This window comes from Staphylococcus hyicus, assembly GCF_000816085.1.
Classification (GTDB): domain Bacteria; phylum Bacillota; class Bacilli; order Staphylococcales; family Staphylococcaceae; genus Staphylococcus; species Staphylococcus hyicus.
This window is the reverse complement of record NZ_CP008747.1, coordinates 1038090-1153432: the sequence shown is the minus strand read 5'-3', so window position 1 is coordinate 1153432 and position 115343 is coordinate 1038090. Positions and strand designations below refer to the sequence as shown.

132 protein-coding genes, 9 tRNA genes and 2 pseudogenes (2 of these 143 cut by a window edge) are annotated in these 115343 nt (G+C 30.8%); 32 read left to right on the top strand and 111 right to left on the bottom strand.

Translation table 11 applies throughout. The features are described from left to right. Positions 1-1186 carry the 5' portion of an o-succinylbenzoate--CoA ligase gene (gene menE / locus SHYC_RS05495; RefSeq protein ID WP_039645146.1) on the bottom strand. Its footprint begins 224 nt before the window's first position, so only the first 1186 of its 1410 coding nucleotides appear in the window; its start codon is at positions 1184-1186; the stop codon falls past the left edge of the window. Between the two features lie 219 nt (positions 1187-1405). Here menE and SHYC_RS05490 point away from each other — a divergent pair, with 219 nt between their 5' ends. Then, complete coding sequence (locus SHYC_RS05490; protein WP_039645144.1) at positions 1406-1699, top strand: hypothetical protein; 294 nt, start codon at positions 1406-1408, stop codon at positions 1697-1699. A 502-nt stretch (positions 1700-2201) separates the two neighbouring features. Here SHYC_RS05490 and SHYC_RS05485 read toward each other — a convergent pair. The 6 genes from SHYC_RS05485 to SHYC_RS12290 all read right to left on the bottom strand — a co-directional run bounded on the left by SHYC_RS05485 (position 2202) and on the right by SHYC_RS12290 (position 7208). Further along, positions 2202-2693, bottom strand: a complete 492-nt coding sequence (locus SHYC_RS05485) for an Asp23/Gls24 family envelope stress response protein (RefSeq protein WP_039645142.1) — start codon at positions 2691-2693, stop codon at positions 2202-2204. Between the two features lie 46 nt (positions 2694-2739). Next, on the bottom strand, positions 2740-2982 hold the full coding sequence (locus SHYC_RS05480) for a DUF2273 domain-containing protein (RefSeq protein ID WP_039645140.1): 243 nt from the start codon (positions 2980-2982) through the stop codon (positions 2740-2742). A 20-nt stretch (positions 2983-3002) separates the two neighbouring features. Beyond that, positions 3003-3548 carry an alkaline shock response membrane anchor protein AmaP gene (gene amaP, locus SHYC_RS05475; protein ID WP_039645139.1) on the bottom strand — a complete coding sequence of 182 codons (546 nt, stop codon included), beginning with the start codon at positions 3546-3548 and terminating at the stop codon, positions 3003-3005. A gap of 414 nt (positions 3549-3962) precedes the next feature. Then, the gene (locus SHYC_RS05470; protein WP_039645137.1) at positions 3963-4814 is read right to left on the bottom strand and encodes a PrsW family glutamic-type intramembrane protease; all 852 of its coding nucleotides are present in this window, start codon (positions 4812-4814) and stop codon (positions 3963-3965) included. A 694-nt stretch (positions 4815-5508) separates the two neighbouring features. Then, positions 5509-6372 carry a PrsW family glutamic-type intramembrane protease gene (locus tag SHYC_RS05465; protein ID WP_039645135.1) on the bottom strand — a complete coding sequence of 288 codons (864 nt, stop codon included), beginning with the start codon at positions 6370-6372 and terminating at the stop codon, positions 5509-5511. Between the two features lie 698 nt (positions 6373-7070). After that, entirely contained in the window at positions 7071-7208 is a 138-nt protein-coding gene (locus SHYC_RS12290; RefSeq protein ID WP_158484654.1) for a hypothetical protein, read from the bottom strand. A gap of 1414 nt (positions 7209-8622) precedes the next feature. Between SHYC_RS12290 and SHYC_RS11860 the strand changes: the two genes are divergently transcribed. The 5 genes from SHYC_RS11860 (at position 8623) to SHYC_RS12625 (ending at position 11094) form a co-directional block, all read left to right on the top strand. After that, positions 8623-9699, top strand: a complete 1077-nt coding sequence (locus tag SHYC_RS11860; protein WP_052257825.1) for a hypothetical protein — start codon at positions 8623-8625, stop codon at positions 9697-9699. Positions 9700-9766: 67 nt separating this feature from the next. Beyond that, complete coding sequence (locus SHYC_RS05450; protein ID WP_039645132.1) at positions 9767-9997, top strand: hypothetical protein; 231 nt, start codon at positions 9767-9769, stop codon at positions 9995-9997. 65 nt (positions 9998-10062) lie between these two features. Then, positions 10063-10275: an Arm DNA-binding domain-containing protein gene (locus SHYC_RS11855; protein ID WP_052257824.1), complete on the top strand. Its 213-nt coding sequence runs from the start codon at positions 10063-10065 to the stop codon at positions 10273-10275. Positions 10276-10361: 86 nt separating this feature from the next. Continuing rightward, positions 10362-10955 carry a tyrosine-type recombinase/integrase gene (locus SHYC_RS12130; protein ID WP_158484652.1) on the top strand — a complete coding sequence of 198 codons (594 nt, stop codon included), beginning with the start codon at positions 10362-10364 and terminating at the stop codon, positions 10953-10955. Then, entirely contained in the window at positions 10942-11094 is a 153-nt protein-coding gene (locus tag SHYC_RS12625) for a site-specific integrase (RefSeq protein ID WP_111725042.1), read from the top strand. Before SHYC_RS12130 ends, SHYC_RS12625 begins: the two co-directional genes overlap by 14 nt. A gap of 185 nt (positions 11095-11279) precedes the next feature. Here the strand turns inward: SHYC_RS12625 and SHYC_RS05440 are convergent. The 13 genes from SHYC_RS05440 to hemE all read right to left on the bottom strand — a co-directional run bounded on the left by SHYC_RS05440 (position 11280) and on the right by hemE (position 16371). Then, positions 11280-11368, bottom strand: a tRNA-Ser gene (locus tag SHYC_RS05440). A gap of 48 nt (positions 11369-11416) precedes the next feature. Continuing rightward, positions 11417-11488 (bottom strand) — tRNA-Glu (locus SHYC_RS05435). A 1-nt stretch (position 11489) separates the two neighbouring features. Beyond that, a tRNA-Asn gene (locus tag SHYC_RS05430) sits at positions 11490-11564 on the bottom strand. A gap of 9 nt (positions 11565-11573) precedes the next feature. After that, a tRNA-Gly gene (locus SHYC_RS05425) sits at positions 11574-11647 on the bottom strand. 13 nt (positions 11648-11660) lie between these two features. Then, a tRNA-His gene (locus SHYC_RS05420) sits at positions 11661-11733 on the bottom strand. A 12-nt stretch (positions 11734-11745) separates the two neighbouring features. Next, positions 11746-11818: transfer RNA gene (locus tag SHYC_RS05415), tRNA-Phe, on the bottom strand. Positions 11819-11827: 9 nt separating this feature from the next. Next, positions 11828-11904, bottom strand: a tRNA-Asp gene (locus SHYC_RS05410). An 8-nt stretch (positions 11905-11912) separates the two neighbouring features. Further along, positions 11913-11986 (bottom strand) — tRNA-Met (locus SHYC_RS05405). A 100-nt stretch (positions 11987-12086) separates the two neighbouring features. Next, positions 12087-12161 (bottom strand) — tRNA-Glu (locus SHYC_RS05400). 166 nt (positions 12162-12327) lie between these two features. Beyond that, positions 12328-12873 (bottom strand): RBBP9/YdeN family alpha/beta hydrolase, encoded by a 546-nt coding sequence (locus SHYC_RS05395; protein WP_231912818.1) that lies wholly within the window; start codon positions 12871-12873, stop codon positions 12328-12330. A gap of 91 nt (positions 12874-12964) precedes the next feature. Next, the gene (gene hemY, locus SHYC_RS05390; RefSeq protein ID WP_039645129.1) at positions 12965-14368 is read right to left on the bottom strand and encodes a protoporphyrinogen oxidase; all 1404 of its coding nucleotides are present in this window, start codon (positions 14366-14368) and stop codon (positions 12965-12967) included. Between the two features lie 13 nt (positions 14369-14381). Further along, positions 14382-15305 (bottom strand): ferrochelatase, encoded by a 924-nt coding sequence (gene hemH / locus SHYC_RS05385; RefSeq protein ID WP_039645127.1) that lies wholly within the window; start codon positions 15303-15305, stop codon positions 14382-14384. Positions 15306-15327: 22 nt separating this feature from the next. Continuing rightward, the gene (hemE, locus tag SHYC_RS05380) at positions 15328-16371 is read right to left on the bottom strand and encodes a uroporphyrinogen decarboxylase (protein WP_039645125.1); all 1044 of its coding nucleotides are present in this window, start codon (positions 16369-16371) and stop codon (positions 15328-15330) included. Positions 16372-16567: 196 nt separating this feature from the next. On the opposite strand from hemE, the gene SHYC_RS05375 reads away from it, so the two are divergent. After that, positions 16568-17098, top strand: a complete 531-nt coding sequence (locus SHYC_RS05375; RefSeq protein ID WP_039645122.1) for an antibiotic biosynthesis monooxygenase family protein — start codon at positions 16568-16570, stop codon at positions 17096-17098. A 47-nt stretch (positions 17099-17145) separates the two neighbouring features. Here SHYC_RS05375 and ecsB read toward each other — a convergent pair whose 3' ends face one another. Further along, positions 17146-18360, bottom strand: coding sequence for an ABC transporter permease EcsB (gene ecsB / locus SHYC_RS05370; protein WP_039645120.1), 1215 nt, complete (start codon positions 18358-18360; stop codon positions 17146-17148). Further along, entirely contained in the window at positions 18357-19094 is a 738-nt protein-coding gene (gene ecsA, locus SHYC_RS05365) for an ABC transporter ATP-binding protein EcsA (RefSeq protein ID WP_039645118.1), read from the bottom strand. The genes ecsB and ecsA overlap by 4 nt, the downstream gene beginning before the upstream one ends. A 128-nt stretch (positions 19095-19222) precedes the next feature. On the opposite strand from ecsA, the gene SHYC_RS05360 reads away from it, so the two are divergent. The 5 genes from SHYC_RS05360 (at position 19223) to SHYC_RS05340 (ending at position 22490) form a co-directional block, all read left to right on the top strand. After that, entirely contained in the window at positions 19223-19651 is a 429-nt protein-coding gene (locus SHYC_RS05360; protein WP_039645116.1) for an HIT family protein, read from the top strand. 79 nt (positions 19652-19730) lie between these two features. Then, positions 19731-20087, top strand: coding sequence for a YtxH domain-containing protein (locus SHYC_RS05355; protein WP_039645114.1), 357 nt, complete (start codon positions 19731-19733; stop codon positions 20085-20087). Positions 20088-20186: 99 nt separating this feature from the next. Then, positions 20187-20717 (top strand): HTH-type transcriptional regulator Hpr, encoded by a 531-nt coding sequence (locus SHYC_RS05350; RefSeq protein WP_039645112.1) that lies wholly within the window; start codon positions 20187-20189, stop codon positions 20715-20717. A 52-nt stretch (positions 20718-20769) separates the two neighbouring features. Further along, the gene (locus SHYC_RS05345; RefSeq protein ID WP_039645110.1) at positions 20770-21309 is read left to right on the top strand and encodes a DUF3267 domain-containing protein; all 540 of its coding nucleotides are present in this window, start codon (positions 20770-20772) and stop codon (positions 21307-21309) included. Positions 21310-21521: 212 nt separating this feature from the next. Then, a complete protein-coding gene (locus tag SHYC_RS05340; RefSeq protein ID WP_039645108.1) occupies positions 21522-22490 on the top strand; it encodes a foldase protein PrsA in 969 nt (322 codons plus the stop codon). Positions 22491-22691: 201 nt separating this feature from the next. On the opposite strand, the gene yhaM is transcribed toward SHYC_RS05340, so the two are convergent. From yhaM to SHYC_RS05190, 30 genes and pseudogenes are all read right to left on the bottom strand, one after another. Then, the gene (yhaM, locus tag SHYC_RS05335) at positions 22692-23633 is read right to left on the bottom strand and encodes a 3'-5' exoribonuclease YhaM (RefSeq protein WP_039645106.1); all 942 of its coding nucleotides are present in this window, start codon (positions 23631-23633) and stop codon (positions 22692-22694) included. 18 nt (positions 23634-23651) lie between these two features. Next, positions 23652-26579 carry an ATP-binding protein gene (locus SHYC_RS05330; protein ID WP_039645103.1) on the bottom strand — a complete coding sequence of 976 codons (2928 nt, stop codon included), beginning with the start codon at positions 26577-26579 and terminating at the stop codon, positions 23652-23654. Positions 26580-26582: 3 nt separating this feature from the next. Continuing rightward, on the bottom strand, positions 26583-27770 hold the full coding sequence (locus SHYC_RS05325) for a metallophosphoesterase family protein (RefSeq protein WP_039645101.1): 1188 nt from the start codon (positions 27768-27770) through the stop codon (positions 26583-26585). 234 nt (positions 27771-28004) lie between these two features. Next, positions 28005-28349, bottom strand: a complete 345-nt coding sequence (locus SHYC_RS05320) for a YlbF/YmcA family competence regulator (RefSeq protein ID WP_039645099.1) — start codon at positions 28347-28349, stop codon at positions 28005-28007. 85 nt (positions 28350-28434) lie between these two features. Continuing rightward, complete coding sequence (locus SHYC_RS05315; protein WP_039645097.1) at positions 28435-29565, bottom strand: DUF445 domain-containing protein; 1131 nt, start codon at positions 29563-29565, stop codon at positions 28435-28437. Between the two features lie 115 nt (positions 29566-29680). Further along, a complete protein-coding gene (gene xdrA, locus SHYC_RS05310; protein ID WP_037567599.1) occupies positions 29681-30145 on the bottom strand; it encodes an XRE family transcriptional regulator XdrA in 465 nt (154 codons plus the stop codon). A 918-nt stretch (positions 30146-31063) separates the two neighbouring features. Beyond that, positions 31064-31285 carry a hypothetical protein gene (locus SHYC_RS05300; protein ID WP_126564111.1) on the bottom strand — a complete coding sequence of 74 codons (222 nt, stop codon included), beginning with the start codon at positions 31283-31285 and terminating at the stop codon, positions 31064-31066. A 326-nt stretch (positions 31286-31611) separates the two neighbouring features. Continuing rightward, a complete protein-coding gene (locus SHYC_RS05295; protein WP_082021535.1) occupies positions 31612-33960 on the bottom strand; it encodes a fibrinogen-binding adhesin SdrG C-terminal domain-containing protein in 2349 nt (782 codons plus the stop codon). Positions 33961-34284: 324 nt separating this feature from the next. Then, positions 34285-34863 (bottom strand): DsbA family protein, encoded by a 579-nt coding sequence (locus SHYC_RS05290; protein WP_039645088.1) that lies wholly within the window; start codon positions 34861-34863, stop codon positions 34285-34287. 916 nt (positions 34864-35779) lie between these two features. Next, a pseudogene (locus SHYC_RS12120) lies at positions 35780-35953 on the bottom strand (cation:dicarboxylate symporter family transporter); the annotation flags it as partial. Between the two features lie 615 nt (positions 35954-36568). Continuing rightward, positions 36569-36904: pseudogene (locus SHYC_RS05280) on the bottom strand (dicarboxylate/amino acid:cation symporter); the annotation flags it as partial. 62 nt (positions 36905-36966) lie between these two features. Next, positions 36967-38517 (bottom strand): recombinase family protein, encoded by a 1551-nt coding sequence (locus SHYC_RS05275; protein WP_052257822.1) that lies wholly within the window; start codon positions 38515-38517, stop codon positions 36967-36969. After that, complete coding sequence (locus SHYC_RS05270; protein ID WP_039645081.1) at positions 38510-39082, bottom strand: Myb-like DNA-binding domain-containing protein; 573 nt, start codon at positions 39080-39082, stop codon at positions 38510-38512. Before SHYC_RS05270 ends, SHYC_RS05275 begins: the two co-directional genes overlap by 8 nt. A 242-nt stretch (positions 39083-39324) precedes the next feature. Continuing rightward, positions 39325-39960, bottom strand: coding sequence for a RusA family crossover junction endodeoxyribonuclease (locus SHYC_RS05265; RefSeq protein WP_231912817.1), 636 nt, complete (start codon positions 39958-39960; stop codon positions 39325-39327). Further along, the gene (locus SHYC_RS05260) at positions 39905-40252 is read right to left on the bottom strand and encodes a hypothetical protein (RefSeq protein ID WP_039645078.1); all 348 of its coding nucleotides are present in this window, start codon (positions 40250-40252) and stop codon (positions 39905-39907) included. The genes SHYC_RS05265 and SHYC_RS05260 overlap by 56 nt, the downstream gene beginning before the upstream one ends. Positions 40253-40257: 5 nt before the next feature. Beyond that, positions 40258-40971 (bottom strand): pyrophosphohydrolase domain-containing protein, encoded by a 714-nt coding sequence (locus SHYC_RS05255; protein WP_052257821.1) that lies wholly within the window; start codon positions 40969-40971, stop codon positions 40258-40260. Between the two features lie 13 nt (positions 40972-40984). Beyond that, entirely contained in the window at positions 40985-41218 is a 234-nt protein-coding gene (locus SHYC_RS05250) for a hypothetical protein (protein WP_039645076.1), read from the bottom strand. Positions 41219-41235: 17 nt separating this feature from the next. Continuing rightward, positions 41236-41478: a thioredoxin family protein gene (locus tag SHYC_RS05245; RefSeq protein ID WP_039645074.1), complete on the bottom strand. Its 243-nt coding sequence runs from the start codon at positions 41476-41478 to the stop codon at positions 41236-41238. Positions 41479-41480: 2 nt separating this feature from the next. Continuing rightward, entirely contained in the window at positions 41481-42125 is a 645-nt protein-coding gene (locus SHYC_RS05240; RefSeq protein ID WP_039645071.1) for an AAA family ATPase, read from the bottom strand. 29 nt (positions 42126-42154) lie between these two features. Further along, entirely contained in the window at positions 42155-43171 is a 1017-nt protein-coding gene (gene nrdF, locus SHYC_RS05235) for a class 1b ribonucleoside-diphosphate reductase subunit beta (RefSeq protein ID WP_086375159.1), read from the bottom strand. Next, entirely contained in the window at positions 43168-46413 is a 3246-nt protein-coding gene (locus tag SHYC_RS05230; RefSeq protein WP_039645067.1) for a ribonucleotide reductase N-terminal alpha domain-containing protein, read from the bottom strand. The genes nrdF and SHYC_RS05230 overlap by 4 nt, the downstream gene beginning before the upstream one ends. An 11-nt stretch (positions 46414-46424) precedes the next feature. After that, positions 46425-46829 (bottom strand): class Ib ribonucleoside-diphosphate reductase assembly flavoprotein NrdI, encoded by a 405-nt coding sequence (gene nrdI / locus SHYC_RS05225; protein WP_052257820.1) that lies wholly within the window; start codon positions 46827-46829, stop codon positions 46425-46427. Continuing rightward, positions 46810-46971 (bottom strand): hypothetical protein, encoded by a 162-nt coding sequence (locus SHYC_RS12365; protein ID WP_167706484.1) that lies wholly within the window; start codon positions 46969-46971, stop codon positions 46810-46812. The genes nrdI and SHYC_RS12365 overlap by 20 nt, the downstream gene beginning before the upstream one ends. Positions 46972-47015: 44 nt before the next feature. After that, positions 47016-47714: a hypothetical protein gene (locus tag SHYC_RS05220; RefSeq protein WP_039645066.1), complete on the bottom strand. Its 699-nt coding sequence runs from the start codon at positions 47712-47714 to the stop codon at positions 47016-47018. 11 nt (positions 47715-47725) lie between these two features. Continuing rightward, entirely contained in the window at positions 47726-48235 is a 510-nt protein-coding gene (locus SHYC_RS05215; protein ID WP_039645064.1) for a siphovirus Gp157 family protein, read from the bottom strand. Positions 48236-48321: 86 nt separating this feature from the next. Continuing rightward, positions 48322-48927 (bottom strand): PQ-loop domain-containing transporter, encoded by a 606-nt coding sequence (locus SHYC_RS05210; protein ID WP_039645062.1) that lies wholly within the window; start codon positions 48925-48927, stop codon positions 48322-48324. Then, positions 48927-49697 carry a prohibitin family protein gene (locus SHYC_RS05205; RefSeq protein WP_039645060.1) on the bottom strand — a complete coding sequence of 257 codons (771 nt, stop codon included), beginning with the start codon at positions 49695-49697 and terminating at the stop codon, positions 48927-48929. Before SHYC_RS05205 ends, SHYC_RS05210 begins: the two co-directional genes overlap by 1 nt. Then, positions 49697-50008, bottom strand: coding sequence for a hypothetical protein (locus SHYC_RS05200; protein WP_039645058.1), 312 nt, complete (start codon positions 50006-50008; stop codon positions 49697-49699). The genes SHYC_RS05205 and SHYC_RS05200 overlap by 1 nt, the downstream gene beginning before the upstream one ends. Positions 50009-50031: 23 nt before the next feature. Continuing rightward, the gene (locus tag SHYC_RS05195; protein WP_039645056.1) at positions 50032-50313 is read right to left on the bottom strand and encodes a hypothetical protein; all 282 of its coding nucleotides are present in this window, start codon (positions 50311-50313) and stop codon (positions 50032-50034) included. A 33-nt stretch (positions 50314-50346) separates the two neighbouring features. Further along, positions 50347-51255, bottom strand: a complete 909-nt coding sequence (locus tag SHYC_RS05190; protein WP_082021533.1) for a DNA cytosine methyltransferase — start codon at positions 51253-51255, stop codon at positions 50347-50349. A 13-nt stretch (positions 51256-51268) separates the two neighbouring features. On the opposite strand from SHYC_RS05190, the gene SHYC_RS05185 reads away from it, so the two are divergent. Further along, positions 51269-51469, top strand: coding sequence for a DNA cytosine methyltransferase (locus SHYC_RS05185; protein WP_039645052.1), 201 nt, complete (start codon positions 51269-51271; stop codon positions 51467-51469). A gap of 33 nt (positions 51470-51502) precedes the next feature. On the opposite strand, the gene SHYC_RS05180 is transcribed toward SHYC_RS05185, so the two are convergent. From SHYC_RS05180 to SHYC_RS05120, 14 genes are all read right to left on the bottom strand, one after another. Then, positions 51503-52084, bottom strand: coding sequence for a nucleoside 2-deoxyribosyltransferase (locus SHYC_RS05180; RefSeq protein WP_231912807.1), 582 nt, complete (start codon positions 52082-52084; stop codon positions 51503-51505). Between the two features lie 92 nt (positions 52085-52176). After that, entirely contained in the window at positions 52177-52941 is a 765-nt protein-coding gene (locus tag SHYC_RS05175) for a hypothetical protein (RefSeq protein ID WP_039645047.1), read from the bottom strand. Between the two features lie 49 nt (positions 52942-52990). Beyond that, positions 52991-53254 (bottom strand): hypothetical protein, encoded by a 264-nt coding sequence (locus tag SHYC_RS05170; RefSeq protein WP_039645045.1) that lies wholly within the window; start codon positions 53252-53254, stop codon positions 52991-52993. A gap of 41 nt (positions 53255-53295) precedes the next feature. Further along, complete coding sequence (locus SHYC_RS05165; protein ID WP_158484648.1) at positions 53296-53595, bottom strand: hypothetical protein; 300 nt, start codon at positions 53593-53595, stop codon at positions 53296-53298. Between the two features lie 16 nt (positions 53596-53611). Then, a complete protein-coding gene (locus SHYC_RS05160; protein ID WP_039645041.1) occupies positions 53612-53908 on the bottom strand; it encodes a hypothetical protein in 297 nt (98 codons plus the stop codon). 15 nt (positions 53909-53923) lie between these two features. Then, positions 53924-54169, bottom strand: coding sequence for a hypothetical protein (locus tag SHYC_RS05155; protein WP_039645039.1), 246 nt, complete (start codon positions 54167-54169; stop codon positions 53924-53926). 9 nt (positions 54170-54178) lie between these two features. After that, on the bottom strand, positions 54179-54331 hold the full coding sequence (locus SHYC_RS12330) for a hypothetical protein (RefSeq protein ID WP_162474603.1): 153 nt from the start codon (positions 54329-54331) through the stop codon (positions 54179-54181). Continuing rightward, positions 54306-54722: a thermonuclease family protein gene (locus SHYC_RS05150; RefSeq protein ID WP_052257819.1), complete on the bottom strand. Its 417-nt coding sequence runs from the start codon at positions 54720-54722 to the stop codon at positions 54306-54308. The genes SHYC_RS12330 and SHYC_RS05150 overlap by 26 nt, the downstream gene beginning before the upstream one ends. A 48-nt stretch (positions 54723-54770) precedes the next feature. Continuing rightward, entirely contained in the window at positions 54771-55256 is a 486-nt protein-coding gene (locus SHYC_RS05145) for a hypothetical protein (protein ID WP_039645037.1), read from the bottom strand. A gap of 90 nt (positions 55257-55346) precedes the next feature. Beyond that, positions 55347-56642 (bottom strand): ATP-dependent DNA ligase, encoded by a 1296-nt coding sequence (locus SHYC_RS05140; RefSeq protein WP_231912806.1) that lies wholly within the window; start codon positions 56640-56642, stop codon positions 55347-55349. Continuing rightward, positions 56620-56952: a hypothetical protein gene (locus SHYC_RS05135; RefSeq protein WP_039645034.1), complete on the bottom strand. Its 333-nt coding sequence runs from the start codon at positions 56950-56952 to the stop codon at positions 56620-56622. Before SHYC_RS05135 ends, SHYC_RS05140 begins: the two co-directional genes overlap by 23 nt. Positions 56953-57039: 87 nt before the next feature. Further along, positions 57040-57420 carry a hypothetical protein gene (locus SHYC_RS05130; RefSeq protein WP_039645032.1) on the bottom strand — a complete coding sequence of 127 codons (381 nt, stop codon included), beginning with the start codon at positions 57418-57420 and terminating at the stop codon, positions 57040-57042. A gap of 73 nt (positions 57421-57493) precedes the next feature. Beyond that, positions 57494-61441 carry a PHP domain-containing protein gene (locus SHYC_RS12015; RefSeq protein WP_039645030.1) on the bottom strand — a complete coding sequence of 1316 codons (3948 nt, stop codon included), beginning with the start codon at positions 61439-61441 and terminating at the stop codon, positions 57494-57496. 23 nt (positions 61442-61464) lie between these two features. After that, positions 61465-62256 (bottom strand): metallophosphoesterase family protein, encoded by a 792-nt coding sequence (locus SHYC_RS05120; protein ID WP_327083179.1) that lies wholly within the window; start codon positions 62254-62256, stop codon positions 61465-61467. 313 nt (positions 62257-62569) lie between these two features. Here SHYC_RS05120 and SHYC_RS05115 point away from each other — a divergent pair, with 313 nt between their 5' ends. Beyond that, positions 62570-63055: a hypothetical protein gene (locus tag SHYC_RS05115; RefSeq protein WP_039645029.1), complete on the top strand. Its 486-nt coding sequence runs from the start codon at positions 62570-62572 to the stop codon at positions 63053-63055. A gap of 463 nt (positions 63056-63518) precedes the next feature. Here the strand turns inward: SHYC_RS05115 and SHYC_RS12485 are convergent, their stop codons facing one another. Together SHYC_RS12485 and SHYC_RS05095 are read right to left on the bottom strand one after the other, a co-directional pair. Next, a complete protein-coding gene (locus tag SHYC_RS12485; protein WP_231912805.1) occupies positions 63519-64154 on the bottom strand; it encodes a hypothetical protein in 636 nt (211 codons plus the stop codon). 166 nt (positions 64155-64320) lie between these two features. Continuing rightward, entirely contained in the window at positions 64321-65424 is a 1104-nt protein-coding gene (locus tag SHYC_RS05095; RefSeq protein WP_039645027.1) for a hypothetical protein, read from the bottom strand. Positions 65425-66238: 814 nt separating this feature from the next. On the opposite strand from SHYC_RS05095, the gene SHYC_RS05090 reads away from it, so the two are divergent. From SHYC_RS05090 to SHYC_RS05080, 3 genes are read left to right on the top strand one after another with little or no spacing between them, the layout of a single operon-like run. Then, complete coding sequence (locus SHYC_RS05090) at positions 66239-67060, top strand: S8 family serine peptidase (RefSeq protein WP_052257818.1); 822 nt, start codon at positions 66239-66241, stop codon at positions 67058-67060. Continuing rightward, positions 67057-67806: an SAR2788 family putative toxin gene (locus tag SHYC_RS05085; protein ID WP_039645025.1), complete on the top strand. Its 750-nt coding sequence runs from the start codon at positions 67057-67059 to the stop codon at positions 67804-67806. The genes SHYC_RS05090 and SHYC_RS05085 overlap by 4 nt, the downstream gene beginning before the upstream one ends. A 2-nt stretch (positions 67807-67808) precedes the next feature. Beyond that, positions 67809-68282, top strand: coding sequence for a hypothetical protein (locus SHYC_RS05080; RefSeq protein WP_039645023.1), 474 nt, complete (start codon positions 67809-67811; stop codon positions 68280-68282). A gap of 55 nt (positions 68283-68337) precedes the next feature. Here SHYC_RS05080 and SHYC_RS05075 read toward each other — a convergent pair whose 3' ends face one another. Next, the gene (locus SHYC_RS05075; protein ID WP_039645021.1) at positions 68338-69597 is read right to left on the bottom strand and encodes a Y-family DNA polymerase; all 1260 of its coding nucleotides are present in this window, start codon (positions 69595-69597) and stop codon (positions 68338-68340) included. Positions 69598-70768: 1171 nt separating this feature from the next. Here SHYC_RS05075 and SHYC_RS05065 point away from each other — a divergent pair. The 6 genes from SHYC_RS05065 to SHYC_RS05040 all read left to right on the top strand — a co-directional run bounded on the left by SHYC_RS05065 (position 70769) and on the right by SHYC_RS05040 (position 75659). Next, positions 70769-71515, top strand: a complete 747-nt coding sequence (locus SHYC_RS05065) for an ADP-ribosyltransferase (RefSeq protein ID WP_039645017.1) — start codon at positions 70769-70771, stop codon at positions 71513-71515. 15 nt (positions 71516-71530) lie between these two features. Beyond that, positions 71531-72097, top strand: a complete 567-nt coding sequence (locus SHYC_RS05060) for a hypothetical protein (RefSeq protein ID WP_039645016.1) — start codon at positions 71531-71533, stop codon at positions 72095-72097. Positions 72098-72169: 72 nt separating this feature from the next. After that, complete coding sequence (locus SHYC_RS05055; protein WP_039645015.1) at positions 72170-72904, top strand: trypsin-like serine peptidase; 735 nt, start codon at positions 72170-72172, stop codon at positions 72902-72904. A gap of 30 nt (positions 72905-72934) precedes the next feature. Next, positions 72935-73624: a trypsin-like serine peptidase gene (locus SHYC_RS05050; protein ID WP_039645013.1), complete on the top strand. Its 690-nt coding sequence runs from the start codon at positions 72935-72937 to the stop codon at positions 73622-73624. A gap of 244 nt (positions 73625-73868) precedes the next feature. Further along, entirely contained in the window at positions 73869-74690 is an 822-nt protein-coding gene (locus SHYC_RS05045) for a trypsin-like serine peptidase (RefSeq protein ID WP_052257817.1), read from the top strand. Between the two features lie 657 nt (positions 74691-75347). After that, positions 75348-75659, top strand: coding sequence for a hypothetical protein (locus SHYC_RS05040; protein ID WP_039645012.1), 312 nt, complete (start codon positions 75348-75350; stop codon positions 75657-75659). 601 nt (positions 75660-76260) lie between these two features. Here SHYC_RS05040 and SHYC_RS05030 read toward each other — a convergent pair. The 38 genes from SHYC_RS05030 to SHYC_RS12275 all read right to left on the bottom strand — a co-directional run bounded on the left by SHYC_RS05030 (position 76261) and on the right by SHYC_RS12275 (position 98811). Continuing rightward, positions 76261-76569 carry a hypothetical protein gene (locus SHYC_RS05030; protein ID WP_197708979.1) on the bottom strand — a complete coding sequence of 103 codons (309 nt, stop codon included), beginning with the start codon at positions 76567-76569 and terminating at the stop codon, positions 76261-76263. Further along, entirely contained in the window at positions 76560-76694 is a 135-nt protein-coding gene (locus tag SHYC_RS12525) for a hypothetical protein (protein ID WP_257214160.1), read from the bottom strand. Before SHYC_RS12525 ends, SHYC_RS05030 begins: the two co-directional genes overlap by 10 nt. Positions 76695-76880: 186 nt before the next feature. Next, positions 76881-77366 carry a hypothetical protein gene (locus tag SHYC_RS05025; protein WP_039645010.1) on the bottom strand — a complete coding sequence of 162 codons (486 nt, stop codon included), beginning with the start codon at positions 77364-77366 and terminating at the stop codon, positions 76881-76883. Positions 77367-77379: 13 nt separating this feature from the next. Next, positions 77380-77598: a hypothetical protein gene (locus SHYC_RS05020; RefSeq protein ID WP_039645008.1), complete on the bottom strand. Its 219-nt coding sequence runs from the start codon at positions 77596-77598 to the stop codon at positions 77380-77382. A gap of 1 nt (position 77599) precedes the next feature. Further along, a complete protein-coding gene (locus tag SHYC_RS12360; protein ID WP_167706483.1) occupies positions 77600-77764 on the bottom strand; it encodes a hypothetical protein in 165 nt (54 codons plus the stop codon). After that, complete coding sequence (locus SHYC_RS05015) at positions 77761-78246, bottom strand: hypothetical protein (protein ID WP_039645007.1); 486 nt, start codon at positions 78244-78246, stop codon at positions 77761-77763. The genes SHYC_RS12360 and SHYC_RS05015 overlap by 4 nt, the downstream gene beginning before the upstream one ends. Further along, a complete protein-coding gene (locus SHYC_RS05010; protein WP_039645006.1) occupies positions 78247-78426 on the bottom strand; it encodes a hypothetical protein in 180 nt (59 codons plus the stop codon). A 13-nt stretch (positions 78427-78439) separates the two neighbouring features. Then, positions 78440-78637, bottom strand: coding sequence for a hypothetical protein (locus SHYC_RS05005; protein ID WP_039645005.1), 198 nt, complete (start codon positions 78635-78637; stop codon positions 78440-78442). Next, the gene (gene higA / locus SHYC_RS12355; protein WP_167706482.1) at positions 78638-78811 is read right to left on the bottom strand and encodes a type II toxin-antitoxin system antitoxin HigA; all 174 of its coding nucleotides are present in this window, start codon (positions 78809-78811) and stop codon (positions 78638-78640) included. Continuing rightward, a complete protein-coding gene (locus SHYC_RS05000) occupies positions 78812-79099 on the bottom strand; it encodes a hypothetical protein (RefSeq protein WP_039645003.1) in 288 nt (95 codons plus the stop codon). Further along, the gene (locus SHYC_RS04995) at positions 79100-79327 is read right to left on the bottom strand and encodes a hypothetical protein (RefSeq protein ID WP_039645002.1); all 228 of its coding nucleotides are present in this window, start codon (positions 79325-79327) and stop codon (positions 79100-79102) included. Continuing rightward, entirely contained in the window at positions 79320-79547 is a 228-nt protein-coding gene (locus tag SHYC_RS04990) for a hypothetical protein (protein WP_039645001.1), read from the bottom strand. The genes SHYC_RS04995 and SHYC_RS04990 overlap by 8 nt, the downstream gene beginning before the upstream one ends. After that, on the bottom strand, positions 79537-79740 hold the full coding sequence (locus SHYC_RS04985) for a hypothetical protein (RefSeq protein ID WP_086375155.1): 204 nt from the start codon (positions 79738-79740) through the stop codon (positions 79537-79539). The genes SHYC_RS04990 and SHYC_RS04985 overlap by 11 nt, the downstream gene beginning before the upstream one ends. Position 79741: 1 nt before the next feature. Then, positions 79742-80098, bottom strand: a complete 357-nt coding sequence (locus SHYC_RS04980) for a YopX family protein (protein WP_039644999.1) — start codon at positions 80096-80098, stop codon at positions 79742-79744. After that, positions 80095-80493, bottom strand: a complete 399-nt coding sequence (locus SHYC_RS04975; protein ID WP_039644998.1) for a hypothetical protein — start codon at positions 80491-80493, stop codon at positions 80095-80097. Before SHYC_RS04975 ends, SHYC_RS04980 begins: the two co-directional genes overlap by 4 nt. Beyond that, entirely contained in the window at positions 80483-80887 is a 405-nt protein-coding gene (locus SHYC_RS04970) for a hypothetical protein (RefSeq protein WP_039644997.1), read from the bottom strand. Before SHYC_RS04970 ends, SHYC_RS04975 begins: the two co-directional genes overlap by 11 nt. Before the next feature lie 17 nt (positions 80888-80904). Continuing rightward, positions 80905-81327, bottom strand: a complete 423-nt coding sequence (locus SHYC_RS04965; protein ID WP_052257816.1) for a helix-turn-helix domain-containing protein — start codon at positions 81325-81327, stop codon at positions 80905-80907. A 397-nt stretch (positions 81328-81724) separates the two neighbouring features. Then, on the bottom strand, positions 81725-83479 hold the full coding sequence (locus SHYC_RS04960; RefSeq protein WP_039644995.1) for a DHH family phosphoesterase: 1755 nt from the start codon (positions 83477-83479) through the stop codon (positions 81725-81727). Beyond that, complete coding sequence (locus SHYC_RS04955) at positions 83479-84591, bottom strand: hypothetical protein (RefSeq protein WP_039644993.1); 1113 nt, start codon at positions 84589-84591, stop codon at positions 83479-83481. The genes SHYC_RS04960 and SHYC_RS04955 overlap by 1 nt, the downstream gene beginning before the upstream one ends. Positions 84592-84606: 15 nt before the next feature. Beyond that, the gene (locus SHYC_RS04950) at positions 84607-86124 is read right to left on the bottom strand and encodes a DnaB-like helicase C-terminal domain-containing protein (RefSeq protein WP_231912804.1); all 1518 of its coding nucleotides are present in this window, start codon (positions 86122-86124) and stop codon (positions 84607-84609) included. A 65-nt stretch (positions 86125-86189) separates the two neighbouring features. After that, positions 86190-86711 (bottom strand): hypothetical protein, encoded by a 522-nt coding sequence (locus tag SHYC_RS04945; RefSeq protein WP_039644991.1) that lies wholly within the window; start codon positions 86709-86711, stop codon positions 86190-86192. A 184-nt stretch (positions 86712-86895) separates the two neighbouring features. Then, the gene (locus tag SHYC_RS04940; RefSeq protein WP_039644989.1) at positions 86896-87864 is read right to left on the bottom strand and encodes an ATP-binding protein; all 969 of its coding nucleotides are present in this window, start codon (positions 87862-87864) and stop codon (positions 86896-86898) included. A gap of 102 nt (positions 87865-87966) precedes the next feature. Next, positions 87967-88917 (bottom strand): hypothetical protein, encoded by a 951-nt coding sequence (locus tag SHYC_RS04935; protein ID WP_039644986.1) that lies wholly within the window; start codon positions 88915-88917, stop codon positions 87967-87969. Positions 88918-88958: 41 nt separating this feature from the next. Further along, complete coding sequence (locus SHYC_RS04930) at positions 88959-89609, bottom strand: hypothetical protein (protein ID WP_039644985.1); 651 nt, start codon at positions 89607-89609, stop codon at positions 88959-88961. Between the two features lie 11 nt (positions 89610-89620). Beyond that, complete coding sequence (locus SHYC_RS04925; RefSeq protein WP_039644984.1) at positions 89621-90118, bottom strand: hypothetical protein; 498 nt, start codon at positions 90116-90118, stop codon at positions 89621-89623. Positions 90119-90134: 16 nt separating this feature from the next. Beyond that, positions 90135-90377, bottom strand: a complete 243-nt coding sequence (locus SHYC_RS04920) for a hypothetical protein (protein ID WP_039644983.1) — start codon at positions 90375-90377, stop codon at positions 90135-90137. Positions 90378-90508: 131 nt separating this feature from the next. Beyond that, the gene (locus SHYC_RS04915; protein ID WP_039644980.1) at positions 90509-91528 is read right to left on the bottom strand and encodes a phage lytic cycle repressor MrpR family protein; all 1020 of its coding nucleotides are present in this window, start codon (positions 91526-91528) and stop codon (positions 90509-90511) included. A gap of 9 nt (positions 91529-91537) precedes the next feature. Continuing rightward, the gene (locus tag SHYC_RS04910; protein WP_405305903.1) at positions 91538-92830 is read right to left on the bottom strand and encodes a ParB N-terminal domain-containing protein; all 1293 of its coding nucleotides are present in this window, start codon (positions 92828-92830) and stop codon (positions 91538-91540) included. 285 nt (positions 92831-93115) lie between these two features. Beyond that, the gene (locus tag SHYC_RS04905; protein WP_052257814.1) at positions 93116-94156 is read right to left on the bottom strand and encodes a tyrosine-type recombinase/integrase; all 1041 of its coding nucleotides are present in this window, start codon (positions 94154-94156) and stop codon (positions 93116-93118) included. A gap of 680 nt (positions 94157-94836) precedes the next feature. Then, positions 94837-95406: a hypothetical protein gene (locus SHYC_RS04900; RefSeq protein WP_039644976.1), complete on the bottom strand. Its 570-nt coding sequence runs from the start codon at positions 95404-95406 to the stop codon at positions 94837-94839. A 53-nt stretch (positions 95407-95459) separates the two neighbouring features. Continuing rightward, positions 95460-96059, bottom strand: a complete 600-nt coding sequence (locus SHYC_RS11835; RefSeq protein ID WP_052257813.1) for an antirestriction protein ArdA — start codon at positions 96057-96059, stop codon at positions 95460-95462. Between the two features lie 192 nt (positions 96060-96251). Next, entirely contained in the window at positions 96252-96506 is a 255-nt protein-coding gene (locus tag SHYC_RS12285; protein ID WP_039644974.1) for a hypothetical protein, read from the bottom strand. 289 nt (positions 96507-96795) lie between these two features. Continuing rightward, on the bottom strand, positions 96796-97059 hold the full coding sequence (locus tag SHYC_RS04885; RefSeq protein ID WP_039644973.1) for a hypothetical protein: 264 nt from the start codon (positions 97057-97059) through the stop codon (positions 96796-96798). A gap of 15 nt (positions 97060-97074) precedes the next feature. Continuing rightward, positions 97075-97434, bottom strand: coding sequence for a hypothetical protein (locus SHYC_RS04880; RefSeq protein WP_039644971.1), 360 nt, complete (start codon positions 97432-97434; stop codon positions 97075-97077). A 54-nt stretch (positions 97435-97488) separates the two neighbouring features. Continuing rightward, a complete protein-coding gene (locus SHYC_RS04875; protein WP_039644968.1) occupies positions 97489-97824 on the bottom strand; it encodes a hypothetical protein in 336 nt (111 codons plus the stop codon). 180 nt (positions 97825-98004) lie between these two features. Then, complete coding sequence (locus tag SHYC_RS12280) at positions 98005-98163, bottom strand: hypothetical protein (RefSeq protein WP_158484646.1); 159 nt, start codon at positions 98161-98163, stop codon at positions 98005-98007. Between the two features lie 118 nt (positions 98164-98281). Further along, positions 98282-98482 carry a hypothetical protein gene (locus tag SHYC_RS12000; RefSeq protein WP_082021531.1) on the bottom strand — a complete coding sequence of 67 codons (201 nt, stop codon included), beginning with the start codon at positions 98480-98482 and terminating at the stop codon, positions 98282-98284. Between the two features lie 188 nt (positions 98483-98670). Further along, positions 98671-98811, bottom strand: a complete 141-nt coding sequence (locus SHYC_RS12275; RefSeq protein WP_158484644.1) for a hypothetical protein — start codon at positions 98809-98811, stop codon at positions 98671-98673. Between the two features lie 2336 nt (positions 98812-101147). On the opposite strand from SHYC_RS12275, the gene SHYC_RS04870 reads away from it, so the two are divergent. Both SHYC_RS04870 and SHYC_RS12270 read left to right on the top strand, forming a co-directional pair. Further along, positions 101148-101690: a hypothetical protein gene (locus SHYC_RS04870; RefSeq protein WP_039644966.1), complete on the top strand. Its 543-nt coding sequence runs from the start codon at positions 101148-101150 to the stop codon at positions 101688-101690. 21 nt (positions 101691-101711) lie between these two features. Then, entirely contained in the window at positions 101712-101885 is a 174-nt protein-coding gene (locus SHYC_RS12270) for a hypothetical protein (protein ID WP_158484642.1), read from the top strand. 273 nt (positions 101886-102158) lie between these two features. Here SHYC_RS12270 and SHYC_RS04865 read toward each other — a convergent pair whose 3' ends face one another. The 4 genes from SHYC_RS04865 to SHYC_RS04850 form a co-directional block, all read right to left on the bottom strand. Continuing rightward, positions 102159-102722 (bottom strand): DsbA family protein, encoded by a 564-nt coding sequence (locus tag SHYC_RS04865; protein ID WP_052257812.1) that lies wholly within the window; start codon positions 102720-102722, stop codon positions 102159-102161. 311 nt (positions 102723-103033) lie between these two features. Next, complete coding sequence (locus SHYC_RS04860; protein WP_039644964.1) at positions 103034-103378, bottom strand: hypothetical protein; 345 nt, start codon at positions 103376-103378, stop codon at positions 103034-103036. 678 nt (positions 103379-104056) lie between these two features. Continuing rightward, positions 104057-104950, bottom strand: a complete 894-nt coding sequence (locus SHYC_RS04855) for a hypothetical protein (protein ID WP_039644962.1) — start codon at positions 104948-104950, stop codon at positions 104057-104059. A gap of 21 nt (positions 104951-104971) precedes the next feature. After that, positions 104972-107251 (bottom strand): AAA family ATPase, encoded by a 2280-nt coding sequence (locus tag SHYC_RS04850; RefSeq protein ID WP_039644959.1) that lies wholly within the window; start codon positions 107249-107251, stop codon positions 104972-104974. 114 nt (positions 107252-107365) lie between these two features. Here SHYC_RS04850 and SHYC_RS04845 point away from each other — a divergent pair, with 114 nt between their 5' ends. The 7 genes from SHYC_RS04845 to SHYC_RS04815 form a co-directional block, all read left to right on the top strand. After that, positions 107366-108847 carry a hypothetical protein gene (locus tag SHYC_RS04845; RefSeq protein WP_039644957.1) on the top strand — a complete coding sequence of 494 codons (1482 nt, stop codon included), beginning with the start codon at positions 107366-107368 and terminating at the stop codon, positions 108845-108847. A gap of 201 nt (positions 108848-109048) precedes the next feature. Next, a complete protein-coding gene (locus tag SHYC_RS04840) occupies positions 109049-109381 on the top strand; it encodes an HU family DNA-binding protein (RefSeq protein ID WP_039644955.1) in 333 nt (110 codons plus the stop codon). Positions 109382-109397: 16 nt separating this feature from the next. Then, positions 109398-109583 (top strand): YonK family protein, encoded by a 186-nt coding sequence (locus tag SHYC_RS04835; protein WP_039644953.1) that lies wholly within the window; start codon positions 109398-109400, stop codon positions 109581-109583. A gap of 6 nt (positions 109584-109589) precedes the next feature. Beyond that, a complete protein-coding gene (locus SHYC_RS04830) occupies positions 109590-110792 on the top strand; it encodes a metallophosphoesterase (protein ID WP_158484640.1) in 1203 nt (400 codons plus the stop codon). Positions 110793-111582: 790 nt separating this feature from the next. Next, positions 111583-112473, top strand: a complete 891-nt coding sequence (locus SHYC_RS04825) for a hypothetical protein (RefSeq protein ID WP_039644950.1) — start codon at positions 111583-111585, stop codon at positions 112471-112473. Beyond that, positions 112473-114278 carry a terminase large subunit domain-containing protein gene (locus tag SHYC_RS04820; RefSeq protein ID WP_039644948.1) on the top strand — a complete coding sequence of 602 codons (1806 nt, stop codon included), beginning with the start codon at positions 112473-112475 and terminating at the stop codon, positions 114276-114278. The genes SHYC_RS04825 and SHYC_RS04820 overlap by 1 nt, the downstream gene beginning before the upstream one ends. Before the next feature lie 19 nt (positions 114279-114297). Continuing rightward, positions 114298-115343, top strand: partial view of a hypothetical protein gene (locus tag SHYC_RS04815; protein WP_039644946.1) — the 5' portion only. It continues 505 nt past the right edge of the window; 1046 of the gene's 1551 nt are visible here — the first part of the coding sequence; the start codon lies at positions 114298-114300; its stop codon lies beyond the right edge, outside the window.

Here is a 115343-nt window from a genome sequence, read left to right as displayed (position 1 = left end):
AAACACCTGACAATGATTTCGCTTTAGATTCTATTTCAAAAGGATAAATATTTTCTCCACCACTAATTATTAAATCTTTTCGCCGATCATAAATCGTAATATAACCCTCTTCGATACTTGCGATGTCACCAGTATTAAAATAACCATCATCATCAAACATAGACGGATTGACCTCTTCCGGAAAAATGTAACCGTTCATCACATTTTCACCTTTCACATATAGTACACCATGGCCTTCTTTGTTAGCATCTTTAATTTTGATACGTTGATTTCCACTCGGACACCCCACTGTATTAGGACGCCGTTGCAAAACTTTAGGCGATGCGGTTAAAAATTGTGAACATGTTTCGGTCATGCCAAACGAATTATAAATTGGAAGTTGATATTTTAAAGCTTGAGCGATAAACTCTTCATCCAACTTCGCACCCCCTAACAAGATTTTTTCAATATTAAATGGTTGATTCAATCCTTCGTCCATCAATCGCGTTAACGTTTGTGGGACAAGAGAAAGGTGCGTAATATGTTTGTGTTGAATACATGACAATATCGCTTGCGGGTCAAATTTTTCTTTTAAATACACTGTAAATCCATATAACACACTTCTAATAATGATGCTCAGTCCTGATATATGATAAATAGGCAACACTGCAAGCCATCGTGATTCACGTGTAAATCCTAACGTTTCGTGACAGCTCTGTGCACTCGCCTTATGATTATTAAAAGTTTGTGGTACAGCTTTTTGAGGACCAGTTGTACCAGAAGTAAACATTATAGTTGCAATGCGATCCAATTTCAACGGCGGTCGATCTATACCCTTTACCTCAGGAGTTGTTTGAAATGTCGTAAATTCAATGATATGAAATTGTTCTGATAAAATAAGTGGCATCGTGGTAATAATATAATTTACCTCCACTGAATTAAGTTGGTTTACAATTTCACGTTGCGTTAATCGATGATTGATCATCACAATTTCAATACCATATAACCAAGCACCATGAATACAAATCAATGCTTCAATAGAATTATTTACATATAATCCAATACGCTTTTGTTCAAGTTTAAATAACTGAGCACCAACTACTTTCGCTTTTTGATAGAGCGCACCAAACGTCAAAATATGCGTATCTGTTTCTACAGCAATTTTATTTGGCGCTAAGCGCGCTTGTGTATCCAACCAATGTTCCATGTAGAAAACCTCCACCACATTCTTACATCTATTATAATGCTAATTTCAAAGACTTGCATGAGAATGATACGAATTATTCAGGTAGAAACCGTGTCTTAATCAAGATATCTTCTCAATGCGAAAAATCAATCATACCTTAACATAAATAATATGCTTTTATTCAATTAGATATTTTAGATTGGGGTAAAGTAATATAAATAAATTATTGAGGTGAATGATATGGAGAAAAAAGCACTTATTGAACATTATATCGATTTAGCAGCGTCTAACCATTTAAAATTGGCATTAACGCTTAACGGAAATGTGGTGTACGGGGAACCTTACACCTCTGATCATGGCGATAAATTTCAACAACAACTAAAAGAAATTAGCAATGACATACAATCAAGTTTAAAATCACCTATTGGTTTCAATCTTAAAGATGTCACTTTAATGTCCGGGGATAAAAGTACATCGCTACCGCACTTATTTATTTTTGTAGATGATATTACTGCTGTAACATTAGTAGATTAATCATTTATTGTTTCAATCGTTTATATAGTCAATGTTGACTAAAATAATCTATGTTCACGCGCCTTCAAAACATTTTTTCAAGTGACTTTTGAAGGTGTTTCAATGTTAAATGGTTTACTTACAAGAAGCTCAATTACACTAAAAATACTGTCTTAGCAATATGTTGAGCTTCAAAGATACCGCTTCACGCCTTCGTTGCATTGTGGCGTCCAAAAGGTTATAAATCATGACTGTTTAAAGCACCGTAATCCTTTAAAGTACGTGTTCACTAATGCCAACTTTTCTCATTCTATCTACGTCAAAATACATCTAAATTGAGTAAAATCAATGAATGTGTAACACAATATTTCCAACTCGTTATGTCTCAGTCATTTATAGTTATATATTATTACAATTTTATATATTTATTAACAACACCTTATACATAAAAAGAACTGAGACATATGAGCCCCAGTTCCGCTATCGCATCACACATCATCTTAAAGTATGTGCGACTTCAATATTATTGTAAACTTTTACTTTCGTTGTTTTGTTTATTACGCTCGTTTTTTTGTTGCCATTCTTTACGTGTCATAACATCATCTACTTGCATATTTACTTCTACAACTTCTAATCCAGTCATATGTTTGACTTGTTCTTTAATCATTTCAGTCACTTTACGGAAAATTTTAGGTGCTGATTCACCGTATTCTAAAATAACTTTTAAATCAACCGCTGCTTGCTTTTCGCCTACCTCAGCACTCACACCTTGAGTGACGTTATTACCATTTGAGAACGAACCACTTATGCTGTCAACAAAGCCACCTTTCATATCTAAAATACCATTGACTTCACGTGCAGCAATACCAGCAATTTTTTCAACCACTTCATCTGTGAAAGTAAGACTATTTTTGAATTGTGGTTCACTTTGAGCGTTTTTTTCTTTTTCTTCACGTACTTTATCATTCACACCTGTTTGTTCATTATAAGCTTGTTTGAAATTTTGATTAGCCATCTAAAACACTCCTTTTAATTAATAATTTTTATATTTTTCATCTAAACTAACTAATTCTATTTATGAAATTTAAGAAATCTTGCGTACGATCTTTAATATACCCTAATCCTATTCCTACTAAACACAAAAAGGCTATAAGGATAGTTTTCCAAAAACCAAGTGTAATAAATAAAATAGCTAAAATTAGAAATAAGAAAAAGCCAATGATACGCCATTGATATGCACGAAAAAAAATCGCTAACGTATCAACTGCAGCTTGGTGTGATTGGTGATTTTCATTATTATTCATGGAAACCCTCCTTTTTACAACTATACAACACGTGGCTCATTTGAACTTTTTCGTTGATCACGTACATTTATCTCAAGGTTACGCACAGGTATCTCCGCAAAGTGCTCCACACGTTCTTTAATATCGTTGCGAATTTTCTCATTGAGCGTTTGTACATTTGTTGTACTTGTTGGTACTAAATAATCTGCTTTGATATCAATGTAACTATGATTCTTCTTATTATAAAGCTTGGAGATTACGTTAGGTTGACGAATATCATCATATTGTTTCAACGTATCGTAAACTGTATTTTCGATAGACTTACGAGAAACATAGATATGACCGTCACTATAATCTTTATATAAACCTGGTTTTCGATGTGTCGGTTTAAATGCGCTAAAGAATAATATTAAACCGATTAAGATTAATAGCCCTGCCAATCCAATCAATAACGGTTGAAACCAATTGAATTGGTAAAAATAATTTTGATATTGTTTAATGGATTGATGATCTATGTACATAAATAATAGAAAACCAACAATCACAACAATCAACAAGCCTAAAATAAAGTTCTTCAATCTTTTCATTATTATTCTCACCTCCTGAAAACATTCACTACTCTTAAATCTACCCTTTAAAAAATAATGAAAAACCTAATATGATAAAATTTATTAAAAGTATTCAATGCCACGTCACGCTTTCTTGATTCGAAAATTTATTCTTCATTTTTTTAATATTATATATTTGAAAATGATAATCCGCGTAAATCAACATCATGTGTTGGCAATCTTCACATAGAAAAAGAGCGGGTTTTTATTTAGTCACTTTTATGTGAAATATCATAATTTAGAAGTGATAAAAATTTTGTAGATGAGCTAAAAAATAGGTCCTCTACTTATATTGTCAATGAAGCTTTCGCTCATCTCACTATAAGCATAGAACCTATAAAAAATATTAAGTTATAACTTTTGAAAGAAATTGTTCCTTTTCTTTACTAACTATTAATTCGGTAATTGTCCTTTTTGTTGCGACACAATCTTGTCCACCGTTTTGAATGCTAAAAGTGCTAGCGATAAATTTATTGTTAGTAGCAGAACTGTGAAATCACCTGTACTTGAACCTATTCCATTATTGAATGGCGTATTGTAAATAAAGTGCGCGAAATATGCTACCAACATCCAAACTAAACCTTGGATTTTTGATATGCCAGTATCTTTAGCAATTAGAGCAACGATACCGATAGCAAATATTAGTGTAAATACCCAATGTGTACCTCCAGCAAAAGCAATACGTTCTAGAAGTAGAGAAAAACCGTCAGCTTTAGCTTTAAATATCTCTTGGAAAGTAAAATAACAGTCCTCGATAATTTGGAAACCAAGACCAATAATCATTCCGCTCACTAACGCATTTTTCAAATCCATTTTTTTAAGGATCAGCAGTACAAGTAAAACTGCAAAACCTTTACCAAATTCTTCAGCTAACGGACCACTAATAGCGGCTCCCCAATCTGCTAAAATGGCATTGGGAACTTTTAAAATAACAATTGTTGTATATCCCACAATTGTATGGCCAATATCTGAAAAATAAACAGAAGCAGTTAAAGCCATAACCCAACTTAATTGGATTACTTTTTTTGAAATTTCAAAGCGTTTTGCTAAATATCGAGTGAGTAAAATTAATGGTATCGCATATATAGCAATGAGTGCAATATTGAGCAAAAACAACGGATACTTGTCTTCTAACCCATTCGGTTTACCAAAACTCTCATAAAAAATTCTGCAACCTGAGAAAAAACTCCATATTGCAAAAAGTATAAGTGCATGATATTTGTATTTGTTAAATAAATTTTTCATGATGTCCCTTTCCTATATGTATTTTGAAAAATTTAGAATAATACAAGGGCACAACGAGTAAATTCTATCCCGTGCGAGAGATGAGGGTAAATAAATGTTACGCATAGCATTAACGAATAATATAAATCCCCCCAACAATAACACACTTCGTGAATACTATATGATTTTCGTTTAAAATTTGACTTTTAACTTCCAATCATCACCAGTGCAATATTGTATTACTATAAATTCACTAACCATATTATATATACACACACTATAAATAGTCTATAAATTAATGTATTTTTAAGATTTGCAAAAGATATACTCCTTCAGATAACACAATGAATGCTTTCGGCATTTCCATACATATTATTCGTTGAAAATTAAACTTAATGAAAAGAATAAAAATTCTCATAAGGCTTGATTCAATGGTCAATCTCTTATATAAGGGTATACGTTACTTTTAATCATTTAGAATAAACCAATACAAAGCATCATTCGTTATCGATATGTGTGATTACATCAACTTTATCACAATCCCATTGATTTCCTGCTTATTCCTTTTATAAATTACTTCGCCCTCCTATTTTTACTGTTTATAGCTTCTTTTCAAGGAATAAAAAATGAATTCCACCCGCTTGAACGGGTGGATTTGATGTTGTTTTTCAGTTTTATTAATTAGATTACATTTAGAACAGATCAATGCTCATTTTTATTTTGTTTTTTCCTGACAAGCGTCTTCAGTTTTTTTCGATTCAATTTTATCGACTGATTTAATTGCTGCGATCGCTAAACATAAGTTAAACGTTAAAATTAATACAGTCACTTCCCCTGTTTTTGAATCAATGCCATCATTGAACGGTGAGTTGACTAAGAAATGCGCGAAAATACCCATTATTAACCAGAAAACACCTTGAATTTTACTAAATCCAGTATTTTTAGCAATTAGCGCTACCATACCCACTGCAAATAAAATTGAGAAAGTCCAATGGGTACCGCCTGCATGCACAATACGTTCAATTAAAGTTGCAAAACCTTCACCATTAGCTACAAATACGTTTCGGAATGTAAAAATACAGTCTTCAATAATTTGGAAACTTAAACCAACGATCATACCACTCACTAAGGCATGTTTTAAATCCATTTTTTTGAAAAGGAGTAAAATAATTAGAACCGTTAGCCCTTTGCCAAATTCTTCAGCAAAAGGGCCTGATACAGCAGCGCCCCATTGATTAATAAAAGATTGAGGTGGGTTAATTACTTTAATCCAAAAAAGCGCAACAAACAAATGCCCTATACCAGACAAATAAAGGGAGGCAGTTAAACCCATAATCCAACTTAACGTTACTACTTTTTTAGAAATTTCAAAGCGTTTCGTTAAATAACGCGCTAGTAGAATCAAGGGAATTGCGTAAATTGCGATAAGCGCTATATTAAGCAAAAATAATGGATACTTTTCCTCAAAACCATTTGGCTTACCAAAGTTAGTATAATAGAGTTTAAAACCAGAAATAAAGCTCCACACCGCGAAAATTACAAGTGCATGATATTTGTATTTTTTTAAGAATTTTTTCATGATGTTTCTATTCCTATACATAATTTTTTATTGAATACCAAAATTACAACATTACATGTAGGTAGACGATCTTACTCAAAAGACGAAAACATATCGACTTAATTTGAAATACTATAGTGAACTAAGCGACCGTCACTATCACAGTTATCATCTAATTACTCCCACGGTTTATAATGCGCATCTTTTTGTTTTAAAAATCTCCTTATGCACATTTAATATTCTATTAATCCTTTAATAATATTATATATCAATATACTCTATATACGTTTGTATTTAATATATTATTAAGGGTTCCGAAATTTATCTAAGTTAATCTTAAGCTAACGACTGACATACTAGCATTGCATAGTCAAAACTTATTTTGCCGTAGAATATGTTACCATTCTCAATTTGATCATCATGACAGTGAACGATTTAACTTAAAACCTTTACTATATCTTTGTTGTACATAAATGACTGACTATGATTACTGCAAAACCTAAACCATTAAATGATTAACTGATTGAATAACTATTCCCTTGGATGTTACGTATCTAATACAACGTTCACATTAGACAACTAGACACAGCAAAAAACCGTCATATCAACGTATATAGATACGTGATACAACGGTAGATTTACGAAATATAAGCAATTAACGGAGAGTGAGGGACATTTGATGCTTCCCATCTAAAACTATTTTGACTCGTGATTGGCACTTACAGCATAAATAAGTTAGGTTTAAATAATTTTTCTATAGTCTTTATTTCATCTTTCCTAACTTTATGAAGTTCTAATTCACCAATGCTTATAAAGTGTGTTATTTCAATATCTGTATAATATTTTACATCAATCATTCCGTCTCACCCTTCCCCTAAGTTTTATTTATATATCTAATTATTTACAGTTTAAATTGTTAATTTTTCGCGAACTTCTTTAGCTACTTCACTCTTATTTACTTTTTTAGTTTGAAGTATGACTCCCTTGTTATCGGTATATACAACTTTAATTATATCTCCTTTGATAAAGGACTTTAAATTTTCTTTCCCGTTTTCCTTATGTACATCTTCCTTCGAATACAAATTGATAATAGAGTTTGTATTTTTGACCTCACCATAAAAAACACCTTACTTTTATATTTCTCTGTAAATATAGAAGGTAACCGTAGTAGGTGTTTCATAAATAACAAAAAAACGACCGTTTAATTGGTCATTTTTTATTCGAGGTTACCTATTTTCTTTGCGCATTTTTTGTACGGCTATTTTATACAAATAACTTCATCGTTATGTTTTATAGAAACCATAATTTTTCTATCTAATTTTCTACGTGTCAATTTTTTAAAAAAATTTCATCAAACAGCCGTATTGCACATCCCATGCAGCTAATTTTTCTTCCTCAGTCATTAAATCACAACATTTTATTACGGTTTATTTTAATTGTATAGCTCTATCATTCTATCTGTATCCATACCCAGTCTCATAAATATCACCTCACACCAAATAAAGAACTTGCATTGCTTTTTGCAAACAAAAAAGAAAGTTACCAATTAATAATAATCGTTAAGATAATTTTGAATAAGGCGCTTTATATATTTCTCCATATAAACGTATTTAATGATAAAATATAAATATGAAGATTGTAATATTAAATTGCCTTTAGTACCATGATAAGATGAAACTCATTTCAAATATCAAAATCAATTGCAACTTACTTTGATAAGGAAAATCTAATGGAGTAAGTGCGTCAATTTATTGAATTTATTAAAAATCGCAAAAAGTAAAGTAACTTTTCAAAGGATGATGTAAATTAAAGTACGAAAGTTTATTAATCGAAAACGAAAACATAGATGTGGTTGAGACATCTTCCCTACCGCACTTTCAACGTGGATTATATTACGAGGGAACAATTTACACAAAAGAAAATATGAGTGTGTATAAAAAACATGAAACGCTTGCTGAAGAAATCGCACATCATAAAATTACATATGGAAACATCTTAGATCAGTCAAAAATTCTAAACAGAAAATTTGAAAATTACGCAAGACGAAAAGCTTACGAATCAGTAATAAGCATTCAAGGGATTATAGATGCTTACGAAAATGGAGTACACAACTTGCATGAGATGTCTCTTTTTTTGAGGTCACAGAAGGTTTTGTGCAAGACACTATAAATCATTACAAACAAAAATATGGTTTAATGGTTCGCTATAAAAATTACAATATTTGTTTTGAACCTTTAACAATATATAAGGACATCCAGGGGAGGAATTATGATGAAATTTAAATTGTTAGCTGGCTTAATGTTTATCTGTTTGGTACTTTTATCGGCATGTGGCATGAGCGAAGAAGATAAGGAAAAGAAATTTTCAGATGCAACCAAAAAGTATGTGAAAGATATTACTAAAACTTTCAAAAAGATTGACGAAATTAAATCTGAAGACCCTAACGTGATTAGCAAAGAGGCAAAAAAGGCTTCTAAAGAGATTGATAAATCATACAAAGATTACAAACAAGAAGTTGATAAAGAATTATTGAAAGATTATTATGATCGTGAAGAACTTGACAAAACATTTAAATATATTTATGAAATTTATTCAGATTTGTATATGAGACTTGATAATGTAGGGTCTATTGATGGCGTTTCTAAAGAAGCTTATTTTAAAATAGCAGTTAAAGACATTTATATAGCTCAAGAAAGTTTAGGGAATTTAAAAGTAAATATTGAAAATGTAGAAACTAGAAAAATTCTAGGAAAAGAGCAAAATAATAATTTATACAATATCCTTCACACTAAAGAGGAAGAACAAGAAGAGTTAATCAAAGCATTTGCCTTGTTGCAAAATAAAAATCATATTATTAACGATACAGATAAAATACCAAAACGAGATATGGTTAAATTAAATAAATACTCTAAAAACAACCACACTCGAACAGTGTCTGCTGCTGAATTTAATGAACTTGTTGACGAAGTTAATAAAAGATTGGATAAAGATTCACAGATTAGTCGTGTTGATGACGAAGTTAATGTATATGTTTACAATATTCTTATGGAAATAAACAATGTTTTGACTGAAGTGCATAATGAAGAAGTAGAAGCGAGAGATAATGCAGAGATGGCGAAGTACGAAGCAATGGAAGATGAAGCCGAATCTGATATAAATTCATCTGAATTTGAGGGTACATCAGAAGAATCAGACAGTGATAGTAAACAGTCAGCTCGCGAGGCTGAATTAGAAAAAGAATACTTTGACTTATCAGACAAAATGAACCAAGATGGCGTATCAGACACTGATTTAAAATCAATGGAACAACGTCAAAATGGAATTTTAGATGAGGTTAAACCCTATTAAGATTAATAATACTATTTTCCATCATAAAAAAAGTAACATATACAAAAAAACTAAAGGAGACTATTAAATGAAATTTAATAACTGGAACATTATCTTTGAAGGTAAAGATGACTACGATATATTGACTAACGATAATAAAATTATTTTAATTCAAAACTTTGAGAATGTGGAAGCAGCTTTAATAGTTAATGATAATTCAGTACAAATAAAACAAGTAGGTTATACAAACGACATAACTATTAAAGCTGAAACTAAAGAAATCGTAATTAATGTAGTAGACGTCTTTGACGAAGAATAACTAAATAATACTGGGTACCCCACGTACCCTTATTATTTTTTTACTTTTTTTGAGGAGGAAACAAAATGTATGTAACAAAACGTGGTAATAAATGGCAATATGACTTTAGATTAAACGGAAAACGTCATAGAAAAAGCGGATTTAAAACAAAAAAAGAAGCTATCCAAGCAATGAACGCAACATATAATACGTTGAACAAAGGCAATAATTTATCATCCGATATGCCGTTTATAGACTTTTTGAAAACTGGATTAAAATTCACAAAGCCCCCTATTTAACAGATAAGTCATTGAAAACTTATTATAATGCCAAAAATATATTCGAAAAAAAATTCGGTAATATGCCTCTTAATAAAATTAATAGAATGAATTATCAAGAATTAATCAATGATTACGCAGAAACCCATACTTCTGAATCTGTTAGGAAATTAAATTACTGTTTAAGGTCTGCATTATCTGATGCCTTTTACGAAGGTATGATAGCTAAAGACCCTACTTATAAAGTGATTGTGCAATGTAAAAAAGAAGCTCAAGCGGAAGGAGATAAATTTATGCAATTGTCTTATTTCTATAAATTAAAAGAGTTTTCCAAAGAAAAAGAACAGTTATCATATTTATTTATATACTTATGTATAGTGACTGGTGCTAGATTTAGTGAGGTTCAAAAGTTAAAGTATCAAGATCTTAATTTAACTGATGAAACTGTGCATATTAGAGGTACAAAAACTAAAAATGCAGATCGCATCATAAAAATTACTAAAGAAGATATTAAACATGTTAGAAAGGTTTTAAATAATTTCCCCAACAATATACAAGGTAATATATTTACAACTGGTGCTAACCTCATAACACATAATACAGTGACAAATGTTTTACAGAGGTTTTGTATAGAAAATAAGTTAGGTAATTACCACACTGCATTCCCTAAGACATACCCATTGCTCAATGCTAATTCATAACGGAATTTCTATATATTATATTTCTAAAAGATTAGGACATGCAGATATAACAACTACCCTATCAATTTACAGCCATTTGTTAGAAGAAACAAAAAGTGTGGAAGAAAATAAAACATTAAAAGCCTTACGTAGTATGTGATTCAGGAAATTTTGGACACAACTTGTGACCAAAAATTAATATTCATCTAAATTTGTGCCATTTGTGACCACATAAAACCAAAACAAATATTCACAAATATTAGACAAAATAAAAAAGAAACACTGATGTATCAATGTTTCTAAAGGTTTTGGTTATTCAAATATTAACAGATATTTTTAAAGTAACGGAGAGTGAGGGATTCGAACCCTCGAGACGCTTGTGGCGCCTACACACTTTCCAGGCGTGCTCCTTCGGCCAACTCGGACAACTCTCCAAAGATATAAACAAAAAAATCAGAAGCGATGTTTCACTTCTGATTATATGACCCCTACGGGACTCGAACCCGTGTTACCGCCGTGAAAGGGCGGTGTCTTAACCGCTTGACCAAGGGGCCATGGCTCCACAGGTAGGACTCGAACCTACGACCGATCGGTTAACAGCCGATAGCTCTACCACTGAGCTACTGTGGAACAATAAAATGGAGCGGGTGATGGGAATCGAACCCACAACATCAGCTTGGAAGGCTGAGGTTTTGCCATTAAACTACACCCGCATTTAGCGATATGGGCGGCTGATGGGAATCGAACCCACGAATGTCGGAACCACAATCCGATGCGTTAACCACTTCGCCACAGCCGCCGTGATTGAAAGTGGTTCAGGACGGAATCGAACCGCCGACACAAGGATTTTCAGTCCTTTGCTCTACCGACTGAGCTACTGAACCATATTAAAATGGCGGTCCCGACGGGAATCGAACCCGCGATCTCCTGCGTGACAGGCAGGCGTGTTAAACCGCTCCACTACGGGACCTAAAGTAATTGCGGGAGGCGGATTTGAACCACCGACCTTCGGGTTATGAGCCCGACGAGCTACCGAACTGCTCCATCCCGCGATAATGTTATTTAAAATCAGCTACCTTTATATCATAGCAATTATTGTAAGGAATGTCAACACTTTTTTAAATTAATTTTAAAATTGTAAATAAAATTAAATGGTGACTCCTACGGGACTCGAACCCGTGTTACCGCCGTGAAAGGGCGGTGTCTTAACCGCTTGACCAAGGAGCCACAGCGCTAAATCCCTTAAGGACTTTCTTAGTATATAGTCAGATTATTAAAAGGTCAACGCTTTTCCGCAAAGAAAATGTGTAATTTAGAACTCATAAGGTAAAAAGCCTACAATTAGTTTCAAAGTATTAACATTTCTTTATTTATCATCTAAAAAATCGCATACTCAATCTAATTTTTGAATAATTTTTTGTTTAAGGAAATTAAACGACTCAAAACCATCTTCCTGACAAAAATGTCCCCCTTCTTCTTTCACGTACAACTTTGCACCTAATACGTCACTGAGTTTTGCTGTATAAGAAAAAGGCACAATAGTATCATTTTTAGCTGCAATACAAAAGCGGTGGTTGAGTTTTAATTTTAGAGATTTATAATCAATTGATTGATCGACAAATTCATTTAATTCTGGCATATGCGGTAGACGATCTTTAAACCCTGAGACAAGTGCTACACCACCAATTGATGAAATGTCTGCATCATATAAAAATTTCAAGGTTGTTATGACTCCCAAACTATGTGCTACAAATAAAGTATCGTGATTGAGTTGTGTTACTTGCTTTCTCATTGCATCTAGCCATTCATCTATTTGAGGTGTATCTGGATTTGGAAATTTAATCACCTTTACATCATGTCCCTCAATTTCTAAAACATTTTTTAACCATTGAAACCAATGTTGATTAGGATCTGCATGATAACCATGTGCAATATACACTTGAGTCAATTAAATCATCCCCTTTTATTTTACAAATTAAAAATCAGCAAAACATTAGCATTAAGGCCAAGTCCTGCTGATATCATTATTTTTATGTTTGAATTCTAGGAATCAACCTCTGAACTGCATCTTGTGCTTGTTGGATACAGTCTGGTAACCCCACCGCTTCAAATGGCGCGCCAGTAATTTGAAGATGTGGATATTCTTTATAAATGTGTTCTTGAATACGTTTAATATTATGAATGTGACCAACATGATATTGTGGGCTCGCATCAATCATTTTATTGACAATTGTAAAGTCAGGTTCTCCATAAAATGTCATCATTTTTGACAAATCTTTTTTTGCGATTGCAATGAGTTCTTCATCCGAGCGCGTCTTCACAATATCATCACCAGGTTTTCCGATATAAGCCCTAATAAGTACTTTCCCTTTAGGTGTTGTATGTGGCCATTTTTTTGTCGTCCATGTGCAAGCTGTAATGGATGTATTACTTGTTCTAGCAATAACAAAGCCAGTCCCATCATGTGTATTTTTAATATTTTTTTCATCAAAACCAAGTACGATTGTTGCGACTGATGAAGCTTCAAGTTTTTTAAAATAATCAAAACCAGGATCTGTTTCAAACCATTTATGAAAAACGTGATGCGGTGTCGTCACAATTACCCCATCAAAAAATGTGGAGGTCTCATTCGATGTAACAACATTGTATCCTTTTTGTTCTCCAATAAGGTCTTTTACAGGGGTGTTATATTTAAATTGTACATGGTGGTTCATTAACCATTCTTCTAATTGTGAAATAAAGTGATATAAACCATGACGAAATTGTTTGAATTGTCCTTGAGGTCCCTCTGTATTGTGTTGTTCCTTTTGTTCCCGGTGCAAACGCACATTTTGCATCCCTTTCATAATACTGCCGTGTGTTTCTTCTAACGTTTTAAAATTTGGAAATGTACTCATTAAACTTAATTGATCGATATCTGTACCATAAATACCACTCAATAAAGGTTCAATCAGATTTTCTAAAATTTCGTCTCCTAATCGATATCTAAAAAATGCGCCTACAGAAATATCGTCCTTCATAGGAATTGGTTTGCGTGTTAAATCTTTTAATGCACGTATTTTCCCTTTAAATGAAATCAGTTTCGTTGTAATAAAAGGTTTAATATCGGTAGGTATTCCTAAAATAGAACCCCCAGGAACCGGATACAATTGATTACGTGCAAATATAAATGACTGTCCTGTATGATTAGTAATGATATCTTTTTCTAATATCCCAACTTCTTTTGCTACATCCGTCATTATCGTTTTCCGACCTAAATAAGATTCCGGACCTAATTCTATGGTATACCCATCACGTGTCACTGTTTTAATTTTACCACCCGGAACATCAGAAGCTTCATATATTGTGATGTCGACATCTGGATAATGTTTTTTAATAAAAAACGCACTTGATAAACCTGTAATACCTGCACCTATAATTGCAACTTTTGTCATTGATTTCACACCTCTAACCCAATTTTGAGATTTCGTCTACGATGGCACCTATGAAAAGTGGATGTGTATCTGGCATAGGCGGTCGATGATACATTGCCCCTAGCTCTTCACATACAACGCGACATTCATAATCGTTGTCGTAAAGGACTTCGAGGTGTTCAGCTACAAAACCTACAGGTGTATAAATAAAATGTTGATATTGCTTTTGATGATAAAGCTCACGTGTTAAATCTTGCACATCAGGTCCTAACCAAGGCGTACCTGTATTCCCTTCAGATTGCCACCCTATTGCAACATGCTTAATTGCTGATTGTTCTTTGAGCGCTAAAGCTGTATTTTCAAGTTCTTTTGGATACGGATCATTACTTTCTATAATCATCTTCTCTGGCAAACTATGTGCAGATACGATTAACATCGTTTTATCATGCTCTTCTTGAGGTATATTTGCTAAAATTTCATTAATTCGCATCGTCCAATATTCGATGAATTTTGATTGGTCGTAATAGTGTTCTACATGACGAAGCTGAATGCCAAACTCAGCTGCTTTTTTATCTGCACGCTTATCATATGAACCAATTGAAAAGTTTGAAAAATGTGGCGCAAGTACAACTGTTACCGCTTCAGTAATACCATCACGATACATGTCTGTAATCGCATCTTCAATGAAAGGATGTATATGTTTTAATCCGATGTATAATCGATACGTTACATCGGATTGCTGTTCATTTAATGTTTCACAAATTGCTTTAGCTTGACGTTCGGTAATTTTCGCAAGTGGCGAAAGCCCCCCAATTGCCTCATAACGAGAAACTAAGTCGTTTAACTCTTCCTCGCTAGGTTTACGACCCCGTCGGATATCCGTATAATATGGTTCAATATCACTCTTTTGATACGGAGTACCATAAGCCATTACTAATAAACCGACTTCTTTTTTCATCCAAATCCGTCCTTTTTCAAGTCTATTTTAATTTTTCCCCTGTATAATCATGTACAAATTTTGATACCCGTTGTAACGTTTCTGGTTTTACTTCTGGAAATACACCATGTCCTAAATTAAAAATATGTGTTCCGTGTGCTAAACCTTGGTCAAGTATCGGTTTTAATCTTTCTTCAATCACTGCCCATGGCGCCAATAAAATACTAGGATCGAGATTGCCTTGCACCGTTTTCTTAACACCTAATGCCTCTGCTTCTTTAATGGATGTTCTCCAATCTAAACCTAATACATCTATTGGAAGTGCATTCCATGATGTAATTAGATGGCTTGCACCTACACCAAATAAAATGACAGGAATATTAAACGCTTTGATTCCTGCAACTAATTTATCCATACACGGTTTAATATAGTAGTCGTAATCAGCTTGATTTAATGCACCTACCCAGGAATCGAATACTTGTATTAACTGTGCGCCAGCTTCAACTTGCGCGCCAACATAAGTGATGGACATATCACTTAATGTATCCATTAATTTGAACCACGTTGCTTCATCACTATACATTAAAGCTTTTGTCTTATTATAATTTTTAGAAGGTCCTCCTTCAATCATGTAACTCGCCAATGTAAATGGCGCGCCAGTAAAACCAATGAGAGGTACATTTAACTTTTCTGACGTTAATAACTTAATCGTATCTAATACATATGGCACATCACGTTTGGGATCAATTTGTCCTAATTGCTCCACGTCAGACATTTGACGTATAGGATTTGCAATCACAGGACCTATGCCACTTTTAATGTCAACATCTACACCTATAGCCTTTAAAGGTGTCATGATATCTTTGTATAGTACTGCTGCATCTGTGTCATATTGTTCTACGGGTAAGGCAGTTACATATGCACAAAGTTCTGGTTGATGTGTAATTTCAAATAGAGAATATTTTTCTTTTAGTTTACGATACTCAGGTTGCGAACGCCCAGCTTGTCGCATAAACCAAACAGGCGTGTGTTTGATTTGTTCCCCTTTTATCGCTTTTAAAATCGTATCATTAAACGGTGTAACCATGAGAACCTCCTTAAAAACTTCATTCTTATCAACTATAGCATATTTACTATATATACCGCTTACAAGGTACTCAAATGTCATAAAAGTTTAAAATCTAAAATTGTACTTTTACAATGTATTCAAATGGGTAATATAAATTGTGGTCTTTTACCGTAAAAAAAAGTATAATAAGTTCAATATTAAGGAGGGAAACACCATGAAACTATATATCACTTATGGTACGTATGGTTATATACACCAAATTCAACTTAACAATAAAGATAGAAAGTTACTGATTTTTTCATCTGATGATCGTTCTGTATTAATAGATGAAACTGAAAAAGAAAGTGTTTTCCAACAACCTAATGCTTTTCGTTCACTATCTCGTGTTGGAGACATTTCAGAAAATGATTTCCAAGCAGTCATTTCTATCCCCACTTCCGAAGACCATAAATATCAATTAGAAAAAAAATTAGATGCTTATTATCCTACGTTATCTGATTTTGAAGGATATAAAAGTTTTAGATTACTTAAACCCTTAAAAGAAAATGTATATAAAGTGATGTTTGGTTTTGAGTCTAGAACAGCGTATGAAGATTTCAAAAAATCATCCGTATTTAGAGAAAACTTTTCAAAAGAAGCTGTACGCTCTTTAGCGGGAGTGACAAGTGCACACAGCTCTTATTTAGAACGCTATTTCTATCCTATTTCGGAAGAAGACATTATAAATCAAGAACAATATGAATAATAACAAAGAGGAAACGGCGTGCTTGTCACACTTCGTTTCCTCTTTTATTAATCGCGCAATAACGTTTCTTGATATTTTAATTTTTTGATAGTTGCTCTTACTGTTAAAATCCCTACTATAAAAAAGACAACTACTGCATAGGCATATTGTAAGTTTGAAATCATAAAAGTAAGGCTTAATACTATGCCAACAACAACAACTGTGTGATATAAAAATGTTTGATATCCTTGTATCACCTTTAAATCAGATACCGGCCACACTTGTGGCCATATACCATAAGCTTCTTGTGTATAAAATTGCGACATTTGTAAAATGATGATATACATTCCTAAACTACCAATAATCAAACTAACAATAGGTTGATGTAACCATATCATTAAAGATGCGACAATTATACCTAATCGTAATGTTAAATGAAATGCATCTTTACCTCGAAGAAAGTGCCGTTTGAACAAATATAAATACATTGTATCACTCGTCATTTGCTTCGGTTTACGCAAAAATACATCCAAATATTTACGTCTAGAAGATGGCGCAGTTAACCCTTTTACATCTGTAAACATGTTTACAAATTTATAATAATTCGCTTGATGTTGATGTGCTTGGTTCACCATAAAATACCATGGAAAACGTTTTTTAGTATTCATATTTTTCAACAATATGATGAGTCCAATAATAAAAAGAACGCTTGCAAGCCCCATGTATGATTTGCCGTCTATCCAAACATAATAACCAGATAAAATTAATATAAATAACAGTAAATTAATAGACCAATTTTCCAGTCCATATAGATACCATTGCCAACGTAACATGAGTCCTAAAAAAGGTAAAAAGAGTGCTAAAATGATAAGCACAATAAAGTGTAACGTATCGTTAGGATATAAGGTATGGAATAATGGATAGAATATGATAAGCATAATGATGTGTAATGGTAAACGTGACAAATAACTAGATAGTACACAACGTTTCATATAATACATCATATTATTTTCAAATGGGAGTAAAAAAAGTTGGTCTGCTTCAAGCAAACGCGTTTTTAATGGAAACAGTGAAGTCAAACTTAATAATATTGACATAATTAGTAAATAGTTAATACCTTTTGGAATCGCACGCAACCATTCACCGTAACCTAAAATGAATGCGCCTAATAAAATGACAAGGAATACTGAAAAGTGACCATTAAAGATAAATTTATTGTAATAGCGTTTTTCTTCAAAGTCTTTTCGTTGTCTTGACCGATATAATGCTTTTACATTATTCATAATGACGCTCCTTGATGTGTCACTTTAATATAAATCTCATCAAGTGTGTGATTTGGCATTTGTGTTTGTTGGCGCAATTCATCTAAATCTCCCATAGCAACGATTTGACCTTGATCTAAAATGATAAATCGATCACAATACCTTTCAGCGGTTGCTAAAATATGTGTACTCATGAGTACTGTGCGGCCTTCATGTTTTTTTGACTCCATTAAATCGAGCATCGCTTGTATGCCTAATGGATCAAGACCTAAAAAGGGTTCATCAATAATGTATAAATCTGGATCAACAATAAACGCACAAATAATCATCACTTTTTGTTTCATCCCTTTAGAGAAATGGCTTGGAAAAATGTCCAATTGGTCTTCTAAGCGGAATGATTTTAATAGTGGTATTGCACGCGTCATTGCAGTGTTAACGTCAATGTTATATGCCATCGCAGTCATTTCGATATGTTCTTTCAATGTTAATGTATCATAAATGACAGGTGATTCAGGAATATAAGATAATCGACGACGATATGCTTCAATATCATCATTAATATTTATATTAGAAATCGACATTTCCCCTTCCGTTGGTGTAAGCAATCCTAAAAGATGTTTAATTGTTGTACTTTTACCTGCGCCATTTAATCCAATTAAGCCAACAATTTCTCCAGGTTTAAGTGAAAAGTTGATATTTTTTATAATCGGTGTTTTTCCATAACCACCAGTTAAATTAGTAACTTGTACAGTCATTATCCTGCACCTCCGTGAGATTTATTGTACATAAAATAAATAGATTTTGCTATTTATAAACGCTGTTGAAACGTTACAGAATGATGAACTAATGCTATAATGATTAAAAAATGATAGGAGCGAAAATAATGGCTGAAACAATTTTTTCAAAAATTATCGATGGCGATATTCCAAGTTTTAAAGTTTATGAAAATGACTATGTCTATGCTTTTTTAGATATCTCACAATTATCAAAAGGACATACCTTACTTATACCGAAAAAACCTTCAGCAAATATTTATGAAACAGACGCTGAAACGATGAAGCATATTGGTGAAGCGTTACCTATCGTTGCGAATGCGATAAAAGAAGCTTTCAATCCAGATGGCTTAAATATAGTACAAAATAATGGAGAATACGCATCACAATCTGTTTTTCATATTCATTTTCACCTCATTCCACGCTATAAAAACGATATAGATGGTTTTGAGTACCATTGGGAAACGCACGAAGATGTGTTTAATGATGAAGCTAAAGCTAGTATAGCGAAACAAATTGCAAATAAAATACAACAATAAATCGCACTACAACAATTTATGCATAAATATCAGTTATAATGGGTATGAAATATTAAAAGTGCTTCAGAGGAGGAAAAGTATGAGAGCCTTACAAATTACTTTAGGCCTTGCTGCAGGTGTTGCAACTGGACTTGGCGTCGCGTTAATGAAACGTGACAGTGGAACACGTATCGAAAGTACAACTGTAGAAAAACCTAAATCAGATTTAGAAAAAGAAATCAACAATATTAAACGTAGTTTCAGTGATATTTTAAGCTATGTGAATGACATTAAAACGGAAAGTCAAACTGTAGCCGGCTCAATTGGAGATGAAGTTAAAACAATGATTGGTGAATTCCAATCAGATATCGATCCTAATTTTAAAAGATTACAGTCTCACATTGAAAATTTACAAAATCGTGGCGAAGAAATCACAAATTTTCCATCCAAAAAGTAAATTTGTAGTGTTTATCAAAGAATTATTCGATATAATAGTATTAAAACATGATACGGTGAGTATCATGTTTTTTTATAGTTTGAGAAAGGAGCAATGCGCATGACTGATAAACAAAAACAAATTGAAAGTATCCTTTTCACTCACAAAGCAGCCATGCTATCTAAAGTGATTTGGAAGAATGCGGAACGCGATTGGCAAAACTGGTTACGCAAATCAGGAATAACAATGAATGAACACCTGATTTTAATGACAATATATGCATTTGGTCGTGTAACAATTTCTGATATTTCACGTTATGGTGTGATGCATGTTTCAACAGCTTATAACTTTGCTAAGCGACTTGAACAACAAGGACTTTTAACGCTTGAAAAAGACACAAACGATAAGCGTAATACTTATATACATTTAACAGATAATGGTAAGAAGCTCATCGAGGAAATATTTGAACAATATAACATCGATAATAATACTGTATATCAAGCTTCAGAACAATTTAGTGAAGAAATGTTCCATAAGCCTAACTTTAGTGACGCCCATTATTTAGTTGCCAAAATGCATGGCAAGGATTTTATCGATGATGTTAATGCTTGTCACAATCATTTAAGAAAACATTTGCTTGACGTTGAGTAATCGAAAGTAGATAATACAAGTTATCTATTAAAAGTTTAAAGGAGTATGCATGATGTTGAATTGCTCGCGCTCAATAGATATACACTCGCGATTTGGGCTACCACGTATTGCTTTTATTAGTTTTGTTACGATGGTTATTACATTTTTTATTAGTTTTGAAATTTTTCATTTCAATAATAATGTAAGGTTAACTGACGAACATTTTTTTCTATTTCTGGTCTTATTAATACTTTTATATCCTATTCATAAAGCGATACATTTAATGACAGTCATCCCATATGTAAAGTATTTTAAAATACATAAGTTGGTGCGTAGTCGATGGTTGCCGTTTTACAATATTTATGTGGATAAACCGATACGAAAATTTTATTTTTGCATTTGTTTATTAATGCCCTTAATCGTGATTACAATCTTGATGATTTTAATTGCAAGACAATTCCCAGAGTATGGACATTATGCAATGTTCTTACTGGCTTTAAACGCAGGTTACTCTGTCATGGATTTACTTTATTTGAAAATCATCATCTTTTCAAGACAAGGCGATTATATAGAGGAACATATATATGGCTTAATGATTCTCGAAAAAAAATAAACCATGTTAAACTTACTCTTTTCAATGTCAAATTAAATATCTTTTAATAAAATCTATTACAAAACGTAGTATTTAAATCTTAACCTTAAATAAGATTTAAATACTACGTTTTTTCTCGTAAAATAGTCTTAGATATACCCTTCTTCGTTGGTATGATACATACAATATGGTAATATTATCAGTGATAATTTAAAAATAAAGGAGCTAACACGATGAAGAAAGGTTTACAAAAAATGATTATTCCCCTCACAGCCAGTGCAGTAATTTTAGGGGCCTGTGGGAACGACACACCAACATCTAAAGATCAAACGCTCATTTCTTCAAAAGCTGGCGATGTAAAAGTAGAAGATGTGATGAAAGAAATTGGTAAAGATCAAATTGCGAGTAACTCATTCAAAGTGCTTTTAAGCAAAATCTTAAAAGATAAATATGGTGAGAAAGTAAATAATGATGATATCGAAAAACAAATTGATAGTGAAATCAAAAAGTATGGTGGGAAAGATCAATTTGAAAGCCTTCTTAAACAGCAAGGTTTGACAATGGAAAAATATAAAGAACAACGTAAAATGATGGAATACCAAAAAGCATTGTTAAATGAAAAAGTCGATATCTCTGATAAAGAAATAAAAGACAATACCAAGAAAGCCTCTCACATCTTAATTAAGGTGAAACAAGATAAAAATGATAAAGAAGGGCTTTCTGACGAAGATGCCAAAAAGAAAATAGAAGATATTAAAAAGCAACTTGATAAAAACCCTAAAGATTTCGACAAAATTGCAAAAGACGAATCTATGGATTCAAGTAAAGACAAAAATGGTAGTTTAGGTTATGTCGTAAAAGGTCAAATGGTTAAACCTTTTGAGAAAGCTTTATTCAAGTTAAAAGACGACGAAATTTCGGATGTTGTTAAAACAGACTATGGTTATCACATTATCCGCGCTGACAAACCAACTGATTTTGATAAAGAGAAATCAAAATTAAAAGAAAAGTTCATCCAAAATAAACTCCAAGAAAAACCTGAAATCTTAACAGATGCATATAAAAAGTTATTAGATGAATATAAAGTTGACTATAAAGATAGCGATATCAAAAAAGCAATAGAAGATAACATTTTAAATCCTAAAGCGTTAAAAGAACAAGCCTCTCAAGGTGGACAAGGACAACAAAATATGGGAATGTAATAACATTAATCTGTCGACAAAGTAACACGCTTTGTCGACATTTTTTTAAATCGGTCCTTCCTTATATGTATACCGTTTTCACTTAACTCATATTATAAATATATGTTTTCACACGTAATATATGTACACATTTATCGCTCCTTTTACATAAAAAAAAACAACAATCTTAAACTGATGTTTTAGATTGTTGTTTTCCCTCATTTAGTCTAATTTTTCAGGTTTATAAAATTGACGATTTTCTAAGCCAAATATACGTTCTGTAAATTGACCCTTCTCAATCTTTCTAAATGCTTTGTCAAACATATTCATTCGCGCATCGATGTTATCTATAAAATGTAATATTTCTGCTTCTTTAACATGAGGTAATTTAGGTGAACCGTATTCCAATTTACCGTGATGAGATAGAATTAAGTGACGTAATAATAAAACTTCTTCACCTTCAATGCCTAATTCTCTAGCCGCTTCAGCAACTTCTTCACTAGCTATTGATATATGGCCAAGTAAATTCCCTTCTAGCGTGTAACTCGTAGCGATAGGACCAGAAAGTTCTCTCACTTTCCCCATGTCATGTAAAATAATGCCGCTATATAACAAACTTTTATTTAATTCAGGATATATACCGCATAAGCTTTTTGCAATTTGTAACATCGTTAATACATGGTAACTTAAACCACTGACAAAGTTATGATGGTGGGAACTTGCTGCAGGATACGTAAAAAATGCCTCTTCATGTTTTTGGATTAAGTGCCGTGTGATACGCTGTAAATGCGCATTTTCCATTTCGAATATAAAAGATTGAAGTTCTGATTTTATATCGTCAACTGGCATCGGTGCACCATCAATAAAGTCTTGTGTTTTCAATCCATCAGCTTCTGTCGCAACTCGAAACTGATTGACCTTCATTTGTTTTCGACCACGGTAATTGATAACGTCACCTTTTACATGAATAATTAACTCTGGTTTTAAAGTGGCCATATCTTCTTTCGTAACCGTCCAAACTTTCGCTTCAATTTCACCACTTTTATCTTGAAGATGTAACGTCATATAATCTTTACCTTGAGCTGTGACCCCTTGTGTTGCCTTATGGACAAGGAAAAATTGATCGACGGCATCTCCTGGCTGTAGCTTTTCTACATTTCTCATATTAAAACGCCTTTCTCACTATTGTTTCTCTATTTTTTCAAGCGTAACCAATTGCTTAGATGGAATATGGTTATCCTTAGCGCACGTAAAATATAAGACTTGATACGCATCAGGTAATGTTCTTAAAAACTTCATCATACGTTGACGTCTCGTTGCATCAAAATGTACAAAAGCATCATCAATTATAATTGGTAATGAATAGTATGGCTTTAAGATTTTTATTAGACTTAAGCGTAATGAAATGTATAATAATTCTTTCGTTGATTGACTGAGCTCAATCGGTTGATACATTTGACCATCACGGTGTTTGACCATTACTTGTTCATTTTGATACGTCACTTGAACATATTGACCAGCGGTTAACGCATTGTAAATTTGCGTCGCTTCATCTACTACTTGAGGTAAACGCTTATCTTTAATTTGCTTAATATGTTCATCAACAAGCGCTTCTAAATAGCTTAATGCTGCCCAATCTTCTGCTGTAGCATTGAGTTGGTTGCGCAATAATTGATAACGGTGTCGTAGATGACGTAATGTGTCATCTGTTTCCATATGATTAATTTGTGCGTTTAAGTCGCTTACTTCACTTTGAAGTGTCAAATAACGCTGATTGTAATCATCGATTTGATTTGATAATTTTTCATAATCATCTTGTAATTGAGCAGTCGTTTTCTCACTTAATTTTGAGCTTTCATCATAACCATAATTTTGATTTTCTAGGTAATGTGTTAAATCGTTAAATCGAGATAAACGCTGATGATATGTTTGGTAATTATCGTGATGTCTATAATAACTTTCTTCATCAATTGCACCAATAAAGTTAAACAATTTTTGAATAATAGATTTGTTTTCATTTAATCTATGTGTCAAATGTTTGAGTTCTTTTTCAAGTAACGTGATCTGTTCATGATTTCGTTGATGCTGAATGCGATTACTATTTATACGCGCTATCCACTCTCTCACGTCATGAAAGAGTGCTTCGTTATCGGTTTCAGGTAATGCTTCCGAAACTTGTTGATGCGCCTCTTCATAAAAGGCTTCAATCGATTGACTTAATTGTTGTTTCTTTAATATTAATGTTTGTAAATGGGTATGATGCTCTTTAATTTGATGTATCGTCATCATCGCATCAATTAACAAATCATCTGATAGCTTCTCTGAAACATGCATATCCACTTTAGCTTGTTTAATTTTTTGTGTTACTTGCTGCAAATCAGCTTCTGATGCTTCCAATTGCTGAGCAATATGTTTTTGCTTAGTGTTTAATACTATAAATTGTTGTTCACGTTGATGGATTTGGTCTCTTAATTGATATTGATCAGCCAAATCAAATTTAAGATCATACTCTTTTTCTAAACGTGCAACTTCTGTTTCTAGTTGATTTATTTCTTCGGAAAAACGTTCCGTATGTCCTTCAGCTTTTGTTTTAATCGCAAAACAACCAATTACAAAGATAACAGCTAAAACCGCAAATACAATACTAAATAACATTGTTTGAGATACAAAAGAAAAAACTGCAAGTCCTACAGAAATAATTGCTAAGATAATCATTGCAATCCGTAAAGACTTTTGTTGTTTCTCTTTTTGATATTGTTCTGTTTCAAAAGCTTCTTTCATTTTCGTGAAAAGATTTTTCTTTTCTCTTAACTCTAACGCACGTTTATCATATTCTTTTTTCTTTGCAAAATTTTCATCTGACACAAGTTGACCTTTCAATTCTTTAATTTCTGATTGTGACGATTGCTGATCAACTTGTAAACTTTCATAACTGTGCTGTAATTGTTGCACCGTAGCGTTTAAATCACGCTTTTCTTTTAAGGCATCACTTAAATCACTTTTTTGTATATCAGAAGTGTCCACGTTAGTATCAATTTCCTGCCAACCAATATTTGACATTAAACCATCAATTTGACGCTCTGTATGTTCAATTTCACGCTCAGTTTGACGTAAATCTAATGTACTTTGCTTAATTGATTCTTCTTTTTTAGCAATGTTTTCAATGGATTGAATCAATGATTCGGAAGGTAGATATAATTGCTCATTTTCATGTGTTAATTGTTGGTACTTTTCATCTCGCAAACCAATATCTCGTTTTAATTGTTCCGTTTGGAATTTAGCATTTTCATACCGATCAATACCTTGCTCTGGAAATTCTAGTGGTTCCACATTGAGGTCCGCCTCTAAACCTTTCCATTCTTGTACTTGATCATGCAAAGCGATTTCTTTTTGTTTTGTTTCAAAAAAGCCAGTTAATTGATTCAAATTTGTTTTAACGTGTTCTAATCTTCTGGACGCTTTATCACGTTCATCAGTTAATCGTTGATACGTTTCTAATTTAGCCGATTCATCTCGTATTTGTGCTTCAAGTTGTTTTAATGCTTCAACTTGTCTATTGATTTGAGGATTTTGCCCTGACTTTTTATACAGTGCTTGTTTCTTTTGGTGAATCAAGTCGCGCATACCAATAAATTCTGTTGAACCTAAAGCGCCTGCTTGCATGAGATAATTTTGAAGCTGTTGTTCATTCATATTTTGGTGAATATCTTGTAATCCCATCACGCTAAATGAAAAGATATCTTGATATGTACGTTTATTAATAAAATTTAAGTTTTGTTGAAGCCAAGTTTCATCTTTAATTGCACCATTAGGTAAAAATACTTTCACATCACCTTGTGCACGTCCTTTAACACGTTCAACATCTACAAGTGAACCATCGTCCATCAATAATGTGACGCGTCCACCGTAATGATTTCCCATCCGCGGCTCTAAACGGGGCTCATTTTCACGTTTTGTAGGAAAACCAAATAATATCGAATGGATAAACGCTTGCAATGTCGATTTACCTGCTTCATTTTCACCATAAATTTCCGTAAATTGAGTGTTAAATTCAACTTTACGTTGGACAAACTGACCATAGCCATAAATTTCTACAGATTTTATTTTCATGGTTTAATTGCCCCCTTTTAATTCAGCATCGATAATTTCTTCAGCGCGTGTAATGAGTGCTTTTCGATCTAAATCTGTAAATTTATTGAGATACCGTGACGTTTTAGGATTCATATATAAATCACCTAAGGCACGTTCAAACACACTGTCTTGTGAAAGTATATCTTGCGAAAATTCTTTCATAATAGATGTTTTTTCAAGTTCTGTATAACGTATTGTTAATTTATCAATGAGCACAAAATATTGTTCATTTTCTTCATACTCTGTAATCATCTCATTAAGTTGTACAAGTGTTTGTGGATCTATCCGTTCATCTCCACTCACATCTAATCGCAAACGATAAAACGCACGTCCTTGAGGTCTCACACGTGCTTTGAACGCTTGTATCAATTCGTATAGATGATGTTGATTGATTTGCTCAGTTTCGATAACCGCAGATTCAAAGCGAATAAATTGCGTTGGCACAAACCGCGTGTGAAGTTCAACGTGGTCTCCTTCAACAATCAGACATCCTTTTTCACCCTGTTCATTAAAATGACGTCCTTGAATATTTCCAGGATAATGTATTTGAGGCAAATCATTTAATTGGTCACGTTTATGAATATGACCCAATGCCCAATAATGATACATTTTAGCATTTAAATCTTCTAAACGAAATTCTGTATAGCGATCAGACACACCCGATTTACTATATGTACCATGGAGAAGTCCAATGTTAATGACGTGATGACTCTCGCTTGTTGGGTAATCGTCAATTTTATTTTCATAACTTTCATTATGTTGATAACTGAAACCATGCAAATGCACTTTTTCGCCATTTTTAGTTATGGTCTGATACGTTTCTACTTTATTAGAAAAAACCGTTACGTTTTGTGGCCAATCTGATATTAATGCATCTGAAAGCGGATCGTGATTCCCGTGAATCACATAAACGAAAATTTGTTCTTTATTTAATCTTTCAAATTGTTGTTTCAAAAACACTTCAGCTTTTAATGTTCTATTTTCTGAATCAAATAGATCCCCACAAATTACGATAAAGTCGACTTCTTCACGTAATGCAATATCAACAATTGTTTTGAAACTTTCATATGCGCTATTTTCAACATCTTTAAGAATATTCGGACTTAAAAACTGTTTGGAGGCAAATGGGCTATCTAAATGTAAATCTGCACAATGCAAAAATTTTACCATGAATGCATACTCCTTTTTAAGAATCTTTAACAAGCCTTTGTACATGTATTGTATTCATTTATTTTATCATATTTTTGTTGATTTATGTGATGACTTTCTGATGCGAAAGCAAGCTAATTTGATTTCTAAATTTAAATATTTTTCTGTATCAAATCATTCCCAACCACATATATTACTATAAAAAACCAGGAAGAATACATGTCGCATTCTTCCTGGTTTTTTATAAATCTTAAATTAGTCAGCGTAAATTTCATCTAATGGTTTTACGATGATTTGATTAATCTCTTGGAATACTTGGCTCATTTTTTGCTCAGCATTCATTAATTCAGAAATATTTTGATCTTGTTCGATTTGTTGTGCTTGTTCTTGCGCTTTTTGTAAATCTTCTTCAGAAATTTCTTCACCTTGCATTTGTTTTTGTTGGAAACTTAATTGTGTTTCACGGAACTCATCAAATAGTTTTTTTGAATTTTCATCTGCGTTTACTTTAGCATATGCATCTTTAATTGCATTGTATTCATCGCTTTCACGTAATGCTTGCTCTAATTTGTTTGCATAATCATATAAATTTACAGCCATTGGAATCTCTCCTTAAGTTGTTTGTTAGAAGATTGGATTTACCTACCAATCTCACTCCTTGCTTACAATACCATATTTTTCGAGGTTATACAAAAATTGCAATCAATCCTTGGAAAAAACCAATAATTCCTCCTAAAATAAAGCCTAATAACATGATTAATTTTAATTCTTTATTAGCAATTTCTAGGATAAGGCGTTCAATATAGTCTAAATCAAAGCGATTAATTTGCTCTTCTACCATTCCTGAAATATTAATTTTTCTAAGAATTTGAGTTAAACGTTGCGCTAATGATTGAATAATGAAATCGGTTATTTTCAAAGTGCCCTCATTCGACAAATAATGTATGAGATTCGGTGCAAGTGTTCGTAATGGCTGGTGTGCACGTTTTGATACATTTAATTGGTGAACAAACGCAGTTACAAATTGATTGCAATAACTGTCAAATTGCTCTTTATGAATATACGTACTCAGCGTCGATTGTTTCATGGTTTCATATTCTGCTATGATTTGTTTTTTTATAATACGCTGTGCTTTGGGATGTTCTAAAAGACGTAACAACTCCGCCTGAACTCTGTTTACTAAATCATCTTTCGACATGAACATTAATAAAACAGAAAGAATACGACTCTTTTCATTAAAAAATGTATTTAACATCTCATAAATATCTCGATACCCTTTATCAGAAGAAAGATATTCACGTCCTTTTTGAAGCAATATTGTATCTAAATGAAACACTTTTCGATCTATAACATCCATCATATCATCAGGTAAAATATCTCTAATACGGTGTGACGAATGTTCTAAATATTTTCGCTCTAATTGTTCATTAAGCACGTCTGCAACCCAACGTTCACCTTGGTTTACTATTTGAATATTAAAAGGGTGTAGTAAGCGCTGTAAAGTTATATCATCGTCGTGTAAACGATTTATATATTGTTTTACCGTTTCTTTAATTGTTTCATGCATCGTTTGACTTTCCAATTTTTCACGGATTAAAGCTTCAGTTAGTAAATGTTCTTCCACAACACCACCAATTTTTGTCGCAATTTCTTCACGCCGTTTAGGAATTAAACCTGGTGTAAACGGAAGACGTTTACCTAGAAAATAATAAGGTCTAAATGGGTGGAAAAGCATTTTAATCGCTATCATATTGGTCACGCCACCAATAATAGCACCTATAATTGTCATACAAATAACGATGAGTAATAATTTCATTAAAGTATACTCCCTTACCGCTTACTTTTAATTAACGTATATATCCACTATTCTATCATTATAAACAAAAAGTAGACTCTTTAGGGGAAAGAGCCTACTTAAAAATTTATATAATTTATGCGCGAATAAGATCTTCTTTCACATTACGTTGAAAATAAGTTTCTGCTTCTCTTAATTTTGGTGTACCGAAAACAGGTTGCTTCTCAGTGTCTAAAATGCGGTACAGCTCACTGACTTTGTTACTTTGTAAAATGTAACCACCTTTAGTATCAATTGTATCCCAATATATGTCACTAATAGTAGAATAATTTGGATATGCAGATTGTCCTCGTGAAATTGTTTGAACCATTTCTAAAGGATCACATCCAAACGTACTGTTAAGGACTTCTGAATCTCTGAATAATGAACAAATTGATACACATGTTGTCCAGTTTGGTAAAACACGTTCTTTTTCTATTTGTACTAAAGTCTTTTTAGATAAGCCAATTGTTTGAGCCATTGTATCTTGCGTATATCCCGCTTCAATACGCACCATTTTAAATTTCATTTGAATTAAATCAGTAAAACTTTGTCTATCCATTACTATAACTACCTTTCTAGTCTAAAATTTATCCGCACACAAGTAATTGCAAATCTACACAATTCTTGAAACACAAATTACATATTAATACAAAACTCGAAAAATGAAAAGAGCGTTTTTGTAGAAACATTATAATTTATAAATAGCCACAATTGTCACAAAAATCAAAAACATCACTTTGATGAAAAAAATAAAAAATTGGTACGCCGCCTTGTGACACCGCCTTAATTATGCACTAAAAATCTTTAAGTTTAGTATGAATGCATTGACTTATCATTAATATTATTATTCAATAAAATAGAAGTAGCCAAAATATTTGTAAATTATGTAATGCATTTCTACATCAATTTATGAATTTAAAATGAATAGATATACATTTTGAGGTGAATTATGTTTTTTATTATTTTACTCACATTAATATTAGCATGTTTTATTGTAATTGGCGTCTATCAAAGTACGCATTGGATTTTTAATATTGGCGCTGCGTGCATTGCGGTAATTATTTTTTTCATAGATTTTTGGCTCAAAGGTTGGCATAATGAATCCTTTAAAATCATATTGATTTGTATCATCATTATTATATTTGAATGTTACCATTTTCAAGTTAAAATGCGCCGTAATCAAAAGAAGTAATACGTTCACTGTCAATAAACCGCTAAAGCTCATTGCTTTAAGCGGTTTTTTAATTGTTATTCGTGATTTCCATTTAAGGCAATTCCGACAGAAAAGTTGTGAGCGAATGTCTTTTTCTTCGAAGGTTTATATTCACGCATCTTTTTGATTCTCCTATTATTTACTCCCAAAGACGCGTGGGAGCTACATGAAGCGTGAAGAAAATAACAATGATATTTTGTCTCTTGAAGCTTTTACCTTTGGGTGATATCAATCACATTGTTTACTTTCATTGGTCCTATATACCTATAAACTTAAACACGCTTCTAAAATAAAAGGTATGCCAAAAAAGTATAAAAATAGTAATATAGGCGTAGCAATAAACATCATAACGAGTGCTAAAATAATACTTAAAACCCATGTATCTCGTCTCATTTTATCAAAAATACATAACATTGTAGAAATAATTAAAAAACTAAAAGATAATGCGTGTGTTGCAATAACGATATCTGCTCCTTCATAATTCAAAATATAAAAAGGATTCCATATCATGTATAGTATACTAAATAGGAAAATAATATAAAAAATAATAACAAGCTTTTTCAGATCCTCACCCCTCCCTAATACTTTTGTGCAATAACGTTAATATGTGCACATTTCTCCCATTTAGCCTTTATTAAATACATTTGAAGCAATAGATATAAAATTTTCCTCACGGTTTTTCAACAAAACGAATATATAAAGTCATTCAGATAGAAATCTGAGCTTTTCAAAAAACAATGGACTAGGTTTATACTTTCACCTAGTCCACAATTTATTACCTAAGCTTTATTAATTTACTAAATCAAGATTAATTAATGACGTTTTTCACATTTTCTTCTTACTAAGAAAGTAAATCCAAATATGCTTAATACTGTTCCTATAATATAAGAATGTTGTGCTGAAGAATGCCCTGTTTCTGGCAATGTTGGACGTTGTTCTGCTCTATGATTCGTGTGCGATATTGTTATACTTGCGTGTCTGTCTTTCGTTTTATGATGTCCACTCATTGATGGTCTTTGATTGTTATCTTTGCTCAAATCAGACATATTCGGTTTATTTTGAGGTGTTTTGTTACCTTTACCGTGAATATCGACGATTCCTTTATTATTCTCTTTTTTTGGTATGATATTATGTTTAATCTTAGGTGATTCTCCATTAGGTGACATAGGTGGTTGTGGCTTCTCAGGCATTTCTTCTTTAGGTTGTTGTGGTGTATTATGATTTGGATTGCTCTCTTCTTCAATGATAACACCTTTCGTCTTGCCACTTTCTTTAGGAATGGAATTTTCATTTATTTCAATCGGTTCATGCGCACCAGTTTTGATAAATGGTTTATCATCATTTGTGTCTTCTTCAAATATCATATTTTCGTGTGCACCGCGTTCAATGTGCAATTCTTCTTCAAATTCGATTAGATTTTGCTCTGTTATATAATCCGTCTTCATCGTATCTTCTATTTCTTCAATTGTACCTTGTGCATGGCCTGAAATTGATGGAGGTAACGTATTATCTTCATTAAATTCAAGTAAATTTTGTTGCGTAATATAGTCTGTTGTTACAGTATCTTCAATCTCTTCTGTCTTTTGGTAATGTCCATGTCCAAATTCTGATCCAGACTCTGTTATCGATACGATAGGTTTGGAATCATAACTTTCTTCTAAAACACCTTGTTGTGTATGATGTTCAGTTTTATAAGTATCATATGAAATTTCAACATGTTCACTCTTGCCATTGAAAGAACGATCATGACCGTTACCGTGTGCGTTGTTTGAATAGAATGTCACGCCATTCAACCACGTTAATTTAGTAGGTACATAATATCCATTAACAAGATGATGACCTGTTAATTCTGTAGCAAAACTCAAATCATTTGCATTTTCATGATATTGACCATCAAAGCGAATGACATAAGTTTTTCCATTTAAATTGCCTAATGTAGCTTTATATTGACCATTTTCTTGAACTATGAGGTTTACGTTTTTAGTTACTTCCTTATAATCATCTACATTAAAGTCCGCATATACACTTTGAGCCAAAGGATGTTTTCCAACATATTCATATATTTGAACATTTTTAGGACGACTCACATGTGTACCACCTTTACGGAAGTATCCCACTACATCAACAGCATTTAAATGTTTTTTATCTGGATTGATATATGCAATATGTGTAAATATACGATTGTCTTTGTCTAACCTATGAATACGTCCATTTACTTTTACACCTGACCCTGTTCTATCATGCACGCCGTCTAAATAATTTACATCAAATGTTTCTTTCGTTTCGACCTTACCAAGTGTCGCTACGACAGTTTGTCGGCTTCTATTTGGTACTGTTACTGGATTGAAATATAAATTCAAAGACAACTCTGCATTAATGTCTTTCTTGTAATTCACATAATCTGTAAAAGTATATCGTATTTTGTTATTTTCTAATACTTCTCCACGTGCAACTACATTTTGTTTATCTTTGATTTCAGGTACTTTTTTCTTAAATGCAACCCCTCGTGTATCTACATTGTTACTAATTGTAAAGTGGAAATGGTCTCCAGCTTTAATACTATTATCAAACTTCCATTTGTATTTTAATGTTACACGCTCTGCATTGTGCGGTGTAATATTCTTTTTGCCTTCATGACCTTCGATTTTACTTTCAACAACCGTTACTTTTTCCGTAACATCAGTACCTTTTATGTGGTGATGCGCTTCTTTTTGACTTTCAACGACTTTAGTTGACTGTGGTGCTGCTATCACTTTAGGTTCTACAGCTGTTGTTACTTTAGTTTCTGGTTTTACAATTGGCGTTACTCTCTGTTGGTCAGTTCCATACTGTTTTAAATGCTCATTATTATGTGCTTGATGTGTCGAAGTATTCTTGACATACTTTTGCACTTCGTTATTCGTGGCATTTTCTTTGTAAGCTGTTACTTGAGCGCTTGTTGAAACTTCTTCAACGTGATGCGCAACATATTGTGCTGATGTTGTTACTTGGCTTGTATGATATTCAGAAGCCGCTGCTTCATTACTTTCACTCATACCTATTACTACAACTGTGCCTAAAGCGATAGAAGCTGCTCCGATTTTATACTTTCTGATGCCGTATCTTTGTGTGTTGTTCATAGTATTTGTCTCCGTCTTCTTAGATTTTTGTATTAACTTCATAACCCGATATGCTTAAAACTACAGTAATAGCAAACAACTTCTAAAGTAGTTTTTGCCATTTGATATCTTTCACGTCAGTAATTATATAGCTCTATTTTTTGTTTTGCAATATTATAAAATTAAATTCATCTTAAGTATTTATTAACAATACACTTCATCTAATAATTGTATAAAATACTTCTTAAATTATTCTTAAACTGTAAAAATTATACAAAAACACTCTGGAATATTGGCATAAAAAATAAGCCGGCAAAGTACTCACTTTGTCGACTTTCACAATGAACAGTGCATCAAGAGAAATCGTTTCAAACATACACCTATAAGTTATTGGTCTAACTGTGTTTTAATATCATTATAATCGTGTACATCTTTAACCAACTTACCATCAATTTTAATAGCCGGTATTTCTTCAATTTTCTCTTTTTCAATTCTCTTTTGATCTGCTTTCATGTTTTTCCAAGCTTGACTGTTTTTATCTTTATATGCATTTTTGATATTACGCGTAATTTGATCATTTAATTTTAACTTGTCTATTTCTTTATCCAAAAATGCTTCTGTTAACCACATTTTACTAATTGGGCCTTGATGCTTAAAAATGGCAGTTTTGAATTCCAAATATTTTTCTGGTGCCATGTCTTTAACTGCATGCGTGGCAGCAGAACCTAATTTTGATTCGTCACCTAATATAGCAGCATTAACGTATGTCACAGTAGCTTTGTCTGTGTCAATATAAGACTTCGTTATTTTTGACATAATGTTTTCATCAAATTTTTTACAATATGGGCACTTAAAGTCTACGTATGCGATAATTTCATGTTTTTTCTCTTTGTTACCACATGCCCCTAAAAATCCCGCAGTGATTAATAATAATACTATTAAAAATTTATGAGTCAAATATTTCATTCTTATGTCCTTTCTATGCTGTTATCTTATAACATAATATATAAAATTGTATATTTATAGTCAAAAAGATTTTTGTAAAAATTTACCATTATATGGTAAATGGAATATTTATCATTTTTAAACTTTAAATCTTCATAATTAATGTATAATTCACAATGATTTTAATCATGGATCATCAATTTTTTACTTATTTATATATAAAAGCAACTGCGAATCATTGGATTTTTACTTTATTAACCACTGATTTTTACTTTTTCTTATTAGTGGCATCATCATCAATTACAGATAAATTCCCCTTATATCTTCAATTGTGATACCCAGTTCCTTTACGGGTGTATCCTTAGATAGAAAATTTTATGTTCCTTTCTTCATTTCTCATTTTAATGTCTCTTAGAAATGAAATTAGAATGACATTTTATTTGCAAAGAAATTTCAAACACACACCTTCAATTAAAGTGGAATTTACACCCGAGTAAGTATATGACACACAAATATATTTTGCAATACCTAAATGTTAAATGTTCCTTAAACATGGTTTAACATTGTGTTATTTCTATCGGTATAATAAAATTTAAATAATAAACTAACTTTAGTTAAAGTATTCATTTTAGAATTCTAATCTTTTATTATCAAAATACTTATTAACATTGGTGATCATTATGAAAGAAAAATACAAAAGGAATTTATTGTCATATCTGAATGCATTACCTTTAGCCGGACTTATATCAAGTTTATTTTTATTAGTTATGAATTTTTTTATTTTTAAAGTGACAGAAAATCTTTACATCGTCGCCCTATACTGTCTCTTACCTTTCATCATATTTTCCCTCTTATCAATAATCTATAAATGGCTATTTTATAAACAGCATAAATAAAAAATCGCGTGATCTCATGTTTTGAGACAACGCGATTTTTGTTATTCAACGTGTATATTCCCTTTTAATTTACAACCTTCTCGCTCAGATAAAATCACAGCACATGCGACATCACCTGTAATATTTACAGCCGCACGTGTCATATCTAGAAGTCTATCAATACCTAATATAATACCAATTGCTGCAAGGTTTACTCATACTGCAGTTAATACCATCATATGTATAACTGTATGTCGTCTATTTATAAATCACTATAAAAGTTATAATAAAAACAATTATAAGATCTAAAATATCAAATTTTCCGCTTGCTGAAAGAAGTATTTCTTTAACCACGTAGTTATTTTTTGCGATTTTACTCTGTTTTAATTTCCGTGAGATAAAAATGTACATATACTTAAACATTGAATAGACAATAGCTGTTATTAAAAATACAAATATGAAGTTTGTCATAAACATAACACCTTTTATTTCCATGTTTTAAATACACTTCTGCATTAGTAAAAGACATTGAAATAGTGTCCTCAATGTCCAAAAATATAATTAATAATATTCTCGCCTTTAATAATAATTGACGAATCATTATTCCAATCTAACTACTCCAAATCTTATGACAAACCTAATTTATCACAAAAATATATTTGTGTTCATTAATAAAGTTCATCTATATTATGAAGAACATATTTTGATTTATGTTTAATAATAAATGGTGTTTCCATTTAACACTTGTACTATTATCACAAAACATTCATCTTTTAAAAAAATGCACTTTTATTATTTAGCCAAGTGAAAAACGAGGCTAGACGTAAGTCCAACCCCGTTTGAAATATTCATTATTCAGCGTGTATATTCCCTTTTAATTTACGACCTTCTCGTTCAGATAAAATCACAGCACATGCGGCATCACCTGTAATATTTACAGCCGTACGTGTCATATCTAGAAGTCTATCAATACCTAATATAATACCAATTGCTGCAGGGTTTAATCCTACTGCAGTTAATACCATCGCAAGCATAATGAGTCCTACTCCAGGTACACCTGCCGTACCGACCGAGGCAATGACAGCAATTGCCACTACAGTAATTAATTGAAGTAATGTTAAATCTGCTCCCATCAATTGTGCAATGAATATCGTAGCAACACCTTGCATGATTGCTGTACCGTCCATGGTACTCACTCTATGTTGCCTTGCGGTCGACACAATATTTAAACCAGTCAAAGCCTATTCCCCTAGAGAAAATTTACTTGTACATCGATTTCATCAAAAACAGTTCTAGATACTACTATATCATTTATTATACTTTTATATATTTCGTTCAACTTTGTTGGATTACTGGAGTCATTTATCATTTTATATATATTTTGCCATCTATCAAGCCTGGTTAAGTTAGTTGAATTTGAAACTTTATCTATACTTTTATTTACTTCTAAAAGTTCATTTTCTTTAACATCAACTTCACTATTCTTCTTCTTTTTAATCTGAGCTGCTTCTTCAGCATTAAATAGACCTGCTAAAAATCCTTCTTGAATTCTATCAATTTCACCCTCTAGCTGCTCAATTTCTTTATTAATCTTCTTAGCTCTTTTTTCTAATAGTGCAACCTCTTTCTGATTATCGTTATCTTCTAATAATAATTCGAGTTCACTTTCTAACAATTTGATTGATTCTAATATCACTGATTCAACCAATTTAATAGGCACAGATATATATTCTGATTTATCTTCATACTTTGATTTTTTAATTCCTATATGTGTAGGTTGGCCTTTAGTATTATACGTATAAATATGATAGTGTTCGCCCTTTGGTGTTCGGCATAAACCAAATAAAGAGTATGGCACCTTAGATCTTGAGTGTGCTCTGTGAGGTACATTTTGAAAATGTTTAACTATTAATTCATGCTCCTCCATAGTTACCAATGCAGGATGCGTATTATACTTACGTTTCCATTCAGACTTGTCTAATCTTTTAAATGGTAAACCTGATGAATATAAATCATTTTTATTTCTTTTACTGCCTATTGATTTATTATACACAGTTGTACCAGTGTAGATTTCATTCTTTAATATTCTACTTATTGACTTGCTTTCAAATGGCCTACCACTTCGCTTAGTATAACCTTCTTTATTTAAATTCCATGCAATATCAACAGTATTATAGCCTTCAAAAAATAATTCTTTCATTTTAAGAAAAGCTTCTTTTTCCTTCTCATTAAATACTAGCTTTTTAGTTTTCTTGTCAATTTGGTAACCGAATGGTGCTTGGCCATACACCCATTTACCTAAATGTATTGATAATCTTCTACCTTCTCTGAACCTTTTTTTAGTTTGCATAAGTTCCATATTGCCAAAAAACATTTTCATTTCTAACATTTGCGCATGATCACTGTTGGTTAAATCATAAACCTCATAAGGAGACTCTTGAACAATCTTAACGTCATTATTTCTAAAAGTACCTAATATTCTATCTAAATCAGCACCTTTACCTCGTGAAAGCCTATCTAAATCTACAACTACTACAGCATCAAATTCACCTTTTTCTACATCCGATAGTAATTGTCTCATTACAGGACGGTCTTCTATAGAAGCTCCTGAACCAATTTCTTTGTAAACTTCATAACTCCACTCATTCAATTCACTTCTTGCTTTCAATCTCATTAAGTGGTTATTTAAATCCTTTTCACCCTCATCTGCACGTGATTTACGAGCATATATAGCTACAGTGTCAATCCTGCTTTCTTGCGTGTTTATATCATCATAGTACCCTTCCATGATATTAGACATTATCATCACTCTCCTTAAGTAACTTCTTCAGCTTGAACTTTATTTTGATACTCATAAAGTTATCCTCACATGCTTCAATGCTTTCCATATCCCATACTCTTTCAGTTTCAATATTCTCTCTTTTTCTAAAACGTTTTATAACACCTCTATCAACATTTAAGTGTTTAGCAATTTGGTTGTTATTCATATCCATATAGTTATTACGTATAAACTCTTCTTGCTCATGAGTTAGTGTCATATTGGTATGTCTATTTAAGCCTAATTGTGCAATTCTATTTAAGATTGCTACAGGTGTGCGTGTAGGAAATAATTTACGTAATTCTTCTTTAGTAAGGTTTTTATTTTCCTTTAAAAGATCATCCTCTTCTTTAGTCCACTTTTCTCTTTTTGTAAATTTAATAATAGAGGAGTTATCTTGCTTAAATGATTTGTATTTTGAGTTACATGATCCCTTGGTGCGACCTAGTATTTTACCAATTTCACTAAAAGACAAACCCTCATTATCATATAAATGAACTAGTTGTTGCGTTTCTTCTTCTGACCATTGCTTATATTTGCTCACCATTTATACACCCTCTTGTTATATTTTATCTTATTAACTTTAGTATAACTTATTTTATCTACTATTACTAGATATAAAAACAAACCCTTGCTGTAATAACAAGGGTTTAAAGTGTATTTTATGTATTAAATATGTTTAGATAATTGCTTAGCTATGTATTGAATATTTTCTTCTTTAATTACACTTTTCCATTTATGTTTAAATTTCTCGAGTTTGTTTCTATCATAATTAATAACTGTCATAATTTATCTTTTCTCCTTGAATTTTAAACAAGAGAAATTATTATCCTCTTGAGTAATCTCCTCTTGAATCTTATTCTGTAATGCTTTATTGAATATACTACATGCTCCATTACGGTACCTTGTACATTTTTGACACTTCATCTCAAATTTATTTCGAATAGAATTTGTGTCAAAGATACCATTCCAACCAGTTTGAGTTATAGTTAGCTCAACACGAGGGTTGTTAGGATCAATAAAAACTCGGTTAAATCTAGGTACTACCTTCTTATCATTAAGAAACACCAGTCCAGACTCTTCTATAGAGTCATTTAAAGTTTTAAGAGTGTTATCTAAATCTACATTTACTCTAGTTACATATGCGTCAATATTCATATAAATGTAGTTATCACGTGTATATTCAACATCCCAGTTAATATTTATAGGTAATGACATTTGCTTTTCAACATTAATCATTATGTCTTCCCTATTCTCTTTCCCTGCTTTTGAAAGTATTTTTTTGCCTGTGGGACGACCACCAGCAAACTGTTGTATGTATAATTTGTTTAAAGATGTAGGTAAAGGTAATGATAGTCTGCATGTAGGCTTATCCAATACAATCACCATTAAAGTATCTATGTAGGTTACCAGCTTTTTCTGCATCACTTAACTTACGGTTTGTATTAAATGATTTTGCATATTCTGAGTAGTCATCTATTTTAGGCTTCTTTTTACGCTTTAATTCTACATTTAATCTTAAATCAATAATATCCTCTTCAATATCTTTACTACCTTCATATGATTCAACAAATTTATAATCCACTGCGTTAATTTCATATAAATCATTATCTAATGCTTTTTCATCGATATCATCTATAAATTCAATCAATCTTGCTGCTAAATCTTCTTCATGGTTAAATTCGTTATTATTTGTTAAATTATTGTAGTTATTCATGTTTGTTATCCTTTCGACTTTTCAATTTGTGTTTCAATTTCACGTTTGATTAATGGTTCTGGTTGATATTTCTCTGCCCACCCTTTGGGTTTAAGAATCTTATTAGTAACAGGATCTAAAATAGGCTTGCCGTTTTCATCTAGTTTCTTCATATTTGCATTATGGATAATTTCAAAAACAGGTTTAGGGTTAACACCTGTTTCAACAATTGAACCGTAGTTAATATAGTTAATGTCATTCAAGGCATCTGTTTGGTGTAATAGAATTTCAGCTTCAGGAAATTCTCCCTTTTCAAAACATTTATATGCGGCCTTATGAATAGATTGGATTAAGTCATTAATTAATTTTGTAGTTTCTTGCGCATTGCCCGATACAGAAGCCCATAAAAATTCTACTAACTCTTCTATTAGATAATCCGAGCGTTCTTTTGCTCTATCTTTTGAAATTGGTGTTGGTTGGTTTGCAACTGGATGACCGAAAGCTTTGTGAAACTCCATTACATCAAAATATGGTGTATATGTATTTTTAGTTTTTGGTTTATAGTGTTTTAATCTGAAATGAGGCACCTTATTTAATTTAGTTGTTCTTGTACCTTTCTCCTTATCTTGTGAGACAATAATTTCTACTAGATGATATGCTCCTTCACGACCAACTACTTTTCCTGTTTCTTTTGTATCAATGTCAATAACAAAGCTTCCATTTTTGAATACTGTAAACATAAACTGTCTCCTTTTATTTGTAATATTTATATAGTTCTAAGATAAGTGATTGTAATTTTCTTTTAGTTTTAAATGCATACCATAAGTTAGGTATGCTAAAAGGGAGTTTCTTTAGCTCCCTGATAGCACGAAAGATATTATTTTCTAAGATGATAAATGCAGTTCGATCTAGTTCTTGGTTATCTTCTAGGTATTGGTATGCAATAAAAATCCCCTGTACAAATAGTTGTAATTCATCCTTTTTCATTGCACGCTCTCCTTGGATTACTGATTTAATTCTTCATCGACTAATTGCATTACTGCGCCCTGGCCTACTACAGTTTTGACTGCTACACCATCAATTAACTTAACCATTGTAGGTGTTGACATTACTAAATGCTCTGATGCTAAATCTGGATTTTCAATAACATCAATATAATCAAACTCAAATCCTAGTGTTGGTAAAATACCTTTAACTGTCTTACATGGCATACATGTTGGTGAACCGAATAATAAAAATTTTGTCATACTTAATTACCTCTTACTTTCTCTAATTGTTTATTTTTAATATGGTTAATAATGCTTTCAATTCGTTCAGAAAGCTCTTCCTCGTTAATATGCGTTGTTGTAACAATGTAATCTTCTTTAAAAGAATCGATATGTTTTTCAGTTTCATGATTTAAATCTTTATCACTGAAATTGTCATTTAATGTCTTCATTCGCTTAAGTCTAACTACATCATCACAATCAACTCTAATAATGTAGAAGTCATTATCTTTACAGAACTCATACTCATTGGGTTGTCTTAAATCTGTGATGATATTTATAAGATGACCACCGTAATATACAGTTCCGTAATAACCATTAAATTTATTAATTTCCTCAGCTAAATGATTAATCCATATATTAGGATTACGTTCCCGAAGGGTTTGTCCAAGCCATTGAAATAGTTCTCGTGGCTTGTTACCTTCATTGAATTCATCAGGGTAAAGTTTTCTTGCATATGTTTTAAGAGCATCACCGAAAGCATAATGTTTAACTGCTACATCATGAGCATCGAATAGCTCAAAAATTTTCTTTGCTACTGTATCTTTTCCACTTCTCATTTTTCCTGTAAGAGCAATATTGATTTGAAAATTGTTAACTTTTGTAATAACTGGATATGTATTTTTCATATTTATCTCTTTTCTTGTTATATTTTATCTTACTTAATGAATTGAGATAACTTTAGTATTTCACTAAAGTCTTCCGTTTCTAAAGGCCTAATAACTGCTTTTGTATAGCTTGTTTGCTTTTGACTAAAGAAATCAGAGTTCTTAGTCTTAGTGTCTAAACCATTTAATACAATAGAGCTAAATTGACATTCGTCTTCATCAAAATATGTATCCAACCCTAGATTCATTAGCGCCTTATTAGCGTTGTACCTTACAAATGCTTTAACATCTGCAGACAATCCTATTTTATTATATATAGAGTCTGTATATTCACATTCATTCTCATATAATCTTTCAAGCAAATCTTTAGCAAATCCATTTAATTTTTCACGTTGTGTATCATCTAATTTATACTTATAAATTTCTTGAAAAAGCAAACCGATATAAACACCATGAATGGATTCATCTCTTAGGATCAAATTAATCATATCCCCAGATTGCATTAACTTCCCTTGTCCATATAGGTATAGTGGATAGTAAAAACCTGAGTAGAATAAAAATGATTCTAAGTATACTGATGTAATTAATGCTTGGCATAATTTATATTCATCAACATCAACTGTAGGCGGCGTATCAATAGCTCGATAATAATTACTTACAGTATTAGCTTTGAATTGAAGCTGTGGATTTAGTTTAACCCATTTAAAAATATCTTCACGTTGAGCTTTAGTGGCCAAAGTTTGAAAGATTTCACTATAACTCGCTGCATGAATACCTTCCATAGCACCCATAAAGGATAATAAAGCCTTACGTTGTGATTGAGGAAAAGCTTTCATAATGTAATGCATTCCCTCTTCAGTTTGCTCCGTGTCAAGTAATGTTAAGCCGCCAAGAACCTTCATATAAACGTCTTTTTCATCGTCACTAAGCCTTTCCCACGAAGGCAAATCTAATGGAATACTTAACTCTTCTGGTACCCAAAACTGTCTCTTGTTTTGATCGTAAAAGGTTTTAGTAAAATTATCGACTGGACTATTCCAATCTACTGCTTCATATGTATGTTTTATACCTGACATGATAAACATTCCTCCATTTGTGTTCTTTTAGTTCGCATATAATACATTGTTTTAATGCCTTTGCTATATGCATATAAATGAAGTTTGTTAATATCACGTGTTGTATCTGTATCTTTCATAAAGTATGTAAAACTGATTCCTTGATCGACATGTTTCTGAATTGTAGCTACCATATCAGCGATGCTTCGTTGGTCAAAATCATAAGCTTCTTTATAGAAGAACCAATTCTCTGCACTCAAATTAGGAGCTGGAAAATATACTTTTGATTTACCTTGTGGTCGCTCTTCTATACGCTCTACAACAGGTAAAATACTAGCTGTAGAATTTTGAATGTAAGAAATAGAACCTGTAGGTGCTACAGCCGTTATATATGAGTTATATAAGCCATATTTTTGAATATCATCGGATAATTTCTTCCAATCCTCTTGAGTTGGGATATGATGTCCCTCAAATAAAACAGCAATTTTATCGCTAATTTTTGGTGGCTTTTGTTCAAAATAGTCCTTCAATTGCTCTCCAGAAGCATATTTTGATCCTTCAAACCCGTAATATTTCTCTCCTGTTTCTTTTGCGATATCCATAGAACGCTTTAGTCCATAATATTTAACCATTCTAAAGAAAGTATCAGCAAATTCTAAACCTTCTTTTGAATCATATTTAATTTTGTTCTGAGCTAAATAACCATGTAAGTTCATTGCACCAAGGCCAATTGAATGTGATATTTCATTTGCTTTTTTAATAGTAGGAGCATTTGCAATATTACTAATTCTTGATACTTCATTTAAAGCATCTATTGATAATGCTATTGTTTTACCGAAGTCCTCTGATTTCATGGCATTTACGATATTTAATGAGCCTAAGTTACATGAAATGTCTAGACCTAACTTATCTTCTAAACCGTAATCAGTGTGTTCTGATACCTGGCTATATTGTAAAATTTCCGAACAGTTACCAGTAACGATCCCATTAAAGATTAATGAATGATAATCTTCTTGTGTCGTATCATACACGTCTTCTTTTCCAATATACTCAATACTTTCAATTGTAGCTGTAAATCCATGTTTAGGAGTTCGGCTATTAGGCTGGAGTATAGAATTAAACGCTAGAACTTTTTTTACATCTTTCTCTTTTAATTCAATACTTTCAAGAAATTTATCTCTTGATTTTCTATCCTGAACGCTTAATTTATAAATATTGCTTACTTTATATTCTTTTAGATTTCTATTTGAATCTGGAAGCAAAGAATAGGTTCTTTCTGTTTTATAAATAGATGAGTAAATCCCTAAGTTTAATAATTGCATTTGAATATCTTTCAAAAATTCTTTTGAAATTGAAACTAGTTCATATGACATAGCTTTACTTTTAGCATTAGCATTCACAGTACCATCCATTTGATATAAGCCTGAAAGATAAGAAGAAATAGTTTGTTTATTAGCTTGCTTTAGTATGTATGGAAAACTGATTTTATTTTCTTTATTGAAACCATGCTTATTTAATACATCTCTTAATACTGAGCTACTTAATTCTAAACGATTCATTTTTTCATTATAAACAAACTTTGGCTCACGTGTAGCTGAGTGATGCAAGTCAATTTCTTTATTGTGATACCTGTCTATTACATTATGTATCATCTTTTCTAATTTATCTTTTAAAGACTTCTTACTATCATATAGATAAATTTTTGGAGTTCCTCTATCTGCAAAAGTGCCATCTCCTGCGATAATTCCCATAATGAAAGCAAGCTCGGGATCGTGAAAACTACCAAATTTACCTTCACCAGATTGAATAAGTAGCCTATCCCCAACTGATAATTCATTTAGTTGTACTTTTGAAACTGATTTATCATCATTTTGCTTATAATATTTATGCCATTCAGTAGATTTAATTGAATAACCTTGCTTGGTTTTAATCTCAAAAACATCTGCTTTTCTAGAAGTAAGTTGCATTGGAATTGCATTGACAACTTCAGTGCCTTTTTCTCTAATATCATAATTTTTAGTACGCTTATCAATAACAACTTTTAATTTATTTTGCTTATCGTATAGCTCTTTAGCTGAGAAGTATCCATTATCAGTTAGCAATTCAGTATCTCCAGTAACACACAAGTTAGAAAATTTAACTTTAGATACATTATTATTCGCATGAACACGATTTACGTTGTCGCTAAACATCAAGTATGGATAACCACTTTCAAATAATGTTGACCCGATATATGACATCAACTGTCGAGGATTGAATTGTTTCTTTTTAATTGCGGGATTATCTACTAATTCATCGTACATTTTTGTAATATCCATCTCATCAAAATGGGTACCATACACTTGCTTAACATTATGAGGGTAAAACAAGTATCCCATTTTATCTTTTGCTGCTAATTCAATAAATTTATCAGGAATTACCACTCCTAAAGATAGTGTCTTACATCTAATATCTTCGTCTCCCGAAATACGTTTTGTATCTAAAAAGTCATAAATATCAGCATGAAAAGCGTTAAGATATACGCTGAATGCCCCTTGGCGAGAGCCTAATTGATTAATCCATCGAGCCGATTGGTCTAATGATTTCATGAAAGGCACAACACCAGATGCTACACCTTCAATGTTTTGAATTGATTCACCTTTAGCACGAATCTTTGATAGATTAAGAGAAACACCGCCGCCTAATTTACTAAGCTGTTTTGCATATCCTTCAACAGCATTTAAGTCGTTTAAGCTATCGTCTACTTCCAATAAGAAACATGAAACATAATTACCTCCACGTTTCTTTAACAAGTTCATAAAAGTAGGTGTTGCAGGCTGATATTCTTGATTGATAAGTAATTTTGCATAATCAAATGCTTTCTCAATATCACCATCACCTAACACGATTGCGTTAGCTACAATACGATCCTCGTAACGTTCTAAAATTCTTTTTCCATCATTAGTACGTAATGCGTATCTCTCATAAAACATTTGTGCTGCCATAAAAGATTCAAATCTAAACTTTTTATTGTATACATATTTGTATAGCTTTTTTAGATCCTTATACGAATACTTTTCAATAGGTTCTTTCTCGTAATAATCATTCTCTACTAGGTAATCTAATTTCTCTTTTAATGTGTGAAAAAATACAGTATTCAAATTAATGTTGTTCAAGAAGTAATCTTTAGTTGCTTCTTTATCTTTTTCAAGCTTAAATTGACCTGTAATATTATCTCTTTGTAACATCTGATTATTCAGTTCAATATAATTCATCGGTACCTCCACTATATATTTGTACTTTCATAATAATCTCTAATATAAGAAATTAATTTATCAACATCATTTTGTGTTCCATACATTTCAAATTTTCCAATTAAATCGACGTTATATTTATTTGAAATCTTATCTCCAGAAACAGCAAAGTTACTTCCCCAATTTCGATTTCCTGCAGACATAACTGCTATCATATTCTTATGATTATTTTGTAGGAATAAATTCACTTCTTCTGGAACCTCTCCTATATTGTATGTAGGTGTCACTAAAATATAAGGATTATCAATAATAGTATTTTTATTGATATTAATTATGTTGAACCCACTTAATTTATTAATAAACTTCTCTGTCTTTCCTGAGAATGAGTAATAAGCTATAATCATATCTTTATTCTTGTTATATTTTATCTTTCTCATAATAATTAAAACTCATTTCTTCTAGGTAGTCTTCATAGTTAGTGATTTCTTGGTCATAATTTTGTCCTTCATCATTTGTCTCAAGGTAATCAAAAGTTGCATTTGCATAAAGTAATTCAAGGTTTTGTTCTTGGTTGTACATTAGATACTCTCCTGTAAATTAATTATTGTCTATATTTTTCATGTCTAAATGTCTAAAATTTCTACTTTTAAAGTATTTTTGTGCAAATCAGCATAGTCAAGCAAGTATTTTAAATCAACGCCATCAACTTTAAAGCCATCGGCGTCAAATTTACCTTGTAGCGATTTCTTGAACATGCCTTCAACCATTGGTTTAATTTTATCTACATCAAGTCTTAATTGTTCGTCTAAAGTTATGAATGAGCTATATTTAGTGGATTTAACTTTGTCTGTAAGTTGAATCACTATTCTTCCATCTATAGCGTCTAGCTCTGCTTGAACAGATAATACCATCTCTTTAAAATCAGTGATTACATCATTTAAAAGATTTTCATCACCTTTTTTAATACTCTCTTGAATATCTGCTAACACACTGTATGCTGTAATAGAAGCTATATTAGTAGCTTTAATTAAAGAGTCAATATTTTTCTTCAAAACATTGTATTCCAACTTTACAGGTTGATTATACGTATTTATGTTTACTCTTCTAAAGATGTTCGACCTTAAGTCAGGCGCATCTAGTCGTATTAAATACTCTTGATCACTAATACCTGTAGCTTGAATATCATATTCTCCCCAATCTTCAGCATGTAACTTTTCATATAACTCTCCTAATGGTGACTTGTCTTGTAATGTAGTCAGAAACCAACTTATAGCTGATTCCTCATTATCAAACCTTAAACCTTCTTGAGTATATAAAGCCATGAATTTTCCTCCTATTTAATTGTAATTGATTGATTAGTTTCTAAATGAGCATAATCAATTTTAGATGCCTCTTCTTCACTAAGATTTTTAAAATACTTTTTAAAGCCTTCTTTATCGACTGTTTTATTAACTTTAACTTTCAAAAACTTATCAGGTAACTTCTCTTCGTTTGTAATTATCATTCTCTTAGTTTCACGTTTTGATACAGTGATAGTTGGGGTTTCGACTTTCTTTTTATCAAGCAAATTCATATGAATTAATAAGTAGTCTATAAGGTTATCAATATTTTTTTGTTTCTTGTATTTTAATTCTTTGATTCGTTTTTCATGAATCTTGATAATTTCTAAGTCATCTTTCAACTTTTGAATAAGCTTTCCAGTATTAGCAATCTTTTCTTCCGATCCATCCTGAATAGCATCTAACGTATCTTTCACATCCTCATATTTAATTTCATCATCATCAATCATGTTTAGTACATTTTGATATGATGCTGAGTAATCGTAAAGTTTCATTTCTGACATAAATACCTCTCCTATTGAAGATTGACATCAGTTCATTTGATTACTATAAACATAATAATACTTAAACAAACTAATGTCAACACTTATTATATTTTATCTTTCTTGCTGTAATAAATTGTTAAAGCAAAACATGCTAGTAGTAGGATAACATTAATTATTTCAGTAATAATGATGAGCATACTTGCATTAGTTAGATACATCGTAATTGTTAATAAAGTTATTCCTGCGGCAAACAAAATAAATAAGCTAGGGTTAACACCTTCAGATGACTTAACTTTAACAAAATGCTTAATCTGAAAAATGTATGCCATTATAATCCATATTGAAGCAAATATTTGTGATATATAAACATCGTTATAAAACACTAATACATATACCAAAATTACGTAAGTTAGAGGGAGCAAATACATTAATATACTTCTTTCTCGGTTATGTAAATAATTGAACCATAATGCAAAACAAAGTGCTATAAACGTATTAATAAATTGCCCCATGTAAACATACCAGGGTGCTTCTCCCGTTTCTAGTAAATTAAATAAGCTAGTAAGAGTGGATGCACCTACATAAAACCAAAATAATAATGATACACCATTACTTACTGTTGTTTTAAACGTCGTAATAATTTGTGGAATATACGCAATGGCAAAAATTATTACCACTGCTACATTTAAATAATTAACTATTTCATTCATTATTTTCCACCTACAATTACTCCAGAACCACCAATTTCAATTGGTTGTTCACCTTTCCATTTATCAATTTTTTTCTTCTCAATTAATTGAGATGTTAATGAATCATTTAAAATTTTATTTGCTCTAGCTTCACCTTCTGCCTCAATTTTACGCTTTTCTGCATTGGCTTCAGCAATCTTTTTATCTGTTTTAGCTCTCTCTAACTCTTGGTTAGCTTTTACACGTTCATCAATTGCGGCTTGAGTTGAACGATCTGCTTCAGGGCTTGAAATAGCGATATCTTCAATAATAAATCCTTCTTTACCTAATCTTTGTTGCAAAGTCTCAATTGTATCCTTTTTAATATCTCCAGCCTTAACACCAAAAGTCTCAATTACAGAGTATCCAGCAACTGATTGACGCAATCCATCTTGAACTCGTGTACGTAAGTATCCGTCTTCTAGTTGCTCAATATCCGCATTTCCAAACTTATTAAAAATTGATACCACTTTCGTAGGATCAACGTGATAATTGACACTAATATTCATTGTTAAGTTTTTACCGTCAGATGTAGCTACGTTTAATTTTTTATATTCTTTTGTCTGAGTACGAATTGGATAGTCTGTTGTTTTAGTCAATGGAGATACAAAATGCCACCCAGCATTTAAGGTGTCTTCTTTTACTCCTTTAGTGCTATACATAACAGCGACATTACCTTGTGGAACTTTTTCTACGCATAAAAATGCTAAAATTGTAATTAATAAAGAAACAATAATTGATATAACCTTCATTATATATTTTCCTCTTCTCTAATAGATTTAATTAATTTATTAACTTCTTTCAACTCATGCTTTAGCTCGTTGACTTCAGCATATTTTCCAATAGTATGCTGTCTTTGTTCTATTTCTTTCTTTAGTAGCCCTTTTTGAACTTCTAAATTTAACAGCTCCATATCAGTTTCCCAACGTTTCTCTTGAAGTTTTTTTCTAAGTTCAAACTTTTTATATTTATGTTTAAGTTGTTCACTAAAGCGACTAATAAATAAATTTACAAGAAATACGAATACAGGTAGCAGCAAGAATAAAAATAATAATAATTTCATCTTTATCACGCCCTCTTATGTTATCAGTCCCATAAAATGAGCATATAACCAAATTTGAATTCAATCTTGAAATAACGTTCTAAATAATAGATACTGATTAATTTAAAATCATCCTCATTGCCTCTGATTTGTATACTAAATTTACCTTCTTTTGCGGCTTCTTGAATTTTACGGTTGATATTTTTAATATCATTAGTGTACTTATCTTCAATACATTTCTTTGTGTATTTATTCATATTAGTAGCTGTAAACTCATTTTCTGGAATAATAAAATTACTTCCAGATACGGGAATATTTTTATTCATAAAAACCCTCCATTTTACATATTATATTTTATCTTAATATAGTGTTTTTAAAACTTTGTCAATAAAGCTTTCTAATACCTTAACATTAATAGAATTTCCAGCTTGTTTATATAATTGAGCATCTGTTAATGATAAGTTTCCATTTTTATATGTATCTGCTAGCGCTTTACGTGCTATATAAAATTGCTCATCATTGAACCCTTGAAGTCTCCAATATTCAAGAGGTGTTAAACTTCTAATAGGTACATTATTTTGCAGTAAAAACCGTATATCTTTGGCATTAGACATTTTAGAGTAATCCTCATGCTGATAAAGTAGGAAATTATTAGTTCTAGCAGCCCTACCGCTTTTGGCTACTAAACAACCAGCTAAATCTGTATGCCTCAAAATTGTCATGCGTCCACAAAAATTGGGATTACCGTATGCCAGTGTTTCTGCAATATTTTTAGGCAATATGTATTTTGGGTCTACAATAGTTTCCATATAGTCCGATATGCATTTTTGATAGCTTTTCACAATATTTGGAAACTCAAACTGTCCTTTAATCGTGCTTACTACAAACACCCTTGGTCTACTTTGCGCCTCTCCAATATCCCTGGGAGATATCACCTTATACGTAGATTTATAACCAATATCTTCTAACTCTTTTATGTATGTATCAAAATTATGTTTATGTTTCTTATTCAGTACTCCTTTAACATTTTCCCAGATTACAATCTTAGGTCTACATTCATTTACAATCCTAACTGTTTCCCACATAAGAGAGGATTTTGTCCCACTGTCTTTATCCCCACCTTCTTGTTTGCCTACCGTGCTGAACGATTGACATGGAGATCCATGGAAAAGTAAATCAATATCTTTGAACATAGTCCCGTCAACATCTCTTACATCCAATAAATTTTTACTTTTATCATGACAATGATATAAATACTTAGGATTCAAGGAGAGAGCTTATTTGAAAAAAGTTAAAATGTTAAGTTTATTTTCTGGTATAGGGGCACCAGAAACAGCAATTAAGAATTTAGGATATGACTTAGAAGTCTTGAATTACTGTGAGATAGATAAGTATGCCTCAACCTCATATCAAGCTATACATAATGAGGATAAAAGTAAAATTTATTCGTTTTTATCAAGCAATACTTACTACAAGTTATAATCAACTTCATCTCATGATGATTATTAAGATTAACTAATTTCCAAAATCTTCTAGCCTATTTAAAGTTTCTTCCCAGCTAATAAAACCTTCTCCATTAGTTAGTTCTAATACCATTCCATAAACAAACTGGTTAGTACTATATTCCGCTCTGTCAGGATCGTTATAAGGCTTGCCGTGCCCCTGTCTAATATCTGAGCAATAACAGAGTACTGGCTTATCGAGAATAGCTTTATGATATTCAACTTCATCCATTAAATTATAATACGAATCTGTAAGGTTACCTTCGAAATCAAATGCAACTGTATCAGCACTATCTTCTAGCTGTTTAATAGTTTCTTTAGCATGTTGTTTCATTCCCAGAACAATACCTAGCTCTGCAATAGTGCCCAAACCCTCATTCAATACATCGAACACATAGATATCTGATTGCTCAATCGCTTTAAAATCATTCTTTAAAATTCTTTCAGCCAATCCCTCTTGAACGGCATTTGACTTATCATTAATTGATTTATCTTGATGTGGCGAATAAGGAGCTACTCCTTTAATTTCTGATACTTGCTTATGTTGCTTCTCTCTGTAATCAACCATGGCTTCATTTAAAATATGTCCAGCCATGTATACTATTTTCTTATCATTGCACATGTTATATTTTATCCTTTCTATTATCAAAAACTTATGTATAATCTAATGTGAATTCTATTTAAGAGCTAACCAACCCATTGAGACGTTTCTTTATAATCACTTATCTCAAAATAAACTCTTGATATATTTCTATATTCTCCTATGTATTTAGGCTTCAATGTCTTTTTATTACGTAATCCTAGAAGCATTACCTTCTCTATAAGCTTTTCAAGATTAAATTCATCTAAGCTTTTTATGTCGTATCTTTTCGAAACATAATCTAATCTGTTCCAACGCTTATGCCCTATCTCACCAAATGTTATGTATAGTCCCTTTTTAGCCATTTTAATAGCTAAATCAAAACAGTCGTATGCACTACCAAATGGATCTAAATCAATAAAATCATACTTATGACCTTCTGAATAAAGCTTGCATATTAACTTATGCGCATCCATGTTGTAATCTGCATCGATAGTCTTGTCTTTATCATTTGTTGTTACTTTAAAATCGTTATATGTATTCTTCCAATAAGAATTAACTCCGCAAAATAGGTCTAATACTCTTGCATTTTTAGGTAATTCACTCGCTACCTTAGAGTTCATTCCATATTTTTCTTCCAAGTGATGTTCATTATATGTATTTGTTTCAGTTCTCTTCTTAAGCCTTTTTAACTTAATTGAAATTGAAACTTCTGTTCTATTTAAAGCTTTTGCAATCTCACTAACAGAATGGCCTTTTAGCTTCTTCTCCACAATCCATTCCTCTTCTTCTTTAGTCCATTTTCTAGGAGCCGATTTAGTAAATTCTGTCTTAACACCTTGCTCCTCTAAGTTCCCATCATAGACCAGCAAAATTTATCACACCCTCATAATTAATCAATTATTGATAACTAATTTATTATTAGTACTTACGTTTTAACTTTAATTCTAAGTTCTCTAACTGCATTTTAAGGCGCTCATTTTCTTCTTCTAACTCCATACTTTTAATCCCATCCATAGCAGCACTATTAAAATCCATAATATCTAGTCCATCTTTAACAAAATATTCAATATCATTTGCAAGTGTTTCAACTTCTTCATAACTAGCATTTTGAACCATTTTTCTTAGTTCGATTGAAATGTCTTTTAAATTCTGAGGTCTTGTGTAGGTATATTCAATTGTCATATGTATCTTCCTTTATGTTATATTTTGTCTTAATATGTATTTTAATAACCTCTCCAGGTTAGTTGATTGTATTCTATATCTCCGTTTTTTCTTTTAAGGAAGCCGAATCTTAGAAAATCATGAATACAAACTTCAAACACAGTTGTATCATATTCTTTATTGTAGTACATCTTCTCAACTTCAATATCTGAAGGTTTAATCACACTTAATTTCTTCATCAACATTTTTAATTCTGATTCTGGTAATTCCCATTTATCTTTGGGTAATTTTGCAAATAATTTACCTTCTTCGTTGATCTCGCAAATAAACTTTTTAATATCCATGTACTCATGAAACGGCACAGCTCTTCTCTCCAAATTAATTACCTCTCAATTCATCTAGACTTTTCTCATGAGAATTTACTTTATCTAATAAGTAATTTATTTCTTCTTCAAGTTTCTCTTTATCAGTTGTCAATTGTGCTATTATCTCCTCTGAAGCAATACGAGACTGAACAAGTTCTGTAATGACGATAGCCGTTTCTTCTGAAGTTACCTCTTTTTTTGATACTTTATGTTTAGTATCATTCATAATAATATCGATTATATTAAAAGTATCTTTATCGTTGGTTAACTCGATAACAAAACTAGGTAATTTAATTGATTTGTTTTCCATTTGTCCATCCTCCTATTATTTGTAGGCGCTAAATGTTAAACCTTGTGTATTCAATATTTCATTAACTGATTGAACGTCATATTCGTCAACAGTACGCTCTTTTGTTAATAAAAGGCTTTTAGATAGTTCTTTACCATCACTAATTACAGTGACTGTCATATATGTATATTCATCTTCACTTCTTGAAAAATTCATAAATCCAATTTCGTAATTATCTTTATTTAAAATGTATGTTTTATCGTATCTAATTTCTTTAATCATGTTTATCACCTATAATTTTTGAAGTAATTCATCTGATTTAATACCAATGTATTCTAATACTTCATCCATTCCCTCACCTGATAGCAACGCTTCTTCACACTTATCAATAAATATAGTTAATTGTGTTGCAATATCTCTATGTAGTATGTAAAAGTTCTTCATCTTTTGTTGTTGATAATCCATCGCTTTTATTCTCCTTATTCCATTTAGAATTTTCTTTAAGTAAACCATGCGCACGTAACTCATCATTAAGACACTTAATTTTTCCATCGTCATCATAATAGATATTAGCTAGATATCTGCCAAACGTATCAGACTTATAGGTTTGAATATATACTTCTAAACCAAATATCTTATCTATCACAAATTGCTTAGCTTCATTATAAAGAGTTTGTCCACGCTCAGGGGTGTCTGTATTTAGTAATCTGAGTCTACGCTTAGCTGTGATATCAAAACCAAAATTTAAATTAACATCTACTGTATCTCCGTCAACTACATTGATACATTTTCCTTTAAAAATATACAAACTTTCTTTCAAACCATTAATATCCATGTTATATTTTATCTTCCTTTACGTTAGCAACTAGGGGACATCCCCTAGCTACTGTGAATTATCTTTTATAAATTTGTAAATAATCGTTGATCCTTCTTTACTATTATCGGTTACAGTTTTATCCATTATCATAACGTTAGCAATACTATCATCATAATCTATTTCAAAGTTTAAATAGATTAGATATTTTTCAGTGTCAATTGTAGCTTGTTTATCATATCCTTCAGGGGCTGCACCTGCTCTTAATTTATAAGAGAACTCTTCAACTTTTTCATCTCTTACTATTCTTAATTTATTTTCATCAATTTCAAAATCATCGATTTCAAATGGGTCTTGATCCATATATTTAGTACCACCGTCATTAAGCCATTTCCCCTTTACATGAGATCTAGCTTCATTAGCTTCAGCTTCAAAGTCAGGTGTTGAAAAGTGTCTATCATAAGTCAAATAGCCCATTATTCCTACACAGATAACAATTAATGCGATTAAAGCTATTTTTAAATCTTTAGGTGTATTTCTGTTTAATCTCTTCACTCTACCGTCTTCCTTTAACTGTATATTAATTACACGTTAATTATACATTAAGAGATTTTTTAATACAATGTTATGTTATACTTTATTTTTCTAATGATAAGAAATTTCTTCTTTATCATCTCTTATTTGTTTAAAAGTAGGAAATCTTAAACTCTGATTACCATTTTGGTCTTTAGATAATTCAAAATAGCCGATTTCAGCAATTTTACCTTGTACCATATGTGGATTATCCCAGTACAATTTTCTAAGCTTATCAGTAAAACCAGAGCCTACTTTAACTGTTCCATTTTTGTATTCGCAAATCAAGCTGCCTAACTTATTACCACGCCTGTGTTCCTCTAGACCAATTACTTTTAAATCCATTGTGCAAAACGTTTTATATTTAAGGAGTGACTTTGTACGTTTAGTTTCGTATAATGCATTGATATCATCTAACATAGTTCCCTCATAACCGTTTAATTCTACATCTTTTTGAATTTCATTTATACATTGAATGTCATCACCAATATATAAGATTTCAACAGGTTTTATTAGCTCGTTATTAATAATATCACATAAGTATTCTAACCCTTCTCTTCTCTCAATGAATGTAACTTTAGATTTTCCATTCATAAACTCTTCCAATGGCATTTGGTCAAATAGAATATATTCTATATTAGTTTTATCACCTTTAGTGCGTAAAACTTGCGATGTTTTAGAAAATAGTTCATCACTTTTGTGATTGTTTTCAGGATCCTTTAGAAGTAATTCACCGTCTAACATAATTGGAACTTTCATCATCTTGTACAAACTTATTAAGATTTGTTCAATTTCAACTAAGCCTTTATATTCTTTTCCGCTTCTACCACGCAAAGTTACGCCACTTTCATCAATTAAAGCTATACAACGATGACCATCTAATTTTACAGACTGCGCATAGATAGTATTCGGTTTAAGTTCACCTTCGAATTTACTACCTTTCCGAACATCAAACTTGAATATAAACCCTTTACCAAAAACCTTATTAACTGTAACCTTACTAATACCAATTGGATAGTCTTTTATTATAATGCCTTTGATCATTGCAGCTATTTCATCACCATATTCTTTTTTAAATTGAGAAATAACCCCTTTTGTATATGCTATATCTTTATCTTTTCCAGAATTATTTATCTTTAGGTATTCATATAAATCTAATAAATTAGCATTTTCTACGCTAATTAAATTAATTGGCTTACTAATCTTTCCTTTAGATAACCCAGTGACGATTAAATCATCAAACAGAAATTTTAATGTTTCTTGTAATAACTTATTATCTTTATGTGCCCTTAAAATATTCTCTTTACCTATTTTACTATTGGTATTTTTAATCTCTTGTAAAATACTATAAAGATTCTTTATCTCCATTTTCTCTCTCCTCTAGGTGTATCTTTAAATTATATGCATCGATTTCTAACTGAGGAATCAAAGCGTGTAATCTAGATGATTTATAATTATAAAATTCTAATTCTTCTTCTAATTCTTTATCATATGTATCTTCTAAACTGACTTTTAGGTTGTCAATAGTGAAATCAACCATGTCTAAATAAGGTTTTAATTCATCGATGAAATAATTGATAAGCTTTAAATCATCTTCATCCATTATATCCATACTAGTTACTTTAAAATCATCTACCAGGCTTTGAGTTTCCTTTACTTCGTTATGTTCCTTTGACATATAATTCATATCCCTTCTTATTGTATTGCTTATATATACCACAATATATCAGGGATAAACATGTTATAATTTATCTTTCTTGTGAATTTAATTAGCTGTCCCTTCAAGTATTGCGATAGCTTCTTTACTGAAATTATCATACCAACTATTGCGATTCATAAATTTTTGAATTCTTCTTTGACGTCTATTTTTCAACTTATTAAGTAATTTATAACCACCTAATTCATTGAAAGATTCCTGAGTCTCATATTTTCTTTGCTTCCATGCTCTTCGTTGTTGTAAAACTAATTGCATTTCTTTCGCTAATTTCCATCCTTCATATGCATTAATATTACGTGTTTCTAAATCATGATAAAGTTCACTTAGAAGAGAATCAAATTCTCCTATTTTATTATTGCAAAGCTTAATATCATCACTTAGTTCTTGTAAATATTGTTCTGTAGTATTAACCACTGAAACTCCTCTCATCTTATCTCTCCTTTTCAATATTATTTAACTGCAATACATATTATAATTTATCTTTCTTGAAGTGTCAATCATTTTATAACAATTCTCTATCTAATTTATAAGTAATTTCTCCATTATCCCCCACATAATCTATTAGTTTAGTAGTAGTAGACGTATTGGAATCAGCATACTTTTTAGCTACAAACTGATTTCCTCTTCTAAACCCTGAAATAATTAATAAGTTACCTTTAGAAAACCAACTTTTTTCAATTACTTTACCATCTCTTTTGATAGTTTTATCATAAGCAGAAAAGTTACCTTGGTATTTAACAGGTACTACAGAACCATCACTAGTTAAAATTGTAACAATATGTTTGTTGGGATCTTTAGCAATTACTACGCCTGCAATATTTAGTATTTGATATTTAGGCATCTCTCTACCTTTAAATTTAAACTTATCAACCACTATTGGATTCTCAGGTAGTTTACAATAGCTACTAATGTTATACGTCTCTTTGTTAACATCTGCCAACTCATGATCATGGTAGTAAAATGACAATGTTTCCATTTCCCATTTAGAATATGAGCCTAAAGCATATTTAATCCATTGATCATTTAACAGATAACTATGGGCAATTTTGAGAGGCTCTTCTGTTTTAAGCCATTCTTTTAGGTCACCTATTTGTTTATCAAAGAATTTTTTAAACTCTTTTTCATCTACCTCATAATAATTATTATGTACTTCGACAATTCCTACATCTCCACATAACTTATTATATAATTCCATATTATCAACTCGAAATATTTTATGCTTCGACTTACTATTACCTGTTTGAACTTTTCTAAGTACATTTTTATTAAAAGATTCACGTAGCATAATTAAATCTCTTTCTTTTCGATCCTTTAAAATATCAGCTTCGATTAACAATTTTATATTTTGCATAGTAAGTTTATCTGGTAGTTTAGTTATATGTCGGATTACGTCCATCATAGCACTTTTACGTGATTTACTAATATTATCCAACATACCAGACTTAACCATAGCAATCAGATGCGTGTTAGTTATTAGATTAGTATCATAAAGTTTGGTTAAAACATCTTCAACTGAATTATAAGGTCTATTAGCAATGATATCTGCGACTATCTTAGAATTTAATGATTTTACTGGTTTGAGCCCATAGATAATTGCATTATTTTCAACATCTGGTGTAAATGCTAAATCTGATTTATTAATGTCAGGTAGTTTTACCTCTACCCCATATGATTTAATCTTTCCAATACCGTTTGCAATCTTTGCGTAGTCAATATCTTTACTATCTTCTGAAATTGAATCACTATCAACATTTAAGCATGCTGTTTGCCAATAAATACGTGGAAAGCTTCGATTAAGTTCTAAATTTTGAATACCGATAATAGAATAAGCTGTAACATGCAGTTGTGAAAAACTATAGCTCATCTGCATTTTAAATTGAACTTCCCAAACGTAATCAAGCAATTCTTTGCGTGTTCCTTGCTCAAAACCTCTACGATAAAAGAGTGATTTTATTTCGTCTAAAGCCGCTCCTTTTGGTTTTGCAATGACTTTTCTGAGCTTATTTTGCTCTAAAATGTCGAAATTAGAGATTTTTGGATCAGCTGAGAGTGCCATCGACACCTCTTGTGTGATGTTTAAACCAAAATCATGTAGTAAATGCTTCTCCATAACTTTAATTTCGTCACTGTTTAAGCCCCAATTTTTCATTTCGTCATACCATAATTGAATATTTTCTTTATGTCTTATATATTTATCGATTGGCTGTTCACCATCTTCAGATTGTAACCGCATGAGTGAGTTGGCAGCACAAAATTCTTCAAATGAATTTGGACTAACTTTAATTACACTATTGCGACCAATCTCTGTTGAAAATTGGAATAAATCAGATATGTCGCCTTTAGATGCCATATCAAAGTATTCTTTATTCTCTAAATCTAGATTTTTAGGATGTAATAAATCTCTGAAGTTCTCACGCAACGACTTGCTATCATCTATTAACCCATCTTTTGCAAGTAAATCTAAGGTTTCTCTAATCCTCGATAAGTTCTCGACACTTAACAAATCAAATTTAACTCCTCCTGTATACTCAGAGTCTGATAAATTAAACTGTGTAACATGTGCAGAACCTTTACTAGCTGTCATAATTGCATTATTTTTAAAAGCTTCATCATTAAATATGATTACACCGCCAGCATGAATGCCTCGTCTAGTGGTTAATCCTTCAAGTCTTGTTGCAACTTCAATTAATTTAGGATGCTTTTCCATCTCTCTTCTAAATTGAGTGTCAGGTTTTCTCCCCTTTTCTTCATTACCATACAAGGTATCATTAATACTCCATTGACTACCTCGCTCAGTTTTAATAAATGAGCCTAAGTATTGTCCTTCTGTATCAGGAATACCTAATCCACGACAAGCCATTTTTATAGCTGATTTAGCACCTTCAGTTCCATATGTACAGACATTAAGAACTCTATCCTCACCGTAGTGGTTCTTTAAAGCATGTATAATCTGCTGACGTTTACTACCTTCACAATCGACATCGATATCAGGTATACTTGATGCTGCATCAGCGCCTACTTGCACTCGTTCGCTTGATAAATGACGAGTGTGTGGCATATTGTAATAATCTAAGGGATTAATTTGAGTAATACCTAACAAGTAATTAATCAGAAATCCAGCTCCAGAACCTCGTCCAGAACCAACTAAACTTTGCCCTCCACATTCGTCATCTTGCCACATGATGTTAACAATTTCACGACACGTTAGATAATATGAAGTCATTGTTTGGTTAATCTTTTTACCAACACCGATAATCTCTTTCAATTCTTGGTTAATTCTATCAAGTATCTTATGGAATTCCTTACTTGAGATTCCATCATAATGCAACTCATTAAAGTAACCTTCCTCTATTAAATACAGTAAATATCTGTCATCTTCATATTCCGACTCTGCTAAATACTTAATGTATGTATATTTATCATAAGCTGGCCTAAATATATGCCTGATTTGAAATTCAGGGATAGTAGATTTTGGAATTACGGGATCCAATTGTAAGTCATATTCTTCTACTAAGTCATAAATAGCACATGTATTCAATAATGCTTCTTGTACTACTTCTCCCCCTAAATAATCCATTTGTTTTTCCATCTCTTGTTTAGAGTGCATATAACAATAATAATAGAATTCATCAACTTCACGAAACCCACTAGATTCTTTAGAATTCAAGAAAATCTTATGTATTTCTCTATCTCCTGGTCGTGCATAATGGGTGTCATTTGCTAAAACACATTTTAACCCAAACTCCTTAGAGAATTTAACAAGCCATTTATTACAATATTTTTGCACTTCAGACAAGGCTGGTTGTAGTTCTAAGAAAAAGTTGTCTTTCCCAAAAGTCTCAATACACCAAGTAATTTCCTTCCGAGACTTATCAATCAGATTATCCCTACCAGATAAATTGCCTTCATTTTCCGCTTCCATAGCTCTAATTAAAGGAATATTAACGTTAGATCCTACACAAGCAGATGTTGCTATCAATGTATCTTTATATTCATTACTATGTACTACTTGTCTTAAAAATTCTTTAGTAGTTGGTGTGCGTTCCATCAAACCTGTAAAGAATGAATTTTTCCAAGCCTGTGATGATAACTTACTTAAAGCTTCAAAACCTTTTCTATTTTTGGCCATAAGTATAAAATGAGGAAATTTAGTAACTCCACTTTGATAGTTATCCCTTACTTCCTCTAAACTATCTACCAGATAAATTTCATTTCCGAAGATTAATTTGTCTAAGGTTTTTAGCTTTCCCTTGTTCTTAAGGTTATTTAAATCCTTAAGAATTTGTACCGAGCTTGCAATAGATTCGTGTTCAGTAATAGCAAGTGCACTATAGCCTAACATGTCAGCAGTTAATAATAATTCCTCTGTTCGTGTAATAGCATCAATCAATCTAAAATTGGAGAAATCTGAGTGATTATGTAATGCACATAATTTCAATTTATCATTCATTTTATCACCTATATTGTTATATTTTATCTTACTTTAAAATTAAAAGTTTTGATTTTTGAATTTAAGTTTTCTGTTGGATAACCTAGCGCATTACTAATATGCTTAGAATTTGCTACTTCATAACACACATCACTTTCATGAACATGACCGAAAATATTAATAGGAGCTATATGCCTCTCAACTATACACATATAAGAACCTATAGACCCATCGTTTAAATGTTTATTATGACTATAAGTTCTAACCAATGGATAATGAGAAATAAATATATTAGGTCTAAAATCACTTATAACAGTGTTATAAGCATTAATATCTTTATCATTATATAGTTTTGGCTCATGAGAAATATATTTCTTATCATTCATAAAGCCATTGTAAAAACTTATCTCCTCTTCACCTATAGGTAGGCTCGTCATAGTGCAACCTGCAAATCTTACTCCACCATATTTCTCAGTCACGTTACCTGTGAAACTACTAAAGAATGTCACATTGTTTAATTGGCTAAGTAAGTTATTTAATTCGAATACTCTACTTAAGCTATCATTTCTGTATTTAGAACGTTGACTTCTAGTAATTAAGTAGTAATCGTGGTTTCCATTTACAAAAAACACCTTTTTAAAATGATTGCTAAATTCTTCAATAACCCAATAAGTTACATAGTTATAATGTGATATGTCACCAGCAATTATTAAAACATTTTTATCGATGATATAACTATTTTCAATAAGACGATTGATAAAAGCTTTAACAGATTTCTTATGTTTTTCATAGCTTTTGTTATTCATAACCCAGTGATCGATATGTAAGTCATTTATATACGAAATATTAATCTTAGTAACCCCCTCTTGATAAAATATTTATTTTATTGATAGTTCTGCGCTTTTTAAAACATCTAATTTACCATAATCCCATGTAGATTAGCTCCTTTCAACCAGATTTTATATCTGTAATACTTATTATATTTTATCTTACTTGGTATCGTCAAGTATCTTCTTAAATTTTTATTATTTTAATAGTAGTTGGTTTAAAATATAAATTGTGTTATAATCACTAGTGAAATCTATTAATGTTATATATAAATTTCTAACACTTTAATAGATTGAATTATTATAATACGGAGGGGATTTAATGAAGAAAGTTTTATTTAGCAAATCTTTTTTAATTGCTTTAAGTCTTGTCATTGCGTTCTTTAGTGTGTTTAGTGCTCCAGTTTCAGCAAAAACCTCTGATGACCATTTAAAAATAATTCAAGAGTCCTTAAAGTACAATGTTCAAACTGAGAAATATGTGTTTAATTCAGATCTTGCTAAGAAAAAAGGGTTAAATGATAAGCAGGCTGCAAATTTAAAAAACTTTTTTGAAAGTATGAATTCGAAAGAAATTAAAGCTTTTAATAAAGAAATTGGATTCGCACCTGATTTAAAATCTTTAGAAAATAGCAAGAATCCGCAAATAGCACCAGTTCTCGCTGGTATTATTGGAGCAATCGGTGGAGCTCTAGCAGCTAAACTAATGGATGAAATAATGAACTATGGAATTGCAAAAACTTGTCAGAAAAACAAAGGTAAGAATGCAGCATTTGACGATTACTGTAAAACCAATGGTCATATCTAAAATATGAGAGCTGCGAGGTGAGATATCATGAAAGCGGCAAATATTATTTCTAGTTTTTATTTTTCTTTAGCTTTCGCAATATTTTTTGGAGCAATGTATACGCCTTTGAACTCCTTTGTCCAACCACATTCATTTGGCGAGGTAGTTATTGCGATATTAATTTATATTCTTAAAGTCTTAGTGTTTTTTATTATATTCAAATTAATATTCACATTAGTTGCTCATATTATCCGAAAGCAAGTTAATAATCAACATTAATGATAAGAGTGGTCTTCAAGACCGCTCTTTTTTAATAAGATATTTCACTAGATTTGATTAAATACCTATAATACAGTCTTACTTAAGAAAATCAAAAATCATATTCATTTTATTAAACTTATATCAGAGCATAGTAAAATTAATAATAACAATTTAAATAATAGCCATTAATTACATTTAATAAAAGAGAAGTTAAATGATAACATCAAAACTTGGAAAATGTTTTTATAAAGCTTATAAATGTATTTTTCGCATTAATATAATTTGTAACTCCAATCCTTAAATTAGGAGTTAGTACGTACAAAATTTTATGTCCTCTTACAACTAATTCAATTTTTTGAGAAGATTCATATCCAAATTCTTGCGTCAATATCGCAACATAATCCCCTTTCATTAAATACAAATGTCCCTTCCTTACTTCTTCAGGGTTTTTATTAGGTACGTCTTTTCTTTCTATTATTTGTAAAGGTTTAATAACTTTCCCTTCCCTACTGTATATATTACTTATTTTAATATCATGATCATCAGAACCTATAACAAAGGCAATATTATTAGGTTCTGATAAAATCAATTCTGCTATGATATTTTTTCTTTTCTCGGAAATAAACTCATTATGAACAATACTTGTAACTTCTATAGGAAATGTTTTCAAAAAGTATTTTCTAACATCTTCAGGACTACTTTTTAATGCGTGCTTGTAGCCATCAGTTAAGGTAGAGTAAACATTTATCTTCAAGGTAGTATTTTTATCATAAAACTTATATTTAATAAATAAAATTATATAAACTATGGCCATTGATGAAGAGATTACACCCCCAATGTTTATAAACCAATCCCACAAATCCATCACCCCTCATTAAATAATTAAATGTATCACTTATAATACTTATCGCCACATATAATTATACCACTGTCTAAAATTAATACTATCTAATAGCAATAAATATTATCAAAAGTTCTAAATATAGTAAAAATAAAAACCACCCATATTAGGGTGGTTTTAGCTTCTATTCATATATAGCAGTATAACTATTAGTTTCTTTTTTTATTTCGCCATTAAATTTATAACTAATGCCATTTTTAGAATTAATCGTATCTAATCCATTTTCTTCAATGTACTTTTTAATTTCTTCTTTAACATTTGATTTACCAACTTTTATACTTACAGTTTTAAATGTAGTACCTTTACTATCTTTTAACTCAAGTGTAGTTTCTTGTTGTTCAGGTATATAATCATCACCTGATTTAGAAATGTAATAGTCTTCAGATACAAAATCTATGTGTCCCTCAGAAGTTGATATTTCTCTTAAACTTGAAATCGTGTAATTAAAAATGGGATTACACAAGTGATCATAGATTTCATTTTTTGTACGACCATTTTCAATAACCGTTGTATTTAAACGTTTTACAAGTTTATACCCTTGCTTATACTCTTGAGTCTCTTTAAATACACGTTGCGCTTCTTGAAACAATTCATCTTCGTTAACTTTATTTCCAACTTTATATGATTTATTTAATTCCACTTCTTTCCTCATATTAGTAGGTATCAGAGTATCAGAATTACCAGAACGTTTTTTGAAAGTTATCTCTTGAATTAATTTAACATCCGTATTTTCACTATATTGGGTTTTAGTCTCATTCACTTTCTTAGGTTTAATTATCACATCACCAGAAAGTCTAAATTGAACATTGCCCTTATATTTGGAATAGTCATCAACTTTGAAACCTTCTTCACTAATAGTATAAAGAACAGATAAATTATTATAATGCATTTCTAATTTAGTGTTTTTTGTAAAACTTACGAACTCATAAGCATCATCACCATGAGCTTTTAGTGTTTGTCTTACCTTATTTTCCAATACCTCTTTATTAATTAACTCTCCCGCATGCAATGGTATTTCTAAGTATTTTGGATAAGCTAAGAAATTACTATTTTCGTCCACAACCGTAAAGTGAACTAATAAATACGTACCTGGTATTTCTTGATAATCTCTAGAGCCAATATCATCATACTCATTTGCTAAAGCGGAGTTGTTTAATGGCAATGAACCCCCTACTGTTGTCAACGTGATAGTACAAATTGCTACTGATCCTAAAACTTTTTTAAACATAAAACGACCTCTCTCCAAAAGTAAATTTATATATAATTAAATATATATAACCCTAATAAAACATTTATGTTCTAAAAAACAATAAATCGTTTATAGAACTAAGTATGTCCGATGGCAACCAACCGTTAGGACTTTGTGAACTAAATCACTTTTATGTTTTTATCCTATTAGTAACAAAATGGCATACCAATAGGCTTTTTACATTATTTACCTTAAATAATCCTTAAGTAAATATTAACTAACCATTAATAAAACTATAATTTTATCTTAAATATTGTTAAGAAATAATTAACAGATTAGAATTATTGTAATTAAGTTGACCGATATTTAAACAAACATCGGTTAAACGTTATTGTAACTTAATGAATACAATTGTTAATTTTGTTATGAATTTTTAATTAAATCTAATTACCTTATATTCTAAAAGTAATTATTGATTTCACAATACTTTCTCTTGACTCATTTTTTTGTGTACGAAATTCTTATTTCATATTAAGCCAAATCATCACTATCTCTTTGCATGGTTTTACGGATAATTATTTCTGTCACGGTAGCATTAAAATTTATTAGTTTTGGATGAATAATGTTTTTAGAGAAAAAAATTACCTAGTTAAACCAATTTCAATACATTTCGTTCTTTTTATTGATATTTTTAAATAGTATAGGAAGTCTAAATAAAAAAATTATATTGATTTGTCTATTTATCAATATTATTTTGTTTTTAACCTTTCAAGAACAAAGGAGTGGGTTAAATTGAATGTAGTGAAAAATCTTCAATAAATTATGTATAAGCTTGTAGTGTGGTGGTCATTTAATGAATCTTAGATTAACTTTTAGTTTTTCATTATTTTTTATTATAATTATTACAAGTTTTATTGTCTTAAATGATAGGCACAATAATTGGGCTTGGGATATTTTAAAAACTGAGAACCAAACTTATCAAAAAAACAATTTGAAAGTTGCTATATTAGATAGTGGCATAAAAAACAAAAGAATAAATGACGAGTATGTAGTTAAACGATACGATGCTATCAAAAATAACAATCAATTTGTTACTTCTAGTAATCACGGCTCCCAAGTGGCGAGTATAATTTCCTATGGTAAATCTTCTAATACACTTATTGGTGTCAATAAAAATGTTGATATTTACGATGTTAAAGTTTTAGATGACAATTTAGTAGGTACTCCTGAAGACATAGCTAGAGGGATTGAATGGTGCATAAAATACGACGTCAATATTATTAATATGAGTTTTGGAATACAAAAATACGATCCTGATTTACATAAAATCATTAAAAAAGCAAATGACAAAGGTATAATATTAGTTGGTGCAGCTGGGAATAATTTAGATAACAACAGTGACTTTCCAGCTCGTTTTAAAGAAGTGTATTCTATTACAGCAATTGATAAGGACAAACAAGTTTTTCTCTATTCCCCAAATAAAAATATTGATTTCAGAGCCCCTGGTGTAGATGTGTATACTTTAAATGGAGAAGATAAAATTGTTAAAGACAGTGGGTCTTCTTTTTCTGCTGCTTATTTTACATCTTATTTAATTGCCAATGTTGATTCCACTAAAAATTTTATAGATACAATAAAAAATTACCCATTAAAATATAAGGAGAATGAAACATGAAATTTAAAATTTTTGTTAGCATTTTAGCTTTTGTTGTAACCTTTATGTACGGAGGCGTTGCTGATGCAGCGGAAGTTTTAACTAAGAAGGATATAGAGAATGAAAAAACACAAATAAATGATAATCATGTTCATGTTAATTCGTACTCAACAACCGACTCTAATATAGTTGAAAATAAATACAATTCTAAAGATTTAACAATTGAAAGTATAGTAGAACATAATGAAAACACTGATACTATTACGGCAGATGCTAGGTTAAAGGATAAATACGGCAACGATATTGACAAAACTTTTGATATCAAATTTACAAGATTAGTTAACGAAAATGATTTCTCTGCTGAATTTATTGATAAAAGCACAGGTGATAAGATTGTATATGATACTCATAAGGTCAATGCTTCAGTTTGGCCAGTAGTTGGTGTTTTAGTTGGATATTTAGCTAAGCATGGTATAAAACTTGCTATAAAAAAATATGGTAAAAATGTTGTAACATCTATGATTCGTACAAGCCCAAAGGTTGCTGTTGAAGCTGCTAAAAAGTTAGGTTATTCTCCAACAAAATCTTATTCACACGGTAAAAAAGTGTTTAAAAAAAATAAACGAGGTAACCCAATGTATATAACTCCTGACGCCGATAGCCATAGTGGCGGAGCTTGGAAAGGAGCTAGCAGTATTAAGAATTTGGGCAGTAAAAAAACACGTAGTGGCACATATGATGCTAATTTAAAGAGAATTGGTGATTAAAAATGGATATTCAACTAAAAAATCTAATAGTTCAATTCGACTTAAACAGTGAAACTCCTTATTTTCAAGTTGAAGATAATTACAAAATAAGATTTGATATTGACTCGATTCAAAAAAGAGATCTTGAAGAATTATTTAGATTAGTGTTTAAGTCAAAGGTAAATAGTTCTTTTCTATCTAAGATTATCTCCCCTTATAATAAAAGAGAGGTTACTCGGATTGGATGGTTTGTTAATATAAAAAATTGGAGCGAAAAAATTCATTGCGATGATGAAAAATATATCATTTCCAGTATAAATAATATTGATATTACAGAAGCGTTGAATTATTGCATGTATATCAAAAATAGTCAGATTCAGCCGTTTATAATTTTTTATGATGATAAATCTTTATTAAAAATTGGCGTTGATACTATCGATATAATCAGTGCTTCTGAAGAATTGATTGAAATGTTAAAAAATCAATTTGTTTTTTAATTTATATATTATAAAACACGATGCATTTTTCGGTATCGTGTTTTATTTTAACCATTCACTCCTTATGCCCTGCTACTAATCCTTTACGTTCTAAAAGCGTTCCACTTTTGGTTAAACTGGTTGCTCTCATAACTATCTCTTTACCGTATTTAGCTTTAACTTTATCAAGGGCATAATCAATCATCTCTGATTTATATTCTTTTTCACCTTTAAATAATTCAAGTTGTTGTATTGAGGAGCTTTTGAAATTGTTAAAACTGACACCTATCGTTCTATATAATCTTTCTTCCTCTAATCTTTCACTTATATGATCCAACAATTTTTCAATTATAACAGTGGTGGATTTATATCCATTCTTTTCTGTAAATTGTTTTCTAATACCACCACCGTCTGCGTATCCTACATTGACAGAAATTGTTGTTGGATAAACTCCTTTTTTTCTAGTTCGATAATAGACATCCTCTACTTGTTCACTTAAAACCGTCTTTAATTCTTGTAATTTATAATCTCGCATTAGTATTTGACTCTTTCCGAGTCCTTTATTTTTTATCTTATGAGGTTTTCTAATTAAACTTTCATCTATTCCATTTGCATGTAAATGCAGTTCAACTCCTATTATTCCAAAGTCCCTTTTTAAATACTCATAAGGATACAGTGCCAATTGTCCTACCGTGAAAATACCTCTTTTATTTAACTTAGCAGCTGTACGTTTATTGATACCCCACATCTCTGTAAGTTTATCTATTTCCCATAGTTTGTTTGGAACATCCTCATAACGCCATTCAGCAATGGCATCATGGGTCTCCTTTGCCTCAATATCCATTGAGACCTTTGCTAAAAACATATTTGACCCTATACCTATAGTACTTTTTATACCTGTATTTTGATAAATTTCATATTGTAATAATTTGGCAAATTCTTTTGGAGTATTAGCAAACAAATGATATGACTCAGTTATATCCATAAAGAATTCATCGATGCTATATTGATGAAAATCCTCATATGGAACATATTTTAATGCCACTTCTGATATTTTATTTGATACTTTCATATAAGTTATCATCTTCGGATTTGTAATATAAATGTCTCTTCGTTGAGGGATTTCAAACAGACGAGACCCTGTCTTAATGCCTAACTTTTTCAATTCAGGTGTGGCTGCTAAGACAATAGAACCCTGCCTTTTTGTATCAGCAACAACTGCTAACTTTGTTTTTAAAGGATCTAAATTTTTGAGAATACAAGAAACACTGGCAAAAAAACTTTTTAAATCAACACATAAAATATCCCTTTGCTGACATTGAAAATAATCATACATTTAATTCACCCCACCTAATTAAAGTATTTTCATTATAGAACATATGTTCTCATATGTAAAATATAATTTTCAATCAGTCTTATTTTGATTTTAAAGTAAAATATTATATAATCTGTAGTCTCAAGATCTACTAAAATTCTCAATTAAATTGTTCTGAGATAAATATGTGCTTCATTAATATTTTATTTAGCTCTTGTATTTAATATCCTCTCATCTTATAATTTGATACTCAGTTAAATATAGTTGATAGGCAAATAATTTTTAAACCGATAATTTACTCAATTAAAATTCATACTAGTCTTTATTTTAATAAAACCATTGTAATAATCACTACTAGAGGTGTGAGTATAAAAACATTAATTAAAATCATAACTAAATAAAGCATCCAATCTTTAATAGATTTGTAGTTAATCATTAGTATAGTGAGTGATAAAAGTACGATTGCAAGATTCATTAATAAATGAAATAAAATGATATCACCAGTATCATAGGTATATATAAAATCAGGGTCTAAAAGCAAAGTAACTAGAATAGTGAAATAAGCGGCATACATTAAATATATGATTTTTATAATATGTATCTCCTCTCGACCTTTAAGAACATAAAATATATTTTATTTCTCAACTTATATTTTATGTATGTTGTATATTGATTAACTAAATATTAACTAGATCAGACTGTTTAACTATTTTATTAAAATTATTAAATGGTATAATAAGTAGTAGACATGATTACACAATTTTAAAACATTACTAACATACCTCCATCCTCCCTTCTACATTAACCCGATTATAAACAAACATATAATTGATATTCTAAAGCTTAATCATTAAATTGATTAATTCCCTAAGTATAAAATTACCAAAGATTACGCCTTATTCTATAAATTTTATATAGATTTAAGGTTTTTTAAGTTTATTTAATTTTGTTTTAAAGACTTCTTAAATATATTTCTATTATATTATTAGTGAGGCGGATCATTATTTAGTTTAACTCATAATTTATTTACATTCTCTGATTCCATAATAAATCACTTCTAGTTAGAAATTTAAATATCATAAAGCTAAGCCTTAATTTTAATAACAGTGTTTAAATAAACTAAATTATAAAATTACTTCCGCCTCTTTCATTTAATATAGAGGTCTTAATCCTTAGAAAAGGTGGTTAAAAAATGAAAACTTCTTATTTTAGTAAAATTTTATTAACTTCTTCAATCGTTTTAACTAGCATAGGTTTAGTAGAACAATCCATACCTCTAAGTAGCAATGTTGTATTTGCCTCGGAAACTAAAGAATTCACCAATTTGAATGAAGCGACAGAATGGGGAAACAAATTAATTAAAGAAGCTAATTATAGTTCTAGTGATAAAACGGCAATTTATGAATACACTAAGAACAGTAGTGTTCTGAACGAACCGCTTCGTAATAGCAATGGTTTAATAGACAACTTATCCCCAACCCTCCAAGACAAAATTCGTAAACTAGATAGCGTTATTAATAAGACTAGTACACCTGAGCAAATTATAGTTCATAGACTCCTTAATTTAGACTATTTAACAAGCATAGATGGTTTTACTGATGAAGATTTCCATAACTTACAAAACACTAATGATGGCAAGTACGATAAACAAATTGTAAACAAATTACACAATATGATGAACAGTAAAATTTATAGAGAAAATGGATATTCAAGTACCCAACTAGTTAAAGGCGCCGCCTTAGCAGGAAGACCTATTGAATTAAAAATAGAACTACCTAAGGGTACTAAAGCTGCTTATATAGATTCTAAAGATTTAACAGCATACCCTGGCCAACAAGAGTTACTTCTTCCTAGAGGCACAGAATATGCTATAAACAAAGTTTATTTATCAGATGATGAGAAAAGAATTATTATTGAAGCAATTGCTTTTAAAAAATAAAAGGAGAGGATTAATTTGAAAAACTTTATAATCAAAAGTGCGACAGCTACTTTGTTACTAACAAGTGTTGCTAGTATCGCCAATGTATACACACCTTTAAGTCATGTTCACGCTGCAGAAACTGTAGTAAAAGAATACAAACAGACTTTTCCTAGTCAAGAAGAATATAATACCAAAGGCAAGTTGTACAATATAGCTGATATCAATTTACCTTTTCCAGTAGAAAATGCTGAGGTAATTTTTGAGGATGGTTCATCTATCAAATTCGATATGAAGACACCACCTGGATTTGAGGAAGAAAACCAACCAATAACCCAAAATATTAAAGAAATTGTATACAACGGTGCTGAAAGAGGAGTTACTAAAACTATCCAGCTTAAGGATTTAGATAACTTAGATCCAAAGTCATTCACTGCATTCTACCATTCAATATTCTTTGAATATCCTACTGGAACTAAAACAACATTGATATTAGAAGATGGTAAAGAAGTTCATTACACAATCGGTGACCCATTAGAGTCTACTGGGATTGATAATGATGAACGATTAATAATTAAAAAAGCAATTATAGAAAAACCTTAGATATATACGTTTTAATGATAAATACTCTTAAATTATTATTTTAATTTTCTGATAAAAATGGAGTGGTTTTACATGTTTAAAAAACTTATTAAAGTACTTATCCCCTTGTTACTCTGTACTCCCATTATAAATATGTCAATAACTCAAGCTAACGACGATTCTAATAGATTCCCAATTCTCGTAGATACTATAAAAGATAAAAGAGCAAAATTAACTGCCAGATATGAACCTAACAACCATACCTATTGTTCGGCTATTATTATTTCTCCAACTTTAGCTTTAACAGCAAAACACTGTCATTTAAATAAGAGTAGTAAAGAATACTCTGGCACAATTTACCCAGGGCAATCAGGTATGAGTACACCTTATGGCCATATGAATATTACTAATTATATACCCAATGATGCTAACGATATTGCAATATTAAAAGGTAATGAAATAGATCAATCCAACGACTACAAACATTATATGAAAGATGCTCATATAGATTTAACACCCTTTTCTAAAGAGCAAATTAAATCATTAAAAGGTAAAGAAGTGTATACCTATGGATATCCTTATAATCAAGGTGGTCTTAAACAATACAAAAGCACAGGAATCATTACTAATTATAATCCAGTGACTGATGAATTAGAAACAACATTACCAGCTGTTGAAGGGCAATCAGGATCAGGAGTATTTTTAAAAGATAATAATCAATTTATCGGAATATTATATGGCAGCTATAATACAAATCAAGGTTTATCAGGAAAAGTTATGACAATTAATGAGAGACTTTATAATTGGATAAATACTTATAAAAATTAATGATTGAAAATAAACAATGGAGGTTTTTTCATGAAAAAATTGCTTTTAACTTTATCACTTGCTTCATTAGTATCCCTATTCCCTAGTGATATCAATGCTCAACCTGTAGAAGATAATAGAGTATTAGATATGGATGTATTTGAAGGAAATAGTTTGTATACTAGTAAGTTTGAAGGCACTAGCTATTGTACAGCGGTTTTAATTTCACCTAACACAGCTTTAACAGCTAAACATTGTGAAGGCGACAATTTCAAATCAGGTCAAATAGGAACATTATACCCTGCAAGATCAGGCGCCTCAACACAGGCTGGTAGTTTACCTATTACTACTTACAATCCTTATCAAGGCGATTATGATATAGCTTTATTACAAGGTACAAATCCATCAAGTGATATGCAACATTATATCAAAAAAGGAGTTAAAATTAGTAAAGAAAGAGATATTAATAATTATAAAGGTAAAGAGGTATATACTATAGGTTATCCTCAGGATAAAGGAGAAAATTACCAATATAAAACTTACGGTACGGTTGAATCTGTAGAAGGAAATAAAATGATTGGTACCAATATTAAGACTTCACCTGGTCAATCAGGTTCTGGACTATTTTTGAAAAATACTGATGAATTAATAGGTATTTTACATGGTGACGGAAGATTTACAGCTATCGACTCAACAATTCGTGACTGGATTTCTAATAAAACCAACGTTGAAATAAATTAATATATTCAATTTAATCATGGTTAATACATTAGTTTTTAATTCAAACAATTTATCGATTGAAGCAGCTTAAAATAACACTTTTAGCTGTAAATTCACAAGATATTTTTTAAATTACTCTTAGTGAAATTTGCATTTTTCACAACAGATTTTAAATTAATTTTCATCATTCAAATTAATATCTAAATAAATGTATTTTTGACAGTTTGTCAAAATGAATAAATAAATTTATAGAGGAGAAATCAACATGAATAAAACATTACTAAAAAAAACTTTAGTACTTTTAACACTTGCAACTGTTGCGCCTATGTCATTACAGGCATTAGAAACCCCTATTAAAAATAATATTTATGCTAGCGAATTATCAAAAGAAGAGCATATTGAGAAATGGAATAGTTATAATAAACAAAGTCCTTTAGGACAAAGTTATTTTTCAAAAGTGAACGATACTACTCAAACACCTTATCAAGCTGTAGGCTCCTTGTTTATTAAAAATAAGCCTATGTTAGCTACTGGTTTTGTAGTTTCACAAAACAAAATTATTACAAATTATCACGTCGCCAGAGAAGCTAAAAATAATCCAGAGAATGTTAAATTTAGACCTGGATTAACTAAAAACTCAGAGGGCAAAGTAGAATTGCCTTTTGGTGAATTTGAAGCAGAGACAATTGATGAAGCGCCTTTTGGAGCAGGAATCGATATAGCTATTATTAAATTAAAACCTAATAAAGATGGTAAAAACATTGGAGAAGTAGTTGAACCGCTTAAATTTGGAAATGCTGAAGCAGTAGGCCCGCATCAGGTTCTAAGAGTTGTAGGTTACCCTAATAACACAACTCAGTTTTCAATGTACAGTCAAAAAATTGAAGTACATTCAACGAAGCAAGGACTTAAATACTTCGGTTATACAGAGGAAGGTAACTCAGGATCTCCAATATTAGATGATGAAAATAACTTAGTTGGAATTCATGCAGGTAGAGGTGGATTTGATGATGGCACAGAAATCCTTGTTGGTCATCGCTTTGAAAAAAGTTTACTTAAAGAATTAAAACAAAAAATAAATAATTAATAAATTTAGAGGTCAAGTAACTATAGTTATTTGACCTCTTCCTTATGGTCAGTGATTATGCACACTATATTTTCCATAAATAGAATTAAACTAAAATAATTTTTATTTTTTAAAGAAAATTTTTAGCACAAGAAAACCATTAAGAGTATTACTTGTATTTAATTTGATTCTTCGTAAAAAACATTCTGGATTACCATCATTGATAGTAAAACTTGCATTTGATATGTCTAACTTTTCTTCAATATAAAATCCTCTATTAATGGAATTTTCTAAAGTAAAACTCTTGTTTTTAATATTAATATATCTTTTTGTAATCATTCTTATATATTTTTATATTTTATCCTTCTAGGAAGAAAATTAATTGCTCTACTAAAATTTTACCTACGCTTAAGAACTTCTATATAGTTCCTACAAATCTTCCAAATTAACCATAGTAATAATTACACTAGGAAATCAAGCATAAATTGCAAAGTAACCATTTAAAACTCCTTCAATATAAAATATGTCTTTCATCATTTCTTTATATGTTCAAATACAGGTTATAAGTAACAAACAGTCAAATAAGCGAAATCAAATAAATATTTCAGAAACCATCTGCTAAAAGGGTAAGCCTTTGTGTTAATATGTATATAATAAAACTTTTAGGTGGGCAAAAAAATGAACTTATCTATATATTTAAAATTACGAAAATGTGTAAAACAAGGTAAAATTAAATTGAATTCTGATTATAAGCATTATGATTATATGGTTGATAACAAATGGATAAAACCTATAATTGACGATTATAAAACTGAAGAAGATGAAATGTTAGTTTTTTTTACGCCAGTTTATGATGATTATGTATCAATTACTTCTGAAGGTAAGGATTGTTTTTTTAAAGCAAGAAATAAATTTTTATTTTGGTTTATCGGCATATTTATAACGATACTATCATTTATTACACCTGTTATAAAATTATTTCTACCTTAAATTTTTAATACATAATAAAAAATCTATATAATGAATAATAATTCGATATCTCAATAAACAGCACCTACATCACAAAACTTGATATATATCATTGTGAGTCTGCTTTCTTTATAACTTTTAATAATAATTTTACTGATACCCCCTATTAACAGCTAAAAATAATATAAATGATAATATAGTTATAACTGCTCCAACATCTCCTGTAAATAGCAATAATTTAAACAATTAAACACTTTCTAAAACACTTGCATTTATGATATTTGTAAGATATAAGATAGATAGTAAATAATCCGTTATTTTTAGTTCGGTGAGAGGTTTTTATTGTCGAGAGATCTTGGTATACTGTATAGAATTATAAGCCATGCAAGAGATATGATTTGATTTATAAGGTTATTGTTTATGTCCAATACATATAAATCCTAAATGATATTGGTAGGGACGCCTATAATGAATGATACTAATACAGAGGCTATAATTAACATTATAGGAATAGCTACAAATAATCCTAAACCTTGCTTCGAATACTCTAATGTATTCTTTCTTAAGGCTTTAGAAAATGTTTTTATTCATCTAATATCTACTATAATTATAAGTGAATACTTTATTTGATATCTTCACTATTTAAAAAGTCCATAGAATTTTCTTTATTGATAGTTACTTCAAGTTCTTCATACTCCTCATTATATTTATTTTTTTGGTTGATGTTATAGTTATCATTATAGTCATTAAAATCTACATAAATTAATTCATTTGTTTCATCACTATAAACAATATTTATAGCTGTAACATCCGAGTATTGTGTAATCATTTCATAAGCATTTGTATCATCACTTTCAAAAGAAGCTTGTTTAATAAATTTTGGTTTATTAATTAGAATACTAAAATAAGCGTAATGTAGGTTTACATCCATTTAAGAGATATGATAACTCTACTTTCCGTAACTCCTGCTATGTGAAACATAATTACGTCTTTTTCTTCAAGTCTAACACTACCACAGTTCTCTAATACCAAGTCTATGAATTTTAAATTTTTCATTCCATATCCTCCATCTATTATCATATTTTCACTTTTTATTTATATAACTCTTTATTTATGATTGTTATCCTGATGATTATCTAAAATACAACCCATTTCCCCCTTTTTGATCCTCTATTATATTTCATCTGATAAAAGCTCTTTCCATTTATTCAGAGTTTTGTTTTATTTAATAAAACATGTATTTTATCCATACTTCTTTTTGTACGTACCTATCAATTCTTCAATAGAGTGATAGTCAAGTGCTAAATTAATTGGAACTAGTACAAAAGTTAAAATATCATCATTAATTGGTGACTTTTTTGAAATTAAATATGATAGATCCTCCCAAAAAGCTTTAAATACCTTATTATCCTCCAAACTTAGCGGAGTCTCTTCTACTTCCTTTAAAAAATCATTAGATTCTGATACTATTTTATTATTAATATGTACATTCATTTTGTTAGCTATGCTTAAACCACACGCTAACATGTCTGCAAGGTCATTTAAGAGTTCAGAACCATTGCTTTTTACTTCCCAAAAATTATAAAATCCTAAATTATCAAGCCACTTAAAGAATTTCACAGCATATGCAATTTTTAAGCTTTCTAAATTTATTAAATATTCTTTGCTCTCAAATTCTTCTTGTGTTTCTAACAATTCTTTTAAGTTTTCAATAGTTAATTCTTTCATCATTCGTCCCCTTTTATTCATTAACTTTTAATTCATAAATTGTAACTAGATCAAAATCATCGAATCTTTTTGGATTACCTTTGACAAAAACTTGCCCGCTTTGTGCTTCATAACCAGCTTCTTTTAGACGTTTTATCAATTCTTCTTTATAACGGTACACTTTATTTTCTCTATAACTGTAGTTATCTTCATAAGGCTCACAATTATCATGTTCTGCTTGGTATAGAATCATCTCATTTCTCCTCCATATTTGCGTAGAATTTGATTTCCATTTTATTACCATGTCTATCTAAAATGACCATTTTTTCATATAATCCAGCTGATACTAATTGCGAGACTTTTACATTTTTATTTAACATTTCCCACATTTGAAGATACTTTTCTATAGGTAAACTCATTTATTTGATCCCTCGTACTTTTCTTTTAGCCTTAAATATGCTTTGTATTCTTGCTCTTTGCGGTATTTCTCTTCTTCCAGTCTTCTTTTATTTATCTTGTAATCAAAATATTCTTTTCGTGCTTCTTGGTCGACAAATGGTAGCCTTGATACATCAAATAATCCTTCAAATTGTATTTCGTCATCTAGCAACATATTTATAAATCTAGGAAGTTTAATCTGATGTCTTTGAATGGCGTCAATATCTGCTAAATCTTCATTCTCTTGTATATCTGTATTAATTCTCAAACAGTGGATAAACACCTTCTTACTTTCGGAAACAAAAATTATAGCTGGTAATTTATTAAATGAATTAACGCTTAAGTTTGCATGAAATACATGTGTTAAAGTTTCTCCAGGCAACATACTCATATATTCAAATTTATATTCAGGTTTAATAATTCTTTTCTTTATTTCTGATTGAACTTCATACGGTGATTTCATTTACTCGTCCTCCTCTTTATTTATAAGCCAGTACGTATAATCTAATCCGTAATGTTTCGCAACATACTCAGAAAGAGTAGTAACGTTACGGCTTAATTTAGCGTTTTGTTTGCGCACTCTTATATAATCTGCAACGAATGCTCCAGCTAAAAGAAACCCTAGTAAATGCAGTACCTCCATCTAATCGTCCTCCTTATACATCTCTTTTATAGTTAAATTCAGTTATTTTAAATATCTCGTTAGGATTGATTCCTAACAGCCTAAAATACTTATCATATACTTCTATGATTTCTCCTTTCATTTGTCTATTAAATAAATTTATTGGCGCATCATAACTAAAATACTTTTTACCGTTGTTTAATGTGATTGTTGCTTGATAGTCTGGGAACATTCACTCGTCCTCCTTGATTAGATAAATTGGTCTAGTGATAAAATCTATAATGCTAATAACTGACTCATCAGACAGCTCATAATGCGTATCTCTAATATCTCCCACCAATTGCACAATTTCTAAACTTTCGTTTGTTTCATGGTTATATACTTTATCTCCTACACTAATACTCATTTACTCGTCCTCCAAAAATTCAAAATATCTTTCAATCTCATGCTCGTTAGCAAAGTAATATCTAGGTGTCTTATGGGATTTAGGATTAATCCAAATAATGTAAATAGGTATCCTTTGAAATGATAAAAATCCAGTTAATAACACTTCTTCACTTTCACTGAAAATTTCAAAAAATTTTAATTCTTTTTGAACCTCTTTCACATTATCTTTTGTTACGCATACAGCTTTTAAGTTTTTATTTTTGATAACTGGGTGCGGTACCACAGTTTTTAATCGTTTCCATTTCATTTACTCGTCCTCCTTATTATTAAAAGATTCTAAATCGTATAAAAGGTTTTCAAATTCGTTTGTGCCATCTAATCTGTCCATTTCACGTAACTCAAAAGCCAGTTTATTACGTTCGATTAAGAAATACATTTCCTCACTAATTTTAGCGTTCTCATGCACTAATATATAATTACTTATTCGTCTTTTCTTCCAGTCCTGCCATATCTTTTTAAAATCAACTTTAACCATAAAAATTTAACCCCTTTTCAAACTCAATCATCAATTCTTTCAACAATAATCTGAAACGCTTTAATTCCGCTTTAGATGGTCTTTTATCTTTGTAATACCATCTGCTTTTATCAGGATTTCTTTCTTTCCATTCTTGATAATCCATTTCCAACTTTATTAATCCTTTGTACTTCTCCATTAAGTACGTAATCGTTTGTTGTGTGATTTGTTCATCTTTCATCTTTTAGTACCTCATCTACCTTCTTACGTAACCCTAAATACCACTTATTATGACTTAATGACAGTTTATAGTCAGTATAGAGAGTTAATAACTCCACCATGTAATTGAGTTTGTTTCTATACTCGTCTCGTTGTTGACGTAAACGTTCGACGTCTTTGATTAGCGAGTCTCGTTCCGATTTGTAACTAGTCATCTTATGCCTCCAAAAGCAATTCTGTATTTTCATATATATTACCTACTACTTCAAATTCTGTTAGACAGTGATGAATATTCTCTTCCTTATGTCTCCACATAATTGCAAACCCTTCTAGACCTAAACATACTATTCCATATCGATTTGTTTGAGCGTCCTTTACAAAGTCATCCTGATAAACTTCAACGCCGTTTTTATCTTTAACTCCCGTTGATTGCATTAGAGTATAATTAATAAATTGATGTAACGTTGGATCATGTGCCACTAAGATTTCAGATCCCTTGATTTGAATGATTAATTCATTTGCCTCGTACATTATTTCTAGTTTTCTATCCCATACTCTAAATTTCGGTATCATTCCACCATCTCCCCATTTCGCCATAATAACGTCATCGTACAGTCGTCGTTGAGCATGTAAAAGGCTTTAGTTGGACGATTCTGATAAAGTTCATTTATATTTAAAACATGATTTATGCTTTTGTTACTATAGGAAAAACTAAAAGATTCTCCCCTTACATTTTTATACACCTCTATCAACTTAGGGATAAAGGTTTCTTCCGTAATTTCTTCTTCGACTTCAACTTCGAAAGTTTCATTAAATGCTATATATTCTTCAGTATTAAAGTTACCCTCAAGTTCAAAATGGACTTCACTTCCATCGCTGCTACGAAAAAACATATTCTCTATTTCGTTATCCCACCCCCACTGAATCAGTTCTGGTAACGTCATTTGCTTTTTAACTTTATATTTCATCGATTAATACACCATCTTTCCATAATAATGATGCTGTCATATCTTCATCAAGTATATAAAACGCACTAGTAATCGGTTCCTCAATATAGTGTTTACGAGTTCTTATTACATTATTTATGCTTTCATTTTTATAAACTCTAGAATATTTGATCCGACTACTAAACTCATACACTTCTAAAAGCTCAGGTATAATTGTGTTCTCATCAATTTGGCTTTCTGTTTCTACATTAAACAATTCATCAGGGAAATTAATTTGGCATTTTATTAAACCACATTCATCTACAGATACTCTATCTCCTTTCTTATTTTCAAAATTATTACCTAATACTTCATTATCAGTAATACTGTTAATAAGTTCTGTTAGTGTCATTAATACATTCTTTTTTACCTTCATTCATATCATCCTTTATATTATATTTTATCTTGTTTCACTAGTGTTTTAGCTTCTACTCTTTCATTAAAACGAATAAAATATTCATCTTCACTCATTTTCTTACCATCATAACTTGAATAAAGGTGGCTTATATTCTTCTTAGCTCTAGTACTCCAATAGTCCTCATAGTGGCGTTTAGCTTCATGCAAGGTAATTAAATAAGTATTTCCACTTTTTCTGACGGTTGTCTTTTTGAAAATGCCTTTTTTGAAATCTTGAATAACAGTATTATGTGGTAATTTAAAAACTATTTCTACTTCTTTAAAAGTCATAACTTTCTTAAGTATTGATGAATAATTACTACTGCCGTTTAGGATTCTGATGTATTCATGAAACCTATTCTGGTGTTCCCAGAGCAACCCTGTGGATCCTCTTTTAAAATTTTTAGTATTAATACTCACCCTAACACCTCTCTCCAAAATTATTTTGTTATATTTTATCTTTCTAGATAGCAAAACTTTTTATAAAAAACTACCACTGACAAGTTTAAAGCCAGTGGCTGGATTAAAGGGTAAATAAAAAGTTGTAATATTGGAGCTCAATATGGGAATTGCACCCATGTTATTTAATAATAACCTACACTAGTAAATGAGCATAAATAGGGAGTAGACGGCTCCCTTTTTATATAGACATTTTAATTAATTTACTAAAGACTGATTACTCGAAAATATCGATAACAATTTATATCGATACAAGCCAGTAATCACTCTGCAATTACTTTTTGATTACCTTATGACTAAATTATAATACATAAGCTTAAGTATGTCAATAAATACTTTCAATGTTATATTTTATCTTTTAAAACGGCAATTCATTTAAAGAAATATGTGTATCCAATCTGTCTTTTGCTGGTATTAAATTAAAATCTTCTATCATTAATTGTGGTGTGTTAATACCCTTGTATGTATTTACAGATGCAGTAGCTATTAGATTAATATATGACGTTGAATCAGCCATGGCAATTTCACGTTTTTCATCTTCGCTAATTCTAAATTTAATTAAATCTACGCCTTGTATATTCAATTTTAAAGTATTACCAGTTTTACCTATAAAATTAAAATCTTCTTTCTTTATATAAATATCCTTTAAATAGATTAGCGGTTCATCGATACCATTGCACCACATATTTTTATATTCTGCTAGTTGATGAATGGTTGGTATGTCAATATGGTTTGACCACTCAAAATCAACTTCATATTGAACATTGTCTAAATCAACATCTATTAGTTTAGCTTCTAGTTCTTGTTGAATGTTTAATGCGTATTCCGAATCAAACTCCACACCAAAAGCATTTGCATGGCCACGGCATGTGAAATATCCAGTATCACTCAAAAAACGATTCAGGTCTTCAATCGGGGAATTATTCAAGTTTCTTGCCGATCCTTTAAACTTATCCCCTACTTGAGTGACCATTAAAACAGGCCTATTATATTCGCGAACTAACTTCATTGCTACTAGTCCGTTCATTCCACTATCTTTAACAATCCCAGTAGAATTTACTATAAGTATTTTATATTTATCGGAACCTTTATCTTTGATGTGAGCTTTAATTTTCTCCATAATTTCATCTTCTTGCTTCTTCTGCCTTCTTTTAACTGACATTGCTCTTAAATAAGCCTCTTCGACTATGCTTTGGTTCATTTTCTTACGTTTGTTATACAATTCATAGTCAAACTCACAGATTCCATGAATTACTTGTTCTAGTTCTTCAACCTTTCCCATTCGAAAAACAGAATTAAAAATAGGAGCAACATTAAACCCAATGTCTTTGGCATTTAAATCAGTATTTTCTTCAAGGTTGCCATTTTTTTCTACAACTTTTTTTAGCAGCTTACTATTAATATTCTCACTTTTTAGGCCTGAGCGCATCATAAAATATGCACCTAAATCTTGTGAGAAATCTGCCCTATCTGCAATCAATCCCATAGCGGCCAAATCTTGTAAATCTGTTGGGTCATCACAATTGTTTTCATTTAGATAGCCTTTACAAAATAGATAAGACATAGCAGAACCAGTTAATGCTTTATTAGGGAAGGAGTCAGAAAGTTGATTATTTATAATTATAGCAGGTGTATCTTTTTGGGGAGCTAGGTGATGGTCGACCACTAAGCAACTGATTGATTTACTATTTAATTCTTCGTGTTGCTCAAAATCGCTAGATCCTGCATCTGGTACTATTAATAAATCTCCTTCACTTAAAACACATGTAACATCTTCCATATTGATACCATGACTTTTTCTTCTAGGTAAGATTAAATTAATTAAATCCTGTTCAACATTACAATAATTAATTAAGAACTTATAAAAGATAGCAGTACTAGTCAACCCATCAAAGTCACTGTCGACTATGATACCTATATTAGATCTATTTTTAACGTGCCTATTTAGTAAATCTATCCCTATATATATGTTATCCAACAACTTATAATTAGGCATTAAATCTTTACTTGGTTCTAAATAATACTTAAAATCACTTTTCTCAATCCCTCTGTTAGATAGTACTTGTTTAATCACATCACTATATTCTGAGTTATTAATGTTCTTAACTTTCACTAAAGAATGCCCTCCAAATCTTTCATTGTAATTAAATGCTTGTCTACTTTCATCATCTGTTCTAATTCTTCTTTTGATATATCTAGAGGACTTTGCTTCAAACCTAACCTACCACACGTATCAGTAAGATGATATGTCCTACAATATGGTGCAAAATGCTTGGCAATTCTCATAACTTTTTTCATATATTTTTCATAGTCTATGCCTTCGTTAATAAAGTATTCCTTATCAATAGCTATAATAAGTTCTTCGATTCCCAAATCTATAAGCAGCCTAGCTTGATACCTGCTTACATTACTCCCACAAATAGCAACTACAAAATTATCATCTCCATAATATGAATCAGAAAATAAACATGATTTTTCACCTTCTACTATCATTGCTTTCTTTTTTCTCTTTATCGCCTCTTTGTTTTGATGTAATCCAAATAATGTATATCCTAAGGGGTGATTAAAACCTTTGTCTCCAATATAGGTGGGTCTATATTTAGCTTTTTTAACCGCTTCCTTATTCCAAACACGACTTCTAATACCTACTAAATTACCTTCTTGATCTCTATGAGGTATTATAGTTTCACACATTTCTGAGTAAAATCTAATATCATATTTATTCATAGTATCTACGGTTATTCCTTCTTTAAACCAGGCGTATGGATATTGCTCATCAAAATAATTTATTATAGACTCGTTAATTGTCTTCAATTGAGGAGATACAGGTGTTTTTTTACTAATCTTCTTTAACCACGACCAATCGTTAATGAGTTTTACATTAGTTTGAACACCCTTAATTTTGTTATTTAGATTGATATTTCTTCCTAATATGTCAGATATCTGTTTTATACATTGTCTGAATGTTAATTTATTTCCTCGAGTTAAATTTACTTTTTCTACTAGGTCATAAATATCAAAAGAGCCACAATGTGTATAACAATAAAAAGTGTGAGAATCAGGATAATAGTACAGCTTGTGAGATCCATTATTGCGATTATGACAAATTGTCTCTGCAACTAATTCTCCATTATTATTTATATGATAATCTGCTTTAAAATATGTAAATATTTTTTCAATATCTTCAATTGTTAGTGATTGTTTAAATTCATCTTTATCAAACATCTAGTTAACCACCTTCTAAAATGGCAATGAACTCAAATCTTCTTCACTGTCTTCATGTTTTATGTATAATTCTGTAGGTTTTACTTTAAGTATTTCATCTTTATCATTAGTCATAAATAAATCTTCCATACGCATTGTGTCAAAATCTACATGTAAATATAACTTACCTTTATATTTAGAATGTCGATTTTTATATATGTGCCAAATCATATTAGGTTTTTTGTTAACGCCTTTTATTTGTCCTAGAATGGTTTCAATAACCTTCTCATCTTCTTTAGTAGGTCTAGACATTATTAACGCTTTAGTAAATTTATCCGCCATATTTTTGGCTCCCCGTAAAACGTTTTGATCTAGTTTTTTACTATAAGTAGCATCACCGTTAACCTGTGTAGATGTAGATAGGTGGAATTTATATTCTTTGGCCATTTCTGCTAGACCTGCTGCAAAGATACCTAGAATCATATCTTCACGTGTTGTCATACCTCTAGTTTTACTAGCTATATCCATCATGATTTGAAAGTTTAAATGTATATAATCGAAGAATACATAATCTACATCATATTGAACTACGTACTTTTTAATAATTGCGTTAATAGTAGTAGGATCAAACTTAGGTACATATTCAATATGAAAACTTTTGCAATCATTGAGGTGTTTTATTGATTCTTCGATGACCTTTACTTCATCATTTGATAAATCATAATCCTTAATTTTTTCTTCTTTGACCCCTGATATATATGCCCAAATGGTAGGTTCTAATTCTTCTTGTTCCATCTCGGTTGTAATATATAAAACTTTTTCTGACTGCCCTTTATTATCCCATTGATTAGTTTCCCAATTAAACCATTTATTTATTGCTAAATCGGTTGCTTCTGCTAAAGATGTACGTGATTTAAAAGTATTAGTAGATGCTGAACGTAACATAGATGCCCCTAATAGTTGCCCTCTAAAGATACTATTTTGTAATTTTCCACACGTTGTTACACCATACTGAGGCGCTTCTTTAAAACTAGCAAATAAATCTAATCCATTCTCTCCCGCTATTCCACCTTCAGTCTCATATCCTATTTTAAATTTATTAGCAAATTCGTTAACTATTTTTTCATAGTGTTCTATGATGTCATCAACAGTAAGATTTTCAAATCTGGCTTGCATTGTTGCATTAGTTTCTTCGTCACTTGTAGTATGATAGATATCATGTATATCAAATCCTAATCTATCTAGTTCACGTAATAAAGTAAACTTTCGAATTCTCGTAGCATGTCTGTGATAGGACTCAGGATTACTTAAAGTTTCTGATATATGGTATAAAAATTCCACACCATCGTTTTGACTAAATGTTTTATATACATCATCATAATGGCTTAAAAATTCATCGATTACTGGAGGTGTGATTTCTTCTCTCATACCATCAATAAACAAATTATTTATAGCCGAATAAATGATGTAATAAAATTTACTCTCATTACTAGTATAAAGATCATCTTTATCTAACTGAATTTTACTCTCTTCTATAAGAGTAGGCTTTTTCATTAAGCATGCTAGTGCGCTACACACACTTGTGTTAGGAAATAAACTCATATTTTAATTCACCGTCTCTATATGTCATTTAAATTAAATTTACTCTTCTTTTTACTCATGTCTCTTACTGGTTTTTTAATAATAACTTCCTTTGGTTTAATTGATTCTTGTTCTATGTTTGTTTGAGATATTTTTGCTAGATTTTTATAAAACTCAGCTGCTTCATCGTATATGTAGGGTACTATACCTATTCCTCTTGCTTTATTAGTAGAGTTATTTTTAACATTAAAGAAATATTCTAGAGACATTTGAATCGCTTTATATCTATAGTTATATGGAGCATTATGCAAATCCTTTATTTGTTTAAAAATTATTCCATTAGGTTTTTCACAGTCAAAAAGATCGCAAATGTACTCAATCAAATCTTTATACTCTTCTTTATCTCTCTCTTTAATTTTTAATTCTTCAGTTTTCTCAGCGTCTTGATTTTCTTCATATTCAATACGACATGAATCATGCCAATATCTATTTCCAACTTTAACCATTAGTTCCCGATTATCTTTCATGCCACACAACGGGCATTTAACTAGATTAGCCATTTATTTCACTTCCAAATAATTTTAAAAATAAAGCTCAGTAGCACTAAATAACTACTGAACTTATGCATAACTTAAATTTTCACTTTGGATTGTTAAAGCACACGATATTGGATTATTTTATAAGTTCTAAATGTAAGTTATGCATACAAGTTTCAAGGAAATCTACTCAAAAATTTGAATAATGTTATAATTTATCTTTTAAGGTGTCAATAATGATTGAAACTGATTCAACCTGTTTTTCTTTAAGGTCACTTACTTTAGTTCCTTCACCGAATGTATCTGACATCAATTCAGTGAATTCTTCCAATCTATCCGCTTCCATATATTGTTTACCTAATTCAGTTAATTTATCACGTAACTCATTAAAATCTAATTCTTCTGAACTAGTGTTAGCGACATAATCATCATAAGAAATAACATTTTCACCCTGCTCTTCTTGACGCTTGATACCAATCTCAAGAGCTTTTTCTAAATTTTCAGCTGTAAATGGATCAATCTTATTTGGCATTAAATCGAAACGTGATCGTGCAAAGAATTCAGGCGTTTCACGAACATAACCTGTTGATAAGATAACATTTCCGTCTTCGTCTACACCGTTAGTATTTAGATAAACTACTACGTCAGCAAGATCACGTACAATGCCCATAGAACGCTTATCACCATCTGGTAAAATTTGATTTGTATCATTATCTCTTGTTTGATGTCCAATAAAGATAACTGTATATCCTACTGATGTTAATTTATCAATTTCTCCCCAGAATTCATCTTTATATTGTTGCCATAAGCCAAAACCTCCATTACCTGATGCGATATCAGCAGCTCCATGTTGATTTGCAACATACCGTTGGCAATAAATAGCTGCAATATCAACAGTGTCAAAAATGATAGTGTCATATAACTCACGAGCTTTATCAGTGTTGTTACCTGAAAATTGTTTATTCAACTTTTTAAAGTCTGACCACTTTCTAATGTAATTAAAAGGGATACCCGAGATAGCATTTAAACCTTTTTCAAAACCTAAGTAGAAAGGTTTACTCATGCGAGCTGCTTGTTTGGTTTTACCCGATGAATTTTGGCCATAAAGTAAAATTGTTTTCCCCTCTAAACCTTTTGGTACCGCTGAAATTGATGGATTAAAAATATCTAATGACATATGTAAAATTCTCTCCTTTTGATTGATAGTGGGGCTTTCACCCACTCTGCGTTAAAATTGTAATTTTATTTCAAACTTTTATGTATGTTTTTCTATTTTTACTTAAAACGGTAAGTCATCTTCACTAATAGTCGGCTTTTTAGATGTTGTATTTGATGTAGCTACACCTTTTTTTACTTCAGTAGTCTTTTCTTTTGTTTCAGAAGATTTAACTTCTACTTTATGGTCTTCATATTTTTTCATAGATGTTTTCATTTCTTCTGGAGTAATGAATGATGGGTCATCTTCATCTTCAACTGGGATAATTCCTTCAACTAAAATTCGATTGTCAATTTCTCGTTGAGTATCCACTATTGGCTTACCTACTCCAGCTGGATTTGGTCGCTCTACTTGTACAACATTGTATTTGTTGTTCCAAATCCCACTTATAACCAATGTCATACCTTTTTCTGCATTATCTTCTGCCCACTCTGCCACACCATATTCATTATCTGCATACACTTCAAACGGATGTGCTTCTCCACGATAATCAATTGTAGCCACTTTAAATTTCACTTGATCAGTCTCGTCTTCATTCTTATCCATTACACGTGCTGGTTGAGATACAACAAAAGTTTGAACAGTAAATTCTACACCGAATTTATCAGAACTTACTTCATCTACACGATTCACGAAACGTGCCGTAACTTGTGCAGTTTCTTGTACTTCGCCTTGACGATTCTTATACATGTTGTTCTCTAACGATCCATTAACACGAACAACTGTTGGACTTTCTTCCAGTTTCTTTTCAGCGATGTCTTTAATAGAAATATACTCATCTTCCATGGTTTGAATAGCCTTAAATGATTTATTATCTTCTTTTTTACCGTCACGCTCATAATATTCAACAGCCATCATAGTTGCACGATGAACTTCACCTTCACCAGTTTTAATTTGTAGGTTAGCAATTTTCATCGGTACACCTTTTTTAGTTTTTAAATCACGTACTTCTAAATCTTTTAATTCTCCTAAGATTGATACTTTATTTTCAAATTGTTTACGTTTTTCAGCCATTTTATTATCTCCTATTTTACTTGTATTATATTTTATCTTTCTTAAAGCAATTTTAATTTTTCTTGTAAATCTTCATCTTCTAATGCTGAGACCAAAGAATTATCTACTCTGTTAATAATAACTTTTTCTTCATATCTTTCATCATTATATGTATGAATAGTTTTCTCATTGGCATCTTCTTCTAATTTAGGTAACTTAGGCTCATCTAGTTCTAAGTTACTTAATCCATTAGGTGAGAGCAATGGATCATTTAATTTATCGATTACAACCTGCTTATTGTTTTGGTCAACAATAGCAGTATCTGTATTACTAAACGCATTCATAACGTTTGCGATATCTTGATTATTTAAACCTGCAAACATACTTGAAGTAACTTTATAATTCGAGGTCACTATAACATTGCCATAGGCAAAATCTTGCTCATTGACTAACATATTAATTGATAAATGACTATTAACAAGGTTTTTACCACCTTCATAATTAAATCCCGTATCATCAATAATGTTCTCATTAGGGTTACTCATCCATACTAGATAATCCCCTATCAATCGTGATATGACATCTGTACCTATTTTTTCTTGAATAAAAACTTTGGGATTATTAATCTTGGTAACTTCAACCTCTTCAAATAATTTTGGATTTTTCAATCTGTTAATAGAATCGGTATTTGGTTTAATGATTAGAAATTTCATATCATTACCCCCTACAAAGTTTTGAAACCTGTAGAGATTACAAATTCTCCATAGTTCTCTTTTACACTATTTATTTTCTTGAATTCTGTAATGATTTCATCAACAGGAGTAGAACTAAATTCACCATTGCCTTTAGCTTTAATGATTTTATCGGCATACCCAACAAAATCAGCTATGTTTTGAATTTTGTTAACTAATTCTAAATCAAATTGCTCTCCTAATGAACTATTAATTTCATCAGATGTTTCAACATCACTAACTTGGACAATCTCATCCTCAGTCATGTTATAATTCGTTTCATCTATTGATGAAACAAAGAATTCACGTTCTTCATTCGAAACATAATAGTTTTGTTGATTCTCATTAAGTCCTAATAACAATTCTTTTTCAAGTAAAATTTTTATTTCACCTATTGCTCGCTGCCTCAATTCTATTAATAGCTCATAAGCTGATCCTTCGAATTGGACGATACTGTTATTCACAGTCGCATTAATTGTGTTAATGTCCATAACATTTTCCTTTCAACTAAATTAGTTCAATATTTGATGCATACTCTTTATCCCTAGTAGTCTTAGGTGAGTTTACATCAATATCAAATTCAAAGACGGTTAATTTACCATCTGGTTTGCTTAAATCGAAGCCTACTATGTGCTGACGTATAACCTTGTACATAGCCACTATAGCTTCTTCTTTAATTTCTTTAAGATCCTTTTCTTTAAGTTTGCCGACATTTTTATCCCGGGTAACTCTTACACTATAATGCGCCAAAGCATCACCTCTATTTGATTTTTACAAATACAATATTTGTAATTTCATAACATAACTTACAATAGTGATTATACTATCAAATTACAAAATTGTCAAGTGTTATATTTTATCTTTCTTAATACCCTAAAAATTTAGGGCTTGTTTACTACCTCAACGTTATATATGTTTTTTAAAGCTTCTTCATATTTTTTTAACTCTTTCTTGATAGTAAACGATGTTGACTGCTCATTGACAAACAAGTTAAATCTTTTAATAACTTCTAATACGTCATAAAAGTCTAATTTTCCATCTTTAGACAGCAAATATAAATTGTAAATAAAACCTGAATTATGAACTGTTTTAATACTTCCTAAACTGTCATTAGTTATACTTTTAAGCTTATTAATTCTTCTATATATAATCTGCTTATCAATTTTTTCTTCACTAGTGTTTTTCTTTAAATTGATGTTGCGAAAGATGTGCTTCCCTTCAATAAATTCACTATATTTAACTTTACCATTGGAATCTCCGTTATTTAAATAGTACGTATCTTCATAATAAGTTTTCTCTAACTCAATAAGTAATGATTTAGGAATATCTAAATATCTTTCTTTATTATAACCGTTAACTTTTTCTCTTAGTTTAATGTAGTAATATTGTTGCCCACCTAAAACTCTTGATGGACTTGTTTTAGCCTCTTTAACATCATCAATTGTTAAATTAGTAATTTCTTGATATTCAAACCCGCCCATTCCATGGTAAATAGACAATATAATTGCCCTATCACAGTGGTTATATAGCATATCAACATTTATATTAAAATCTACTTCAGATAAGTATTTACTTTTATATGCTTGAAGATAATTATGCATTGTATCATAAGTGAACGTTTTAAATAAATTAATGTTAGAGATTCTATCGCCATTCTCGATCGCAAAATCTACATACTTTCTAGCAACATTAACGTACGTTATAAGAGTATTTCTACTTGATGTGTTTACTGAATAAAGAAACGCTTCAATTTCACTATCAGTAAAATTATATAAATCTTTATCAAACAACTCTTCACTTCTTTTACTCTTATTAAAAAGAGATTTATAAATTTTCCTTTCATAATCAGATTCAACAGAGTCAATAAATGATAGTTTATAAAAATTGTTATAATAACTCATATGACACCTCTAATCTAGTTCCTTCTGCAATTGCTTTAGTTGGTTGTAAGCTTCTCTCTTGATAGTGTTTTCCGAAAGATTAGTATCAACATTTAAGTTAACCTTGTTATTGATCAAAGCTTTATATAATTTCTGTAAATGCTGTAAGTAAGCGTCAGTATCTCTATTAAAATCCTCAACATATTCTTTTAAGCAACCGTAAATAAATAATTGAGTGTTCCAACTAGAAACTTGCTTAATTTCATTTATAGATAATAAAAGTTGTGCTATTTCTTCTGAAACTTTAACTTCTTCACTGCGGTTTTCTACAGTGAATAACTCATCTATAAATTCTGCTAATTTCTTAAACGATACTAATCCAATTGAGTAATTTAATCTGGCGCCAGAAGTAATTAATTTTTCGAATTCAATATCTTTAGCCTTGATTGCTTTAATAATTCGTGCACCTCTTGATTCTTGTTGAAGTTCTGCAACCCTATTTCTAGACCATGGTGTAGCTTTACTATGCTGCGATTGCCAATTTATTGCTTCAGAAGTTGTGAAATTACTAAATACTACGTTAAATTCAAACTCAATCGAAGGATTGATTCTATATGCATTCTGAGCTGCTAGTACACGGTGAAAACCATCTATAACATCTATTCTAGTTCCTTCTGTAATAGTTAAACTAAAGTCATTAGGATCATATACCAACTCATCACCGTCATGTGAAGTCAACGGCGCAGCATTAAAATAAAGAGTACTTTCTTTTAATGCATCTTTCAATAAAAGATTTTCCATTTCTTTAATATTTCTTCTATTTAAAGTGGGATTTTTTACAATTTTATTAGTTCTTATTTCTAGTTTTGCCTCACGTTGAATATCGAAATTGTAATTAATAATACCTGCATTTACGAATTCCGATATTTCTTTAACTGAGATTTTAGTTGAATATACTGTATTTACTGGTATACAAGGTTGAAAAGTATAAGGAAGTTTGATAGCATCCTGTTGATTATAAGCATGGAAATCATACTGTTTAATTTCATTAATTTCGCCTTTAGTGAATATTTCATCAATGAATTTTTCCCTATTCATGACCTCTAGTGCCTCTAGAACAAATAGGCTTATTAATCTTATATCCGTCTTTTCAAAAAATTTTTTATCGATATTTCTTGCAGTGAAGGATCTAGTGACACCAACAGGAATCTTAAATTTCTGCTCTAAGTTGTCTGTTATTTTATTGATGTATTCATCAGTATTTTTATTTTTAAGTTCAGTAATTAAATCTTTAAATGCTTGTTGTTTGTCCAAGCTGACCACCTTTTCTTTTTGTTAAAATTTGATTTTTGATTTTTCGGTTTTATGATTTACTTTTATTGTTTTTATATGTTGTTATTTTATTAAAACTCTTTTTTGGAATTGCTCTTCAAAATATTAATCTGTCACTAATAATGACATTAAAACCCGTAGTACTTTTACTCAAGGTATATCAAAAACCAATCTAAAAGTTATATCTATTAGACAAAACCAGTATATCGTATCATTTTTGGTACACCTCAAGTAAACTATAAATTGGAAGAAATGTCTACCGTAACCGTGAATTTATTATATATTTTGTTTTATTAATGCTTCCTTTAACATAATATTCATAGCTTCTGGCAAATCTTTAAGTGCTTCCAACAATTGATCCTTAGAATAATCTGCTAAATTAACGTCACTACTGCTAAGTTTTTGTTGTTTAGATATAGCACCTTGAAATAATTTTTTATTATCATCTAAATAAATTTGAGTTGTGACAATACTTGAATGACACCCTACTTCCCTTGCAATTTGAATATCTTTAGTAGAGTCGAACGCATAATTAACTGCACCCTTTTTAAAGCTATGAAAAGTAATATTTCTATTATTCCACCCTAAAGCTTTCTTAGCCCTTTTCATCATTTTGTACCTAAGAGCACTGGAGAAATTAAATATAGGATTATTGTCGTCTTTATGATTATGAAGGTTTAAATTATCAAATATTTCATTTGCAAATTCTACAGATATACTTTTAGTAAACGACTTATTTCCTTTATCTATTCCTTTTATTAAAACCTCTTTATCTTTCCAAACAAATGACTGAGGAGTCAAAGTATTAAGAGCTTCTGCTCTTATACCTGTATCAAATGCTAATAAAGCATAATAGTACTTAGCTAATGCCTCTTCTCTTTCATTATCTCTAAACCATTCTATTATTCTTATTGCCTCATCATATGACAGTACTTCATAAGAATTTTTAGTGGCTTTTAATTTTGTTATAGTATTAAGGCTATTTAAGTTAATATCATACCCCAAATTATATAAGTATTTAGCGAATTCTTTTAATACTGTTACTTTTCTATTTATTGAATTAGGTTGTAATTTAAATTTTTCAGCCAAAGTATTTCTATATTCGACTAGCTTTTTTCGAGTGAGTGAATTAACTACAGCATCAATACGCACATTGGCTGATCCTAAATTGCTATTACAAAATTGTAAAAGGTCTTGCTGATAAGCTTTTTTAGTTGCAGCTGAATTAATACCAATTTCGCTAACGAAATCATTAATTGTTTCATAAGCTGATGAAGATCTTGTAAGCTCACTAATTTTTACTACATTTGATGACATAACTTTCACTCCCTCATTAAGTTAATTATAATCACTTTATCTATATTTATATTATAATTTATCTTTCTTGAATTGACAATACCTTTCCCCGTGATTTTTGAAAATTTCTGTTATATAGAGTAATTTCCCCGTCTAATTTATTATTCGCTGTTATATAGGAATTTTTAATTGTGATCTCATCAATCTCCATTCTATGATTATTTATACCGAACCCCGATGAGACAACCTCCCACCAAAAGCGTTATTACTTATTATATGTATAGTAAAGCCATAAACCAGTATATAAACCACTTAATAACAAGCAGAAAAACACTATTACAATTCGTTTGAAACAGCTTATACCACCTTTAAAACCTCGTTATAAAATCAGTATTTCATTTTACCTAGGGGTATACCCTGATTGGTTAAACCCCGTTAAAACTCAAATATGAGCTTTTGAGCTTGTATATTTATTAACATCGCTATGTAATGCTAATATCTAAAATATTTAAATTTAGAGTTATACATTTGTATTAAATCTTGCTACAAACGCTTGTGTGTAGCACTATATACGCTGTTATCCCTCCCTTGTAGGTAACTACGATAATTTATTTAACGCTATTATAATAGCAATTACACGCTAAATAATGTACACACGATCGAACATAAAAAAACAGCCGTCATAAACGGCTGGTAAAGTATTATAATAGTTTCCAAATTGTTTGGACATTATCGAATATATCTTTATGGGTTATAACCTCGCATGAATACAAATTTTTAATCAGTTTTTTTAAATCTTTCAATATATCAATTTCATCAACTGAAAAGTTAATAACACAAGGCAAACCACACATAAAGCAATTTTCAATACTCTTTCTATATTTAAGTATTTCGTTTTCATAATTAAATAAGCTATTAAAGTCTTTTCTATCATTCAAGTTTTCAAGTGTTAACCCGTATCTATCATAGTTATCAATTAGTTTATTGATTGCCTTTTTATAATTAGGCGCCTTAATAATATCAAACTGTAACGATTCAGCATTGTCGAATGACTGGTAAATATACTTATAATCGTTATAACTTTTAAAAGTCTTCGCTTTTATGTTTATCTTGTAATTGTAGTTTTGCTTGTAAGCGTCGGCGTATATAACTCTATGATAACTATCATTTTTAAAATCACTGATAACTTCCCAATTAATATATATACGCTCTATAAAATTTTTAGTATTATCAATATTTTTTTGCGCTCTTTTTATTGTAAAATATTCCATTTTCTACACCTCTAAAAAAGCGGCCACCCCTCTACCGCTATGTTTGTTATATTTTATCTTTCTATAATAAACATTTTATTATTTTTAGGATAATCGGAATCGTTCACAGCAAGTACACTATCAACAAGATAATTGTCATAAGCTAGTTGGTTAACATCAATATATTGTTTGACTTCATCATCTAGGTTATAAAAATCGAGAAAATTGCACTCTTGTAATAAGTATTCGCCGTACTCTTTCAAATCTTGGAATATCTCACAATCATAAATTTTTTCAATCATCTTATCAAATTCGTTATCGCAATTATTATAAAGCTCATAATCACTTAATGATTTCACTATAAAATCATACTCGCTTTCTAAATATGCACTATCTAGCCAATTATGACCAATTTTTTCAAAAATACTTGTCATAACCTTTGCCATATTATTCAGCTTGTTTAAATCTGTAGTATGTTCGGACATAAATTGCGGCATATATTCCCAATCCGATATAAAGTATTCTTCATAAATTTTACCGATTCCGATATTATTTAAAACTTTTTCAAAGTCTTTTTTTGATGCTGGTAAATCTAACCATTGGCCAATTAGTTCGCCTTCATTGTACTTCCCTAAATTAGTTACATATATACGTGATTTTTTCTTATTTTCCATTTTTAACAACCTTTCTTTATATCGCTTTGCGCATTAGCTCAAGAATCGTAATTTGAACAATTATTCAGCGAATACGCAAAGCAAATTTTATTTACCTTTTAATCTTAATTAAAGTATAACAATTACCTTGATTACTTCCAACAATTGTTATATTTTATCTTAATAATATACTAATATTGTCATGCTACACTTTTAAATTTCAACTTCATAACTAGCGAAATTAAAGCCAATACAATTCCATAGCCCAGTTTTGTTATTTTTCACTAAATATTGAAATTTAATTTCATTTAACTTTTGTTGTTCTGACACCTCTTCAAATCTTTCAAAGGCTCTTAAATAGTTATCAATAATATTGTAGGCCTGATGTTCATTTTTAATTTGCTTCTGAAAAATTAATCTTCTATCAAGTAAACCATAATTTGAAACACTTAATTCATAACAATTCAAATATAAAACATGCTTTTTAATGTGTATCACCTCTATTATTAATATTAAGGTTTTATTTAGTTTAATTCACCCAGGGCGAACCCACTTCTATATTGGACAATAACATAATTGTTGAAGTGATCCCGTGACACTTGTCCAATTACAACACCTATATACTTACTTTTTAAAATAACCCGTTTTAATTGTTTTAGGTTCCCTTTTACAATCTCAATATCACTTCTTAATCTATAATCTTTAATAAAAGTCTTATTGTTCTTTAATACTAATTCACAAACTGATTTTTTTCATATCATTTAAACTCTGTATTCTCAAATAATTCAATAGCATAACCATCAATTAACAATTCTAAAGTATAGCCGTTTGGGTCTATAAGTTCATATTGATAGTGTGCTTTATTATCTTTGTTTTCTTCTTCAAGCATTTCAAAATTACTAATAGTGAAAATAGTGTTATTTAAATAATTGTCTTCTAAAACTGGCACATTATAATAGTGTACATAATTATTATAATTGCCCGCATCAATAATTCTTACTTTATCGTTAATTTTAAACATATCCTTTTATCTCCTTTAAAATTCGAAATCACAATATAATTTATTACCTATCGTGTAAAGTTCGGCATAAGTTAAAAATACATCTAGCATTTCTCTTTGCTGCTCTTCATGGTTCAATAAATCAAAATTTTCAATATCTTGATATGCAAACTCTTCAAATCCAATTCCATTCATATAAGTTAAGATTTCTTTTAATACATTATCATTAGTAAGATGTTTTTCATCGATTGTAGCAATTAAATTAGTTTGACCGTTTTCAATTGAAATTTTTAAATCTTCGATTGGGTCATCTAAATATGAGTGTACTTCGATATATTCTATCTCATTCTTAAATTGATTTACTTTATTTAAAATGTTGATTTTATTCATTGCCATTGTCCCACTTTCATAAATTATTTATACTTAGATTTCCATTAAACCCTTTCTTTTTTACCATCCGTGAGAAGTTGTTAATACTTTGTTTTCTGATGTTAAGAAATGACACGATGCATCCCACATTTCAATTAGGTCATTTCCTAAATCTTCTAAATCTATATAATTAAATAAATTAGGTGCGCCGTTATAGTCGTCGTTCACTTTATCATATAAGTTATACCAGCCGTGACAAATTTCATATTTTGTGAAATCCTCTATTGATTCAAACAAATGTATTTCGTCGTTTTGCCAATTTCCAGCGCCTACATCATTTATCAAATCTTTGTAGCTTTGTAAGTCGCCTTTCTTTAATTCTTGTGAGTTGCTAAAAGTTTTTAAATCGTAATCCATTTCTTGCGCCTCTTCTTATTCTTGTTATATTTTATCTTTCTTTGAAGTTTTAAAATAATTTGTTTCTAAGTTCTTTACTTGTTAATGCTCCTAAAAATCCACACCCACAAGCCAAAGCTATTATTTGATACCATTCTAATATAAACATGGTTGTCACCTCCTATTGTTTTAGTTTATGGTCTATCTTGTTTCAAGTTCAGTTAATACCTTATTAAGTTCTTGCTTTGATTCATCTAGCAAATTGTAATAGCCATCACATTCAGCTATGTCAATCTTTTTAGATAGTGCTGAGGCTTTACGTTTTAATGTTTCAGTCGATAAATATTTGATGTCTTTCATTTTCTCACCTCATTTATTACCTTATCCTTACTTATATTATATTTTATCTTACTTGATTAGTAAAGGCTACAGTTATCATTTAAGTGTAACCGTTCACCTTTATAGTAAAGTTGAAATTTTAATTTTCCCCACTATTTTTCAATGATTTTTGATACTCATAGAGTTTAATAACCGTTCTAAATTTCGCATCTTCAATGTGGGTTCTACCGTTTTTTAAATCCTGAACAGTCTGATAAGGTAAACCCGTTTCACGTGATATCTGAGAGCTTTTAAGCTCCTCAAATAAATTTTTTATTGTTAGAATGATTTCATTTTTCATAATGTCTATTTGAATGAACCGAATCGAAATTTTACAAGTAAAGCCATAAGCAAATTAATAGAGCTAAACCGATAATGATTGAAACAACATTTACTATGATGTGAATAATATCAATGAACATTTGTTTTGTCATTTTGCATCACCTCGAATATAATATATAGTGAAGTAGGGAATTAATTCCCTACTTATTAACCTAATAGTTTTAAGAGTGTGGCAAGGGCTATAATCATGTAGATAACATTTCTCACAATTTCCGTTATCTCTTTATAGTACCTTGCCTTTTTCTCTTTAACCTCAAGGGTTTTAAGTTCCCTTTCAATTCGGTTCATTCGGTGACTGTCCTCCTTTCAATGAGTATAACTAATTATAACACGATACATCGTGAAATACAATGCTTTTAACTTATATTATATTTTATTTTGCTTGGAAGTTTTACACTTTATACATAATTTGTAACAAGTGTAATTATAGAAATAATCAGCATTATAATTAACCTTAATTCATTTGTATATGTTAATGCATAGATGATAAATCATTATCATGTGTTAGTGGTGTAATTAGGTTGTAATGTGCTTGCTATTACTTACCTTGCTTGGTTAATCCCCTATTATGATTGTCTATGTGTATATTTATGTAATTGATATTGATGAGATTGATTAGTATTAACGTGTGCTTGTGTGACTGATATTGATGTCATACGTGTTTCATGTATGGCGTTTATTATCATAATATTAATTTATGTGCGCATATCTATAATACGCCTTAATCAAGTTATAAACGTTGTTCACTCGATCGTGTATAAATGAGTATAGTTTATTAATTAATAGATATAAATGTCTATTAAGGCAGTTATAAGCGTAAATAAGCCTAATATAGATATGTATATTATTGTGAGTGTGTGTAATGTTGCATGTATGTATATGAGTATGTGCATAGTGTACATGTGTATGATTGCATGTGTAGTGATGTGATTATAAGTAATTGTATATGTGTGTATTGATATATGTATATGCTGAAGTGTTAAGCAATAAGATGTGATGATATATGTGTATATGTATATAGATGTAGTGTGATGATTATGTGCGTGAGTGGTTAGGATTGAAGACATGTGAGCATGTGAGCGTGTAAGGTTATGAGGTTGGAACAAATGGGAATGTGTGAGGGTTTGGGCATGATAAGGGTTAAGGGTGTAAGGTTTCGAATTTCTTTGTTTTGGATTTAGTTTATGTGATTGTTTATTTTGTCGATTTGATTTGTTGAATGTGTTGGGTTGGTTGGGTGTAAATGTGATTATTGATGTATGGGATTTGATGCGTTGGTTTGGGTGGGTTATGTTAGTTGGTGTGATAGATTTAGCATGTGAGAATGTGTGAGATTGATATATATGTGATGTGTGGTGTGTGATTGGGTGGATTGGTAGAGTGTGAAGAATGTGGATAAGTTGGGGATAATGTGGGAACAGTTTATATGTTTATATTTGTGTGAATATGTTTAAATGTGTTGGTTTTGAACAGTCGTGGAAAATTACCGCGTTACCTCAATTCTTGCTTAAATTTCAGTAGATTTTAAATAAATTATGACACCTATTAACTAGTCATATTACATAATATTTTAAACATAATTAAACATTTAACAAAGTTTCAACAGTCATGCAGTGGTCACATAATCAACGGGCTATATATTCGGGCGTTCATATAACAATGATTATCTAAACGCCTTTTTTACAAGTATTTTTGTTAGGGGGGTGAGTTTAGGATTTCGGAACGTGCTGAAGTCAATTTTTGCCCCCAACTGTCCAAAAATCACACCTCACATATTTTCCATTTTTACCCTTCATCACCAATATCCACAAATTTACCCTCCATCTCATCACACTCATATTTCACCTTCCAAATCACTCACATTTCACCATCAATTGCCCCTTGCATACCTACCTTCAACACCCCTTCAATCCTCCTAATACTCCATAAATCCACCACATTTTCACCTACATATTCCTTAAACTCCTCATCCTTCCCCCTGCACAAATCCCCTTATCTTTATACTCCCATTTACCAATATTCATGCCATTTTCACTCAGATCACACAGTAAACAAAATTAAAGTTTTAATAAAAAGACGTTTTTACACCTAGCGATAAAATCGCTATAATTATCCGTTATCAATTTACCTATTTTTCCTTATCACCCAACTTACCTATCCTCATATCCCTTTTTCATACTCACAAAATTAGTGTAATATTATTATCAAATAGAATTATTAACTTTTACCCTTGAATTTCAACCTAAAAAGAACTGTTTATTAGACTCTGGATCTATTGCTAACTCACATAAAAATTCATCACAGTCATCAAGATTTAAACACCTTATAAACCTATATATGACAACACTTTAAGTACTCATTATTAAAATTTTAATAAGCATTTTCAATCGCTAATTATCAACTATTTACTTATAAATCTATTCTTTAGTCATAAGAAATCTAAAACTTGACAAATATCTTTTATCATGTTTTTGAGACAGTTGAGAATCACTTTCTGTTCTAGACGTTTTTCATAAAAGACACTTAGGAAGAAAAAACAGACACTTATGAAATGTGACACATCAATTAGACGAAATATGTTATTGTGCCATAGTAATCAAAATTAAAGGAGGAATTAATTTCTTATGAAAAAAGGAATTCTTAAATGTGCAACAGCTCTAATTTTGACTACAGGAGTTGTGTCACATGCAACACCAATTACACATGCAGCTACTCAAACAGATCAAACAGGTAAAGTTAAGGTTGCTAAAATTAATGATGCCCAATTTAAAGTAGCAATTAATAAGTATGCAACTGGTAAAGTGGTTGATGGCAAGGCTACTATCACAGACAAAGCTACTAATAAGTCTGTACAATTACCTACTTCTGTTAAAACTAAAGATGGCGTTAAAGCAAATGTTGCTTACAAAATACATAATGGTTATATTGTCGGCGATGTAATTATTCCATATGATAAAAAAATCACAACATATAGCACTAATTGGAAAAAATGTGCCCTTGGTACAGGTGGAGGGGCTGTTACAGGTGGAGGCGGAGGTGCCTTATCTGGAGCAACATATGGTGGAATGACTGCAACACCTATTGGAGTAGGTGCTGGTACTGCCATAGGGGCAGCAATCGGCGCAGTTGGCGGTGGATTAACTGGTGCTGCCACTTTTTGTTTTTAAGACATGAGTTACGTTAAGTTTATGACGATTCTAGCCATTGGGATCGTTCTTATTTCAATAGCAGCTCCTATTTTATTTGGTCTTATGGCTATCTTTTTTATTGCCCCACCTGCTATTATGTTTTTCTTGTATTTATTTAAAGACACCTTGGGTATCAGCACTATCTTTGATAAAGAAAAGGATAATAACAAATAATAATTTTAAGGCAAGTTAACCATCATGTTTACTTGCCTTATTTATTGAAAAAGCCAACAAATATAAACTTTGTCGACTTCAAACCTACTTATTTTTTTATCTCTATATTTTTTCTTGTTGAAGTAATTTTCTATTGCTATAAGTATTCCTAGCGAAATCAATGTGAACATAACTGTTGCGATGTAATGATTATTCTTTACTAAATATTGAATCATTAATATAAATAAAATTAAATAGATTGCTTTTACTAGATACTTGAATTTAATCACCTACTCATTCATCTAACATTTTCTTAATAGAATCATAATCATAAACATCTTTTACTTTTTCATCATCGATTTTTACTGTAGGCACTTCTTTAATATGATCCTTGTCTGCTCGTTTTTGATCACTCTCAACTTTATCCCAAACTTTACTATGTTTATTTTTATATTCTTCTTTTATGTTATTTGAATCTTTATCGCTTAGACCTAGTTTATCAATTTGTTTATCTAAATTTTTCTCATTAATTTCTTCTTTACCTTGTTGCTCAAAAATCATTTGATTAAATTTTAAAAACTTATTTGGAGCCTTTTCTTTAACTGCATAAGATGCTGCTGCACCCAATTCAGAACTCTTGTCTAAAAAGGCAACATTAACAAAGGTAAATTTCACTTTATCTTTCTCTATGTAGTCTTTTGTCAATTTAGGCATAATTTTTTGTTCAAAGTCTTTACAATGAGGACAATTGAAATCACCATAAACTATTACTTCATGCTTGCTTTGTCCACATGCACTAACTAATAAAGCAAGCATAATTACTGATATGTATAAGGAAAATGATTTAAAGTATTTCATGCTATTACCCCTTTAGAATTATTTTAATCTTATAAAATCATAATATATTATTAATGTTTTATAGTCAAAACACATTAATAAAGCTGATTCAAATCACTTATTAATCCTTAATATATTTTTTCATAATAACTATAATTCAATTGGTTTACGACTACTATTGCACACACTAAAAGATTAATGTATCATGTAAATAGGCGTTATATGTATAACGACTACCCTATTTTTCTTTTTATTCTTACATTTTTTTCTTAATTTCTCTGATTAATTTTAGTAGTTAGTCCCTTTATTTAAAATAATAAGGGGGCTAAATTTTATTTTAGATAACTTAGTCTTTTATTGAGAAGCTTTCTAACAAGTAATATTAAGTCATCTTTTAAAAAATCTTTACTTATTGGGTAACCCTTGTTTTGTTTTATTAGAAAATTGCATATGTAGTTGGGAGTTAGTAATATACTATGAGTCTCTGTGTATTCCATACGATCCTTATTCCATTTCTTTAGACAGTAATTCAGAGTTAAATCTTGTTCAGTTTTTGAAAAAACATAACCAGTAACCATAGCTTGGTAACTACTTGAACCTATTGTCTTTTTTACTTCTAAACCGACGATAAATCCAAACCCTCTAAAAATCCAATCATACTCTTTAATATTTTTCATAATATCTCCTCCAGGAACTCTCAAATTATCTATTCGTGTCAGCTATCTACTTTAAAATCATTTCTAAACCCTCTCAGACGCTCTCTAATCGACAAAAAATATTTTTTGGACAAATACTATTCAAAAGCATTATCGTTGTGTGAGCAGCCTCTATGTTGTTATTTTAGTTTTGTGTTATATTTTATCTTTTTAAATGTCCTCTATAACTAAATTTAAGTTATATCAATCTCATAATTAGTGCTTTTCATAACCCTATACAATACGTTTAATTCTCTATATTTTTATAGATAAATAACTTTTTATTGTGTTAATAAGTCCTCTGACAAGTATAAATCTATTGCGCTAACCCACTAGCTCTAAGCGAAGCTTGAGCATGTGGAAAGAAACTAGCAAGGAACGTTAGTGACGAAGCGATGTTTCTAAGGTCTAATAGTTTCTAATTTCTTAATAGTGTTACTAAAAAACACTTATAAACCATTGATATATAAGGATTTCTAAACCATTTATATTGATAACTTTTACCATAAGGGCTCCAATTTTATACGCACCTTTTGTTTGAGAGTACTTTGTTGCACATAACAATATATATATACTTGTTGACTCTTTTTAGGTACGTAAAAAATTAGGGGGTTTCTTAATTAAATCCTGCAAACCCTTTGGCAACAGTAATTTAAAAGTTTATAATTGGCACTCCAATTTCAAAAATACACTACTTTTTAACCCACCATCTTTATCAGCTTTGGCTATTTGTACAAGCTCATATTTCCCTTTAGTATATTTTTTTAATTCAATATGAGACTTTTCAAATGTTTTTATAGAAATATTCATATAGGCCGCCAATCTTTTCCTTGACGTTCTAAATTCAGTTTTGGTTTTAACTATTTTGTTACAGATTAGTTTTTTTAATCTAGCTATATAAAAAAATGTGTTCAAACTTAACTCGTTATTTATAAAGTCTCGTATAGTTTCATAGTTAATGCTTATATATTTATCAGCTTTTACATCTATAGGTGGCGCAATTACCTGCACGCCTCTACCGCGCTTACGTGTTATACCTTTAGTATGTCTAATTGGGTTAATAGACCTTAATTGTCTACTTGCATAATCATATATAGTATCTTTTGCTACTTCATCTGATAATTCAGAAGCCATATTGTATCTAATAAAGTATTCACGTTTACCTTCATTTTCTTTATATGAAAAGTTATATGAAATAGGAAAGTCTCTCTCATAGCCTATAAAATGGTTTTTTTCGAGATATTCTCCTTTTTGAAAAACTTTTCGTAATTCGTCGGAAAACCTTATCCCCATAACCTGACATATAACTTCCAAATTTATATGATGTTTCCTATATGTGTAATAAGCCTCTCTATACGTTAATATAATTCCTATATAGGCTACTAATATGTTTGCTTTAAACCTGTGTGTTCCATCCACAGTATCAAGATACTCCATAAACTCATTAGGAATAAGGACTCTATGATTAGAATCCCTATTCTTAAAAATTTCTTTTCTCAAAGTAATTAGCTCACTGTCTTTAAGTAAAAACTTATAATTCTCATTATTTTTCATGTTATATTTTATCTTCCTTGTCTATTTTAAAAATTCACCAATAAAGCATTTTCTTGTCTTACCTTTATCTGTTTTTATTGCATAATGTAACGCTGAAGTTTCTGCAAACAGAAAACATTTACTAATAGTTCTAGTTAATGCAGTATATAAAAATTGTTTACTTAATAGCATATAGTCATTGAAAGATAGTGCGATTATCAAATTTTTAAAACCACTTCCTTGTGATCTATGCACACTAATTGCATAACCGAGATCTAGCACACCTATTTGATTTTCATGCTCATTCTTAACAAAATAAACAGGTTTTTCAATGTCATCAAATTTTATTAATAAACCATATCCCTCAACACAACCAACAATTTTACCAAAAGTGCCGTTAAAAACTGCAACTTCTTTAGTTTCTATTTCTTCAAGTGTTAATAGCCCATTTGTAAGTGCCTCAAAATCATTTTTATTCATACTTAAAGCTCGATAGTTATTCCCTTGTTGAATTACCCTATCATTCTTTCTAAAGTTGTATTTAACACCCTTAACTGTATCTTCTGTATCGCTAATCGGGTTCATTAAATTTTGTAATTCTACATTTAACTTCTGTACCGAAGTAGAGCCTTTTTCCTTAAGACCAACTATAACTTGTAAGTCTTCATTATTCATATTTGGGTTATTGACATAGCTTTTTACTGTAAATAAAATATCGTCAAGTATTTGTGTTTTATCTTGGTACAAAAAGGCAAACAAATCTTCATTTTCACCAAGCTTTTGTAAACCAGTATCATTATAATTACAAAATTGCTTTCCTTCTCTTACCAGGTTAGCAGTACTTAGAGTACCTGAATCTTTCGCTTGTCTATGTACCTGAGTTAACGTTGTATTAACAAATTCTGTACTTGTTAGTAGATAATCAAAAACCGCCCCTCTGCCGATAGCTGGTAATTGTCCACTGTCCCCCACAATTATTAATTGAGATCCGTTGGGTAAAGCGGAAATCAAGTCTAAGAATAATCTATTATCAACCATTGATGCTTCGTCTAAAATATATGTGCCTTTAAGTAAAGGATTTTCTTGATTATGTATGAAACCACCTGAGACAGGATCAAATTTTAGCATCCTATGTATTGTACTTGCAGCCAAACCATTTTGGCTTAAAACATTTGCTGCCTTACCAGATAAACTACATGACATATTGTAGCCTTCTATACATGATACTGTTGCACGTAATAAACTTGATTTCCCTGATCCTGCTTTACCATCTAATATGAAAATACCATTTTTTAAAGAGTTTTTAATTCCCTCAATTTGCTCTTTATTAAACTTAAAACCTTGTTTATCTTGTACAGACTCTATAATCGCTTCAATGTTTTTATCAATATTAAAATCAAAATTATCACGTAACCTTCTCAAATGTTTAACTATTAATTCTTCTTCAACTTTATACTTTTTAAGTGAAATGACACCTTCACTATAATAAATCTGTTTATTAGACATTATTTTGCTAAATACATCATCCGACACTTCTTCTATATCAAGAATGTCACATAAGCTCTTCTCAAAATCGTCTATTTCAATTTTTGTATCACCATATGAAACAAGTTGTTCTATAACATACAATGACCCCGCTATGATTCTTCTAGAGTCACCTTTTTGGATTCCTGTCTTCAAGGCGTAGTCATCAACTCTTTTAAAACCAAACCCTTTTACATCAGTTAATTTATAAATATTTTTATCCGTTACTTTAATCAACATTTCAGGGCTCCCAAAATGTTCAGAAAGCTTGACCACATTTGAAACACCAACACCAAGCGATGATAATTTAACAATAGCTTCACTATATTTATGTGCGTCAGCCAGTTTTAACTTGATATTTGTGGCTAGTGCCGTCTTAATACCTTTAACAAGTGTTAAATCAATTTTATCTTCCAAAATTCTATTAATAATATCTTCATTTCCAAACTCTCTTATAATTGATTTTGCTTGTTTAGTAGTAAGTATTTCATGCAAAAACCTTTCTTGATCTTTTCCATCTTTTAAACCGTCAGATTTTACTTCTAAAAATGTATATGTGTCCATCTGTCGCCTTTCATCATAGTCTTCTTTAAATCGAATAGTGTACGTTTTACCTTCTACTAAAGCTGGAGTATTACCAACTATAGTGAAATTATTATAAACTGGATGAACCTTAACATGAGTATTTGGTGAATTATTAAACCTAAATCCATAAGCACCATACATACTGCCCTCGTTATAAAATAACTGTTTTGTTACAATAAGCTCCTCTTCAAATTCTTTAAAAGTTTTTACCATACAATCATCCTTTTCTAATATTTAACAAGATAAATTATAACATAACAAAAACTACTTGACAAGAAAGATAAAATATATTATAATCGAATTATAAATTCAAAGGAGTTTTAGGAAATGTTTATTACAAAAGAAAACATGAATACAAAAGCTGAAGAGCTAGGATATAAATTAGAAGAATTAACTAATCTAAAAAAAGGCGAATTCATCATGGTTCAAAAATATATTAAGATTCGTAGATTAGACGAATATACATGGATGATTATTAAAAAAGCAAAACCAATTCCATTTAAGATTGAGCGTGATAATAAAAAGCGTAAAATATGGAGACAGTTTATGAACTGTTGTAATTATTCCCTAAAGTATGGAGAACAAAGAGTAGAAGCAATTGCTAAAGGAATTGATGAAAGTGCTATGATTGAGATCGTAAGTGACCATCAGTTTATTTCTCAACAAATTAAATCAACTACTAGCCCATTGTCTGAAGATAGTGGATTTACTAAAACGTTAGACAAAATTGCTGATTATATACTATTTACAAAATTCGATAACGAAATCCAAGAAGAAGAGCATAAAAAAATAAAAGAAGACTTAAAGAAACTTGAAGCAAGTAAGAAAACTGAAAAAATCAAAGACCTCTTAGAATTTAAAAAAGCACAGCGAAAGAATACACCTTACTCAAAAACTAAACGGCTTTCAAGTTTGCCTAAGCACTACAACATTAAAAGTATAGATGATGCAATTGCGAACGATAGTGGTATGTATAAACCTAAAACAACTATCAATTATTCAAGAGTAGATAAACAAATGCAACGAGGAGTATTTGATGAATCAATGGAGCAATACTGGGAACGCTACTCCCCTGATAAAAGAAATAATATCCCATTTTACTCACATGACCCTATTGAATACAAAACGTTTGCATTTGAAATAATGAAGCAATATCTAAAAGAGATACAATACTTAGAGGAACAGCCATTTACTCCAAATAGAGGGAAGGTTATTTCTAACTTAAAAAGCGAAATGAGAACATCGCTAGAATGCTTAAAGAAAGTTATTAGTTTTACACCTACAGCTGAATTATCAGAAACAATACCTGAAGAGTCTTGGAATTATTTAAGCCTACGATCAACTGATGTGTACAAAGTATTATTAAACAACTATAGTGATCTTTGCGCTACATACGAGACACAAGTTGACACTAATATGTGGTCTCTATTAAGGAGCTTTGAAGATTTGGTGCAAAAAGTTAAATGGGATAAGCTTGAATACATAATTATTGATTTAATGTTGAATCAAGAAATTGATAAGCATACTGAAATACAAAAAATCTTACAAGATGATTATAATATTGCTATTGATAAATCAAAACTATCTAGGATAATTAATAAACGTATTCCAAAATTACTTCTGGATACGTATGAGCAACAATTAGAGGATTGGATATGGATTGAAAGAAGAAAAGGAAAGTATAAAACTTGTAAACAGTGTAAAACTGTGAAGCTTGCAGTTGATAACAGATATTTTAGAACTAACAAGTCTTGCAGCTTGGGTTTAGAACCAGTTTGTAAAGCATGTAGAAATAGAAAAAATCAATAAATCTTGTGATACGTGCAACTTTTGCTTCTCTCGTAGACAATATAGGTGAGAGGACTACTTACAATCGTTGAGATTCCCTTTTAGTTCTTCTAAGAAAGATAAAATATAACATAATTGAAGGTTACCACTTGATTGGCTGAGTAACCTTCACATATACTTTTTGCCAATCAAAATTATTCGGGACTTTATAGGAGAGATTAAATGACAAAGTTATCAAGAAAAATTTTAGTAAAAGAATTACAAGAGCAAATGGCTGACTTAGGTGTTGAATTATCTTTAGATAAAACACGTAAAGTAGTTCTAGCTTTAGAAAGCACTATTGAAGAGGCAATTTTAGCTGCTGAATCAAGTGGATATGATTCGTTCGGGTTTTCATTCGGACAATTCAAAATTCAAGATATTCCACAAAAATCAGGAAAATCTGCTTTAAATGGTAAAGATTGGACTGTAGGCGCACACAAACGTGTTTCATTTAAAGTTTCATCAGTACTTAAGCAACAACTTAAAGATGAAACTATTAAACCTATTGTTTAACATAAGGAGAATAATAATGGCTAAAATTACTAATACTATTAACTTGAAAAACGCAATTATTGACTTACCTAATAATACAATTACAGAATTTACTAAAGACTCTGAAGCAACCTATAAATTATCAGATATTCTAGACCGTTTCGCTGAGAAATATGTGACAATCACTATCAAGGAAGATACAGAGCTTTATGCTGGTGAATAGATGAATATGTTTCGTAAAGAAAATGAGTCATTTGCCGAGTATCAGTACCGCCTCTATGAAGACAGAGAATCACTTGGCTTAAGTAATCAACAAATTGCTGATTTACTAAATCATGAGAATGGTACTGACTATGATGAATCAAAATATAGAAAAGAATATCAGATATTTAAAAATGTTTGGGAGCCTATGTTTAAAGAACAACATCAAGCTACCCAACCAGAAGAATTTATTGAAGAGCTCACTAAAGAGCAAATCAAAATGAATGAAAAAAATCGTGCTATTACTAAGATGCTTCAAGATCAAAGAAGAGAATATCGAAAGCTTTTAGATTTTAGTGGACGATTTGAACATCTTAAAGATGAAATAATTAAGAATGTTGAAGCCCTACCTGTTAATCCATCATATCCCAAGCCTGAAATTATTGAGTCTAATGAAAAAGAATTAATTGTTTTAATGTCGGATTGGCACATTGGCACTGAATACGATGGACGTTTCGGCAAATATAATATCGACATTGCGAAAAAACGAATACGTTATTATATGGCTGAGGTTTTAAAAGAAATTAAAGAAAATAAACATAAAACTGTACACTTAGCTCATTTAGGTGACGGTATCGGTGGAAACATTCATGTATCTAGTCGTGTAGCCGCTTCTGAAGATGCTATACGACAGCTTATGATACTTTGTGAATTGTTAACAGAATTTGTATCAGAAGTAGCAGCAATTACACCTAATGTTAACGTATATTTCACCGTAGGTAATCATGGAAGATTAATTCCTAATAAGGATGCCGTAAGATCTAACGAAGAGAATTTTGAGAAGATAATCTCATGGCACCTTAAAGCAAGATTATCTAACTTTGAAAATATTACATATCATGATGACCAAGATGGAATCGTTGAAGCTCAAATCTTTGACCAAAGTGTTATTTTTGGCCATGGCGATTTAGATAAGCAGCTTAACGGCTCAGACAAATTAAGTCAAATGCTTAATTACGTTCCTCAATGGATTTTCTTAGGTCATACACATCATTCTTTTGAAAAGAATTTTGGTATAACCACCGTAATTGTTAATCCTAGTGCTATCGGTCATGACGCTTATAGTGCTTCAGGTAGATTTGGAGGTAAGGCTGGACAAAAATTAATAACTTTTGAAAAGTCAATCCTAGGTGGTATAAACCATTCTGTTAAGTTAATTAACTTTAACTAACACAAATATAATTGGATCATATGGGTTAACTCTCAGAGAATGACCCCAAAAAGTTTTAGTTGATTTAGTATATTTTACGGCAGCGCCCTCATCTTTTTTAAAAGACACGTTCTGATATGAGGGGATAAAATTTTCAAAATGGTTATCTCTAAGTACTTTACAACTAGACCAGTTGGCTTAGATGATTATAAAGAGCTCAAATGCCTAGAAGTTGGTCGTTTCTTAGCTATCTTTATAAGATAGGAAGTTTGGGGCAACCATTTTGATATTAATACATTTTGTTATAACAAAGCGTCTTAAAGGAAATAAACTTTACGTTTGTAAGCTCTGTTATGTATGTAATAGAGCCGAGTTAAGCTTATACAAATGTATAAGATAATTTTGGGAATATTAAGCTGATATTCTATGCGTCAATTATTAATGGCGACCATTTTGTCTTGTTATGTATAAGTTGAATTTAGTTATCAAGGTAGACGTACTAAGATAACTCTCACTTATGGACGCATCAGTGAGAAGTCCAGTTTTAAGAAAACTTACATACTTTAGATGCTTGAAGTTACTGGTTACATGGCATCTATTAAATTATTTATAAACATTGAAAACTGAGTTAGTTATTAAACTAGCTTAGTTTTGAGTGCTTATGTGCTCTCTTTCTTTTTCTATTCCATGACATTCCCTTTTTATGCCGACTCAATTGTAGTCGGTGTTTTTGTTGGTTGGATGAAGGCTCCCCCTTTCCCTCTCCTTCCTTCATCCACCGAACAAAGATTAAAGCAAAGCAGGTGGCTATATGGCTATAAGGTCAAAAATGAAAGAAGTTGTTAAGACATGTGCTTGTTGCAATCGCAATCTTGTAGCTGAAAGAAAGAATTTCTTATCAATCAACGGATCAAATCCATTATTCAAAGATAAACTGTTTCCGATTTGTCGTGAATGTATAAATGAATTGATCAATGAACCTATTGAAGGTTACGGAAACTTTATGAAAATCCTTATGGGTCTAAATGTCCCATTTAAAGAAGATTTGTTTATTGAAGTAGATAGATATAGAACAGAATACATAAATCGCATTACGAGAAAAAAACTACAAGAGACTTTCCTCGATTCAGACAGATTATTTAATACAAAAGAAGCAATGCTTACTGAAGATTCGATAGATAAACTGACCCCTGAAGAGTTAAGAGATTGTCAACTATATTGGGGTACTGACTACACTGAAGATGAATATATCTTTTTAATTTCTAGGTATGAAAGCTACTGTAAAACGTATGATGTGGATAGCCCTACGTTTGAAAGTATAGTAACACAAATATGCCAATTAGAACTCGATATTCGCAAAAAACGGTTAAAATCGTCAGACACATCTAAAGAAACAAAACTTATTTTAGAACTAATGAGGAATGCAGGTATTGCCCCTTCACAAGAAAAAGAAAGTAAAACTAATGCTAATGAAACCTTTGGAAACTGGGTTAAAATATGGGAAAATGAGCAACCAGTTCCTGAAGTATTACCTGAGTTTAAAGATGTTGATAATATTGAAAAATACATTCGCAATTCATTCTTGTCTCCAATGTTAGCATCACTTGAAGCTGATAACCCATATGAAGAAGAATATCAAGAAGAAATAGATAAATATGGTATTTCTGAAGAAGAACTTTTGGGATATGAAGGTGAAAAGTAATGGCATTTAGTACAAATGATGGCACACACAGAAGTCAATATCATCATAAAGTGAATCTATTTAAACTCAGACGTAATCACCGAAAAACAGAATCTAAGTCAGTTTTGGCAATGAAAAATATTGCAATTTGGATAGCTTATTATAGAGAAAACCCACATAGATTTGTATTAGATTTTTTAGGCATAAACCTTAGACCATTTCAATGTGTACTTTTATGGGCAATGATACATCACCACTACTTTGTATTCATTGCTAGTCGTGGTCTTGGAAAGACCTTCTTATCTGGCGTTTATTGCGTTACTAGATGTGTTTTATACCCAGAAACCAAAATAATTATTACAGCCCCAACAAAATCACAAGGTATTAATGTTCTTGAAAAAATAGAGAATGAGATGATGTCTCCTCTTCTTGCTAGAGAGATAGAAGATATAAATACTGGAAACCAAAAGCCAATGATATCTTTTCATAATGGTAGTTGGATCAGAGTTGTAGCATCAAACGATAACGCTCGAGGTCATCGTGCGAATTTATTATTAGTTGATGAGTTTGTAAAAGTTGATGCAGATACAATTGATACCGTCTTCAAAAAGATGCTTACATCTCAGCGTGAGCCTAAATTTTTAAACAAACCTGAGTATAAAGATTATCCTCGTGAAGAAAATATGCAAATGTATTTATCTTCAGCTTGGATGAAAGCTCATTGGAGTTATCAAGCCATGTGGAACTATACAAAACAAATGTTAAGGGATAAAGCTAAAGATGACTTAAAATCTTTTGTTTGTCATATCCCCTACTTTACAGGTGTGAAAGAAAAGCTTTACTCACACAAACAAATGAAAGCAGAAGCTCAGCAAGATGGATTTAATAAAATGAAATTTGCAATGGAGATGGAAGCTAAATGGTGGGGAGAATCAGAATCCGCATTCTTTAACTTTAACAAGATTGATGCGAATAGAAAACTTAAGCAAGCTTTTTATCCTCGTGAAGTGATCGAACAAGTTAACTTCACTAACCCAGAGAAATCACCAAAAGAAAAAAGAATTTTATCGGTTGACGTTGCACGAATGGGTGGTAATTCAAACGATGCTTCAGTATTCAGTTTAATACGCTTAATACCCAAAAATAAGCAATATGAACGACAATTAACTTATATGCAAGATATGGAAGGTGTTGACTTCCAAACCCAAGCAATAAGGATTAGACAATTATACGATGATTTTGATTGCGATTACATCGTACTTGACTTGAAAAACGTCGGAGCAGGTATTCTAGATAACCTTCGCATTCCGTTAATGGATGCCGAAAGAGGTATAGAATATGAACCATTAAATGTTTGCAATAACGAAGATTTAGCATCTACATGTAAATTTCCTGATGCACCGAAAGTAATACATACAATTAGCGCAACTAATGAAAGAAACATGGAAATGGCTAATATGTTAGCCGACAATTTTTTACGAGGTAAATTCCGATTACTGATACGAGAAGAAATTGCTGAAGAATTAATGAGAAGTAGCAGCAAACTTAAATTTGCACAACTGAAAAGCAATATTCAAGCTCAATTAAAATATCCATTTAGACAAACGGAATTGTTTATAAATGAAGTGATGAACCTTGAACAAGTTAATATGGACGGTGGAGCATTCAAACTTGTTACCTCTGGTACTGCACGTAAAGACAGGTACTCATCAGTGTCTTATGGAAATCAACTAGCAACTGAATTAGAACGAAACCTACAACACTCCACAAAAACTACAAACTTCAAAATGTTCGGCACAATTAGAAAGCCTAAATCAATTATATAGAAAGGTGTGAAGATTTTCTTTGGAGGACAATAAGAGAAACTTTCAAGAATACTTCAAAAATTATTCAAATGTAAAAAGCGTGCCTTTATCACGCCACAACCTTTCTTCTTTATTTCGCACATCCCGTACTTCACTTGATGACATTTCTGGTTCAGATTTAGCAAAATGGTTACAAAATCCTAACGCTAATTATAGGCATTTAATCAATTTATCTAGATTGTTATATAAATCATCTGGAGAGTATAGAAGTATGCTAAATTACTTTATTAAAATGGCACGCTTCTATCATGTTATAGATCCTATACATTATGACACTAGCAAGTTAAATTCTAATAAAGTGCAAAAAGATTTAGCCAAAATATCGCTACAGCTAAATAAAATGAATATTAAGCATGAGCTTGCAAAAGTATTTAAAACTTGTGTTATTGAAGATATTTTCTTCGGTTATGAAATTGAAGATGGAGATAATTATTTTATTTATAAGCTTGATCCTAATTATTGCAAAATAATTGGTCTAGCAGATGGAATGTATCTCTTTGCTTTCGATCTAAAGTACTTTGAAGGAAATGAACACCTTTTACAAACTTTTCCTGAAGAGTTTATAAGAGCGTATAAAATCATGAAAATCAACGGTGGAAATAATTGGTTTGAACCAGACTTCAACAAGTCTGTATGCTTTAAATTTAATGAAAATGACCCAGAAATTTTTCCACCCTTTTCAGTAATGTTTGAACCATTAATAGAATTAAATGATTATAAAAAGCTTAAAAAAGCTGGAGCGAAAATTAATAACTATATGTTGTTACATCAAAAAGTTCCAATGCATGATAACAGTAATAAAGATTATCAAGCTGATAACTTTGCCATTTCTCCAGAAGCAATGGAATACTTTAATGCGATGGTAAATGATAGTTTACCTGATGAGATTGGTACCATTGCTTCACCTATGGAAATTAATCCAATCAAGTTGGACAAAGATGATAAAAATGACAAAGTATTAGAAGCAACAAGAGATGTCTATAATTCATCTGGTGTTTCGTCGTTCATTTTTAACAACGATAAAAA

Excerpts from the sequence above, each read along its gene's own strand:
- ecsA (WP_039645118.1), bottom strand. The coding sequence starts at position 19,094 with ATGACTGTACAAGTTACTAATTTAACTGGTGGTTATGGAAAAACACCG.
- SHYC_RS05255 (WP_052257821.1), bottom strand. The coding sequence starts at position 40,971 with ATGTTTACAGTATTCAAAAATGGAAGCTTTGTTATTGACATTGATACA.
- SHYC_RS05355 (WP_039645114.1), top strand. The coding sequence starts at position 19,731 with ATGAGAGCCTTACAAATTACTTTAGGCCTTGCTGCAGGTGTTGCAACT.
- SHYC_RS04860 (WP_039644964.1), bottom strand. The coding sequence starts at position 103,378 with ATGAAAAATATTAAAGAGTATGATTGGATTTTTAGAGGGTTTGGATTT.
- SHYC_RS04955 (WP_039644993.1), bottom strand. The coding sequence starts at position 84,591 with ATGTTTGATAAAGATGAATTTAAACAATCACTAACAATTGAAGATATT.
- ecsB (WP_039645120.1), bottom strand. The coding sequence starts at position 18,360 with ATGAATAATGTAAAAGCATTATATCGGTCAAGACAACGAAAAGACTTT.
- SHYC_RS04950 (WP_231912804.1), bottom strand. The coding sequence starts at position 86,124 with ATGAAAAAGCCTACTCTTATAGAAGAGAGTAAAATTCAGTTAGATAAA.
- SHYC_RS05230 (WP_039645067.1), bottom strand. The coding sequence starts at position 46,413 with ATGAATTATATTGAACTGAATAATCAGATGTTACAAAGAGATAATATT.
- SHYC_RS04990 (WP_039645001.1), bottom strand. The coding sequence starts at position 79,547 with ATGAAAGATGAACAAATCACACAACAAACGATTACGTACTTAATGGAG.
- SHYC_RS12270 (WP_158484642.1), top strand. The coding sequence starts at position 101,712 with ATGACGATTCTAGCCATTGGGATCGTTCTTATTTCAATAGCAGCTCCT.
- SHYC_RS05140 (WP_231912806.1), bottom strand. The coding sequence starts at position 56,642 with ATGGAGATAAAGAATCTTTATAGTATTTTACAAGAGATTAAAAATACC.
- SHYC_RS05005 (WP_039645005.1), bottom strand. The coding sequence starts at position 78,637 with ATGTTCCCAGACTATCAAGCAACAATCACATTAAACAACGGTAAAAAG.
- SHYC_RS12290 (WP_158484654.1), bottom strand. The coding sequence starts at position 7,208 with ATGATTGATGTAAAATATTATACAGATATTGAAATAACACACTTTATA.
- SHYC_RS12130 (WP_158484652.1), top strand. The coding sequence starts at position 10,362 with ATGAATTATCAAGAATTAATCAATGATTACGCAGAAACCCATACTTCT.
- SHYC_RS12330 (WP_162474603.1), bottom strand. The coding sequence starts at position 54,331 with ATGAAGAACTTTTACATACTACATAGAGATATTGCAACACAATTAACT.
- SHYC_RS05290 (WP_039645088.1), bottom strand. The coding sequence starts at position 34,863 with ATGAAATATTTGACTCATAAATTTTTAATAGTATTATTATTAATCACT.
- SHYC_RS05020 (WP_039645008.1), bottom strand. The coding sequence starts at position 77,598 with ATGATTCTATACCAAGCAGAACATGATAATTGTGAGCCTTATGAAGAT.
- SHYC_RS05040 (WP_039645012.1), top strand. The coding sequence starts at position 75,348 with ATGAACTTATCTATATATTTAAAATTACGAAAATGTGTAAAACAAGGT.
- SHYC_RS05065 (WP_039645017.1), top strand. The coding sequence starts at position 70,769 with ATGAAAACTTCTTATTTTAGTAAAATTTTATTAACTTCTTCAATCGTT.
- SHYC_RS05315 (WP_039645097.1), bottom strand. The coding sequence starts at position 29,565 with ATGAAATTATTACTCATCGTTATTTGTATGACAATTATAGGTGCTATT.
- SHYC_RS04970 (WP_039644997.1), bottom strand. The coding sequence starts at position 80,887 with ATGAAGGTAAAAAAGAATGTATTAATGACACTAACAGAACTTATTAAC.
- SHYC_RS05245 (WP_039645074.1), bottom strand. The coding sequence starts at position 41,478 with ATGACAAAATTTTTATTATTCGGTTCACCAACATGTATGCCATGTAAG.
- SHYC_RS05220 (WP_039645066.1), bottom strand. The coding sequence starts at position 47,714 with ATGGCTTTATATACTCAAGAAGGTTTAAGGTTTGATAATGAGGAATCA.
- SHYC_RS11860 (WP_052257825.1), top strand. The coding sequence starts at position 8,623 with ATGAAATTTAAATTGTTAGCTGGCTTAATGTTTATCTGTTTGGTACTT.
- SHYC_RS12360 (WP_167706483.1), bottom strand. The coding sequence starts at position 77,764 with ATGAGTTTACCTATAGAAAAGTATCTTCAAATGTGGGAAATGTTAAAT.
- SHYC_RS05170 (WP_039645045.1), bottom strand. The coding sequence starts at position 53,254 with ATGACAATTGAATATACCTACACAAGACCTCAGAATTTAAAAGACATT.
- SHYC_RS04850 (WP_039644959.1), bottom strand. The coding sequence starts at position 107,251 with ATGGTAAAAACTTTTAAAGAATTTGAAGAGGAGCTTATTGTAACAAAA.
- SHYC_RS05210 (WP_039645062.1), bottom strand. The coding sequence starts at position 48,927 with ATGAATGAAATAGTTAATTATTTAAATGTAGCAGTGGTAATAATTTTT.
- SHYC_RS12015 (WP_039645030.1), bottom strand. The coding sequence starts at position 61,441 with ATGAATGATAAATTGAAATTATGTGCATTACATAATCACTCAGATTTC.
- hemY (WP_039645129.1), bottom strand. The coding sequence starts at position 14,368 with ATGACAAAAGTTGCAATTATAGGTGCAGGTATTACAGGTTTATCAAGT.
- SHYC_RS05160 (WP_039645041.1), bottom strand. The coding sequence starts at position 53,908 with ATGGAAAACAAATCAATTAAATTACCTAGTTTTGTTATCGAGTTAACC.
- SHYC_RS04830 (WP_158484640.1), top strand. The coding sequence starts at position 109,590 with ATGTTTCGTAAAGAAAATGAGTCATTTGCCGAGTATCAGTACCGCCTC.
- SHYC_RS04925 (WP_039644984.1), bottom strand. The coding sequence starts at position 90,118 with ATGGACATTAACACAATTAATGCGACTGTGAATAACAGTATCGTCCAA.
- SHYC_RS05360 (WP_039645116.1), top strand. The coding sequence starts at position 19,223 with ATGGCTGAAACAATTTTTTCAAAAATTATCGATGGCGATATTCCAAGT.
- SHYC_RS11855 (WP_052257824.1), top strand. The coding sequence starts at position 10,063 with ATGTATGTAACAAAACGTGGTAATAAATGGCAATATGACTTTAGATTA.
- SHYC_RS05295 (WP_082021535.1), bottom strand. The coding sequence starts at position 33,960 with ATGAAGTTAATACAAAAATCTAAGAAGACGGAGACAAATACTATGAAC.
- SHYC_RS05340 (WP_039645108.1), top strand. The coding sequence starts at position 21,522 with ATGAAGAAAGGTTTACAAAAAATGATTATTCCCCTCACAGCCAGTGCA.
- SHYC_RS05325 (WP_039645101.1), bottom strand. The coding sequence starts at position 27,770 with ATGGTAAAATTTTTGCATTGTGCAGATTTACATTTAGATAGCCCATTT.
- SHYC_RS04995 (WP_039645002.1), bottom strand. The coding sequence starts at position 79,327 with ATGGTTAAAGTTGATTTTAAAAAGATATGGCAGGACTGGAAGAAAAGA.
- SHYC_RS05195 (WP_039645056.1), bottom strand. The coding sequence starts at position 50,313 with ATGAATAAAAATATTCCCGTATCTGGAAGTAATTTTATTATTCCAGAA.
- SHYC_RS12275 (WP_158484644.1), bottom strand. The coding sequence starts at position 98,811 with ATGAACCGAATTGAAAGGGAACTTAAAACCCTTGAGGTTAAAGAGAAA.
- SHYC_RS05465 (WP_039645135.1), bottom strand. The coding sequence starts at position 6,372 with ATGAAAAAATTCTTAAAAAAATACAAATATCATGCACTTGTAATTTTC.
- SHYC_RS05205 (WP_039645060.1), bottom strand. The coding sequence starts at position 49,697 with ATGAAGGTTATATCAATTATTGTTTCTTTATTAATTACAATTTTAGCA.
- SHYC_RS05015 (WP_039645007.1), bottom strand. The coding sequence starts at position 78,246 with ATGAAATCACCGTATGAAGTTCAATCAGAAATAAAGAAAAGAATTATT.
- SHYC_RS05260 (WP_039645078.1), bottom strand. The coding sequence starts at position 40,252 with ATGAATAACTACAATAATTTAACAAATAATAACGAATTTAACCATGAA.
- nrdI (WP_052257820.1), bottom strand. The coding sequence starts at position 46,829 with ATGAGAAAGATAAAATATAACAAGAATAAAGATATGATTATAGCTTAT.
- SHYC_RS04940 (WP_039644989.1), bottom strand. The coding sequence starts at position 87,864 with ATGTCATTAGATATTTTTAATCCATCAATTTCAGCGGTACCAAAAGGT.
- SHYC_RS04930 (WP_039644985.1), bottom strand. The coding sequence starts at position 89,609 with ATGAAATTTCTAATCATTAAACCAAATACCGATTCTATTAACAGATTG.
- SHYC_RS04935 (WP_039644986.1), bottom strand. The coding sequence starts at position 88,917 with ATGGCTGAAAAACGTAAACAATTTGAAAATAAAGTATCAATCTTAGGA.
- SHYC_RS05130 (WP_039645032.1), bottom strand. The coding sequence starts at position 57,420 with ATGAGAGGAGTTTCAGTGGTTAATACTACAGAACAATATTTACAAGAA.
- hemH (WP_039645127.1), bottom strand. The coding sequence starts at position 15,305 with ATGAAAAAAGAAGTCGGTTTATTAGTAATGGCTTATGGTACTCCGTAT.
- SHYC_RS04875 (WP_039644968.1), bottom strand. The coding sequence starts at position 97,824 with ATGGATTACGATTTAAAAACTTTTAGCAACTCACAAGAATTAAAGAAA.
- SHYC_RS05275 (WP_052257822.1), bottom strand. The coding sequence starts at position 38,517 with ATGTCTAATATCATGGAAGGGTACTATGATGATATAAACACGCAAGAA.
- SHYC_RS05135 (WP_039645034.1), bottom strand. The coding sequence starts at position 56,952 with ATGTCAAAGGAACATAACGAAGTAAAGGAAACTCAAAGCCTGGTAGAT.
- SHYC_RS05330 (WP_039645103.1), bottom strand. The coding sequence starts at position 26,579 with ATGAAAATAAAATCTGTAGAAATTTATGGCTATGGTCAGTTTGTCCAA.
- higA (WP_167706482.1), bottom strand. The coding sequence starts at position 78,811 with ATGAGTATTAGTGTAGGAGATAAAGTATATAACCATGAAACAAACGAA.
- hemE (WP_039645125.1), bottom strand. The coding sequence starts at position 16,371 with ATGGTTACACCGTTTAATGATACGATTTTAAAAGCGATAAAAGGGGAA.
- xdrA (WP_037567599.1), bottom strand. The coding sequence starts at position 30,145 with ATGGATAGACAAAGTTTTACTGATTTAATTCAAATGAAATTTAAAATG.
- SHYC_RS05470 (WP_039645137.1), bottom strand. The coding sequence starts at position 4,814 with ATGAAAAATTTATTTAACAAATACAAATATCATGCACTTATACTTTTT.
- SHYC_RS12365 (WP_167706484.1), bottom strand. The coding sequence starts at position 46,971 with ATGTACAACCAAGAACAAAACCTTGAATTACTTTATGCAAATGCAACT.
- SHYC_RS05480 (WP_039645140.1), bottom strand. The coding sequence starts at position 2,982 with ATGAATAATAATGAAAATCACCAATCACACCAAGCTGCAGTTGATACG.
- SHYC_RS05115 (WP_039645029.1), top strand. The coding sequence starts at position 62,570 with ATGAAGAAAGTTTTATTTAGCAAATCTTTTTTAATTGCTTTAAGTCTT.
- amaP (WP_039645139.1), bottom strand. The coding sequence starts at position 3,548 with ATGAAAAGATTGAAGAACTTTATTTTAGGCTTGTTGATTGTTGTGATT.
- SHYC_RS05490 (WP_039645144.1), top strand. The coding sequence starts at position 1,406 with ATGGAGAAAAAAGCACTTATTGAACATTATATCGATTTAGCAGCGTCT.
- SHYC_RS04980 (WP_039644999.1), bottom strand. The coding sequence starts at position 80,098 with ATGATACCGAAATTTAGAGTATGGGATAGAAAACTAGAAATAATGTAC.
- SHYC_RS04885 (WP_039644973.1), bottom strand. The coding sequence starts at position 97,059 with ATGTTTAAAATTAACGATAAAGTAAGAATTATTGATGCGGGCAATTAT.
- SHYC_RS11835 (WP_052257813.1), bottom strand. The coding sequence starts at position 96,059 with ATGGAAAATAAGAAAAAATCACGTATATATGTAACTAATTTAGGGAAG.
- SHYC_RS05450 (WP_039645132.1), top strand. The coding sequence starts at position 9,767 with ATGAAATTTAATAACTGGAACATTATCTTTGAAGGTAAAGATGACTAC.
- SHYC_RS04905 (WP_052257814.1), bottom strand. The coding sequence starts at position 94,156 with ATGTCATCAAATGTAGTAAAAATTAGTGAGCTTACAAGATCTTCATCA.
- SHYC_RS12525 (WP_257214160.1), bottom strand. The coding sequence starts at position 76,694 with ATGAAAAATTTAAAATTCATAGACTTGGTATTAGAGAACTGTGGTAGT.
- SHYC_RS05085 (WP_039645025.1), top strand. The coding sequence starts at position 67,057 with ATGAAATTTAAAATTTTTGTTAGCATTTTAGCTTTTGTTGTAACCTTT.
- SHYC_RS04975 (WP_039644998.1), bottom strand. The coding sequence starts at position 80,493 with ATGAAATATAAAGTTAAAAAGCAAATGACGTTACCAGAACTGATTCAG.
- SHYC_RS04825 (WP_039644950.1), top strand. The coding sequence starts at position 111,583 with ATGGCTATAAGGTCAAAAATGAAAGAAGTTGTTAAGACATGTGCTTGT.
- SHYC_RS05155 (WP_039645039.1), bottom strand. The coding sequence starts at position 54,169 with ATGATTAAAGAAATTAGATACGATAAAACATACATTTTAAATAAAGAT.
- SHYC_RS04945 (WP_039644991.1), bottom strand. The coding sequence starts at position 86,711 with ATGGCTAATCTAGTTAAATGCCCGTTGTGTGGCATGAAAGATAATCGG.
- SHYC_RS05075 (WP_039645021.1), bottom strand. The coding sequence starts at position 69,597 with ATGTATGATTATTTTCAATGTCAGCAAAGGGATATTTTATGTGTTGAT.
- SHYC_RS05150 (WP_052257819.1), bottom strand. The coding sequence starts at position 54,722 with ATGGATATTAATGGTTTGAAAGAAAGTTTGTATATTTTTAAAGGAAAA.
- SHYC_RS04915 (WP_039644980.1), bottom strand. The coding sequence starts at position 91,528 with ATGAGTTATTATAACAATTTTTATAAACTATCATTTATTGACTCTGTT.
- SHYC_RS05050 (WP_039645013.1), top strand. The coding sequence starts at position 72,935 with ATGAAAAAATTGCTTTTAACTTTATCACTTGCTTCATTAGTATCCCTA.
- SHYC_RS05345 (WP_039645110.1), top strand. The coding sequence starts at position 20,770 with ATGTTGAATTGCTCGCGCTCAATAGATATACACTCGCGATTTGGGCTA.
- SHYC_RS05025 (WP_039645010.1), bottom strand. The coding sequence starts at position 77,366 with ATGAAAGAATTAACTATTGAAAACTTAAAAGAATTGTTAGAAACACAA.
- SHYC_RS05055 (WP_039645015.1), top strand. The coding sequence starts at position 72,170 with ATGTTTAAAAAACTTATTAAAGTACTTATCCCCTTGTTACTCTGTACT.
- yhaM (WP_039645106.1), bottom strand. The coding sequence starts at position 23,633 with ATGAGAAATGTAGAAAAGCTACAGCCAGGAGATGCCGTCGATCAATTT.
- SHYC_RS05485 (WP_039645142.1), bottom strand. The coding sequence starts at position 2,693 with ATGGCTAATCAAAATTTCAAACAAGCTTATAATGAACAAACAGGTGTG.
- SHYC_RS05265 (WP_231912817.1), bottom strand. The coding sequence starts at position 39,960 with ATGCAGAAAAAGCTGGTAACCTACATAGATACTTTAATGGTGATTGTA.
- SHYC_RS04985 (WP_086375155.1), bottom strand. The coding sequence starts at position 79,740 with ATGACTAGTTACAAATCGGAACGAGACTCGCTAATCAAAGACGTCGAA.
- SHYC_RS05250 (WP_039645076.1), bottom strand. The coding sequence starts at position 41,218 with ATGAAAAAGGATGAATTACAACTATTTGTACAGGGGATTTTTATTGCA.
- SHYC_RS12625 (WP_111725042.1), top strand. The coding sequence starts at position 10,942 with ATGCTAATTCATAACGGAATTTCTATATATTATATTTCTAAAAGATTA.
- SHYC_RS04870 (WP_039644966.1), top strand. The coding sequence starts at position 101,148 with ATGAAAAAAGGAATTCTTAAATGTGCAACAGCTCTAATTTTGACTACA.
- SHYC_RS12000 (WP_082021531.1), bottom strand. The coding sequence starts at position 98,482 with ATGAAAAATGAAATCATTCTAACAATAAAAAATTTATTTGAGGAGCTT.
- SHYC_RS05045 (WP_052257817.1), top strand. The coding sequence starts at position 73,869 with ATGAATAAAACATTACTAAAAAAAACTTTAGTACTTTTAACACTTGCA.
- SHYC_RS05375 (WP_039645122.1), top strand. The coding sequence starts at position 16,568 with ATGAAACTATATATCACTTATGGTACGTATGGTTATATACACCAAATT.
- SHYC_RS05240 (WP_039645071.1), bottom strand. The coding sequence starts at position 42,125 with ATGAAAAATACATATCCAGTTATTACAAAAGTTAACAATTTTCAAATC.
- SHYC_RS04835 (WP_039644953.1), top strand. The coding sequence starts at position 109,398 with ATGGCTAAAATTACTAATACTATTAACTTGAAAAACGCAATTATTGAC.
- SHYC_RS05090 (WP_052257818.1), top strand. The coding sequence starts at position 66,239 with ATGAATCTTAGATTAACTTTTAGTTTTTCATTATTTTTTATTATAATT.
- SHYC_RS04845 (WP_039644957.1), top strand. The coding sequence starts at position 107,366 with ATGTTTATTACAAAAGAAAACATGAATACAAAAGCTGAAGAGCTAGGA.
- SHYC_RS04855 (WP_039644962.1), bottom strand. The coding sequence starts at position 104,950 with ATGAAAAATAATGAGAATTATAAGTTTTTACTTAAAGACAGTGAGCTA.
- SHYC_RS04840 (WP_039644955.1), top strand. The coding sequence starts at position 109,049 with ATGACAAAGTTATCAAGAAAAATTTTAGTAAAAGAATTACAAGAGCAA.
- SHYC_RS04865 (WP_052257812.1), bottom strand. The coding sequence starts at position 102,722 with ATGAAATACTTTAAATCATTTTCCTTATACATATCAGTAATTATGCTT.
- SHYC_RS05350 (WP_039645112.1), top strand. The coding sequence starts at position 20,187 with ATGACTGATAAACAAAAACAAATTGAAAGTATCCTTTTCACTCACAAA.
- SHYC_RS05030 (WP_197708979.1), bottom strand. The coding sequence starts at position 76,569 with ATGGATGTAAACCTACATTACGCTTATTTTAGTATTCTAATTAATAAA.
- SHYC_RS04820 (WP_039644948.1), top strand. The coding sequence starts at position 112,473 with ATGGCATTTAGTACAAATGATGGCACACACAGAAGTCAATATCATCAT.
- SHYC_RS05270 (WP_039645081.1), bottom strand. The coding sequence starts at position 39,082 with ATGGTGAGCAAATATAAGCAATGGTCAGAAGAAGAAACGCAACAACTA.
- SHYC_RS05180 (WP_231912807.1), bottom strand. The coding sequence starts at position 52,084 with ATGGCTGGACATATTTTAAATGAAGCCATGGTTGATTACAGAGAGAAG.
- SHYC_RS04900 (WP_039644976.1), bottom strand. The coding sequence starts at position 95,406 with ATGGAATATTTTACAATAAAAAGAGCGCAAAAAAATATTGATAATACT.
- SHYC_RS05010 (WP_039645006.1), bottom strand. The coding sequence starts at position 78,426 with ATGGAGGTACTGCATTTACTAGGGTTTCTTTTAGCTGGAGCATTCGTT.
- SHYC_RS05080 (WP_039645023.1), top strand. The coding sequence starts at position 67,809 with ATGGATATTCAACTAAAAAATCTAATAGTTCAATTCGACTTAAACAGT.
- SHYC_RS05215 (WP_039645064.1), bottom strand. The coding sequence starts at position 48,235 with ATGTCAGAAATGAAACTTTACGATTACTCAGCATCATATCAAAATGTA.
- SHYC_RS05320 (WP_039645099.1), bottom strand. The coding sequence starts at position 28,349 with ATGGCTGTAAATTTATATGATTATGCAAACAAATTAGAGCAAGCATTA.
- SHYC_RS12280 (WP_158484646.1), bottom strand. The coding sequence starts at position 98,163 with ATGAAAGACATCAAATATTTATCGACTGAAACATTAAAACGTAAAGCC.
- SHYC_RS04880 (WP_039644971.1), bottom strand. The coding sequence starts at position 97,434 with ATGGCAATGAATAAAATCAACATTTTAAATAAAGTAAATCAATTTAAG.
- SHYC_RS05095 (WP_039645027.1), bottom strand. The coding sequence starts at position 65,424 with ATGTTTAAAAAAGTTTTAGGATCAGTAGCAATTTGTACTATCACGTTG.
- SHYC_RS05200 (WP_039645058.1), bottom strand. The coding sequence starts at position 50,008 with ATGAAATTATTATTATTTTTATTCTTGCTGCTACCTGTATTCGTATTT.
- SHYC_RS05000 (WP_039645003.1), bottom strand. The coding sequence starts at position 79,099 with ATGAAATGGAAACGATTAAAAACTGTGGTACCGCACCCAGTTATCAAA.